This window comes from Variovorax sp. OV329 (assembly GCF_900114785.1).
Taxonomy (GTDB): Bacteria; Pseudomonadota; Gammaproteobacteria; order Burkholderiales; family Burkholderiaceae_C; genus Variovorax.
In genome coordinates this window covers 1-110,930 of record NZ_FOUG01000002.1, presented here as the reverse complement: position 1 = coordinate 110,930, position 110,930 = coordinate 1, and the positions used below count along the sequence as shown (strand labels likewise).

Annotated in this window: 111 protein-coding genes and 1 tRNA gene (1 of these 112 running past the window's edge); 51 read left to right on the top strand and 61 right to left on the bottom strand. The window is 67.8% G+C overall.

Features of this window, described 5'->3' with window-relative positions:
* The 6 genes in view from BM345_RS03255 to BM345_RS03230 are tightly spaced (at most 47 nt apart) and all read right to left on the bottom strand, a layout consistent with a single transcriptional unit that may run on beyond the window.
* A protein-coding gene (locus BM345_RS03255; RefSeq protein WP_093375515.1) for a Na/Pi cotransporter family protein crosses the window boundary here: on the bottom strand, window positions 1-869 show its 5' portion. 820 nt of this gene lie to the left of the window's left edge; only the first 869 of its 1,689 coding nucleotides appear in the window; the start codon lies at window positions 867-869; the stop codon falls past the left edge of the window.
* A gap of 13 nt (window positions 870-882) precedes the next feature.
* Window positions 883-1,260 carry an SHOCT domain-containing protein gene (locus tag BM345_RS03250; RefSeq protein WP_093375513.1) on the bottom strand — a complete coding sequence of 126 codons (378 nt, stop codon included), beginning with the start codon at window positions 1,258-1,260 and terminating at the stop codon, window positions 883-885.
* Between the two features lie 47 nt (window positions 1,261-1,307).
* Window positions 1,308-1,532, bottom strand: a complete 225-nt coding sequence (locus BM345_RS03245) for a LapA family protein (RefSeq protein ID WP_093375511.1) — start codon at window positions 1,530-1,532, stop codon at window positions 1,308-1,310.
* Window positions 1,533-1,572: 40 nt separating this feature from the next.
* The gene (locus tag BM345_RS03240) at window positions 1,573-3,003 is read right to left on the bottom strand and encodes a basic amino acid/polyamine antiporter (RefSeq protein ID WP_093375509.1); all 1,431 of its coding nucleotides are present in this window, start codon (window positions 3,001-3,003) and stop codon (window positions 1,573-1,575) included.
* Window positions 3,004-3,039: 36 nt separating this feature from the next.
* Window positions 3,040-4,299, bottom strand: coding sequence for an arginine deiminase (locus BM345_RS03235; RefSeq protein ID WP_093375507.1), 1,260 nt, complete (start codon window positions 4,297-4,299; stop codon window positions 3,040-3,042).
* Window positions 4,300-4,321: 22 nt separating this feature from the next.
* A complete protein-coding gene (locus tag BM345_RS03230; RefSeq protein ID WP_093375505.1) occupies window positions 4,322-5,743 on the bottom strand; it encodes a basic amino acid/polyamine antiporter in 1,422 nt (473 codons plus the stop codon).
* Window positions 5,744-6,095: 352 nt separating this feature from the next.
* On the opposite strand from BM345_RS03230, the gene BM345_RS30830 reads away from it, so the two are divergent.
* From BM345_RS30830 to BM345_RS03215, 4 genes are read left to right on the top strand one after another with little or no spacing between them, the layout of a single operon-like run.
* Window positions 6,096-6,416, top strand: a complete 321-nt coding sequence (locus tag BM345_RS30830) for an SH3 domain-containing protein (protein ID WP_139237459.1) — start codon at window positions 6,096-6,098, stop codon at window positions 6,414-6,416.
* A 10-nt stretch (window positions 6,417-6,426) separates the two neighbouring features.
* Window positions 6,427-6,747 carry an SH3 domain-containing protein gene (locus BM345_RS03225; RefSeq protein WP_093375503.1) on the top strand — a complete coding sequence of 107 codons (321 nt, stop codon included), beginning with the start codon at window positions 6,427-6,429 and terminating at the stop codon, window positions 6,745-6,747.
* 14 nt (window positions 6,748-6,761) lie between these two features.
* Window positions 6,762-7,739: an Lnb N-terminal periplasmic domain-containing protein gene (locus BM345_RS03220; RefSeq protein ID WP_217653955.1), complete on the top strand. Its 978-nt coding sequence runs from the start codon at window positions 6,762-6,764 to the stop codon at window positions 7,737-7,739.
* Between the two features lie 21 nt (window positions 7,740-7,760).
* The gene (locus tag BM345_RS03215; protein WP_093375499.1) at window positions 7,761-9,584 is read left to right on the top strand and encodes an SLC13 family permease; all 1,824 of its coding nucleotides are present in this window, start codon (window positions 7,761-7,763) and stop codon (window positions 9,582-9,584) included.
* 7 nt (window positions 9,585-9,591) lie between these two features.
* On the opposite strand, the gene BM345_RS03210 is transcribed toward BM345_RS03215, so the two are convergent.
* A complete protein-coding gene (locus BM345_RS03210) occupies window positions 9,592-10,947 on the bottom strand; it encodes a metal-dependent hydrolase family protein (protein WP_254789486.1) in 1,356 nt (451 codons plus the stop codon).
* Window positions 10,948-11,100: 153 nt separating this feature from the next.
* Between BM345_RS03210 and BM345_RS03205 the strand changes: the two genes are divergently transcribed.
* Entirely contained in the window at window positions 11,101-12,672 is a 1,572-nt protein-coding gene (locus BM345_RS03205) for a phospholipase D family protein (protein ID WP_093375497.1), read from the top strand.
* 30 nt (window positions 12,673-12,702) lie between these two features.
* On the opposite strand, the gene BM345_RS03200 is transcribed toward BM345_RS03205, so the two are convergent.
* From BM345_RS03200 to BM345_RS03185, 4 genes are all read right to left on the bottom strand, one after another.
* Entirely contained in the window at window positions 12,703-13,455 is a 753-nt protein-coding gene (locus tag BM345_RS03200) for a hypothetical protein (protein ID WP_093375495.1), read from the bottom strand.
* Between the two features lie 87 nt (window positions 13,456-13,542).
* Window positions 13,543-13,863 (bottom strand): hypothetical protein, encoded by a 321-nt coding sequence (locus tag BM345_RS03195; RefSeq protein ID WP_139237458.1) that lies wholly within the window; start codon window positions 13,861-13,863, stop codon window positions 13,543-13,545.
* A gap of 252 nt (window positions 13,864-14,115) precedes the next feature.
* On the bottom strand, window positions 14,116-14,559 hold the full coding sequence (locus BM345_RS03190; RefSeq protein WP_093375491.1) for a hypothetical protein: 444 nt from the start codon (window positions 14,557-14,559) through the stop codon (window positions 14,116-14,118).
* 134 nt (window positions 14,560-14,693) lie between these two features.
* On the bottom strand, window positions 14,694-15,491 hold the full coding sequence (locus BM345_RS03185) for an alpha/beta fold hydrolase (protein WP_093375489.1): 798 nt from the start codon (window positions 15,489-15,491) through the stop codon (window positions 14,694-14,696).
* A gap of 143 nt (window positions 15,492-15,634) precedes the next feature.
* Between BM345_RS03185 and BM345_RS03180 the strand changes: the two genes are divergently transcribed.
* Window positions 15,635-19,348 carry a patatin-like phospholipase family protein gene (locus BM345_RS03180; RefSeq protein WP_093375487.1) on the top strand — a complete coding sequence of 1,238 codons (3,714 nt, stop codon included), beginning with the start codon at window positions 15,635-15,637 and terminating at the stop codon, window positions 19,346-19,348.
* Between the two features lie 16 nt (window positions 19,349-19,364).
* Here the strand turns inward: BM345_RS03180 and BM345_RS03175 are convergent, their stop codons facing one another.
* Window positions 19,365-21,068, bottom strand: a complete 1,704-nt coding sequence (locus BM345_RS03175) for a magnesium transporter CorA family protein (protein WP_093375485.1) — start codon at window positions 21,066-21,068, stop codon at window positions 19,365-19,367.
* A 148-nt stretch (window positions 21,069-21,216) separates the two neighbouring features.
* On the opposite strand from BM345_RS03175, the gene BM345_RS03170 reads away from it, so the two are divergent.
* The 13 genes from BM345_RS03170 to BM345_RS03110 all read left to right on the top strand — a co-directional run bounded on the left by BM345_RS03170 (window position 21,217) and on the right by BM345_RS03110 (window position 34,533).
* Window positions 21,217-21,903, top strand: coding sequence for an RraA family protein (locus tag BM345_RS03170; RefSeq protein ID WP_093375483.1), 687 nt, complete (start codon window positions 21,217-21,219; stop codon window positions 21,901-21,903).
* 30 nt (window positions 21,904-21,933) lie between these two features.
* Complete coding sequence (locus tag BM345_RS03165) at window positions 21,934-22,605, top strand: amino acid ABC transporter permease (RefSeq protein ID WP_093375481.1); 672 nt, start codon at window positions 21,934-21,936, stop codon at window positions 22,603-22,605.
* A 13-nt stretch (window positions 22,606-22,618) separates the two neighbouring features.
* Window positions 22,619-23,272 (top strand): amino acid ABC transporter permease, encoded by a 654-nt coding sequence (locus BM345_RS03160; protein ID WP_093375479.1) that lies wholly within the window; start codon window positions 22,619-22,621, stop codon window positions 23,270-23,272.
* Between the two features lie 52 nt (window positions 23,273-23,324).
* Window positions 23,325-24,131 carry a transporter substrate-binding domain-containing protein gene (locus tag BM345_RS03155; RefSeq protein ID WP_093376210.1) on the top strand — a complete coding sequence of 269 codons (807 nt, stop codon included), beginning with the start codon at window positions 23,325-23,327 and terminating at the stop codon, window positions 24,129-24,131.
* A 39-nt stretch (window positions 24,132-24,170) separates the two neighbouring features.
* Complete coding sequence (locus BM345_RS03150) at window positions 24,171-24,941, top strand: amino acid ABC transporter ATP-binding protein (protein ID WP_093375477.1); 771 nt, start codon at window positions 24,171-24,173, stop codon at window positions 24,939-24,941.
* Window positions 24,942-24,964: 23 nt separating this feature from the next.
* Window positions 24,965-25,723 (top strand): sugar phosphate isomerase/epimerase family protein, encoded by a 759-nt coding sequence (locus BM345_RS03145; protein ID WP_093375475.1) that lies wholly within the window; start codon window positions 24,965-24,967, stop codon window positions 25,721-25,723.
* On the top strand, window positions 25,720-26,682 hold the full coding sequence (locus BM345_RS03140; protein WP_093375473.1) for a sugar kinase: 963 nt from the start codon (window positions 25,720-25,722) through the stop codon (window positions 26,680-26,682). Before BM345_RS03145 ends, BM345_RS03140 begins: the two co-directional genes overlap by 4 nt.
* Before the next feature lie 8 nt (window positions 26,683-26,690).
* Entirely contained in the window at window positions 26,691-27,683 is a 993-nt protein-coding gene (locus BM345_RS03135) for a 2-hydroxyacid dehydrogenase (protein WP_093375471.1), read from the top strand.
* A gap of 61 nt (window positions 27,684-27,744) precedes the next feature.
* On the top strand, window positions 27,745-28,800 hold the full coding sequence (locus BM345_RS03130) for a LacI family DNA-binding transcriptional regulator (protein WP_093375469.1): 1,056 nt from the start codon (window positions 27,745-27,747) through the stop codon (window positions 28,798-28,800).
* A gap of 184 nt (window positions 28,801-28,984) precedes the next feature.
* Window positions 28,985-29,953: a TRAP transporter substrate-binding protein gene (locus tag BM345_RS03125; RefSeq protein WP_093375467.1), complete on the top strand. Its 969-nt coding sequence runs from the start codon at window positions 28,985-28,987 to the stop codon at window positions 29,951-29,953.
* A 93-nt stretch (window positions 29,954-30,046) separates the two neighbouring features.
* A complete protein-coding gene (locus BM345_RS03120) occupies window positions 30,047-30,559 on the top strand; it encodes a TRAP transporter small permease (RefSeq protein ID WP_093375465.1) in 513 nt (170 codons plus the stop codon).
* Window positions 30,556-31,848, top strand: a complete 1,293-nt coding sequence (locus BM345_RS03115) for a TRAP transporter large permease (RefSeq protein WP_093375463.1) — start codon at window positions 30,556-30,558, stop codon at window positions 31,846-31,848. The genes BM345_RS03120 and BM345_RS03115 overlap by 4 nt, the downstream gene beginning before the upstream one ends.
* A 153-nt stretch (window positions 31,849-32,001) precedes the next feature.
* Window positions 32,002-34,533, top strand: coding sequence for an ABC transporter permease (locus BM345_RS03110; RefSeq protein WP_093375461.1), 2,532 nt, complete (start codon window positions 32,002-32,004; stop codon window positions 34,531-34,533).
* 72 nt (window positions 34,534-34,605) lie between these two features.
* Here BM345_RS03110 and BM345_RS03105 read toward each other — a convergent pair whose 3' ends face one another.
* Together BM345_RS03105 and BM345_RS03100 are read right to left on the bottom strand one after the other, a co-directional pair.
* Window positions 34,606-35,481: a phosphate/phosphite/phosphonate ABC transporter substrate-binding protein gene (locus tag BM345_RS03105; RefSeq protein ID WP_093375459.1), complete on the bottom strand. Its 876-nt coding sequence runs from the start codon at window positions 35,479-35,481 to the stop codon at window positions 34,606-34,608.
* Window positions 35,482-35,645: 164 nt separating this feature from the next.
* Window positions 35,646-36,122 carry a hypothetical protein gene (locus BM345_RS03100; RefSeq protein ID WP_139237457.1) on the bottom strand — a complete coding sequence of 159 codons (477 nt, stop codon included), beginning with the start codon at window positions 36,120-36,122 and terminating at the stop codon, window positions 35,646-35,648.
* A 150-nt stretch (window positions 36,123-36,272) separates the two neighbouring features.
* On the opposite strand from BM345_RS03100, the gene BM345_RS03095 reads away from it, so the two are divergent.
* Both BM345_RS03095 and BM345_RS03090 read left to right on the top strand, forming a co-directional pair.
* Complete coding sequence (locus BM345_RS03095) at window positions 36,273-36,686, top strand: group II truncated hemoglobin (RefSeq protein WP_093375455.1); 414 nt, start codon at window positions 36,273-36,275, stop codon at window positions 36,684-36,686.
* Window positions 36,687-36,711: 25 nt separating this feature from the next.
* A complete protein-coding gene (locus tag BM345_RS03090) occupies window positions 36,712-37,938 on the top strand; it encodes an NAD(P)/FAD-dependent oxidoreductase (protein WP_093375453.1) in 1,227 nt (408 codons plus the stop codon).
* Window positions 37,939-37,945: 7 nt separating this feature from the next.
* On the opposite strand, the gene BM345_RS03085 is transcribed toward BM345_RS03090, so the two are convergent.
* Both BM345_RS03085 and radC read right to left on the bottom strand, forming a co-directional pair.
* Window positions 37,946-38,608 (bottom strand): Smr/MutS family protein, encoded by a 663-nt coding sequence (locus BM345_RS03085; RefSeq protein WP_093375451.1) that lies wholly within the window; start codon window positions 38,606-38,608, stop codon window positions 37,946-37,948.
* 59 nt (window positions 38,609-38,667) lie between these two features.
* Window positions 38,668-39,345 carry a RadC family protein gene (radC, locus tag BM345_RS03080; RefSeq protein ID WP_093375449.1) on the bottom strand — a complete coding sequence of 226 codons (678 nt, stop codon included), beginning with the start codon at window positions 39,343-39,345 and terminating at the stop codon, window positions 38,668-38,670.
* Between the two features lie 65 nt (window positions 39,346-39,410).
* Here radC and BM345_RS03075 point away from each other — a divergent pair, with 65 nt between their 5' ends.
* The 3 genes from BM345_RS03075 to BM345_RS03065 are packed head-to-tail and all read left to right on the top strand — an operon-like array spanning window position 39,411 to window position 41,793.
* Window positions 39,411-39,878, top strand: a complete 468-nt coding sequence (locus BM345_RS03075) for an FKBP-type peptidyl-prolyl cis-trans isomerase (RefSeq protein ID WP_093375447.1) — start codon at window positions 39,411-39,413, stop codon at window positions 39,876-39,878.
* Window positions 39,879-39,883: 5 nt separating this feature from the next.
* A complete protein-coding gene (gene ispH, locus BM345_RS03070) occupies window positions 39,884-40,849 on the top strand; it encodes a 4-hydroxy-3-methylbut-2-enyl diphosphate reductase (RefSeq protein ID WP_175544889.1) in 966 nt (321 codons plus the stop codon).
* Window positions 40,846-41,793 carry a threonine/serine dehydratase gene (locus tag BM345_RS03065; protein WP_093375443.1) on the top strand — a complete coding sequence of 316 codons (948 nt, stop codon included), beginning with the start codon at window positions 40,846-40,848 and terminating at the stop codon, window positions 41,791-41,793. Before ispH ends, BM345_RS03065 begins: the two co-directional genes overlap by 4 nt.
* A 171-nt stretch (window positions 41,794-41,964) precedes the next feature.
* Here BM345_RS03065 and BM345_RS03060 read toward each other — a convergent pair whose 3' ends face one another.
* Window positions 41,965-42,366, bottom strand: coding sequence for a VOC family protein (locus BM345_RS03060; RefSeq protein ID WP_093375441.1), 402 nt, complete (start codon window positions 42,364-42,366; stop codon window positions 41,965-41,967).
* Window positions 42,367-42,450: 84 nt separating this feature from the next.
* On the opposite strand from BM345_RS03060, the gene serS reads away from it, so the two are divergent.
* Together serS and BM345_RS03050 are read left to right on the top strand one after the other, a co-directional pair.
* A complete protein-coding gene (serS, locus tag BM345_RS03055) occupies window positions 42,451-43,782 on the top strand; it encodes a serine--tRNA ligase (protein ID WP_093375439.1) in 1,332 nt (443 codons plus the stop codon).
* A 68-nt stretch (window positions 43,783-43,850) separates the two neighbouring features.
* A tRNA-Ser gene (locus BM345_RS03050) sits at window positions 43,851-43,941 on the top strand.
* A gap of 65 nt (window positions 43,942-44,006) precedes the next feature.
* Here the strand turns inward: BM345_RS03050 and BM345_RS03045 are convergent.
* The 5 genes from BM345_RS03045 to BM345_RS03025 form a co-directional block, all read right to left on the bottom strand.
* Entirely contained in the window at window positions 44,007-44,483 is a 477-nt protein-coding gene (locus BM345_RS03045; protein ID WP_093375437.1) for a nucleoside deaminase, read from the bottom strand.
* 30 nt (window positions 44,484-44,513) lie between these two features.
* Complete coding sequence (uraH, locus tag BM345_RS03040) at window positions 44,514-44,849, bottom strand: hydroxyisourate hydrolase (RefSeq protein WP_093375435.1); 336 nt, start codon at window positions 44,847-44,849, stop codon at window positions 44,514-44,516.
* Between the two features lie 35 nt (window positions 44,850-44,884).
* Entirely contained in the window at window positions 44,885-45,421 is a 537-nt protein-coding gene (locus BM345_RS03035; RefSeq protein WP_093375433.1) for a hydroxyisourate hydrolase, read from the bottom strand.
* Window positions 45,422-45,535: 114 nt separating this feature from the next.
* Window positions 45,536-46,069, bottom strand: a complete 534-nt coding sequence (gene uraD, locus BM345_RS03030) for a 2-oxo-4-hydroxy-4-carboxy-5-ureidoimidazoline decarboxylase (RefSeq protein ID WP_093375431.1) — start codon at window positions 46,067-46,069, stop codon at window positions 45,536-45,538.
* A gap of 37 nt (window positions 46,070-46,106) precedes the next feature.
* Window positions 46,107-47,462 carry an MFS transporter gene (locus BM345_RS03025; protein ID WP_093375429.1) on the bottom strand — a complete coding sequence of 452 codons (1,356 nt, stop codon included), beginning with the start codon at window positions 47,460-47,462 and terminating at the stop codon, window positions 46,107-46,109.
* A gap of 153 nt (window positions 47,463-47,615) precedes the next feature.
* Between BM345_RS03025 and BM345_RS03020 the strand changes: the two genes are divergently transcribed.
* A complete protein-coding gene (locus tag BM345_RS03020; RefSeq protein ID WP_093375427.1) occupies window positions 47,616-48,554 on the top strand; it encodes a LysR substrate-binding domain-containing protein in 939 nt (312 codons plus the stop codon).
* 28 nt (window positions 48,555-48,582) lie between these two features.
* On the opposite strand, the gene BM345_RS03015 is transcribed toward BM345_RS03020, so the two are convergent.
* Window positions 48,583-48,873, bottom strand: coding sequence for a hypothetical protein (locus tag BM345_RS03015; protein WP_093375425.1), 291 nt, complete (start codon window positions 48,871-48,873; stop codon window positions 48,583-48,585).
* A gap of 159 nt (window positions 48,874-49,032) precedes the next feature.
* Here BM345_RS03015 and BM345_RS03010 point away from each other — a divergent pair, with 159 nt between their 5' ends.
* Window positions 49,033-49,266 (top strand): hypothetical protein, encoded by a 234-nt coding sequence (locus tag BM345_RS03010; RefSeq protein WP_254789545.1) that lies wholly within the window; start codon window positions 49,033-49,035, stop codon window positions 49,264-49,266.
* A gap of 294 nt (window positions 49,267-49,560) precedes the next feature.
* A complete protein-coding gene (locus BM345_RS29605) occupies window positions 49,561-49,758 on the top strand; it encodes a hypothetical protein (protein WP_139237456.1) in 198 nt (65 codons plus the stop codon).
* A gap of 136 nt (window positions 49,759-49,894) precedes the next feature.
* Here BM345_RS29605 and BM345_RS03005 read toward each other — a convergent pair whose 3' ends face one another.
* From BM345_RS03005 to BM345_RS02990, 4 genes are read right to left on the bottom strand one after another with little or no spacing between them, the layout of a single operon-like run.
* Window positions 49,895-50,350: a VOC family protein gene (locus BM345_RS03005; RefSeq protein WP_093375421.1), complete on the bottom strand. Its 456-nt coding sequence runs from the start codon at window positions 50,348-50,350 to the stop codon at window positions 49,895-49,897.
* Window positions 50,351-50,360: 10 nt separating this feature from the next.
* Window positions 50,361-51,122 carry a DUF899 domain-containing protein gene (locus tag BM345_RS03000; protein ID WP_368086470.1) on the bottom strand — a complete coding sequence of 254 codons (762 nt, stop codon included), beginning with the start codon at window positions 51,120-51,122 and terminating at the stop codon, window positions 50,361-50,363.
* Window positions 51,119-51,616, bottom strand: coding sequence for an SRPBCC family protein (locus tag BM345_RS02995; RefSeq protein ID WP_139237455.1), 498 nt, complete (start codon window positions 51,614-51,616; stop codon window positions 51,119-51,121). Before BM345_RS02995 ends, BM345_RS03000 begins: the two co-directional genes overlap by 4 nt.
* Window positions 51,499-51,972: an ArsR/SmtB family transcription factor gene (locus tag BM345_RS02990; RefSeq protein WP_093375419.1), complete on the bottom strand. Its 474-nt coding sequence runs from the start codon at window positions 51,970-51,972 to the stop codon at window positions 51,499-51,501. The genes BM345_RS02995 and BM345_RS02990 overlap by 118 nt, the downstream gene beginning before the upstream one ends.
* A gap of 103 nt (window positions 51,973-52,075) precedes the next feature.
* Here BM345_RS02990 and BM345_RS02985 point away from each other — a divergent pair, with 103 nt between their 5' ends.
* Together BM345_RS02985 and BM345_RS02980 are read left to right on the top strand one after the other, a co-directional pair.
* Entirely contained in the window at window positions 52,076-53,335 is a 1,260-nt protein-coding gene (locus BM345_RS02985) for a formylglycine-generating enzyme family protein (protein ID WP_175544888.1), read from the top strand.
* Between the two features lie 2 nt (window positions 53,336-53,337).
* Window positions 53,338-54,774 (top strand): surface-behavior sensor histidine kinase ShkS, encoded by a 1,437-nt coding sequence (locus BM345_RS02980; protein ID WP_093375417.1) that lies wholly within the window; start codon window positions 53,338-53,340, stop codon window positions 54,772-54,774.
* Window positions 54,775-54,841: 67 nt separating this feature from the next.
* Here the strand turns inward: BM345_RS02980 and BM345_RS02975 are convergent, their stop codons facing one another.
* The 10 genes from BM345_RS02975 to BM345_RS02930 form a co-directional block, all read right to left on the bottom strand.
* Window positions 54,842-55,447: a response regulator transcription factor gene (locus tag BM345_RS02975; protein WP_093375415.1), complete on the bottom strand. Its 606-nt coding sequence runs from the start codon at window positions 55,445-55,447 to the stop codon at window positions 54,842-54,844.
* An 84-nt stretch (window positions 55,448-55,531) separates the two neighbouring features.
* The gene (locus tag BM345_RS02970; RefSeq protein ID WP_093376204.1) at window positions 55,532-56,860 is read right to left on the bottom strand and encodes a tryptophan--tRNA ligase; all 1,329 of its coding nucleotides are present in this window, start codon (window positions 56,858-56,860) and stop codon (window positions 55,532-55,534) included.
* A 10-nt stretch (window positions 56,861-56,870) separates the two neighbouring features.
* Window positions 56,871-57,542, bottom strand: coding sequence for a site-2 protease family protein (locus BM345_RS02965; protein WP_093375413.1), 672 nt, complete (start codon window positions 57,540-57,542; stop codon window positions 56,871-56,873).
* Between the two features lie 56 nt (window positions 57,543-57,598).
* Window positions 57,599-58,234, bottom strand: a complete 636-nt coding sequence (locus tag BM345_RS02960; protein WP_093375411.1) for an L-threonylcarbamoyladenylate synthase — start codon at window positions 58,232-58,234, stop codon at window positions 57,599-57,601.
* Between the two features lie 18 nt (window positions 58,235-58,252).
* Window positions 58,253-59,182, bottom strand: coding sequence for a DMT family transporter (locus tag BM345_RS02955; RefSeq protein WP_093375409.1), 930 nt, complete (start codon window positions 59,180-59,182; stop codon window positions 58,253-58,255).
* Window positions 59,183-59,210: 28 nt separating this feature from the next.
* Window positions 59,211-60,065 (bottom strand): 3',5'-nucleoside bisphosphate phosphatase, encoded by an 855-nt coding sequence (locus BM345_RS02950; RefSeq protein WP_093375407.1) that lies wholly within the window; start codon window positions 60,063-60,065, stop codon window positions 59,211-59,213.
* Window positions 60,066-60,149: 84 nt separating this feature from the next.
* The gene (locus tag BM345_RS02945) at window positions 60,150-60,779 is read right to left on the bottom strand and encodes a GbsR/MarR family transcriptional regulator (protein ID WP_093375405.1); all 630 of its coding nucleotides are present in this window, start codon (window positions 60,777-60,779) and stop codon (window positions 60,150-60,152) included.
* Between the two features lie 58 nt (window positions 60,780-60,837).
* The gene (locus tag BM345_RS02940) at window positions 60,838-61,266 is read right to left on the bottom strand and encodes a cupin domain-containing protein (RefSeq protein WP_093376202.1); all 429 of its coding nucleotides are present in this window, start codon (window positions 61,264-61,266) and stop codon (window positions 60,838-60,840) included.
* Window positions 61,267-61,346: 80 nt separating this feature from the next.
* Window positions 61,347-63,314 (bottom strand): alkyl/aryl-sulfatase, encoded by a 1,968-nt coding sequence (locus tag BM345_RS02935; RefSeq protein WP_093375403.1) that lies wholly within the window; start codon window positions 63,312-63,314, stop codon window positions 61,347-61,349.
* Between the two features lie 45 nt (window positions 63,315-63,359).
* Complete coding sequence (locus BM345_RS02930; RefSeq protein ID WP_093375401.1) at window positions 63,360-64,982, bottom strand: GMC family oxidoreductase; 1,623 nt, start codon at window positions 64,980-64,982, stop codon at window positions 63,360-63,362.
* A 232-nt stretch (window positions 64,983-65,214) separates the two neighbouring features.
* On the opposite strand from BM345_RS02930, the gene BM345_RS02925 reads away from it, so the two are divergent.
* Window positions 65,215-66,111, top strand: coding sequence for a LysR family transcriptional regulator (locus BM345_RS02925; RefSeq protein WP_093376200.1), 897 nt, complete (start codon window positions 65,215-65,217; stop codon window positions 66,109-66,111).
* Window positions 66,112-66,120: 9 nt separating this feature from the next.
* Here the strand turns inward: BM345_RS02925 and BM345_RS02920 are convergent, their stop codons facing one another.
* On the bottom strand, window positions 66,121-66,507 hold the full coding sequence (locus BM345_RS02920) for a YkvA family protein (protein WP_093375399.1): 387 nt from the start codon (window positions 66,505-66,507) through the stop codon (window positions 66,121-66,123).
* A 54-nt stretch (window positions 66,508-66,561) separates the two neighbouring features.
* Entirely contained in the window at window positions 66,562-67,896 is a 1,335-nt protein-coding gene (locus tag BM345_RS02915; RefSeq protein WP_093376198.1) for an MFS transporter, read from the bottom strand.
* 179 nt (window positions 67,897-68,075) lie between these two features.
* On the opposite strand from BM345_RS02915, the gene cyoA reads away from it, so the two are divergent.
* From cyoA to BM345_RS02880, 7 genes are all read left to right on the top strand, one after another.
* Window positions 68,076-69,152, top strand: coding sequence for a ubiquinol oxidase subunit II (gene cyoA / locus BM345_RS02910; RefSeq protein WP_093375397.1), 1,077 nt, complete (start codon window positions 68,076-68,078; stop codon window positions 69,150-69,152).
* A gap of 2 nt (window positions 69,153-69,154) precedes the next feature.
* Complete coding sequence (gene cyoB / locus BM345_RS02905; protein WP_175544887.1) at window positions 69,155-71,161, top strand: cytochrome o ubiquinol oxidase subunit I; 2,007 nt, start codon at window positions 69,155-69,157, stop codon at window positions 71,159-71,161.
* 82 nt (window positions 71,162-71,243) lie between these two features.
* Window positions 71,244-71,819, top strand: a complete 576-nt coding sequence (gene cyoC, locus BM345_RS02900; protein ID WP_093376196.1) for a cytochrome o ubiquinol oxidase subunit III — start codon at window positions 71,244-71,246, stop codon at window positions 71,817-71,819.
* Window positions 71,816-72,217: a cytochrome o ubiquinol oxidase subunit IV gene (gene cyoD / locus BM345_RS02895; protein WP_093375393.1), complete on the top strand. Its 402-nt coding sequence runs from the start codon at window positions 71,816-71,818 to the stop codon at window positions 72,215-72,217. The genes cyoC and cyoD overlap by 4 nt, the downstream gene beginning before the upstream one ends.
* A 50-nt stretch (window positions 72,218-72,267) precedes the next feature.
* Window positions 72,268-73,002: an SURF1 family protein gene (locus tag BM345_RS02890; protein WP_254789544.1), complete on the top strand. Its 735-nt coding sequence runs from the start codon at window positions 72,268-72,270 to the stop codon at window positions 73,000-73,002.
* Between the two features lie 72 nt (window positions 73,003-73,074).
* Window positions 73,075-74,397 carry an ATP-binding protein gene (locus tag BM345_RS02885; protein WP_093376194.1) on the top strand — a complete coding sequence of 441 codons (1,323 nt, stop codon included), beginning with the start codon at window positions 73,075-73,077 and terminating at the stop codon, window positions 74,395-74,397.
* Window positions 74,390-74,950 (top strand): response regulator transcription factor, encoded by a 561-nt coding sequence (locus BM345_RS02880; RefSeq protein WP_093375389.1) that lies wholly within the window; start codon window positions 74,390-74,392, stop codon window positions 74,948-74,950. The genes BM345_RS02885 and BM345_RS02880 overlap by 8 nt, the downstream gene beginning before the upstream one ends.
* Window positions 74,951-75,030: 80 nt before the next feature.
* Here the strand turns inward: BM345_RS02880 and BM345_RS02875 are convergent, their stop codons facing one another.
* Window positions 75,031-75,318 carry a hypothetical protein gene (locus tag BM345_RS02875; RefSeq protein WP_093375387.1) on the bottom strand — a complete coding sequence of 96 codons (288 nt, stop codon included), beginning with the start codon at window positions 75,316-75,318 and terminating at the stop codon, window positions 75,031-75,033.
* A gap of 87 nt (window positions 75,319-75,405) precedes the next feature.
* On the opposite strand from BM345_RS02875, the gene aroC reads away from it, so the two are divergent.
* Window positions 75,406-76,524, top strand: a complete 1,119-nt coding sequence (gene aroC, locus BM345_RS02870; protein ID WP_093375385.1) for a chorismate synthase — start codon at window positions 75,406-75,408, stop codon at window positions 76,522-76,524.
* A gap of 6 nt (window positions 76,525-76,530) precedes the next feature.
* Window positions 76,531-77,709 carry an MFS transporter gene (locus BM345_RS02865; protein WP_093375383.1) on the top strand — a complete coding sequence of 393 codons (1,179 nt, stop codon included), beginning with the start codon at window positions 76,531-76,533 and terminating at the stop codon, window positions 77,707-77,709.
* 75 nt (window positions 77,710-77,784) lie between these two features.
* On the opposite strand, the gene BM345_RS30725 is transcribed toward BM345_RS02865, so the two are convergent.
* Window positions 77,785-78,639, bottom strand: a complete 855-nt coding sequence (locus tag BM345_RS30725; RefSeq protein ID WP_093375380.1) for an AraC family transcriptional regulator — start codon at window positions 78,637-78,639, stop codon at window positions 77,785-77,787.
* A gap of 103 nt (window positions 78,640-78,742) precedes the next feature.
* Between BM345_RS30725 and BM345_RS02855 the strand changes: the two genes are divergently transcribed.
* A complete protein-coding gene (locus BM345_RS02855) occupies window positions 78,743-79,012 on the top strand; it encodes a hypothetical protein (protein WP_093375377.1) in 270 nt (89 codons plus the stop codon).
* Entirely contained in the window at window positions 79,009-80,454 is a 1,446-nt protein-coding gene (locus BM345_RS02850) for an MFS transporter (RefSeq protein WP_093375375.1), read from the top strand. Before BM345_RS02855 ends, BM345_RS02850 begins: the two co-directional genes overlap by 4 nt.
* Window positions 80,455-80,653: 199 nt before the next feature.
* Here the strand turns inward: BM345_RS02850 and BM345_RS02845 are convergent, their stop codons facing one another.
* Window positions 80,654-81,595 (bottom strand): pseudouridine-5'-phosphate glycosidase, encoded by a 942-nt coding sequence (locus BM345_RS02845; protein ID WP_093375372.1) that lies wholly within the window; start codon window positions 81,593-81,595, stop codon window positions 80,654-80,656.
* Between the two features lie 110 nt (window positions 81,596-81,705).
* On the opposite strand from BM345_RS02845, the gene BM345_RS02840 reads away from it, so the two are divergent.
* Window positions 81,706-82,164 carry a (2Fe-2S)-binding protein gene (locus tag BM345_RS02840; protein WP_093375370.1) on the top strand — a complete coding sequence of 153 codons (459 nt, stop codon included), beginning with the start codon at window positions 81,706-81,708 and terminating at the stop codon, window positions 82,162-82,164.
* 1 nt (window position 82,165) lies between these two features.
* A complete protein-coding gene (locus BM345_RS02835; protein ID WP_093375368.1) occupies window positions 82,166-84,472 on the top strand; it encodes a xanthine dehydrogenase family protein molybdopterin-binding subunit in 2,307 nt (768 codons plus the stop codon).
* Between the two features lie 12 nt (window positions 84,473-84,484).
* Here BM345_RS02835 and BM345_RS02830 read toward each other — a convergent pair whose 3' ends face one another.
* The 11 genes from BM345_RS02830 to BM345_RS02780 all read right to left on the bottom strand — a co-directional run bounded on the left by BM345_RS02830 (window position 84,485) and on the right by BM345_RS02780 (window position 95,567).
* Complete coding sequence (locus tag BM345_RS02830; RefSeq protein WP_093376192.1) at window positions 84,485-84,979, bottom strand: C40 family peptidase; 495 nt, start codon at window positions 84,977-84,979, stop codon at window positions 84,485-84,487.
* Window positions 84,980-85,041: 62 nt separating this feature from the next.
* Window positions 85,042-85,815, bottom strand: coding sequence for an ABC transporter permease (locus BM345_RS02825; protein ID WP_093375366.1), 774 nt, complete (start codon window positions 85,813-85,815; stop codon window positions 85,042-85,044).
* Entirely contained in the window at window positions 85,812-86,666 is an 855-nt protein-coding gene (locus BM345_RS02820; RefSeq protein ID WP_093375363.1) for an ABC transporter ATP-binding protein, read from the bottom strand. The genes BM345_RS02825 and BM345_RS02820 overlap by 4 nt, the downstream gene beginning before the upstream one ends.
* Window positions 86,666-87,700 (bottom strand): ABC transporter substrate-binding protein, encoded by a 1,035-nt coding sequence (locus BM345_RS02815; RefSeq protein WP_093375361.1) that lies wholly within the window; start codon window positions 87,698-87,700, stop codon window positions 86,666-86,668. Before BM345_RS02815 ends, BM345_RS02820 begins: the two co-directional genes overlap by 1 nt.
* 161 nt (window positions 87,701-87,861) lie before the next feature.
* Window positions 87,862-88,695 carry an SDR family NAD(P)-dependent oxidoreductase gene (locus tag BM345_RS02810; RefSeq protein WP_093375359.1) on the bottom strand — a complete coding sequence of 278 codons (834 nt, stop codon included), beginning with the start codon at window positions 88,693-88,695 and terminating at the stop codon, window positions 87,862-87,864.
* A gap of 14 nt (window positions 88,696-88,709) precedes the next feature.
* Window positions 88,710-89,483 (bottom strand): SDR family NAD(P)-dependent oxidoreductase, encoded by a 774-nt coding sequence (locus BM345_RS02805; protein WP_093375357.1) that lies wholly within the window; start codon window positions 89,481-89,483, stop codon window positions 88,710-88,712.
* The gene (locus BM345_RS02800; RefSeq protein WP_175544885.1) at window positions 89,476-90,405 is read right to left on the bottom strand and encodes a branched-chain amino acid ABC transporter permease; all 930 of its coding nucleotides are present in this window, start codon (window positions 90,403-90,405) and stop codon (window positions 89,476-89,478) included. The genes BM345_RS02805 and BM345_RS02800 overlap by 8 nt, the downstream gene beginning before the upstream one ends.
* Window positions 90,406-90,423: 18 nt before the next feature.
* Window positions 90,424-91,752: an ABC transporter substrate-binding protein gene (locus tag BM345_RS02795; protein ID WP_093375355.1), complete on the bottom strand. Its 1,329-nt coding sequence runs from the start codon at window positions 91,750-91,752 to the stop codon at window positions 90,424-90,426.
* A gap of 51 nt (window positions 91,753-91,803) precedes the next feature.
* Entirely contained in the window at window positions 91,804-92,715 is a 912-nt protein-coding gene (locus tag BM345_RS02790; protein ID WP_093375353.1) for an NAD(P)-dependent oxidoreductase, read from the bottom strand.
* Window positions 92,716-92,739: 24 nt separating this feature from the next.
* Window positions 92,740-94,683 (bottom strand): bifunctional 5-dehydro-2-deoxygluconokinase/5-dehydro-2-deoxyphosphogluconate aldolase, encoded by a 1,944-nt coding sequence (iolC, locus tag BM345_RS02785; RefSeq protein WP_093375351.1) that lies wholly within the window; start codon window positions 94,681-94,683, stop codon window positions 92,740-92,742.
* Window positions 94,680-95,567: a MurR/RpiR family transcriptional regulator gene (locus BM345_RS02780; RefSeq protein ID WP_093375349.1), complete on the bottom strand. Its 888-nt coding sequence runs from the start codon at window positions 95,565-95,567 to the stop codon at window positions 94,680-94,682. Before BM345_RS02780 ends, iolC begins: the two co-directional genes overlap by 4 nt.
* An 86-nt stretch (window positions 95,568-95,653) precedes the next feature.
* Here BM345_RS02780 and BM345_RS02775 point away from each other — a divergent pair, with 86 nt between their 5' ends.
* The 4 genes from BM345_RS02775 to BM345_RS02760 are packed head-to-tail and all read left to right on the top strand — an operon-like array spanning window position 95,654 to window position 98,876.
* Entirely contained in the window at window positions 95,654-96,703 is a 1,050-nt protein-coding gene (locus tag BM345_RS02775; RefSeq protein WP_093375347.1) for a branched-chain amino acid ABC transporter permease, read from the top strand.
* Entirely contained in the window at window positions 96,690-97,433 is a 744-nt protein-coding gene (locus BM345_RS02770; protein ID WP_093375345.1) for an ABC transporter ATP-binding protein, read from the top strand. The genes BM345_RS02775 and BM345_RS02770 overlap by 14 nt, the downstream gene beginning before the upstream one ends.
* Window positions 97,434-97,491: 58 nt before the next feature.
* On the top strand, window positions 97,492-98,223 hold the full coding sequence (locus BM345_RS02765; RefSeq protein WP_093375343.1) for an ABC transporter ATP-binding protein: 732 nt from the start codon (window positions 97,492-97,494) through the stop codon (window positions 98,221-98,223).
* Between the two features lie 5 nt (window positions 98,224-98,228).
* Window positions 98,229-98,876 (top strand): ATP-binding cassette domain-containing protein, encoded by a 648-nt coding sequence (locus BM345_RS02760; RefSeq protein WP_093375341.1) that lies wholly within the window; start codon window positions 98,229-98,231, stop codon window positions 98,874-98,876.
* A gap of 37 nt (window positions 98,877-98,913) precedes the next feature.
* On the opposite strand, the gene BM345_RS02755 is transcribed toward BM345_RS02760, so the two are convergent.
* The 4 genes from BM345_RS02755 to gcl form a co-directional block, all read right to left on the bottom strand.
* Window positions 98,914-101,214: an NADP-dependent malic enzyme gene (locus tag BM345_RS02755; RefSeq protein WP_093375339.1), complete on the bottom strand. Its 2,301-nt coding sequence runs from the start codon at window positions 101,212-101,214 to the stop codon at window positions 98,914-98,916.
* Window positions 101,215-101,321: 107 nt separating this feature from the next.
* Complete coding sequence (locus BM345_RS02750) at window positions 101,322-102,236, bottom strand: 2-hydroxy-3-oxopropionate reductase (RefSeq protein WP_093375336.1); 915 nt, start codon at window positions 102,234-102,236, stop codon at window positions 101,322-101,324.
* 45 nt (window positions 102,237-102,281) lie between these two features.
* Complete coding sequence (gene hyi, locus BM345_RS02745; RefSeq protein ID WP_093375334.1) at window positions 102,282-103,067, bottom strand: hydroxypyruvate isomerase; 786 nt, start codon at window positions 103,065-103,067, stop codon at window positions 102,282-102,284.
* Between the two features lie 39 nt (window positions 103,068-103,106).
* Complete coding sequence (gcl, locus tag BM345_RS02740; protein WP_093375332.1) at window positions 103,107-104,900, bottom strand: glyoxylate carboligase; 1,794 nt, start codon at window positions 104,898-104,900, stop codon at window positions 103,107-103,109.
* A gap of 128 nt (window positions 104,901-105,028) precedes the next feature.
* On the opposite strand from gcl, the gene BM345_RS02735 reads away from it, so the two are divergent.
* Window positions 105,029-105,931 (top strand): LysR family transcriptional regulator, encoded by a 903-nt coding sequence (locus BM345_RS02735; RefSeq protein ID WP_093375330.1) that lies wholly within the window; start codon window positions 105,029-105,031, stop codon window positions 105,929-105,931.
* Between the two features lie 7 nt (window positions 105,932-105,938).
* Here BM345_RS02735 and BM345_RS29600 read toward each other — a convergent pair whose 3' ends face one another.
* The 4 genes from BM345_RS29600 to BM345_RS02715 all read right to left on the bottom strand — a co-directional run bounded on the left by BM345_RS29600 (window position 105,939) and on the right by BM345_RS02715 (window position 110,086).
* Window positions 105,939-106,217, bottom strand: a complete 279-nt coding sequence (locus BM345_RS29600; RefSeq protein ID WP_139237453.1) for a hypothetical protein — start codon at window positions 106,215-106,217, stop codon at window positions 105,939-105,941.
* 609 nt (window positions 106,218-106,826) lie between these two features.
* Window positions 106,827-107,894 (bottom strand): AI-2E family transporter, encoded by a 1,068-nt coding sequence (locus BM345_RS02725; RefSeq protein WP_093375326.1) that lies wholly within the window; start codon window positions 107,892-107,894, stop codon window positions 106,827-106,829.
* Window positions 107,895-107,972: 78 nt separating this feature from the next.
* Window positions 107,973-108,716 carry a GntR family transcriptional regulator gene (locus BM345_RS02720; RefSeq protein ID WP_093375324.1) on the bottom strand — a complete coding sequence of 248 codons (744 nt, stop codon included), beginning with the start codon at window positions 108,714-108,716 and terminating at the stop codon, window positions 107,973-107,975.
* Window positions 108,717-108,730: 14 nt separating this feature from the next.
* Window positions 108,731-110,086: a C4-dicarboxylate transporter DctA gene (locus BM345_RS02715; RefSeq protein ID WP_093375322.1), complete on the bottom strand. Its 1,356-nt coding sequence runs from the start codon at window positions 110,084-110,086 to the stop codon at window positions 108,731-108,733.
* 551 nt (window positions 110,087-110,637) lie between these two features.
* On the opposite strand from BM345_RS02715, the gene BM345_RS30720 reads away from it, so the two are divergent.
* Window positions 110,638-110,766: a hypothetical protein gene (locus tag BM345_RS30720; protein WP_302847476.1), complete on the top strand. Its 129-nt coding sequence runs from the start codon at window positions 110,638-110,640 to the stop codon at window positions 110,764-110,766.
* The last annotated feature ends 164 nt before the right edge of the window (window positions 110,767-110,930 follow it).

The window sequence follows — 110,930 nt, the reverse complement described above, 5'->3', positions numbered from 1 at the left end:
AGCAGCGTCACGCCATCGAAGCTGGCCGACAGGCGGTTGACCAGTGGAATGGTGAAGGGGAACAGCGCCAGCGCGATGAGCGCCGCGATCAGCTTGAACAGGATGTAGGCCAGGGCCAGCCGCTTGGCGGTGCTGCTCGCGCCGATCGCGGCCAGCGCGGAACTCGTCGCCGTGCCGATGTTCTGGCCGATGATGAGCGCGCAGGACTGGTCAAGTCCGATGGCCCCCGCGAAGTGCGCCGACAGCGTGACCGCGATGGCGGCGGTGGACGATTGCATCACCGCCGTCATCACCAGGCCGAGGGCAACCAGGGCCAGCACGCCCATCACGCTCGAAGCAAAGCTGACGCCCGGGCCGGACACCGTCGGGAAGTTCTCGGGATGCAGCTGCTCGGCCATGCCGCCCATGCCCTGCTGCAGCGTGGTCAGCCCGAAGAGCACCAGTGCGAAGCCGGCCAGCGACGCACCCGCCGCGGACAGGCGCCCGCGCCCCAGCAGCATGACCAGCGCGCCGACGAAGATCATCGGCAGCGCGGCGGAGGTGAGCGAGACGCGCACGCCGATCAGGGCGATGAGCCAGCCCGTGCCTGTCGTGCCGACATTGGCACCGAACACCAGTCCCAGGCCCTGGGTGAAGGTGAGCAGGCCGGCGCTCACCAGGCCGATGGTGGTCATCGTCGTCGCGCTGGACGACTGCACGATCAGCGTCACGAAGGCGCCCCAGAAGGCGCCCGACAGCGGCGTGGCGGCCGCCCGGCTCAGCGTGGTGCGCAACTGCGTGCCGGCCAGGGCCTTGAGGCCGCTGGTCATCACGCTCATGCCGAGCAGGAACAGGCCGACGCCGCCGAGGATCGCGATCGTCGTGGACATGCGGCCGGCGGCGCTACTGCAGTGCCTTGGCCTTCAAGCGCGCGAACTCGTCCTCATTGATGGTTCCCGCGTCCAGCAGGGCCTTGGCATCGGCGATCTGCTCGGCCGGCGACTTGCCGCCTACCTGGCGGATGTAGGCGTCGGTCTCTTCCTTCGCGCGCTGCAGGCTCGCGCGCTGCCGCTCGGCCATGCCGCGCCCGCGGGCGATGATGTAGACGATGGCGGTGAGCATGGGCAGCACGAACAGGCCGATGACCCACAGCGCCTTGGTGAAGCCGCCCATCTGGCTGTCGCGGAAGATGTCCCCGATGATCTGGAACAGCACCAGCAGGTAGAAGATGAGGAAGAAGCACCAGATCATCAGTTGCACGAAGTCCCAGAAGCCGTTCATTGCTTTTCTCCTGTTGAAGTTGGAAGTGGAAGAAGCCCGGTGCGCCTTCAGCGCCGCGCCGTCACCTCGTGCGTGACGTTGCGCAGGAAGCCGAGCACGAAGCCGCCGGTGAACATGCCCAGCACGTAGACCCCGAGGATCAGAACCGAGGTGGGCATGGTGGCCTGCATGGAGAACAGCGACACCGTCACCGAGGCCAGGTTCTGCACCTTGAACAGCAGCACGATGGCGGCCAGGACGATGGCCAGGGCGATGTAGACGTAGCGTGTCATGGCGGGCTTTCCTTTCGAAGGATGGGAACGGGACGTGACATCAGATCGTGATTGCGCCGGAGCGCAGCGCGAAAGCACCGCCGACGGCAGCGGCCAGAAGAATCAGGAAGACGAGGAACTCCGCGGCGCTGAACAGCCGCGCCTTCTGTTCCCGCCGCGCAAGCGCATACAGGGCCGTGGCGGGCGCATAGAGGATGGCCGACAGCAGCAGGAACTTGAGGCCGCCCGCCCAGAGCATCACCACGGCATAAACGGCCGCGACGGCGCTGCGCAGCGCGTCCCGCCTGCGCTCGCGTGGCTCGGACTTGTAGGTTTCGCCGGTCCAGGCCAGCTTGATCCCGTAGGCGGCCACGAGCAAGTAGGGCAGCAGGGTCATCGAGCCGGTCATCTTCAGCGCCAGCGTGAAGGCGTATTCCGCGAACACGGTCACCACCAGGAAGAGCTGGATGACGATGTTGGTGAGCCACAGCGCCGCCAGCGGTGCGCCCCGGTCGTTCTCGCGCGCGAGAAAGGCCGGCATGGTGCCGTCCTTCGCGGCCGAATGCAGCACCTCCGCTGCCAGCAGCGACCAGGACAGGTAGTTGCCCAGGATCGAGATCAGCAGGCCGATGCTGATGAAGACGCTGCCCCAGGGCCCGACGATGGAGGCCATGATGCCGGCCAGCGCAGGCGGCGGCAGCGCGGCCAGGTCGGGGCGCAGCAGCACGCCGTACGAGAGCATGGTCACCAGCACCAGCAGGCTCAGCACGCCCAGGAAGCCCAGCAATGTGGCCGCGCCCACGTCCTCGCGGCGCCTGGCGTAGCGCGAGTAGACGACGGCGCCCTCGATGCCGACGAAAACGAAGACAGTCACCAGCATGGTGCCGCGCACCTGCGCGGCCAGGCCGGACTGGCCCTGTGCATCGTTGCCGCGGAAGTTCAACGCGAAGACATCGGCGTTGAAGCCGGCGATGGCGACCACGATGAAGACGGCCAGCGGCACGATCTTGGCAATCGTCGCGATGGTGTTGAGCGAGGTGGCGGCCTTCACGCCGCGCAGCACCAGCAGGTGGGTGCCCCACAGGATGAGCGATGCGCCGGCGATGGCCGCCGGCGTGGTGCCGTCCCCGAAGATCGGGAAGAACAGGCCCAGGGTGGCCTTGATGAGCACCAGGCAGGCCACGTCGGCCAGGCAGCAGCCGATCCAGTAGCCCACCGCGGCGCAGAAGCCGAGGTAGCTGCCGAAGCCCGCCTTGGCATAGGCATAGATGCCCGCGTCCAGGTCGGGCCGGCGCCGCGCCAGGGTCTGGAACACGAAGGCCAGCATCAGCATGCCCACGCCGGCGATGGTCCAGGCGATCAGGGCACCCAGGCCGCCGGTCGAGCGGCCGAAGGCCGAGGGCACCGCGAAGATGCCCGAGCCGATCATGGAACCCACCACCAAGGCGATCAGGGCACCGAAAGAGAGCTTCCGGTCCTGCGGCACGGCCATGTGTGGGGGTCTCCGGCCTTCTCTTGTCGAGCCGGGTCAGTAGTCCACCGGATCGCGGACGATCGGGCAGGTCATGCAGTGGCCGCCGCCGCGCCCGCGCCCGAGTTCGGCGCCCACGATGGTGATCACCTCGATGCCCTGCTTGCGCAGCAGCGTGTTGGTGCAGGTGTTGCGGTCGTAGGCGTAGACCACGCCCGGCGAGGCGCACACCAGGTTGGCACCGCTGTCCCACTGGGTGCGCTCGCGCTGGTAGTCGCTGCCGCCGGCCTCGACCACCCGCATCTTCTTCAGGCCCAGGCCCTTGGCGACCACATCCACGAAGGGCGCTGGTTCCTTGCGCAGTTCCACGCCGCTGGGATGCTCGCTGGGGTAGTAGGAGAAGGCCCGCGTCTTCTCCATGAAGTCCGGCGCCACCATCACGCAGTCGAAGTCGGCGAAGGTGAAGACCGTGTCCAGGTGCATGGCGGCGCGGATCTTCGGCATGGCCGCCACGATCACGCGCTGCGCCGCGCCCTTGCGAAACAGCGTGGCGGCCAGTTGGCTGATGGCCTGGCGCGAGGTGCGCTCGCTCATCCCGATCAGCACGATGCCCTTGCCGATGGGCATGACGTCGCCGCCTTCCAGGGTCGCCATGCCGTGGTCCTGGAGCGGATCGCCCCACCACACGTTCACCTTGCCGGTGAACTCGGGATGGAACTTGTAGATGGCCGTGGTGAGAAGCGTCTCTTCGTGGCGCGCCGGCCAGTACAGCGGGTTGAGCGTCACGCCGCCATAGATCCAGCAGGTGGTGTCGCGCGTGTAGAGGGTGTTGGGCAAGGGTGAGAGCAGGTACTCGACGCCGGCCGCCTCGCGCGCCACCTTGAGGGCTTCGCCACCGACCGAGTCGGGAAAGTCGTGCGTCGAGAGGCCGCCGATCAGCGTCTCGGCCAGCTTGCGGTCGTCCATGCCTTCCAGGTAGCTGCGCAGCTCGTCGACAAAGCCGAGCCCGACCTGGTTGGGCACCACCTGGTTGTCCAGCACCCACTTCCTGCCCTCGGGCACCGCCATGGTCTCGGCCAGCAGGTTGTGCATCTCCAGCACCTCGATGCCGCGATCGCGCATCTTGGCGACGAAGTCGAAGTGGTCGCGCTTGGCGTTGTCCACCCACAGCACGTCGTCGAACAGGAGATCGTCGCAGTTGCTGGGGGTCAGCCGCGAGTGGGCCAGGCCCGGTGCGCAGACCATCACCTTGCGCAGTTGCCCGACTTCCGAGTGGACGCCGAACTTCGTGGAATCCGCTGTCGTTGCATCGCTCATGGGTACTGCCTCCGCTTCGTGGTCAGATGGTGATGCGTCCCGTGGCCAGGCCGTAGATGCCGATGACGGCACCGGTGGCTGCGACCCCGAAGATGACCCAGTCGACCGGCTTGAACACCGCCAGGCCCTGCTCCCGGCGAGCCCAGACATACAGGGCCGTTCCCGGCGCATAGAGCACGGCCGCCAGCAGGATGAGCTTCATCCCGCCCGAATAGATCATGAACGCCGTGTAGACGACCGCGATGCCCGCCATCACCAGGTCGCGCTTTCGCTCGCCGGGTCGCCCGTCGTAGCTTTCGCCGCGCCTGGCGAACATGAAGCCGTAGGCCGCCACCAGGAGGTAGGGGATCAGGTTCATGGCGCTGGTGAGGTTGAGCATCAGCGAGAAGGCGTCGCGTGACCAGTAGGTGGTGATGACGATCACCTGCACCACGATGTTGGAGAGCCACAGTGCATTGGCCGGCACCTTGTTGGCGTTCTCGCGCCCGAACACCGAGGGCATGTCGCGCGTCCTGGCGGCGCTGAACAGCACCTCCGCGCAGATGAGGGACCAGGCCAGGTAGGCACCCAGCACGGAGACGATGAGGCCCACGCTCACGAACACGGCGCCCCAGTGACCGACCACCGCTTCCAGCACGGCGGCCATCGACGGCTGCCGCGTGCCGGCGATGTCTGCGCGCTGCATGACCGCGTAGGGCAGCAGCGTGACCAGCACCATGAGGCCGGTGACGCCGATGAAGCCCATGATGGTGGCGGCACCCACGTCCGAGCGTTCGCGCGCGTAGCGCGAATAGACGCTCGCGCCCTCGATGCCCAGGAAGACGAACACCGTGACCAGCATGGTCGCGCGCACCTGCTGGCCGATGTTGCCCACCAGATCACCGCCGTACAGGTTGGCCGAGAAGATGTCCGCCTTGAAGGCAAAGGCCAGGATCACGATGAACACCACGATGGGAATGATCTTGGCGAAGGTGACCACCGTGTTGATGTACGCCGCCTGCTGCACGCCGCGCAGGATCAGGAAATGGAAGAGCCAGATGCCCACCGAGGCGACCACGATCGCCACCACCGTGTTGCCGTCGCCGAAGACCGGGAAGAAGGCGCCCAGGGTCGACTTGATCAGCACCCAGTACGACACGTTGCCGATGCACGAACCCGTCCAGTAGCCGAAGGCCGACAGGAAGCCCGGATAGTTGCCGAAGCCTTCCTTGGCATAGGCGAACACGCCGGCGTCCAGGTCCGGCCTGCGCTCGGCCAGCGACTGGAACACGCGCGCCAGCATGTACATGCCGGTGACCGCGATGCCCCAGGCGATCACGGCGCCCAGCGGCCCGGTCGCATTGGCGAAGGTGCGCGGGAGCGAAAAGATCCCGGCGCCGACCATGCTGCCCACCACCATGGCGGTGAGCTGCAGGCGAGACATCTTCTGAATGCTGGTTGACATGAGTCCCCGTCCTCAGACCTCCGACTCAGGATCGTCCTGCCTTCGGCTGGGCAGGGCGGGCGAGTTGTTCGTGTTCTGTCCGCTTTGTCTAGGCGCTTTATGCACCACGGCCATGGAGCGCAAGTGAAACTGAACGCAACAAGGGTGTGCGCATGAGAACGTCAGCGCGCTTGCGAGAACTTATGGCCTCATAACGATCGGGGAGCCGTCGGATTGCCGGGTCGGATGCTCGGCTCGAGCGCTGGCCGCCCCATCGCCTGAAAACGCCCCGGTGTTACCATCCCGCGCCTCAACAGGGACTGCGGCGAGCCGCGATCTGGCATGCGCCGCGACCAGACTGCCAAGGAGATGTATGCCTCGCCTGCGCATTCTTGCCTCTGCCGCAATCCTGCTTGCAGTCCCATTGGCTGCCCATGCCTTCTCGAGCTCGACGACCCGCTCGTTGAACGTGCGCGGAGGGCCCGGCACCCATTTCGAGGTGCAGACGGTCCTGCCGCCCCGGACTTCGGTGCGGGTCCGCAGGTGCACCAGTGGCTGGCGATGGTGCGAGATCGACTCCAGGCGCGCCCGCGGCTGGGTGGACTCGCGATTCCTCGAGCCTTCGGTTCGGGGGCGCGTCCCCATCGTGAACCAGCCTTCGCGTGACGACCGGCGCTCGCGCCCGGTCGGCTGAGGCGTCCACGATGGTCGAACGCTGCAGCAGGCTCCTTGTCGCGCTGTTGCTGGCTGCGCCGGTGTCGTCCTTTGCCTTCTCGACGTTCACCACGCGTGCGGTCAACCTGCGCGCGGGGCCCGACCGATCCTTCGACGTGATGGCCGTGGTGCCCGCGCACACCGCCCTTCGCGTCACGGGGTGCCAGCGCGGCTGGCGCTGGTGCATGGTGGTCACAAGCAGATACCAGGGCTGGATGGATTCGTACTACTTCCGGCACGCGGTTCAGGGCAGGGCGCCCATCATCCAGGATCCGAACTTCGCGCCAGGGGCCGGAAGGCCGCACGGGTAGCTCGCATGGGCTTCATGCGCGGTTTGCTTCACGTCCTCATCGGCGGCCTGCTGGCGTGGGAAGTGCTGGCCACTGCGCACCTTCCCCTCCTTCCCGAAGCGTTCCGATGGCCGCTGGCAATCGCCTTGGGGCTGTTCGGCATCTGGGCCATCTGGATCGCGGGCCGCATGTGGACCCGGGTGGCGGCGCTGGTGGTCTTCCTCGCGCTGGGCGCCGTGTGGGCCTCGATCGAGCCCACCCTGGACAAGCCATGGCGGCCCGAGGTCGCGGTGATGCCGCGTGTGCAAATTGATGGCGACATCGTGCGGATCACGGGCTTTCGCAACTTCGACTACCGCAGCGAGGATGACTTCACCGTGCGCCACGAAGAGCGCGAGTACCGCCTGTCGAAGCTGCAGTCGGTCGACTTCTACCTCTCGTACTGGCACGTGGGCCCGGTCGGCCATACCTTTGTCAGTTTCAACTTCGAGAACCAGCCGCCGGTCGCCATCTCCATCGAGACGCGGCCGCAGGTGGGCGAGGGCTTCGATCCGCTGGCCTCGCTGTTCAGGCACTTCGAGCTGATCTACGTGGTGGGCGACGAGCGCGACCTGGTCCGCGTGCGCACCAACCATCGCAAGGAAGAGGTGTTCCTCTACCGGACCCGGCTCAGTGCCGAGGCGGCGCGCAACCTGTTCCTGGTCTATTCGCGCCGCATCAACCAGCTGGCGGTGAAGCCGGAGTTCTACCACCTGCTCAGCAACAGCTGCACCATCAACATCGTGCGCTATGCCAACAAGATCGGGCGGGTGGGCGGCTGGGACATCCGGCTGATCCTCAACGGCTGGAGCGACCGCTACCTCTACAGCACCGAGGTGATCGACACGTCGCGGCCCTTCGACGAGTTGCGGGAGGCCTCCAACATCAACGCCGCGGCGCAGGCGGCCGGCCAGGCGCCGGACTTCTCCAGCCGCATCCGCGCCGGCCTGCCCGCGCCCGCAGCGGCGCCATGACCGGCAAGCCACGGGAGCCCGATGTCGATTGAGCTCCTGATGGTGCTGGGGCTGCTGGTGGCGGCCATGCTGATGTTCGCCTGGGGGCGGCCGCGATCGGACATGGCTGCGCTGGTGGTGATGACCGCGCTGCCGTTCACCGGCGTGATCTCGGTGCGCGAGGCCATCGCAGGCTTCGCCGATCCCAACGTGGTGCTGATCGCGCTGCTTTTCGTGCTCGGGGAAGGACTGGTCGCCACCGGTGTCGCGCACCGCATGAGCGAGCTCATCGTCCGCCTGGCGGGCGGCCACGAGTTGCGGCTGGTGGTCGCGCTGATGGTGGCCGTGGCCACCATCGGCTCGGTGCTGAGCTCGACCGGGGTGATCGCCATCTTCATCCCGATCGTGCTGCGCATCGCCAGGCGCACCGGCATCGCGGCCGGGCGGCTGATGATGCCGCTGAGCGTAGCGGCGCTGATCAGCGGGATGATGACGCTGGTGGCGACGCCGCCCAACCTCATGGTGCACGCCGAGCTGCAGCGCGAAGGCCACGCCGGCTTCGGCTTCCTGAGCGTCACGCCCTTCGGCATTCCCATCCTGGCCGCTGCCGTGGTCTACATGCTCTTCGCCCGGCGCTGGCTGGGGCGCAGCTCCGAGGTCGCGGCACCGGCACGCCCCCGGCTGGAGGACTGGATCGAGCAGTACGGGCTGGCCGGCCGCGAGTACCGGGTGCGCGTGCTGTCCGGATCGCCGTGGATCGGCTCGACGGCCCCGGAGCTTGAGAGCACCGGCGAACTCGACGGCCTGCATGTGCTGGCGCTGGAGCAGAGCGGCTACTTCGGCCGCCGGCTGCTGGTGTCGCCCGCGGGCATCCGCATCGAGGCCGGCACCGTGCTGCTGCTGGACGCGCGCGACGGCAAGCGCGATCCGCAGGCCATGCTCCAGGCCTTCCGGCTGGAGCAACTGCCCCTGTCGGGCACCTACTTCTCGGAGTACGCCAACGAGATCGGCATGGCCGAGATGATGGTGCCCGCCGGCTCGCCGCTCATCGGCCGCACCTGCAGGCAACTGGGCCTGCGGGAGCGCCATGACATCGGCGTGATCGGCCTGCGGCACGGCCGCACCGCGGAACTGCTGGACCTGCAGGACGAGCCGCTGGAGCTGGGCGACACGCTGCTGGTGGTCGGGCCCTGGCCAGCGCTTCGGGCGCTGGGTTCGGGGGATGACGGGCTCATGCTGCTGAGCCTGCCCATCGAGTCGGAGGACGTGGCGCCGCATGCCGCCCGCGCGCCGGCGGCGGTCCTCGCGCTCTTCCTGACCATCGCGCTGATGATCAGCGGCATCGTTCCCAACGTGCTGGCCGCGCTGCTGGGGTGCCTGCTGATGGGCGCAGCCGGCTGCGTGGACCCGCGCACCGCCTACCGGTCCATCCACTGGCCCACGCTGGTGCTGATCGTCGGCATGCTGCCGTTCTCGCTGGCGCTGCAGCGCACCGGCGGCATCGACCTGGCGGCCTCGCTGCTGCTGGAACTGGTGGGCAATGCCGGGCCGCGCGTGACGCTGGGCGTCATCTTCGTGGCGACCGTGCTGATGGGCTTCTTCATGTCCAACACCGCGGTGGCGGTGCTGATGGCGCCGGTGGCGCTGGCGACCGCCTACCACCTCGGGGCCTCGCCCTATCCCTTTGCCATGACCGTGGCGCTGGCGGCGTCCTCGCCCTTCATGACGCCGGTCACGCCGGTGAACGCGCTGGTGGTGGGGCCGGGCGGCTACGGCTTCGCCGACTTCCTGCGCGTGGGGGCGCCGCTGGCCCTCATCACTCTGCTGATCGTGGTGACGCTGGTGCCGATCCTTCTGCCGCTCTAGGCGCAGGCTAACTGCCGGCCCGCGGCGCCAGCTGGTTCTTGTAGATTACGCCGTCCTTCATGATGACGGCCAAGCTCTGCTCTGCCTTGGCGATCAGGCTGATGTCGGCCACCGGGTCGCCGTTGACCAGCAGCAGGTCGGCCAGCGCGCCTTCGCGCACCACGCCCAGCTCGCCGGCGTAGGGCGCCCGCTTGCCCGACAGCTTCAGCAACTCGGCGTTGGTGCTGGTGGCCATCACCAGCACCTGCGAGGGCGTGTACCAGCGTGTCAGGCTGGCCAGCAATGCGCCCTGCTGGGCCGCCAGCGGGGCTGAGAACAACACGTCGGTGCCGAAGGCGGTCTTGAGCTTGTATTTCTTGGCCAGTTCGTAGGTCCGTCCGACACCGGCCAGGACCTCCTGGGCCTTGTTCCACTCGACCGAGCCGCGCGGGAAGGCATTGGCCAGCTCGTCGGGCAACGGCTGTGCGCTCAGCCAGATGCCCTTCTGCCCGATGAGCTTGGCCGTGGCGTCGTCCATCAGCATGGCGTGCTCGATGCACTTCACGCCCGCGGAGATGGCCTGCTGGATGGCCGCGGGCGTGTAGGCGTGCACCGTGACGTAGGTGCCCCAGTTCGTCGCGGCCTCGACGGCCGCATGCACTTCCGCTTCGGTGAAGGTCACGGCGTCCAGCGGACTGTTGGGCGAACTCACGCCGCCGCCCGCCGTGAGCTTGATCTGCGAGGCGCCGCGCATGAGCTGCTCGCGCGCGCGCAGGCGAACCTCGTCGGGGCTGTCGGCAATGGCGCTGTCGCCGGCTTCGTCAAAGCGCGATGCCGGTGCGCCTATCTGGCGGGGCAGGTCGTGGAAGGTGCGGAAGTCGCCGTGGCCGCTGGTCACGCTGATCATCGCGCCCGAGGGAAAGATGCGCGGGCCGGGCACCAGGCCCCCGTCGATCGAATCCTTGAGGCCGAAGGACGAGCCGCCCACGTCGCGCACCGTGGTGAAGCCGCGCATGAGCGTTCGCGTGGCCTCGGCGCCGGCGGCAATCGCCAGGTAGGTCCTGTCCGCCATCATGGCGGTCGCGACCGGCACGGCGGCCAGCATGGTGTGCCAGTGCGCGTCCACCAGCCCCGGCATCAGCACCTTGCCGCTGCCGTTGATGACCTGGGCACCGCTCTCGGGCGCCACCTGGGCGGCGATGCGCTCGATCTTGTTGCCACGCACCAGCACGTCGCGCGGCGCGGAGACCTGGCCCGAGATGCCGTCGAAGATCTTTACACCCTGGAAGAGGATGGCTGGAGGAGCGGCAGCCGCGGGCGGCGCGGCGGGCGCCTGGGCCGCAATCTGCTGCCAGGGCGCGACCAGCGCGAGGCCCGCCAGCACGGAAAGGCAACTTCTTGTCCAGAATCGCGACAGCTTCTGCATGAAAGTCCTTTCGGAATCCGCCGAGGTGCAGCGGCGCATCTTTATAGGGGCAACTGCGTGTCGATGTACAGCCTTGCGCATCCGGGTTCCAGGCCCTGGCCGGTCCAGGCGATGGGTTGGCTGGCGCTGCTGGCGCTTGCCGCGCTGCTGGCCGGATGCTCGCTGCCGCCGCTCGAAGGCCGCAGCGAGTCGCATGCGCTGCGCGTGGCCGAGGCGCGCAACACCACGCTGGGGCGGGCAGCGGACGCCATCGCATCGCAGCACCCGGGGCACACGGGCATCCACGAGCTGTCCGACGCGCATGAAGCCTTCGCGGCGCGCGTGGTGCTGGCGCGCTACGCGGAGCGCACGCTGGACGTGCAGTACTACATCTGGCGTTCGGACACCACCGGCCACCTGCTGCTGGAAGCCCTGCGCGCTGCCGCCGACCGCGGCGTGCGCGTGCGCCTGCTGCTGGACGACAACGGCATCGCGCAGCTGGACGAGGAACTCGGCGTGCTGGACACGCACCCCAACGTCGAGGTGCGCCTCTTCAACCCCTTCGTGTACCGCCCGTTCAAGGCACTGGGCTTCGTGACCGACTTCTCGCGTGCCAACAGGCGCATGCACAACAAGAGCTTCACGGCGGACAACACGATCACGATCGTGGGCGGCCGCAACGTGGGCGACGAGTATTTCGGCGCCACGGACGGCGTGCTGTTCGCCGACCTCGACGTGCTGGCGATGGGGGCGGTGGTCGAGCCGGTCTCCGCTTCCTTCGATGCCTACTGGGCCAGCGCGTCGGCCTACCCGATCGCCTCGATCGTCGCGCAGCCCTCGGCGCAGACCGTGGCCGCCGTCCAGGGCCGCACGGCACTGGCGGACCGGTCCGAAGAAGCGGCCGTCTACAAGAAGTCGGTCAGCGACCTGATGCCCTCGGGCACGCAGCTCGGCCAGAAGCTGCCCATGGTCTGGGCGCCCGCGCACCTGCTGGTGGACGACCCGTCCAAGGGCCTGGGGCAGGCCGGGCCGGAGCAACTTCTGCTGCACCACATGACCGAGGCCGTGGGCCTGCCGGCGCGCGCACTGGACCTGGTGTCGCCCTATTTCGTCCCCACCGATGCCGGAACCGACTATTTCGTGGGGCTCGCACGCAAGGGCGTGAAGGTGCGCATCCTCACCAACTCGCTCGCTGCCACCGACGTGCTGCCGGTGCATTCGGGCTATGCGCGGCATCGCCAGCGCCTGCTGGAGGCGGGCGTGGTGCTGTACGAGCGTAAGCCCGATCCGGCCGAGAAGGCCGCTGCGGAAGCGGCCCGCAAGGAGGAGGGCTTCCGGATGCCCGGCAGCTCGGGCAGTGCCGGCAGTTCCGGCTCCAGCCTGCATGCCAAGACCTTCGGCGTGGACGAGGAGCGCATCTTCGTCGGCTCCTTCAACTTCGATCCGCGCTCGGCGCGGCTGAACACCGAACTGGGCCTGATCATCGACAGCCCGCCGCTCACGCTGCGGCTGAAGGAGGTGATCGACCAGCGCGTTCCCCTGAGCAGCTGGGAGGTGCGGCTCGATCCCGAGACAGGCGAGCTGCGCTGGTTCGATGCGGCAGGCAATCCGCCGCAGGCCCTGTCGGTAGAGCCGGCGACCAGCTGGTGGCAGCGCGCGGCCGTGAAGATTCTCGAGAAGCTTCCGCTGGACTGGCTGCTCTGAGACTTGCGCTGGCCGCGACTCGTACTTCCTTCAAGCCCGCGAAGGGCTGGGCACCGCCCGCAGGGTCGCGGGCCGGTGCACAGCGACCCACAGGAGGCAGAAGCCTGCGCCGGCGCTCATCAGGTGCTTGATCGTGTGCCCCGAAACGAATTGGTGCGTGAGCGTCCAGACCTGGTGGTCCAGCAGTTCGAACACCTTCGCCAGTCCGTAGAGAAGGATCAGCAGCCACCACGCCCTGGCGCCGGCCAGGCGGTTGGTTGCCGCCAGCCACAGGAGCGCAGCCAGGCCGCCGAACTGCAGGATCGCGTAGGGCCACAGGCTTCCAAGGTAGACCCAGAAGGCCACGCTGCCCAGCGATGCGAGCACGAAGAGCACCGTATCCGTGTTGGAAGGCGGTGCTACGTCGGCACAGGCCCACGCGGTCAGCAGGACCCCGGCGAACACCACCGCCAGCGGCAGCCGGTCCCAGATCAGGGTCGCGTCGTTGGGCGCGTAGTGGTAGTAGCCCGATCCGATGCCGGTGAGCATCAGCCCGATGCCCGCCACCAGCAGGCCGGAACTGCGGCCTGCGACCGGCTCGCGGGCCACGCGGATCTTCGCGATGATGGCCACGCCCGCCAGGAAGATCGGCACGTTGGACAGCACGTCGGCGGCATTGGGAATGCCGAGCCAGGCGCGGGCATTGGCGAACTCATGGTAGGCGCCCGCCTGCCCGAGCGGGTGCAGCCATTCCAGCAGGGAGCCAAGGGCGAACAGCCCGACGACGGCGGCCAGCATGGGCATTCGGGGTCTCCTCCTCCAGGTTTCGCAGGGGAAGATGCCCCCTGCCGCTGACGGCCATCCGGCGGCGGCGTGCCAGTGCGATCGAGCTCAGTTCTTGGCCGGCAGTTCGTTCGTGCTCAGGATGCCTCCGCTTTGCACGCTGCCTGTGGTCGTGGTGTTGCCCTGGCCCATCACGCGCTGCTGGCACGACTCCCTGGCCGCACCGGCGGGCTGGCGCTCGCAACGCCGCAAGGCGTTCTGCTGGTACTGATCCTGGCCCTTGGTGTTGAGCTGGCCCTGGCTCTTGGCCTGTGTGGCGGCAGCGGCCTCGCGCTGGCTGGCTGTCTGGGCCTGTGCTTGCGGCATGCCCGCGAGTGCCGCGCTTGCGGCGATCAAGGCGACCGATGTGATGTAAGCAAGGGACCTCATGAACGCTCCTTGAATACGAGGGGTGCGCAAGTTAGTCCACGTTCGCATGGCCGTCAACGCCATGAAAGGGGAGGCCAGGGCGGGTGAAAGGCAATGTGTCGCTCGATGTGACATCCGTGCTTCGCACGCCATCGACCGCAGGGCCGGAGGCGTCACTCGCGAAGCACATGCTTGGCCACCGGACCCTTAAGTCCAAAGACCTCAGTGCCAGGTGATTTCGAACGTTCGGCAGCCTGCGAGCGGAAGCAGTACTTACCGCGGAATTACACGCGCGTTGTGGCCGTTGCCCTGCACGAACACCTTCTGGCCCACGCGCATGCTCAGGTCCGTGGGCTGGGTCACTTCGACGATCACGCCGCTGTCGGTGCGCACGAAGATCTGCTGCCCGGAAACCGGCGTATCGAAGCGGCGTTGCGCTTCCGCGCCCGCGATGGTGCCGCCGATGGTGCCGGCCACCATGGCCACGTCGCGACCGGTGCCGCCGCCGATCAGGCTGCCGAGCCCCAGGCCCGCGATGCCGCCGACCACGGCGCCCACACCCATGTGGTGGTTGCTCTGGATCTGCGTGGGTGTGATCTGCTCGATGACGCCCTGTCGGATCTGCAGCTGGTCCGGCGAAGGACCGGGCGCCGCGCATGCAGCGAGCAGGAGAGCGCTCACAAGCGTCATCAGGCGGGCAATGAACCTAATCCCCATTTGCAACTCCTTGGTTGTTTCGCGTTGGCCGGACTTGGCTGTCGCGAGAACGTCTGTCGGCTCGGCGACAGCAGGCGCATTGTGCGTAGCCGTCTCTTGCTGTGCAAGTTCGAGCGGACTGCCCGCCTCGCGCGTCAGTGCTGACCGAGGAAGCGCTCGATCGCCTCGTTGACGATGTCCGGATGCGTGACCGGTCCCATGTGGCCGAGTTGCTCGAACTCGATCACCTTCACATGCGGCAGCGCCTTCACGAGCAGTCGCGCCACGGCCAGCGACGAGGCCGGCGAACGGGCGCCGGTCATGTAGAGCACCGGCATCTGCAACTGCGCGAAGGCCTGCAGCGGCGTGGGCTCGTCCAGCAGCGAGCGGCCCCAGTTCGACACGTTGATCGCCGATTCGCGGATCGGAGCCTTGCGCGCATCCGGCGTACGGGCCCAGGCGCCGTCGCCCATCCAGAAGTCGATGAAGCAGCGCGCGGCCCCGTCGCCGTCGCCCGCGTCCAGGGCACGCTGCGAGCGGGCCACCGCGTCGCGGATGCCGTCGGCCGCGTTCGGTGGCGGCGTGTGCGCGTCGACCAGTGCGAAGAGGGTGGGCTCGTAGAGCACCAGCGAGCGGATGCGCTGCGGATGCAGCACGGCGGCCACCAGCGCAACGGCGGCGCCATAGGAATGGCCCACCAGCGCCACCGGCTCGCCGGCCTGGGCGATCAGCGGCTCGAACAGGGCGACCTCGTCCTTCAGGCCGATGCGCCGGTCGGCAGGCCAGGGAGGGCTCTTGCCTGCGCCGTAGCCGTCCGATGCGATGACGCGGAAATCGGGCGCCAGCCGCTCCATCAGGGTGCGCCACTGGCTGGAGCTGCTGGCGTTGGAGTGCAGGCACAGCACGCCCGCTCCGCTGCCGGCTTCGCGGTAGAAGGGCTGCGGCTGTTCCATGGCGGCGTGCAAGAGGGGGGGCGCGCCAGTATGCGCCGCGGCGCATTCGCTTGGGCGCCCGGCATCGGTCATAGACCATTCGCCAAATTGCCCCGCCAGCCCGTCACGGTGAATAGTGCGCGCTTCACGCACCGAGGGGCCGGATGGAAAAAGCCATAGCGGACATGGTCGGCAAGCGCCGCACGGCGCTGTTCGGCAAGGACGACGGTCGTCGCGCCTGGGGGCTCGCGCTGTCGGGCGGCGGGATCCGCAGCGCGACCTTCTGCCTGGGTCTGATGAAGGCGCTGGCGCAGCATCGCCAGCTGCTCAGGTTCGACATCGTCTCCACCGTGTCCGGGGGCGGCTATGTGGGCTCCACGCTGGGGCGGCTGTGCTCGCGGGCCAGGGATGCGGACGGCATCCGCGCGGTGGAGGGCGCCTTCGCCGAAGTGGACAAGGTGCGCTTCGGCTGGTGGCTGCGCGGCAACGGCCGCTACCTGATTCCAGGCGGCATGCGCGACATGCTGTTCGCCGTGGCGCTGTTCCTGCGCAACCTGCTGGGCACGCACATCGAACTGGCCATCGCGGCCACGCTGGTGGGGCTGGTGCTGGCGGCGATCAACCTGGGGGCCTGGGAGATCATGGCCGGGCTGATCGACCTGGACAACGAGCAGCAGGTGATCGCACCCATCCGATGGGCCACGCAGCTGCCCACGCTGTGGCTGGCGGCGCTGGTGCCCTGGCTGATCTCCATCGTGCTGGCCGACGGCTACTGGGCGGTGCGCGACCGCAGTACCACGGCCGGCATGCTCGGGCAGGTGGCGCTGTGGGCGGCGCTCGGCACGGGCGTGTGGTGGGTGGGGCCGGTGCTGGAAGAGCGCTACGGCGGGCCTATCTGGCTGGCGCCGGCCTTCATCGTCTTCGCCTCCTGCTGGGTGGTGGCCCTGTCGTGGGTGCTGATGCGGCGCCTGAACGGCCAGACGCCCGGCGTGCTGCGCAACGAGCTCACCGACGGCCTGGCCACTGTGCTGTACGTGATGATCATCATCGGCCTGCTGGGGCTGCTCGACCGGGCGGCGTGGTGGCTGGCGGCGCACACGCGGGAGCTGCGTGCCTCCTACGGCGGCGTGCTGCTCATCGCGGCCGGCGCAATGCGCGGGCTGCTGCCCATGCTCTTTGCCGGCAAGCGCGAGACGCCCGGCATCGCCAAGAGCCTGATGATGGCGCTGGCCAGCGTCTTCGGCCTGGTGGTGGCCTTCTGCCTGGCGGCCTGGTGGATCGGCGTGCTCTATGCGGCGGTGCTGCTGCCGGTGTTCACGCCGCAGGGGCTGGACTTCTCGCGCGGCTGGATCTGGTGGGGGACCATCGGCATCGTGATCGGCGCGTATGCGCTGTTCACCGGGCGCAATTTCGGATTTCTGAACGCGTCTTCGCTGCACATGTTCTACAAGGCGCGCATCGTGCGCGGCTACCTGGGCGCGGCCAACAGGAAGCGGCTGGGCGCGGAGCCCACCGATGCACTCTCGGGCCTGGCGCCGCCCCGCGTGCCGGTGGGGCAGGTGGAGGAAGACGACGACATCCCGATCGCGAAGTACGCGCCGCACGAGCACGGCGGGCCGGTGCACCTGGTCAATGTCTGCATCAACCAGACCCACGACCCCAAGCAGCAGCTGTTCAACCGCGACCGCAAGAGCCTGCCGCTCACCATCGGCCCCACGGGCTGGATGCAGGCCGCGGGCGCACCGTGGACGCTGGCCAGGCCCAAGGGCGCATTGACGCTGGGTGCCTGGGCGGCGATCTCGGGCGCGGCCTTCGCGCCGGGACTGGGCCGGCTCACCAAGCGCGGCATCGCGGCGCTGTCGGTGTTCGCCGGGCTGCGCCTGGGCTACTGGTGGGACAGCAAGGAAGCCGGGCTGGAGCAGCAGGGCGCGGCGCGGCGCGTGAGCAACTTCCTGATGAAGTCGCGCTTCATCCTGCTGGAGTGCTTCGCGGCCTTCCCGGGCAGCGGCTCGCCCTTCTGGTACCTCAGCGACGGCGGCCACTTCGAGAACACCGGGGCCTACGCGCTGCTGCGCGAGGAGGCGGAGCTGATCGTGATCGCCGACTGCGGCGCCGACCCCGACTACCGCTTCCACGACCTGGAGAACCTGATCCGCCGCGCGCGCATCGACCTCAACGCCGACATCGACTTCCTCAAGCCCAACAAGAATGCGAGCTGGGGCAAGCTGGGCGTGTTCGGCTCGCTCAACGACCTGGCCTCGTCCAGCAGCCAGGCCTGCCTGGCGCTGGCACGCGTGACCTATGCCAGCGGGCAGCGCGGTCACATCCTGCTGGTCAAGCCCAACGTGTCCTCCGACCTGGCGGTGGACCTGGTGAACTTCAAGGCGGCCAACCCGCTGTTTCCGCAGCAGCCCACCACCGACCAGTTCTTCGACGAGGCGCAGTGGGAGTGCTACTTCCGCCTGGGCGCGGCCATCGGCGAGCGGCTCGATGCCGACATGCTCGAGCGCGTGGCCCAGGGCGTGCCGGGCCTGTTCTCGGTGGACGACGGCCAGGCCGGCCCGGTCGGCGCGGCGGCGGAGAACGGCAACGGCACGGTCTCGGGCGCGGTGGCCTCGATGGGGCGGCTGCAGGCACGGGTGCTCAAGGCCGGCGCGGTGACGGCGTCGCTGGGCATCGGCACGGCGGCCACCTTCGGGGTGGCGCTGTGGCAGAGCATCGACACCGTGCGCACCGAGGAGGAGAACAAGCAGCGCGCCGAAAACGCCGCCTTCAAGGACCTGACCGAGCGCTGGGCGCGCCTGCGCGCCGGTGGCGGCGGGCCCAGCGAAGCGACCTCGCTGCTCGCGGCCGAACTGCTGCGCACCGGCGACCTGCTGTGCCGCGAGGGCCGCGAGAACTTCATGGCCAACTTCAGGCTGTCCGTGCGCATCGTCGACGACGCCAAGGCCGCCTGCGCCAACGATCCGCCGCAGCGGCGCACGCCGGCTTGCGCGCGCCTGCTGGACCGCAGCAACGGCATCGACTGCCTGCAGCCGGTGAGCGCACCGCCGTGCAAGCCGCGCTACTGGGCGCGCGACTACACCGGACGCACGCCGCCGCAGGAAAACTGCAGCGGCTTCAGCACGGCCTCGACCTCCTTCGTCACGGCGCTGGTGGCGCGGGCCAACGTGCCATTCACCATCCGCTTCCGGGAAGTGCAGCAGCCGCCACCGCTGCCGATGCCCGTGCCGCCGCCGGTACCGGCAGAAGTCGCGAGCGGCGGCGACGGCGCGGCACCGCCCGAAGCCTTGCCGTCGCCGGCGGGCGCGGCCCCGCCGTCCGACACCGCATCGGGCGGTGCCGCGCCCGAGACGCCGTCGCCGTCGCCGTCAGCCGCTGTGCCAGCAGAACCCGCGGTGGTGGCCCGGGCCAGCCGGCCGGCCGGAGCGACAGCGTCGGCGCCGGCCGCGCCCGCGCCACCCCTGGCACCGCCCGATCCCAATGTGTGCGCCGGTGCGCTGGTCTACATCCAGGTCTACGGCTCCGAGGCGCGCGAGCAGGCCCGGTCCTTCCGCAAGCCCTGGCGTGCGCTGGGCGCATCCGTGCCGCCGGTCGAGGACGTGCTGGAAAGCTCGCGTGCGGCGGGCCGCGCGCCGCCCGCCGGCCACCGGCGGCCCACCATCCTCTACCACGACGCTGCGCAGCTGGCCTGCGCCGAGGCCATGTCGCGCACGGTGCTGCCGCCCACGGTGACACGCTGGACGCTGCAGGCGCTGCCCTCGCCGGTGAGCCCAACGCCGGGCACCATCGAGGTGTGGCTGCCGCGGCCCGTGCAGAGCAACGCGGTGGCCCTGCGCCAGACCGCGCCTGCGACGGGCAGCGCCGACGGCTACTGAGGAGAAACGCGAGCGCTCAGTCCGCGCCGCGCCGCCACACGTCGGCGAAGGACTTGAGCTTGCCGCGCAGCGTCTGCCGATCGTCCGAGAGCGCGTCGATGAAGTCCGACAGCCGCTTGGACTTGATCATGGTGTAGACCGTGAGCCAGGTGGTGAACACGCCCACGATGGCGAACCAAGCGAGCTTGCGGCCCAGCGGCGCGTCCGCCTCGGCCAGCAGGTTCATGCCCAGGAAGCCGGTGGTGATGGTGCCGATCAGGCCGAACAGCGTCACCACCGTGAGCCGCACCACCGTGTTGGCCTGGCGGCGCAGGCTGTCGGCGTCCAGGTAGGTGTTCATGTCGTGGATGCGCACGCGCACCTCGTCGTAGAGCTCGTCCAGGTTGAGGTGCCGCGCGCACAGGTGCGAAAGCGCCTTCACCTGCGCCTGCTGCGAGATCTCGTGGAACCAGTAGCGGTGGGTGAAGCGCAGGAAGCGCTCGAAGATGCTGCGGATGCTGCGCTTGAAGCGCTTCACGCTGGGCGTGCTGCGGATGTCCAGCCGCTTGAGCGCCTCCACCAGCTGGTCGGAGAACATCAAGAGCGATGCCTTCTGGAAATGCGCGATGAGAAAAAGCAGGAAGTGCTGGTGCCTGAACTGCGCCAGCACGCCGCGGTCGCGGCAGCCGTAGAACTCCGAGCGCGCGTCGCCGACCACGATGAGCGCGTGGCCGTTGCACAGGTAGCGCGTGTTGGGCGCAGCGCCGGCATCGGCCCAGAAGCGGTCGTAGCAGTAGCGCGATTCGAAGTCGGCCAGGTGCTGCTCGCCGAAGGGCAGGGCGCTCTGCCCGTCGCTCGCGCCGGTGACCAGGCCCAGGCGGATGAAGTCCTCACGCGTGAGCTTGCGCGGATCGTCCAGGGCCAGGTAGGCCATCATGGGCATGCGGTAGTACTCGATCTGCCGGTAGCGCAGCGGGCCAGGCTCTTCGGAGTGCTCGGCCACCAGCGGCTTCATCACGTGGGCCCAGTGCGCGGCGGTGCGCGGCGCACGGTGCGCGGCCACGTGGGAGAGGAAGGCGTCGCGCTGCTGCGCATCGGAGCGGGCCAGCACCGTGCCGCCCTTGTCCAGCCACTCGACGCTGCTCATGCAGTGCAGCGCGGCGCCGTGCGCGTCCCAGCCGGCGGGGTAGGCGCGGCCGAAGCGGTAGAGCATCTCGTGCGCCTGCCCCAGGCCCAGGTCGTTGGCGCCCACCTCGACGTTGAGGATCACCACGTCCACGTCGAAGAAGAAGTACAGGTCGATGTGCACCACCTCCAGCGTGATCGGTGCGTCGCCGGGTCGGGGCACCACGCGCAGCGCGGCGATGTCGTGGCGGCGGAAGATGCGCATGGGCGAGCCGACGACCGGGTCTTCCTCCGCCTTCGCGCCATCGGTGCGGCGCGCGCGGCCTTCGCCGTAGAGGAACTGCTGCACGTAGGGCAGGAAGCTTACGAACTCGTTGTAGTGACGCTCGTGGAAGGCCTCGCTGCTGCCGGTGTATTCGTCCACCACCTCGCGCCAGGGCGAGCTATCGCCCAGCTCGCGCATCAGTTCGAGGGCAGGGCGGCGATGGCCGTCCCCGTCCTTGTCCTGCATCAGGCGCAGCGGCCACAGCAGCACCTGTCGAAGGTGCTGGACCCGGGGTGCCGCTGCCTGTTGTTGTTTCAGTTCTGGCAGCGACTCGGCGATGGCGCTTTGCATCGGGCCAGTGTAGGCGTCCAATGGGCTGCGCGCCGCATGCCTGCTGGGCTGTACGTAGAAACCCTAGATAGCCTGAAACCGGTTTCAGATACAGTCCGTGCCCAACGTCACCAAGACGTGGATTGCATTGGACAACAGGAGACAAGCGATGTGGAAGGATGACGACGAGCTGTTCGGCCTCATGCGCCAGCGACTGTTTCCGGCGGTGGTGGGCGACATCCTCGACACCATGGGTTTCATGCGGCAGTTCCTGCATCCGCAGATCAAGCCTGTCGAGAGCCGCATGGTGATCGCCGGCCGCGCCATGCCCGTGCTGGAGACGCTGTGCTTCGACGCGGTGAACGAGGCGGGCAAGTCGGAAGTGGCCCGCGTTCCCTTCGGCCGCCTGTTCGAGGCGCTGGACGACCTGAAGCCCAACGAGGTCTACGTGGCCACCGGCTGCGCACCGCAGTTCGCGCTGTGGGGCGGGCTGATGACCACGCGCGCCATGCACCTGAAGGCCGCCGGCGCGGTGCTCGACGGCTGGTCGCGCGACACCAATGAAGTGCTGGAACTGGGCCTGCCCGTGTTCTCGTACGGCGGGTATGCGCAGGACCAGGGCCCGCGCGGCAAGGTGGTGGACTGGCGCATTCCGGTGGAGATCAACGCGGTGCGCATCAACCCCGGCGACATCGTCTTCGGCGACTGCGACGGTGTGCTCGTGATCCCGAAGGAAGCCGAGGAAGAGGCCATCCGCAAGGCGCTGGAAAAAGCCAGCACCGAGAACCGCGTGCGCGACGCCATCAACCAGGGCATGAGCACGGTCGATGCCTTCAAGACCTTCGGCGTGATGTAGCGCGCCATTTCACTTCTTCATTTCGTTTCCATGAACTACCAGTTCCAGTTCGACGCGGTCTTCGCCGCCTGGCCGCTGCTGCTCAAGGGCACGTGGATCACCGTGCAGCTCTCGCTGACGGCCACGCTGCTGGGCCTGATCGTGGCCATCGTCTGCGCGTGGGGCAAGACCTCGGGGCCGGCGCCGCTGCGCTTCGTGATCAACACCTACATCGAGATCATCCGCAACACGCCTTTCCTGGTGCAGCTGTTCTTCTTCTTCTTCGCGCTGCCGGCCATCGGGCTGCGCTGGTCGCCCTACACGGCGGCACTCACGGCGATGGTGGTGAACCTGGGCGCGTATGCGACGGAGATCATCCGCGCCGGCATCGAGTCCATTCCCAAGGGCCAGATCGAGGCGGGCAGGGCGCTGAACCTCAAGGGCTGGGAGATCTTCCGCTTCATCATCATCAAGCCGGCGCTCAAGGCCATCTACCCGGCGCTCACCAGCCAGTTCATCCTGCTGATGCTCAGCTCGGCGGTGGTGTCGGTGATCTCGGCGGACGACCTCACCTCGGTGGCGGCCAACCTGCAGTCGCAGACCTTCCGCAGCTTCGAGATCTACATCGTGGTGGCGGGCATCTACCTGGCCCTGGCCCTGGCCTTCTCGGCGCTGTTCAAGCTGATCTACCAGCGCGCGCTCAACTACCCCGACCGTCGCTAGGAGCCGAAACATCATGCGTACCTTCGGCTTTCCCGAATTCCTGTTCATCCTCGAAGCGGCCAAGTGGACGCTCGCCCTGTCGGCCATCGCTTTCATCGGCGGTGCCATCCTGGGGCTGATCGTCGCGCTGGCGCGCACCTCCGAGAACCGCACGGCACAGCTGCTGTCCACCGGCTTCATCCAGATCTTCCAGGGCACGCCGCTGCTGCTGCAGCTGTTCCTGATCTTCTTCGGCGCGCCGGTGATCGGCCTGGACATCAACCCGTGGATCGCCGCGGGCCTGGCGCTCATCCTCAACAGCGCGGCCTTCCTGGGCGAGATCTGGCGCGGCTGCATCCAGGCCGTGCCGCGCGGGCAGATCGAGGCGGCGCATGCGTTGAACCTCAGCTACCTGAACCGCATGCGCGACGTGGTGCTGCCGCAGGCCTTCAAGATCGCGCTGCCGCCCACGGTGGGCTACGTGGTGCAGATCATCAAGGGCACGTCTCTCGCGGCCATCATCGGCTTCACCGAGATCACGCGCGCCGGCCAGATCATCAACAACGCCACCTTCCAGCCGCTGCAGGTGTTCACCACCGTGGCCGCGATCTACTTCGTGGTCTGCTGGCCGCTCTCGCTGCTGGCCTCGCACATGGAGCGCAAGCGCGCCCGTGCGCTGGCACGCTGAACCATTTCCGCCTTTCATCCTCAACCATTTCTTTTACCTGGAGACGCTTCGAATGACCGCTTCCCTCATCACGCGCCGCGGCGCCACCGCCGTCCTGGCAGCCCTGGGCCTGGGCGCCGCCCTCTCGGCCTTCAGCACCACGGCCTCGGCGCAGAGCGTGGCCGACATCAAGAAGAAGGGCGAAGTGACCATCGGCATGCTGGTGGACTTTCCGCCCTACGGCACGACCAATGCGCAGAACCAGCCCGACGGCTACGACGCCGACGTCGCCAAGCTGCTGGCCAAGGACTGGGGCGTGAAGGTCAACATCGTCCCCGTGACCGGCCCCAACCGCATCCCCTTCCTGCTGACCAACAAGGTCGACCTGCTGGTGGCCTCGCTGGCCGTCACGCCCGAGCGTGCCAAGCAGGTGCAGTTCTCGCAGCCCTACGCGGCCGCCACCATCGTGCTGTACGGCAAGACCGGCGCACCCATCAAGAGCGCGGCCGACCTCAAGGGCGTGCGCGTGGGCGTGGCCCGTGCCAGCACGCAGGACGTGGCCGTGACCAAGGCCGCCCCCGAAGGCACGGAGATCCGCCGCTTCGACGACGACGCATCGGCCATGCAGGCGCTGATGTCGGGCCAGGTCGATGCCATCGGCTGCTCGGTGACCGTGGCGGCGCAGATCGCCAAGCGCGTGCCGGCCAACACCTTCGAGAACAAGTTCACCCTGGTGCAGCAGGCCATGGGCATCGCCATGCGTCCGGGCCAGGACGACCTCCTGAAGAACGTGAACGACTTCGTCTCGAAGAACACCGCCAACGGCGAACTGGGCAAGCTCTACCAGAAGTGGCTGGGCACCGACTTCCCCAAGTTCTGATCGCACCGCACAGAGAGCAAGAGAGAAGGATTGGCTGCAATGACGGCGACTCACACCCTCGGCACCGACATCATCCGGATGGACGGGGTCAACAAGTGGTACGGACAGTTCCAGGTGCTGACCGACATCGACCTGTCGGTCCGCTCGGGTGAGCGCATCGTCGTCTGCGGCCCGTCGGGCTCGGGCAAGTCCACGCTGATCCGCTGCATCAACCGCCTGGAGCAGGTGCAGAAGGGCCGCATCGTGGTGGACGGCATCGAGCTGACCGCGGGCGGCAAGAACGTGGACGCGGTGCGTGCCGAGGTGGGCATGGTGTTCCAGCAGTTCAACCTGTTCCCGCACCTGACCATCCTGCAGAACTGCACGCTGGCGCCGATGCGCTCGCGCGGCCTGTCCAAGGACGAGGCCGAGGCGATCGCGATGAAGTACCTCACCCGCGTGCGCATTCCCGAGCAGGCGAACAAGTACCCCAGCCAGCTCTCGGGCGGGCAGCAGCAGCGCGTGGCCATTGCCCGCGCGCTGTGCATGACGCCCAAGATCATGCTGTTCGACGAGCCCACGTCCGCCCTCGACCCCGAGATGGTGAAGGAGGTGCTCGACACCATGATCGGCCTGGCCGAGGATGGCATGACCATGCTGTGCGTGACGCACGAGATGGGCTTTGCCCGCAGCGTGGCCGACCGCGTGATCTTCATGGCCGACGGCCGCGTCGTTGAGCAGGCGCCGCCGGAAGAGTTCTTCAAGGCCCCGAAGGACGAGCGCACGCGCCAGTTCCTCGGGCAGATCCTCAGTTCGCACCAACCCCACTGAAGCCAACCGAGAAGGAGCCGCCCATGCCGCCCGTCCTGATCTCCCTCACCGCCTATGGCGCCGCCGAAGTCGGCCGCCACGGGCAGCCCTGGTTCGCGCGCCTGGCCTGCGAGGCCGGCGCGGACGCGGTGGAAGTGCGCGGCGAGTTGCTCGGCGAGGACAAGCTCCACGACGAACTGGCACTGCTCGCGCCCTTCACCGCGGTCTATTCCGAGCCGCTGGTGCTGTGGACCGAGGAGGGCGACCTGGACACCGGTGCGCTGGAACGCGGCATCACGCGGGCGAAGCACCTCAATGCGCCGCGGCTGAAGATGTCGATCGGCGGCTGGGCCAAGGCACCGGCCGATTCGGCGGCCGAGCTCAAGTCCATCCTGGCCGACCACCCCGCCATCGAACTCCTGATCGAGAACGACCAGACCGAGACCGGCGGCACGCTGGGCGCGCTGCAGGCCTTCTTCGCCGCTGCCGATGCCGCCGGCCTGACGCTGGGCATGACCTTCGACATGGGCAACTGGCACTACACCGGCGAATGCCCGCTGCGCGCGGCCGAGGCACTGGCGCCACGCGTGCGTTACGTACACTGCAAGGGCGTGCAGCGCCTGCCGGCCAAATGGGTGGCCGTGCCGATGACGCAGTCCTCCGCGCCCTGGCGCGCGATACTGCGCGCGCTGCCGGCCACCGTGCCGCACGCCATCGAATACCCCCTGATGGGCGACGACCTGCTGGCCGTCACCCGAGAAGAAATCACGCACATCCGGCGCCTTCGCGCCGCTGCTCCATGACCTTTGCTTCCGCGCCTGCCGCCTTCGACGTCGCCCTGTTCGGCGAGGCCATGCTTTTGCTGGTGGCCGACCAGCCCGGGCCGATCGAGAACGCGCAGGCCTTCCACAAGCGCACCGCCGGCGCCGAGACCAACGTGGCCATCGGCCTGTCGCGCCTGGGCCTGAAGGTGGGCTGGGCGAGCCGCCTGGGCACCGATTCGATGGGCCGCTCGCTCATCGCCAGCATGAAGGGCGAGGGCATCGACTGCTCGCACGTCATCTGCGACCCGACGCAGAAGACCGGCTTCCAGTTCAAGGGCCGCGTCACCGACGGCAGCGACCCGCCGGTGGAATACCACCGCAAAGGCTCGGCCGCCAGCCACATGGGGCCGCAGGACATCGACGAGCCCTGGCTCCGCTCGGCGCGCCACCTGCACGCCACCGGCGTGTTCCCGGCGATTTCCGAGACCAGCCTGCAGGCCGCGATCAAGTCCATGGACGTCATGCGCTCCGCCGGGCGCACCATTTCCTTCGACACCAACCTGCGCCCCACCCTGTGGCCCTCCACCGAGGTGATGCGCCACTGGATCAACCACATGGCCTCCCTGGCCGACTGGGTGCTGCCCGGCATCGAGGAGGGCCTGATCCTCACCGGGCAGAGCACCGCCGAGGGCGTGGCCGCCTTCTACCGCAACCAGGGCGCCCAGCTGGTGGTCGTCAAGCTGGGCGCGGCGGGGGCCTACTACGACGGGCTGGACTGCGGCAGCGGCTACGTGGAGGGCTTCCCGGTCGAGAAGGTGATCGACACCGTAGGCGCCGGCGACGGCTTTGCCGCCGGCGTGGTCAGCGCCCTGCTGGAAGGAAGGTCGGTGCCCGAAGCCGTGCGGCGCGGTGCCTGGATCGGCGCTCGCGCGGTGCAGGTGCTGGGCGACACCGAGGGCCTGCCCACGCGCGCCCAACTGGACGAAGCCGGACTCTGAAAGACGACATGAACGAGAAGAAGAAGGTCCTGGTCTTTCGCGAGCTGCCCGAGGATCAACTCGCACGGCTCGCCGCGGTGCATGACGTGACGGTGGCCAATCCGCGCATCGCCGCGCAGAAGGCCGCCTTCGACGCGGCGCTGCCGCTGGCGCAGGGGCTGATCGGCTCGAGCTACCCGGTCGATGCGGACCTCATTTCGCGCGCACCGAAATTGGAGGTGGTCTCCAGCGTGTCGGTGGGCGTGGACAACTACGACCTGGCCGCGCTCGATTCGCGCGGCATCCTTTTGTGCCACACGCCCGGCGTGCTCACCGAGACGGTGGCCGACACGGTGTTCGCCATCCTCATGGCCACCAGCCGCCGCGTGGTGGAACTGGCCAGCCTGGTGCGCGAAGGCCGCTGGGGCAAGAACATCGGGCCCGATCTGTTCGGGCGCGACGTGCATGGCAAGACCGTGGGCATCCTGGGTTTCGGGCGCATCGGCCAGGCCGTGGCGCGCCGCGCCGCACTGGGCTTCGGCATGCCGGTGCTCTACAACACGCGCCGGCCGGTCGACCTGGCCGAGCAGGCCCCCCAACTGGTGGGCCATGCGCAGTACGCGAGCCTTGCCGACCTGCTGGCGAAGTCGGACATCGTGGTGGCCATGCTGCCTTTGTCGGACAGCACGCGCGGCATGCTGGACGAATCTGCCTTTGCGCAGATGAAGAAGGGCGCGATCTTCATCAACGGCGGCCGCGGCGCCACGGTGAAGGAAGACGCGCTGCTGGCCGCGCTCGACAGCGGCCACCTGCACGCCGCCGGCCTGGACGTGTTCGCCACCGAGCCGCTGCCGCTGGATTCGCCGCTGCGCACGCACCCGCGTGTCACCGCCTTGCCGCACATCGGCTCGGCGACGCACGAGACGCGCCACGGCATGGCGGTGCTGGCCACCAGCAACCTGCTGCAAGCGCTGGCCGGTGAACGGCCTGCCGCCACCTACGACACCGGCACCACCGCATGAGGCCCCGCTCGTGGGCCGCGAAGGGGGTTCGCATGGCAGTTCAAGGTAGGGAGGTCCTGCAATGAGCACCCGCACCTCGGTACAACGGCCCGCGGGGCGCGCCACCATCGCCGACGTGGCGAAGAAGGCGGGCGTTTCCAAGGCCACGGTCTCGCGCTTTCTCAACCACCGCGAGCGGCTGCTGAGCCCCGACATCGCCGCCAAGGTGGAAGCCGCGGTCGCGGCCCTGTCCTATGCGCCCAGCCCGATGGCGCAGGCGCTCAGCCGCGGGCGCTCGCGCCTCATCGGCCTGGTGGTGGCGGACGTCAGCAATCCCTTCTCGGTGGCCGTGCTGCGCGGCGCGGAGAAAGCCTGCCAGCAGGCCGGCTACCTGCTCATGCTGTTCAACCTCGGCAACGACGGCAGCCGCGAGCGCGAGGCCATCGATGCGCTGGCGCGCTACCAGGTGGACGGCTTCATCCTCAACACCCTGGGACGCGGCGCGAGCGCCGTCGATCCGGATGCGCTGCACGGCAAGCCGGCGGTGCTGGTCGACCGGCGCCATCCCGGCATGCATGCGGACTTCGTGTCGCTGGACAACGCGGCCGCCATGCAGTCGGCCTGCGAGCATCTCGCGGCCGGCGGCTATCGCGAGCTGCTCTACATCTCCGAGCCTTCCAAGGGCGTCAGTTCGCGGCGCGAGCGCATCGCGGCCTTCGGCGAGTGCGCGAAGGCGCAGGCATCGCGCATGGCCGGCAACGTGTTCGAGTGCCAGGACGAGTCGCATCCCGAAGCGCATGACGCGCTCGACGATGCCCTGCGCGCGCTGAAGAAGCGCGCCGTGCGCGGCCGCCGCGCGGCGGTGCTGGCCGGCAACTCGGTGGTCACGCTGCGCGTGGCCGCGGCGATGACGCGGCTGGGCTGGAGCTTCGGGCAGGAACTGGGTTTCGTCGGCTTCGACGACACCGAGTGGGCGCCGCTGGTCGGCCCGGGCCTGTCGACCATCGCGCAGCCGACCGACGCCATCGGGCACACGGCCGCCACCTGCCTCATCGAGCGGCTGCAGGGCTTCGAAGGGCCACCGCGGCAACTGCTGCTGCCGGGGCAGTTGATCGAGCGCGGCTCGTCGGCCGGCTGAGGTCCGCGGCGCGGGAGATCCGCGCCGGTTGCTGTCGCACATCCGCGTGCTCCGGCGCCATACACGACTGCAGTTTCGTGGTGCGTGCTATGAAAGCTCGGTGAAAGCCCCGACGAGGGAAAGCCCTCGCTTGCGGCATAGTCCGAGAAACCGCTTTCTTGTCAAAAACCTCCCCGGAGACACCATGAAACTCGGCACCCTTGCCGCCTGCCTTTCGCTCGCCCTCAGCGCCAGTGCTTTCGCCCAGACCACCACCCTGAAGATCGGCTACGCCACCACGAAGGACTCGCACTACGGCGTCGGTTCCACGGTGTTCTGCGACGAGGTCGAGAAGGGCACGCAAGGCCGCTACAAGTGCCAGCACTTCCCCAATTCCGCCCTGGGCGGCGAGCGCGAGCAGATCGAGGCCGTGCAGCTGGGCACGCAGGACCTGGTGAACACCTCCACCGGCCCGGTAGGCAACTTCGTGCCCGAGGTGAAGATCGTCGACATCCCCTTCCTCTTCCGCGACTACGACCATGCGCGCAAGGTGATGGACGGCCCCATCGGCCAGGACATCCTCGCCAAGTTCCCCAGCAAGGGCATCATCGCGCTGGCCTGGACGGAGAACGGCTTTCGCCACATGACCAACAGCAAGCGCGACATCGTCAAGCCCTCCGACGCTGCCGGCCTGAAGATGCGCACCATGGAGAACAAGGTGCACATGGACGGCTACCGCACCTTCGGCATCCTGCCCACGCCCATGGCCTTCCCCGAGCTGTTCGGCGCACTGCAGCAGGGCACGGTCGACGGCCAGGAGAACCCCATCCCCGTGATCCTGTCGGCCAAGTTCGCGCAGGTGCAGAACCACCTCTCGCTCACCGGCCACGTGTATTCGCCCGCGCTGCTGCTGCTGTCGCCGCGCGTGTGGAACAAGCTGTCCGACGCCGACAAGAAGGTCTTCCTCGACGCCGCGCGCAGTGCCGGTGCCGCCCAGCGCAAGAAGGTCAACGAGGACGAGAACAACGGCATCGCCCAGCTCGAGAAGGACGGCATGAAGGTCGTGCGCAACGTCGACGGCAACGCCTTCCGCGAAGCGCTCAAGCCGGCCTACGTGGGCTATGCGAAGGAATTCGGCGCGGACAACATCAAGAAGATCTCCGACGTGAAGTAAGCGGCGCGCGCGCCGCCCCCGCACCGCCCTGCGGGCCAGCAATGGCCCCGGGCGGTTGCGTCTTTCCAGAGATCCAACAACAACAGTCCGTCCGTGAAAACCTTCGAACGCTATTTCCTGGCTGCGAACCGGTGGGTGCTGATCCTGCTGCTCGCGTCCATGTCCGTCATCATCTTCGTCAACGTGGCCATGCGCTACCTCACCAGCAACTCGCTGGAGTGGGCCGAGGAAGTGTCGCGCCACATGATGATCTGGCTCACCTTCCTGGGCGCCGGCCCGGTGCTGCGCTACGGCGGCCACATCGCGGTGGAGAACCTGCAGGACGCGCTGCCGCCCAAGGGCGCCATCGCCATGCGCGCGGTCGTCGCGCTGCTGCTCTTCGCCTTCTTCGGCTTCATGGTCTGGTACGGCTGGCTTTACATGCAGCGCACCATGTTCCAGCTCACGGCCGTGACGCAGATTCCCTTTGCCTACATCTACAGCGCCATGATGCTCGGCGGCATCCTGCTGGTGGTGCACTGGGCCCTGATCGTGCGGGGCTACGTGCTCAGGCGCGAATTCGCATCCGACGCGCACTTCGATGCGGCAGCAAGCGCCTCGCTATGAACGCCAGCCTGCTTCTCATCGCGTCGGCCTGCGTGTTCCTGGCCATCGGCGTGCCGGTGGCTTTCGCGCTGGGCCTGGCCACCGCCACCACGCTGATCCTGGCCGAGTCCTACCCGCTCATGGTGCTGCTGAAGGAAACCTTCACCGGCATCGACAGCTTCCCGCTGATGGCGGTGCCCTTCTTCATCCTGGCCGCCGAGCTGATGAGCGGCGGCTCGCTCACCGAGGTGCTGCTGCGCTTCGCCGGGCAGTTCGTCGGGCACCGCCGCGGCGGCCTGGGCTACACCAACGTGGTCTCGCTCACCTTCTTCTCGGGCATTTCCGGCTCGGCGCTGGCCGATGCGGCCGGCCCGGGCTCGATGCTGATCAAGATGATGGACAAGGCCGGCTACGACCGCTCGTACGCCGCGGCGCTCACTGCGTCCACGGCGATCGTGGGGCCGATCATCCCGCCTTCGATCATCATGATCATCTACGCCCTGCAGGACGACAGCGTGTCGGTGGGCAGCCTCTTCGTGGCCGGCCTGCTGCCGGGCGTGCTGATCGCGGTGGCGATGTGCGTGGTCAACTTCTACGTCTCGAAGAAGCGCAACTACAAGGGCGACGGCGGCATGCCGCCCATGCGCGAGGTGCTCATCACCACATGGAAGGCCATTCCCGCCATCCTGCTGCCGGTGGTGATCCTGGGCGGCATGCGCGCGGGCTGGTTCACGCCCACCGAGGCCTCGGTGGTGGCGGTGTTCTACGCGCTGGTGTGCGGCAAGTTCGTCTACCGCACGCTGGAGTGGAAGGCGCTGCCGGACATCCTCTCGCGCTCGGCGCTGCTCTCGGCTTCGGTGCTGATCATCATCGGGCTGTCGGCCTCGTTCGCGTGGATCCTCACCATCGAGAACGTGCCGCAGCAACTGGCCGAGTGGCTGGCGGCCATGAACCTGTCGCCGTGGATGTTCCTCATCATCGTGAACATCTTCCTGCTGCTCTTCGGCATCTTCATCGAGCCGCTGCCAGGGGTGATGGTGCTCGCGCCCATCCTCGCGCCGGTGGCGCTGAAGCTGGGCATCGACCCGATCCACTTCGCGATGATCGTGATCTACAACCTCACGCTGGGCATGATCACGCCGCCGGTGGGCGGGCTGCTCTTCGTCACCTGCAACGTCTCGCGGGTGCCGATGTCGCAGCTGGTGCGCGAGCTCAAGCCCTTCCTGTGGGCGCACGGCGCGGTGCTGCTGTTGCTGACCTTCGTGCCGGCGATCAGCACCTGGCTGCCGCACCTGTGGGGGTTCAAGTAGGCTCCTGGCACCCGAGTCACTCGGAGGCGAAATCCAAGCTTCCCTGAACGGGGGGCCGCTTCTTCGGATTCGCGGCCTCGTGGCAGGTCTCCTCGGGAGCGAATGCCTGCGAGCGGCGAAGGCCCATTCCCACTTGGGTTAACGTCCGCGCCCATGAGCACCCACACCACTTCTTCCGCATGGCGCCTGGGCTGGCGCACACTCTGGCGCGACCTGCGCGCCGGGGAACTGCGCCTCCTGATGGTGGCGGTGATGCTGGCGGTGGCGGCGCTCACCGCGGTGGGCTTCTTCGCCGACCGGCTCAAGGGCGGCCTGCAGCGCGATGCGCGCCAGCTGCTGGGCGGCGACTCGGTGCTGGCCAGCGACAACCCCACGCCCGACGCTTTCATCGAGCGGGCCCGCGCGCTGGGCCTGCAGGGCACCATCAACTACAACTTCCCGACCATGGCCCGCGCCGACGAGGCGCAGGGCGGCGCCAGCAAGCTGGTGGCGCTCAAGGCCGTGGGCGCTGGCTACCCGCTGCGCGGCAAGCTGCAGACCAGCACCCAGGCCGGCGACACCGGCGAGGCCACGCAAGGAATTCCCGAGCGCGGCGAGGTGTGGATCGACGGTCCGCTGCTCGAGGCGCTCGGCCTGAAGATGGGCGACAAGCTGCTGCTGGGCGACTCGGCCCTGCGCATCGCCCGCATCATCGTGCTGGAGCCCGATCGCGGCGCCGGCTTCATGAGCTTCGCGCCCCGCGTGATGCTCAACCAGGCCGACGTGGCCGCGACGGGCCTGGTGCAGCCGGCCAGCCGGGTGCGCTACCGCTTCGCCGTGGCAGGCGAAGAGCGCGCGGTGAAGGCCTTCAACGACTGGACCGACGAGGCGCTGAAGAAGGGCGAGCTGCGCGGCGCGCGCCTGGAGTCCTTCGAGAGCGGCCGGCCCGAGATGCGCCAGACGCTGGACCGCGCCGAGAAATTCCTCAACCTGGTGGCACTGCTCGCTGCGCTGCTGTCGGCCGTGGCGGTGGCACTGGCCGCGCGCGGCTTCGCGGCCAACCACCTGGACGACTGCGCCATGCTGCGCGTGCTGGGCCAGAGCCAGCGCACCATCGCCGGAGCCTATGCCTTCGAGTTCGCGCTGATCGGCCTGGTGGCCAGTGCCATCGGCGTGCTGATGGGCTTCGCCGTGCACTACGTCTTCGTGCTGTTGCTGGCCGGCCTCGTCGAAAGCTCGCTGCCGGCGCCCACGCTGTGGCCGGTGGCCTTCGGCCTTGGCATGGGCCTGACCCTGCTGTTCGCCTTCGGCCTGCCGCCGGTGCTGCAGCTGGCGCAGGTGCCGCCGCTGCGCGTGATCCGCCGCGACGTGGGCAACCTCAAGCCGGCCTCGCTCGTGGTATTGGGCGTGGGCGTGGCCGGCTTCGCCACGCTGCTGCTGGCGGCCAGCAGCGACCTCAAGCTGGGGCTGATCGCCGTCGGCGGCTTCATGGTCGCGGTGGCCGTGTTCGCGGTGCTGAGCTGGCTGGCCGTCAAGCTGCTGCGCCGCAGCGTCAACGAGGGCACCGCGCCGCGCTGGCTGGTGCTGGCCACGCGGCAGATCTCGGCGCGGCCGGTCTACACCGTGGTGCAGGTGAGCGCGCTGGCCGTGGGCCTGCTGGCGCTCATCCTGCTGGTGCTGCTGCGCACCGACCTGGTGGCCAGCTGGCGCCGCGCCACGCCGCCGGACGCGCCCAACCGATTCGTCATCAACGTCATGCCCGAGCAGAACGCGCCCTTCCAAAAAGCGCTGCGCGACGCCGGCGTGGGCAAGTACGACTGGTATCCCATGATCCGCGGGCGCCTGGTGGCCATCAACGGCAAGGCCGTCTCGCCCGACGACTACACCGACGACCGCGCCCGCCGCCTGGTGGACCGCGAGTTCAACCTCAGCAACAGCGCCGAGGCGCCGGAGCACAACGGCATCGTCGCCGGCCGCTGGACGCCCGATGCGCCGGGCGAGGTCAGCGTGGAGGAGGGCCTGGCCACCACCCTGGGCATGAAGCTGGGCGACACGCTGCGCTTCGACATCGGCGGCGTGCAGAACGACTCGAAGATCACCTCGCTGCGCAAGGTGGACTGGGGCTCGCTGCATGCCAACTTCTTCGTGATGTACACCGTGGCCGCGCTGCCCGACGTGCCCGTCACCTACATGGCCGCCTTCCGCGCGCCGGAGAAGAACGGCTTCGACAACGCGCTGGTGCGGGCCTTTCCCAACATCACCAACGTCGACATGAGCGCGACCATCGGCCAGGTGCAGCGGGTGCTGGACCAGGTGATCCGCGCGGTGGAGTTCCTCTTCGGCTTCACGCTCGCGGCCGGGCTGGTGGTGCTGTTCGCGGCAGTCAGCGCCACGCGCGAGGAGCGGGCGCGCGAGTTCGCCATCATGCGGGCCGTGGGCGCGCGCGCGAGCCTCCTGCGCCAGGTGCAGCGCGCCGAGCTGGCGGGCGTGGGCTTGCTGGCGGGGCTGCTGGCCAGCATCGTCGCCTCGGTGATCGGCTGGGCCCTGGCGCGCTACGTCTTCGAATTCACCTGGACCGCCTCGCCGCTGGTGCCGCTGGGCGGTGCCCTGGCCGGCGCGGTGCTGGCGCTGGCGGCGGGCTGGTGGGGCCTTCGCGAGGTGCTGCGCCGTCCGGTGGTGGCCACGCTGCGGCGCGCCTCCGAGTAGCGCAATGAAGAACGCCTTCGAGCACCGGGTGCACGAAGGCGTCGACTTAGGGTCGGCCAGCTGGCCGAAGGCTCAGACGCCCAGCCAGCTCGTCAGGGTCTTCTCCAGTTCGGCCGAAGGCGCGACGAAGGAGGTGTAGCCCGAGGTGGCGAGCGCCTTCTTGCCGGCGTCGGTGGTCGACAGCTCCAGCAGCGTCTCGCGCACCGTGGCGGTGGTGGTCGCGTCCAGCTTGCTCGAGGCCAGCCACTGCTTGATCGGCACCGCGCGGGATTCGGCACAGGTCTTGCCGCCCGTGCCCTTCCAGGCCCTGATCACGCCCGCCGAGGCGGTCGCGCCATAGGCGGTGAAGCCGTTCTGCACATAGAAGGGCACCGCGTCCTGGTAGCGGGTGGTCGACAGCTTCACGCTGCCGTCCTGCAGGCCCTGCTCGCGCAGCATGGCGCGGGTGATGACGGCGGTGATCGAGTCCGGGTCGGGCGTGACCAGGCTCTTGCCGGCGAATTCCTTCCAGTTGGAGATCGGCTGCGCGTCCTTGCACAGGAAGGACACCTTGTAGTCGGTGTAGCCGGAGGTCCAGGCCACCGACTTGTAGCGGCCCGACTTGGTGGATTCGAAGGCCAGGTGGGCCGGATGCAGGAAGACCACGTCCACCTGCTGCTGCTGCATGGCGGCGCGCGAGGCGTTGTAGGTGCTCAGCACCTTGATGCTGACGGGCTGCTTCAGCGCCTTGCCCAGCGCCTCGGCGATGGGGGCGAACTTGGCCTCGATCTCGGGGTCGGTGGCGCGGTAGGTCACGCCTTCGGTCACGCCGATCACCAGGCCCTGGGCCGAGGTCGCGGCGCTGGCCAGCAGCAGGGCGGCCAGAAGGGGGAGGCGGGCGGCGGCGCGGACTCGAGCGCTTTTGCCTGAGGGATTCGGGCCGGACTCGCCCGCGTGACTGTCTTGCATCTTGTCTCCGGATCTCGTCGTTCTGTTGCGATCGGCCTGCGGGTGCGGTCTGCGCCCCGGCAACGTCTCACAAAGTGTAAAAGACTGTCTTCAGTGCGGCGAGTCAGTGAAAAGGATTCACTTGGCCACCGGCATGCAAAGTAATGCGCAAAGGGCGCAGGAGATCAGGAGGGCTTGCCCGTTCCGAAATCCATGAAGTCGGTCGGGGCGAAGGCTCGGCTGGGCGCCGGGGCGGCCGGGCTGGCGGCGTCGCCCTGGCCGAAGGCCATGAAATCGGTGGGCGCGAAGGCCTGGTCGCGGCGGGCCTGTGCATTGGCCGCCTGGCGGCGCTTGGCCTGGTCGCGCAGGCGCGCCAGGTCGGCCCGGACTTCATCCAGGGTGCGCTGGGCCTGCGTGGTGGCGGGGGCGGGCGTGACCGGGGCCAGGGTTGCGCGAACCGACACGGGAGTCACGGTGATGGGGGCGGGGCCGGTCGGCACCGAGGGCCGCACGACTTCTGCACGGGCCGGGGGGGCGGCATTGACATGCGGACGACCGGCAACGGCCCGCGTCTTGGCCGCGTGAGCCGATTTGGCGCGCGGCGGGAAGACCGGCTGGTTCAGGATGCGAATGATGGTGCCGAACAATTGCGCTGCGTCCATGGCGTGGGAGACCCAAAGTTTTAACCAATTGTTAATGAAGCCCGGCGTCAGGACATCCGGGTCGGCCGCGTCAATCCCTGCGGCTGTCAACAATTCCACGAAACGCCGCAGCGGCCCGGAGGAATTGGCGCCAAGGCGATACTCGCGACCATGCAGATTGAAGAAAAGCCGCCCTTCGACACGCCCTTCGAATGGATAGGCGGCGAAGACAAGGTGAAGGCGCTGGTCGACCGTTTCTACGACCTGATGGAGCTCGAGCCTGCCTATGCCCGCCTGCGCGCGGTCCATGGCCCCTCGCTGGACAACGCGCGCCAGCGCCTGTTCTGGTTCCTGTGCGGCTGGCTGGGCGGACCTTCCCACTACACCGACCGTTTCGGCCACCCCATGCTGCGCGCCCGCCACATGCCCCAGAGCATCGGCGGCCATGCCATCGGCATCAAGGAGCGCGACGAGTGGCTGGCCTGCATGGACCAGGCCATGGGGGAGACCGGCGTTCCCGAGGGGCTGCGAGAGCGGCTTCGCAACAGCTTCTTCCAGACCGCCGACTGGATGCGCAACCGATAACGACAGAGACCCAGACAGGACCTCCATGAATTCCATCGTCATCGTCGGCGGCGGCCATGCCGCTGCCCAGCTGTGTGCAGGGCTGGCCGAGGCTGGCCAGGCCGCGCGCGTGCACCTCGTGTGCGAAGAGGCCTGCGAGCCCTATCACCGCCCGCCCTTGTCCAAGACCTTTCTCAAGAGCGCGGACCAGGCCACCCAGCCGCACCGGCCCCCGAACTGGTTCCAGGACTCGGGCATCCATCTGCACCTGGGCGACCCGGTGGTGGCCATCGACCGTGCAGCCCACACGGTGTCGCTGCGCTCGGGCGCCGTGCTCCCCTGGGAGAAGCTGGTGCTGGCCACCGGCAGCCGCGCGCGCCGCCTGCCGGCGCTGGGCGATGCGCCGCTGGACAACGTCATCACCCTGCGCGCGGCCGACGAGGCCCAGCGCCTGCGCGAGCGCCTCGCCCAGGCCGGGCATGTCACCGTGCTGGGCGGCGGCTTCATCGGCCTGGAAGTGGCCTGCACTGCGCTGGCGCTGGGCAAGAAGGTGCGCGTGATCGAGGTGGCGCCGCGCCTGCTGGGCCGCGCCGTCTCGCCGGCCCTGTCGAAACACGTGCTGCAGACCCACCGCGCCGCCGGCATGGAGATCGATCTGGGCGCCGCCGTGGGCGGCTTCGAGCTCGAGGACGGCCGCCTGGCCGCGCTCGAGGTCAACGGCCAGCGCCAGCCGGTGGACCTGCTGCTGCTGGGCATCGGCGGCGTGCCGGAAACGGCGCTGGCGCAGGCCAGCGGGCTGGAGTGCGCCGACGGCATCGTGGTCGACGCCCACATGCAGACCAGCGACCCCGCCGTGCTGGCCGTGGGCGACTGCACGCGCTTCCCGGACCGCCGTGCCGGTCGCGCGCTGCGGCTGGAGTCGGTGCAGAACGCCAACGACCAGGCGCGAACTGCGGTTGCCACCCTCACCGGCGCGGCGCGCGAGCACGACGCCATCGCGTGGTTCTGGTCCGACCAGGGCAGCCTGCGCCTGCAGATGGCCGGCCTGATGCCGGCCGAGGGAACGCCCGGGCTGGCGAGCGTGCGCCGGCCGGGGCCCAACGACAGCGCCTTCTCGCTGCTGCACTACGTGGACGGCAAGCTGGTGTGCGTCGAGTCGGTCAACGCGCCGGTGGACCACATGATGAGCCGCAAGCTGCTCGAAGCCGGCCGCAACCCGCCGCCGGAACAGGCGGCCGATCCGGCCGTGCCGCTCAAGAGCCTGCTGGCCTGAGCGCCTTCTAGCGCGACCCCGGCGCCAGCAGCACCAGAAGCGCGCCGGCGCCGCCTTCGGCCGGGCGGGCCTGCACGAAGGCCAGCACCTCGACCTTCTGGATCAGCCAGCGCTGCGCCTTCACCTTCAGCACCGGCTGGCGCCCGGGCGAGCCCAGGCCTTTGCCGTGCACCACGCGCACGCAGCGCAGGCCCTGCTTGAAAGATGTGCGGATGAACTGCGACAGCGCTTCGCGCGCCTCGTCGCTGCGCATGCCGTGCAGGTCGATCTCGCGCTGGATCGACCATTCGCCCCCGCGCAGCTTGCGTGTCACGTCGGTGCCGATGCCGGGGCGCCGGAAACTCATGGCGTCGTCGGCATCGAGCAGGGTGCTGACGTCGAACTCGTCAGACATCGCTTCCCGCAGCACGCGCTGCTCGTCGAGCTGGTGCTGCATGGGAATGGGCGGCGGCGGCTCGGGCGCGAGGGGCACCGCGAGCTTCTGGTGGTTGCGCAGCGGCTGGGTGGCGCCGATGGCGCGGGCGAACAGGTCCTGCTCGGCGTGCTTCTTCTTCTGCTGGGCGGCGCGTGCGGCGGCCTCGGCCGCGGCCTTCTCCTGCTGCTCGGCCAACTGCCGCTGCACGCCCTTGAGATCGGCCAGGGTCTTGAAAGTAGGTCCTTTGGAAGGCATGGACGCATCGTACGGGACCAGCCCTGGCCGCCCGGGGCGCGCGGGAATCGACGCCGCGGCTACATGAGCCCGCGCTCGGCCATCGACAGGGCCACCTCGCGGGCGACGATCACGTGGTCCAGCACGCGCACGTCGATCAGCGCCAGGGCGGCGCGCAGCGCCTGGGTCAGTGCCTCGTCGGCGCGCGAGGGCTCGGCGCAGCCGCTGGGATGGTTGTGGGCCAGCACCACCGCAGCGGCGTGCAGCTGCAGGGCCCGCATCACCACCTCGCGCGGATAGACGCTGGCCTGGCTCAGCGTGCCGCGGAACAGCTCCTCCATGGCGATCATCCGGTGCTGCGAGTCCAGGAAAAGCACGGCGAACACCTCGTGCGCCTTGCTGCCGATGGACAGGCGCAGGTAGTTCTTGACGGCCTCGGGGGACTCGAACATCGTCCGCTCCCTGAGCCGCTCGGCCAGGGCACGGCGGGCCAGCTCCAGCACCGCCGCCACCTCGGCCCGCTTGGCGCTGCCGCCCAGCCCCTTGACCTGGGCCAGCTCGTCCAGGCTGGCGTTCAGCAGGCCCGAGAGCCCGCCGAAGCGATCGAGCAGCTCCTGCGCCAGCTGCAGCACGTTCTTGCCGGCGATGCCGGTGCGCAGCAGCAGGGCCAGCAATTCGGCGTCGTCCAGCGCCGCAGGACCACGCGCGATGAGCTTTTCGCGCGGGCGCGCCCCCAGGGGCAGGTCCTTGAAAGACATGGTGCTTCGGGGCCTTTGACCCCCCTCCCTAAAATACGGGGATCAGTTTATCGGGGCTCCCCACCTTGTCTGCGCCTAATTCCGCCGATGCCGCCGTCGTTGTGACGCCCGGCGCCTTCCTCACCCTGCACTACCGGCTGTCGGGCCCGGCGGGCGACGTCATCAACACCTTCAACGACAAGCCCGCCACGCTGTCGCTGGGAACGGGCGAGCTGTCGCCGGCCATGGAGCAGCGCCTGCTCGGCCTGGCCGAGGGCGCCCACGTGACCTTCGAGCTGCCGGCCGGCGAGGCCTTCGGCGAGCGCAACCCCGAGATGCAGCAATGGGTGGCCCGCAGCCTGCTGGCCAAGATGGGCGACCCCGACGAGAAGTACCAGCTTGGCGACGTGGTGCAGTTCCCCACGCCCGACGGGCAGGGCAGCTACGCTGGCGCCGTGACCGAGCTGAGCGACACCGCGGTGCGCTTCGACTTCAACCATCCCCTGGCCGGCCAGCCCGTGACCTTCGAGGTCCGGCTGATCGGCGTGCTGTGAACCCCATGAGTGCCGTCAACGAGATCATCCTGGCCGAGCCGCGGGGCTTCTGCGCCGGCGTGGACCGTGCCATCGAGATCGTGGAACGCGCCATCGCCAAGTTCGGCGCGCCCATCTACGTGCGCCACGAGATCGTGCACAACACCTACGTCGTGAACGAACTGAAGGCCAAGGGCGCGATCTTCATCGAGGAACTGGACGAAGTCCCGCCTGGCGCCACCCTGGTCTTCAGTGCCCACGGCGTGAGCAAAGCGGTGGAGGCCGAGGCGCGTGCGCGCGGCTTCTCCATCTTCGACGCCACCTGTCCGCTGGTGACCAAGGTGCACGTCGAGGTTGCGAAGCTGGCCAGGGAAGGCTTCGAATTCATCATGATCGGCCACAAGGGGCACCCCGAGGTGGAAGGCACCATGGGCCAGCTGTCCAGCGGCATCCACCTGGTGGAGGACGTGAAGGACGTGGCCCGCGTGCAGCCGGGGCAGACCGAGAAGCTTGCGGTGGTCACGCAGACCACGCTGTCGGTGGACGACGCGGCCGACATCGCCGCGGCCGTGCGCGCGCGCTTTCCCAGCGTGCGCGAGCCCAAGCAGCAGGACATCTGCTATGCCACGCAAAATCGCCAGGATGCGGTGAAGGTACTGAGCCCCCAGGTGGACATCGTGATCGTGGTGGGCAGCCCCACCAGCTCCAACAGCAACCGCCTGCGCGAGCTGGCGCAGCGCCTGGGCACCGAGAGCTACATGGTCGATTCGGCCGACGAACTGAAAGCGCAGTGGTTCGAGGGCAAGACGCGCGTGGGCCTCACGGCGGGCGCGTCGGCGCCCGAGGTGCTGGTCAAGGAAGTGATCGAGCGCATCCGCGCCTTGGGCGCAGTGTCGGTGCGCAAGATGAGCGGCATCGAGGAAACCATCAAGTTCCCGCTGCCCAAGGGCCTGAAGCTGGAAGGCCAGAAGCACCCGGGGCACATCTCGTGAGCTGGCGTGCGGACATCGAGGCGGCTGCGCAGCGGCTGCGCGAGCAGGGCCGCGGCTACGTGCGCGAGACGCCGCTTTGGAAGCTGCCCGGCGCGCTCTTCGGCATCGAACGATCGGGCGTCGAGATCTGGCTCAAGCTTGAGCACCTGCAGGCCAGCGGCAGCTTCAAGGCGCGCGGCATGATGAACCGGCTGCTGTCACACGACATCCCCGAAAGCGGGGCAATCGTGGCCTCGGGCGGCAATGCCGGCATCGCCACCGCCGGCGCAGCGCAGGCGCTGGGCGTGCATTGCGAGGTGTTCCTGCCCGAGATCTCTTCCGAGGCCAAGCGCGCGCGCCTGCGTTCGCTGGGCGCCAAGGTGGTGGTCGGGGGCGCCGCCTATGCCGATGCCCTGGCCGCCTGCCTGGCGCGCCAGCGCGAGAGCGGCGCGCTGCTGACCCATGCCTACGACCAGCCCGAAGTGGTGGCCGGCGCCGGCACCCTGGGCCGCGAGATCGAGGCGCAGGGCGGCCTGCCCGCCAGCGTGCTCGTCAGCGTGGGCGGCGGCGGCCTCATCGGCGGCCTGGCCGCCTGGTTCGAGACACGCAGCCGCGTGGTGTCGCTGGAGCCCGAGCAGGCGCCCACCCTGTTCCGCGCCCGAGAAGCTGGCGAGCCCGTGGATGTGGAAGTGAGCGGCATCGCCGCCGACTCGCTGGGCGCGCGCCGCATCGGCGCCCTGGCCTGGGAGCACACCCAGGCCCACGTACGCGATGCCCTGCTGCTGCCCGACACAGCCATCCGCAGCGCGCAGCTGTGGCTGTGGAAGGAACTGAAGCTCGCCGTCGAGCCCGCCGCCGCGCTGCCGCTGGCCGCGCTGCAATCAGGCACCTACCGCCCCCAGCCTGGCGAAAAGATCTGCCTGATCATCTGCGGCGCCAACGTGGACCCCGCCAGCCTGAACTGAGCGCGCACCCCACCGCGGACGTAGTCCGCAGGTGGCCCCTCCCAGCCGGCGTGACAGACCCCGAAGCCAGCCCTCGCCGCGGAACCGGCTTTGCCGGGCCGCAGGCGGAGTCTCCCCCTCGGGGGGTGGCGAATTACACGAAGCGAAGCGGAGTGAAAAGCCGGGGGGCAGTCAGTGCTCGCAGTTGACCATCCAAGGCACCCCGAACTTGTCCTCCAGCATGCCGAAGCCTTTCGCCCAGAAGGTCTCGCCATAAGGCATGGTCACCTTCCCGCCGGCGGACAGCGCATCGAACAGGCGCTTGCCTTCCTCCACGCTCTTGCCCTGCACCGAAAGCGAGAAACCCTTGAAGCCCTCGTGCGGCATGCCCGGCGGCATGTCGGAGGCCATCAGCTGGTGGCCCTGCGCCTCCAGGGTGGCATGCATGATCTTGTTCTTGTGGCTGTCGGGCGTGTCCTTGGCCATGGGGCTCTCGGCAAAGGTCATTGAGAACACGATCTTTCCGTCCAGGCACTTGGCATAGAACGAAAGTGCCTCGGTCGCGTTGCCGTCGAAGGCGAGATAGGCTTGCATGGCGATTCATCTCCTTGTGGGTGAGGAACGACGAAGGAAGCCGAGCATCCTAGCGCCGTCATGGGGCCGCCTAAAATCGGAAACATGCTCGATATCACTCTGTTACGCAAAGACCTCGCCAGCGCGGTGGCCGGCCTGGAAAAGCGCAAGAACCCGCAGCCCTACTTGGACGTCGCCGCCTTCTCCGCGCTGGAGGCCGAGCGCAAGCGCCTGCAGACCCGCACCGAGGAGATCCAGGCGCGGCGCAATGCGCTGAACAAGCAGATCGGCCCCCTCAAGGCCAAGGGCGAGCCGGTGGATGCGCTGATGACCGAGGTCAACGCGCTCAAGGGCGAGCAGGAGTCGTCCGCGGCGCGCCTGGAAGAGATCCAGCCCGAGCTGCAGGCCCTGCTGCTGGCCGTGCCCAACCTGCCGCACGAGAGCGTGCCGGTCGGTGAAGACGAGCATGCCAACGTCGAGGTCCGCCGCTGGAGCCCCAAGGGCGGCGAGGGCGGCGCGGCCACGCCCCTGGGCTTCACGCCCAAGGACCACGTGGAGCTGGGCGGCCCGCTGGGCCTGGACTTCGAGACCGGCGTGAAGCTCGCCGGCTCGCGCTTCACCGTGATGAAGGGCACCATTGCCCGACTGCACCGCGCGCTCGCGCAGTTCATGCTCGACACGCAGACGCTCAAGCACGGCTACACCGAGTGCTACGTGCCCTACATCGTCAACGGCGAGACGCTGCGCGGCACGGGCCAGCTGCCCAAGTTCGAGGGCGACCTTTTCGCCGCGCGCAAGGGCGGCCAGGAAGGCGAGGCGCAACCCGACCTGACGGCGCTCTACCTGATCCCCACCGCCGAGGTGCCGCTGACCAACTTCGTGCGCGACGAAATCGTGCCCGAGGCCACGCTGCCGATCCGCCTCACCGCCCACAGCCCCTGCTTCCGTTCGGAAGCGGGCAGCGCCGGACGCGACACGCGCGGCATGATTCGCCAGCACCAGTTCGACAAGGTCGAGATGGTGCAGATCACGCACCCGGAAAAGAGCTACGAGGCGCTGGAAGAGATGACGCGCCACGCCGAGGCCGTGCTGCAGGCGCTGGAGTTGCCCTATCGTGTGGTGCTGCTGTGCACCGGTGACATGGGCTTCGGCTCGACCAAGACCTACGACCTGGAAGTGTGGCTGCCGGCGCAGGACACGTACCGCGAGATCAGCTCGGTGTCCAACTGCGAGGCCTTCCAGGCCCGCCGCCTTCAGGCGCGCTTCAAGAACGCCCAGGGCCGCAACGAGCTGGTGCACACCCTCAACGGCTCCGGCCTGGCCGTGGGCCGCACGCTGGTGGCGGTGCTGGAGAACCACCAGCAGGCCGACGGTTCCATCGTCGTGCCGGCCGCGCTGCAGCCCTACCTTGGCGGCCAAGCAGTGCTGAAGGCCTGAAAGGCACCTCGGAAAAACGGGAAGCTTTGAAAAGCCTGCTAGAATCGCAGGCTCGACAGACACGCACCGGAGAGGTGGCAGAGTGGTCTAATGTACCTGACTCGAAATCAGGCGTGGGTTCATAGCCCACCGAGGGTTCGAATCCCTCCCTCTCCTCCAAACGAAATGGGCCCCGACCGGGGCCCATTTTCATTTCTAAGCCGCTTGCAACCGGCCGCGCTTCGTCAGGGCGCCACGCGCTTCCACGCCTCGTACAGGTCCTCGTCGTTCCGGTCGCGCGCCCGCAATCCCTCGATCTTCATCTCGCGCTCCTCGATAGGCCGCGCAATCTCGATGTAGCCGCGCTCGGCCGAGAGATCGTAGGGTTCGCCATCCTCGTTGGAGTAGGCGTAGTAGACCTTCTTCACGCCCGCCAGGTACATGGCCGTGAGGCACATCGAGCAGGGGTAGCCGCTGGCGTACACCGTGGTGCCCGACAGGTCCGTGCTGCCCAGCACCTTGGCGGCGGCGCGCACCACCTGCATCTCGGCATGGGCGGTGGGGTCGCACAGTGCATCGACCTCGTTCACCGCGGTGGCGATCACCGCGCCATCGCGCGCGATCACGGCGCCGAAAGGCCAGGTCTTGCGCTGGCGCACGTTCTCCATGGCCAGGCGGATGGAGTCGACGAGGTACTTCTCTGCGTTGGGGTCTTGGTTCATTTCTCTTGGGTTCTCCGGTCGTTGTCTGGCTCAGCTGCCGCGGTAGGTGGAAAAGAACCACGGCGAGCACAGCATGGGCACGTGGAAGTGCTGGGCAGCGTCCATCACGGCGAATCGCACGGGCACCACGTCCGAGAGCCCGTCGCTCGCCTTGAAGAAGTCGCCGACGTGGAAGCGCAGCTCGAAGTGCCCGGCGCGGGCCGACTGCGGCGCCAGCATGGGCGAATCGGTTCGGCCGTCGGCGTTGGTGCGGGTGCTGTTCAGCCGGGTGGGCGGTTCGGTCGCCACGTCGTAGAGGTCCACCTGCAGGCCGGTCAGCGGCCGGCCGGTGGTGATGTTGAGCACGTGGGTGGTGATGCCGGTCATGAGCGTCTCCTTGTGGTCCTATCGAATTGCCTGTCTCAGCTTCCGCGCGAATAGGTGTAGCTCCACGGCCCGAACTGGATCGGCAGGTGGATGCGCTCGGCCACGTTCACCACGCGCACGCGCACCGGCAGCTTGGACAGGAAGGGCTGCATCGGCAGCCTGGCCTGCTTGCGCGAGAAGTACTCGTCCACGTGCAGCAGCAGCTCGTACTCGCCGGGCTGGTAGCTCTCGCCGATCAGCAGCGGCTCGTCCGAACGGCCGTTGCCGTTGACCACGATGCTGCGGATCAGCTCGTAGCCACCGCCACCCTTTTTCGAGGAGAAGTCGATGCGCAGGCCGGTGGCCGCCGCGCCGTTGTAAGTGTCCAGCGCATGCACCGTGAGGCGAGGGCTCACGCCATGCAGCAGGATCGGGCCGCTGGCCTGGGCCGGGCCGGCGGGCGGGGCGCCGGCCTGTGCCCTGGCGGCATGGGGCACCGCGAAGGCCGCGGCGCCGAGGGCCAGGCCCGACAAGGCGAACTGCCTTCGTGCGAGCCGAGGTGCTGTCTGATTCGTCGTCGTCGTCGTCGTCATGGCAAGGCTCCGTCGTGGGTGTGATGCGATTGCGATTTCAGGGTGCGACATGCCAGGCCGGGACGCCGCGGCGCACCAGGCAGGCAGATGAAGGGAAAGCAGGGGAGGGCGGCCTCAGCCGGCCAGCAGGGCGTCGATGCGGCCGCGGGTGATGAAGCCGATCTGTTCCAGCGCGGCGCCCCGTTCGGTGGCGGTGCCCTGGGCGGTTCGCCTGCGCATGGCGTCGAAGATCTGCTCTTTGGTGCTGCGGCGCACGGCGATGATGAAGGGGAAGCCGTGCCGCTCGCGGTAGGCAAGGTTCAGGCGCTGCATCTCCTGCAGTTCCTCGCTGCTGAGTGCGTCGAGGCCTGCGCTGTTCTGCTCGCCCACCGACTCGCGGGTCATGGTGCCGGCACGGGCCTCGTGGCCGGCGAGTTCGGGGTGGCCGCGCAGGAAGGCCAGCCGGCGTTCCTCGGGCGCCTGGCGCACGGCATCGAGCATGGCCGCGTGCAGCGCGTCGATGCTGGCGAAGGGCCGGCGCGACCAGGCGGCCTCGGCCACCCAGGGCGAATTCTCGAAGGTCGGGCCCACGGCGGCGACGAAGTCGTCGCGGTCCATCGCGTTGAGCGCGGCGAGGTCCAGGCGTTGTTGCTGCGAAATGACGGTCATGGCGGAATGCTTCCCTTGGATGTGATGCGGCTCGGGTTCAATGCGCGGGTGCGGTGGCGCCCATCCGGGCTTCCTTGCGGAAGGCCGGCACGAAGGCCAGGATGAGCAGCGTGGCGCAGATCTCCACGCCGGCCACCACGTACAGGCCAGGGGCCAGGCTGCCGGTGGCGGTCTTGATCAGGCCCAGCATCCACGGGGCGCCGAAGCCGGCCAGATTGGCGATGGAGTTGATCAGTGCCACGCCGCCGGCGGCCGCGGTGCCGGCCAGGAAGCGGTTGGGCATCTGCCAGAACACGGGGATGGCGCTCATAGTGCCGACGATGGCCAGCGCCAGGCCCACCAGCACGACGATGGCGGGGCTGCGGCCCAGGGCCAGGGCGACCACGAGCAGCGAGCCGGCGCCCAGCGCGGCGGCCAGGCCGCAGTGCCAGCGGGATTCCTGGTGGCGGTCGGAGTGGAAGCCGTTCCAGATCATGCCGGCCGCGCCGCACAGGTAGGCCGCCGCCATGATCCAGCCCACGGTCAGCGGGTTGGTAAAGCCCACTTCCTTGACCAGCGTGGGGCCGTAGAAGGTCAGCGAAGAGTTGGCCGCGATGATGCAGAAGAAGATCAGGATCAGGAGCCAGATCTTCCCGTCCTTCAGCGCGGCCAGCATGCTGTGCTCGCGGTGGCCGAGGGCCTGGCGGTCACGCTCCAGGTCGGCATGCACCAGCTGGCGCTGGCGCTCGGTCAGCCACAGGGCCTGCCCGGGCCTGTCGGTCAGGTAGAAGAAGGTGGCGATACCGGCCAGCACCGAGGGAATGCCCTCGAGCAGCAGCACCCACTGCCAGCCGGCCCAGCCGTTGACGCCGTTCAGGTTGTTCATGATCGTGCCGGCCAGCGGGCCGCCGATCACCCCGGCAAAAGCGGAGGCCGACATGAACATGCCGAAGGCCTTGGCGCGCCGGTCGTTCGGGAACCAGTAGGTGAGGTAGAGAATGATGCCGGGATAGAAGCCCGCCTCGAACACCCCCAGCAGGAAGCGCAGCGAATAGAACATCACGGGCGTGGTCACGAACATCGTGGCGATGGAGGTGAGCCCCCAGCCGATGGTGATGCGCATGATGGTCTTCTTGGCACCGATCTTCTGCAGGAGCAGGTTGCTGGGCACCTCGAAGAAGAAGTAGCCCAGGAAGAAGATGCCGGCGCCCAGGCCGTACACGGCTTCGCTCCACTTCAGGTCATCGAGCATCGTCAGCTTGATGAAGCCGATGTTGACCCGATCGATCCAGGCCAGCACCCACAGGAGCATCAGGAAGGGGATGAGGCGGAAGAAGATCTTGCGGTAGGCAAGGTCGAGTTCGCTGCGTTGGGGGGATTGCCGGGCCGGGGCCGCGGCGGCTTGCGAGGTCATGGGTTTGTCTCCTTGGGGCTCTGCCTGTTGTGTGGCCGTTGGTGTGCAGGCGGAATGTAGGCACAAAGGAGGATGGCGGCGCGCGCCTTTCATAATGGGCGACATAACGCTTTCTGATAGTGCCCCTGGAAGGAGGAGCCTAGCGCGCTTGCCATGTCACGTGCCAACGATCCGATCGACGTCTACCTGCTGCGTGTGCTGGTCGCACTGGTCGCCGAGCGCAGCGTGTCGCGGGTCGCGGTGCGCATGAACCAGACGCAGCCGGCCATCAGTGCCGCCCTGCGCCGCCTGCGCGAGGCCTTCGGCGACCCGATCCTGGTGCGCGAGCGCGGCAGCATGGTGCCCACCGAGCGCGCCCTGCTGCTGCGCGAACGCGCGCGCGGCGTGCTGCTGGACATCGACCACATGCTGGCCGGGCCGGAGGCCTTCGAGCCGCGCGCCAGCGCCATGACCTTCACCGTCGCCTCGCCCGACTACCTGGCCGCGAGCTTCATGGGCGACGTGGTGGCGCGTTTCCGGGTGGAGGCGCCCAACGCGCGACTGGTGGTGCACTCGCTCACGGCAGACTACGACTACGAGCGCGCGCTTGCCCATGGCGAACTCGACATCGTCATCGGAAACTGGCCGCAGCCGCCCGAGCGCCTGCACCTGTCGCTGCTGCTGGAGGACGAGTTGGTGTGCCTCATGGGCAAGCGCAACCCGCTTGCCAAGGGCACGATGACGCTGGAGCGCTACCTGGCCGCGCCGCACGTGGTGCCCTTGCCGCTGGCCAGTGCGCACCGGGCGGTGATCGAGACGCACCTCGCAGGGCTGCGGGTGTCGCGGGATGCACGGGTGGTGGTTCCCTACTACGCGGTGGCGCCGCACCTGGTGGCCGACAGCGACCTGGTGTTCACCACGGCCCGCCACTTCGCCATGCAGTTCGTGCGCACCCTGCCGGTGGTGGCGGTGCCGGCGCCCGAGGGCTTTCCGCGCATGCGCTTCTACCAGCTGTGGCACGACCGCTCGCAGCACCAGGCGGCGCACCGCTGGCTGCGCGGGCTGCTGTCGCAGGTGGCTGCAAAGCAGGCAGGCGACGCGGCCGCCGCGTGATGCAGGCTTCGGCCTGCGACAGGTTGGACTACTGGATATCGCTGAACTGCGTGTCGCCCGAGTGCGGGCGCGCGAGCCACTCCGACAGCCAGTATTCGACGCGCGCATTCACACGTGCGATGGCGGCCGCACGGTCTTGTCCGTAGCGGGTGAGCACCAGCCGACAGCGCATCACCTGGCCGTCCCACAGTTCGGCCACGCCTCCGAGTTGGCCCGACGCGTCGGGCCCGAGGGCAAGCTCCAGCTTCCAGCCGGGCGGCAGCGCAGGCTGCGCGTCGCCGGCTTGTTGCGGCTGTTGCTTGTTGTTGTCTTCGTCCAAGATCCCATCCTCTGCCCCAAGGGCAAGGCCGAAGCTTACGCCAGATGGTGGCGTGCAAGTCATACCCGCAAAGAGGGACAAGGTTGCGCGGGCGGGTGGATGGAAGCAGCATGGGTTCACGCAAAAGACCCATTGAAAGAAGGAGACCGAGCCGTGCCCATGGAACTGCTCAAGCAGCTGGCCGACATGGATTTGCCCGCGGCGTTCTATGCGCCAGCCGACATCGATCGCCTGCGCGTGCTGCGCGCGGCAGAGCTCGTGGAAGCGCTCATTCCCCCGGTGGAAACGCTGGAGCGCGGCGCCCACCTGCACAGGACTGCCCAGGTGCTGTGCATCACGCTCAAGGGCCGCATGGCGCTCGGGGGCCAAGCCGTTGAATCTGCGCCAGACTGAGGCGGCTTCGCGCCCGCGCCAACCGGGCAGCGACGAGCCGCCGCCGGAGCCCGTGCCTGGGCAGGACGACCCCAACCCCCAGCCGACGGAGCCGCCCCGACCTTCCCCCGAGGAGGAGCCCTCCACGCCCCAGCCGCTGGCGCGTGTCAGCGCATTCCGACGCCCGCCGACACCCCGATGGCGGACAAGCGCTTGCGGCTGCGGCTGACGAAACATGCGGCAGCGCGCCGCTGCCTTTCGTCCTGCGCCAGATCTATACCTTGCACACGGGATTCCCCCGCGTGGAGAAAAGCCATGAACCGGACCAACAACTGGGAAGAAGAAGCGAATGAGCTGGGCTGGCGCTATTGCTACGAATGCGTTTCCCCGGTCAACGGTTCAAGGCTCCGGGTTCCCGGCGAGGCAGAGGCCTACTTCTGGTATTTGCTTGGCTACCGGGTGCATCGCATGCTGGAGCGTTCGGCGCAAGGACCGGAGGGCCGATCATGCTGATACGCCTGCAGTCGATTCCCCTTGCGCCCGACCAGCGCCTCATCGTGGCGTGGATTCGCGCCTGCATCTGGGCGGATGTCGAGGGCAGGCCCTTCTGCCGGCTGCACTGAGCAGCCGACGAGCGTGGCGGACGGGATCAGGCGCCGTCGAATGCGGCTTGCAGCGCGGCGATGTCGATCCTGCCCATGGTCATCATCGCTTGCATTACTCGGGCGGCACGGACGCAGTCGCTGTCCTGCAACATTGCGCTGAGGGATTTGGGAATGATTTGCCACGACAGGCCGAACCGGTCCACGAGCCAGCCGCAACGCTGCTCCTTGCCGCCCTCGCCAAGTGCCGACCAGTAGCGGTCGACCTCTTCCTGGGTCTCGCAGTTCACGTACATCGAGAAGGCGGGCGTGAGCTGGTAGACGGGGCCGCCGTTCAAGGCCATGAAGGACTGGCCTTCCAGCGTGAAAGACAGGCCCATGGCCTTGCCGCCGGACCCGGGCATGACGCTGTCGACGCACGAATCCTTGAAGAGTGTGCGGTAGAAGGCGACGGCCTCCTCGGCGTTGTCGTCGAACCAGAGGAAGGGCGTGATCTTTTGCATGGCGACTTCCTCAGTGGCAGCAGCCGTGCGATGGTGCCGCGCCGGGTTCGTGCTGGTACTCGTCGTGGCGCTTCACCCAGCTGCTCATCTTCGCGCCCTCGGACGGTTCGCGGCGGCCCAGTGGCGTCATGTCGAGCAGGGCGTAGGCCGGCAGCAGCACCTCGCCTCCACGCCCGAAGGAGGAGTAGGTGTGGAAGACCTCGCCCTGCGCGTTGCGGATGAAGGCGCTCAGGCCCGAGGCCTCCTCTCCCCATGGCACCTGGCGCTTGAAGTTGTAGTCCACCTCGCCGGCCGCAACCTGCTCGGGTCTGAACGAGACGTTGAAGTCGTAGTTGAAGTCGCTTCCGCCGGAGGACACCCACGGTATGCCCCAGCCCATGCGCAGCTGGTAGCGCGAGATCTCGTCCAGCGGCGCGCGCGACGCCGCCACCACCTGCACGCCGTGGTTGCGCAGGTGCACGACCACGCCGTCGATGTGGTCGAGCACGAAGGAGCAGCCGACGCAGCCCTGGTCCTGGCCGGGCGCGAGCATGAAGTGATAGACCAGCAGCTGCTCGCTGTCGCCGAACAGGTCCAGCAGCGCCTTCTCGCCCTGGTGCGTCTGGAAGCGGTAGTCCTTGTCGATGCGCACCCAGGGCAGTTCGCGCCGCTGCTCCGCCAGGCGGTCGTGCGCGCGGGTGAGCTCCTTCTCGCGTTCCACCAGCCGGCGGCTGGCCTCGATCCATTCGGTGCGGGATACCACCGGATGGTTCATGTCGATACGCATGTTCATGGGGTCGTCCTTTCAGTGGGAGGGAAGTGCGCCTGGGGCGCGACGAAGCAGCCGAGCTTGTCGATGGTGGGAAGCCATCCGCCTTCGTGGCTGTCACGCTCGTCCTGGTCGGAGAACTGCTCGTGCAGGAACTCCATCTGCGTTCCGCTGGCCGTGGGCGCGAGCCGCACGGTCACCAGCGACTCGCGCTCGGGCGTGCTTCGCCACGTCCAGGTGAAGACCAGCTTGCGTGCCGGGACTACCTCGCGATAGGTGCCGCTGACCTCGTGCTCGTCGCCGTTCTGCAGCCTGAAGGCCACACAGAAGCCACCGCCGACGCGTACGTCGGTGCGAGCATGGAGCACCGAGTTGTCCTCTCCGGGGCCGAACCAGACGCTCAGCGCTTTCGGGTCGGTCCAGGCTTGCCAGACCTGCTCGGGCGTGACTTCGTCGTAGTGCCGCTGGATTCGGAGCGAGGGTCGCTCGCGGGCGGCGCTGGCGGCTTCGTGGGCCATGCGGACAACTCCTTCTGGTGGTAGAGGTAGCGACCCAGCGCATCGAAGCGCTCGGTCCAGAACTTCTCATAGCGCGACAACCACACGGCGGCCTCCTGCAGGGGCTGCGCGGAAAGCTCGCAGCGAACCACGCGCCCTTCCTTCGCCCGGGCGATGAGGCCGGCTTCCTCCAGCACCCGCAGGTGCTTCATGAACCCCGGCAGCGACATGCCGTGCGGCTGGGCCAGCTCGGACACGCTTTGCTCGCCTTCGCCCAGCGCGCGCAGGACGTCGCGCCGCGTGCGGTCGGACAGCGCGGCGAACACGCGGTCCAGTTCGGCGGCAGCTTCATCGTCGGAGGCCTTTAACTTAACCATTGGGTTTAGTATTTATCCGATCGACGGGTGTGTCAAGACTCTCCAATGCCCACGAGTGCTTTCGCCAGTGCTCAGAGTGCCTCGCTCTTGCTACAGTCCGGGCATGAGTCGAGGCAAGTCACGTTCAAGCGCCAGCAAGGTGGAATCACGCGCCAAGGCGCCGGCCGCCGCCGCGCCGGCGTCGGCGTCGGCATCTTCCGGACGGCGCCTGCTGCTGGCGGGTGTTGCCGTGGTGGCCTGCGCAGCGGCCGGCTATGGCGGCGTCGTGTGGCTGGGTGGCGGTGGTGCCACCGGCAAGGCATCGCAGCAGCGCATCGGCGATGGCCGCACCGGCCCCGAAGGCATGGCCTGGGTGCCAGGCGGCAACTTCCTCATGGGCAGCGACAGCAAACTCGCGCAGGCCAACGAAAAGCCAGCGCACCAGGCCCAGGTGAAGGGCTTCTGGATGGACCGCCAGCACGTGACCAACGCGCAGTTCCGCCGCTTCGTCGAGGCCACCGGCTACCGCACCACGGCCGAACTGCCGCCCGATTGGGAAACCATCAAGGTCCAGGTGATGCCCGGCACGCCGCGTCCGCCGGACAGCGCCATGGTGGCCAGCGCCATGGTCTTCGTCGGCACGCCCGCCGTGGTCGACTACAGCGACTTCAGCCGCTGGTGGCGCTACGTGCCCGGTGCCGACTGGCGCCACCCGCAAGGTCCCGGCAGCAGCATCGAAGGAAAGGACGAGCATCCGGTCGTGCAGGTCAGCTACGCCGATGCGCTCGCCTATGCCAAGTGGGCCGGCAAGCGCCTGCCCACCGAGGCCGAATGGGAATTCGCTGCGCGCGGCGGCCTGGAGCAGGCCACCTACACCTGGGGCGAGGAATTCACGCCGGGCAAGCAGCAGATGGCCAACGTGTGGCAAGGGCAGCAGCAGCGGCAGTTCCCCGTGGTGAGCGCCAAGGCGGGCGGTGCCATCGGCACCAGCCCGGCCGGCACCTTCCCGGCCAACGGCTACGGCCTCTACGACATGACCGGCAACGCCTGGCAATGGGTGGCCGACTGGTACCGGGCCGACCAGTTCAGGCGCGAGGCCGCGATCGGCAAGCCGGCCGACAACCCGCCCGGCCCGCAGGACAGTTTCGATCCCAGCGAGCCGGGCGTGCCCGTCAATGCGCCCAAGCGCGTGACGCGCGGCGGCTCCTTCCTTTGCAACGAGGACTACTGCATGAGCTATCGGCCCAGCGCGCGGCGTGGCACCGACCCCTACACCAGCATGTCGCACCTGGGCTTCCGCCTGGTGATGGACGACTCGGCCTGGAAGGGGCGCCAGCAGACGCAGGCCGCCACCCCGGCCGGCCAACCGGCGTCGGGCGGCTGAACGTGCGCGGAAGTTCTGCGTTCGCCGGCCTCGGCAATTCCTCCTTCGCCAGCCTGACGCCCGCGCCCGCGACGGCGGACGAAGCCGAGCCGTGGGTTCGCGGCGAGCTCATCCGCAGCCTGATGCGGGCCGCGCGCGGCTCCTACCTGCTTGCAGCCGCGCTGATGCCGGCCATGATTGCCCTCAGCTGGGGGCACGTGCCGGCCTGGCAGCTGTTCGTGTGGCTCGGGCTTGGCGCCGTGGCGACGGGATTTCGCGTGTGGGGCGAGCGCGTGTATGCGAGCCAGTACGCGGCGCGCGACTCGGCGTCGCAGCAGCGCTTCATGGAGCGCTACCACCCGCTGTGGAGCGCCAGCGCCTTCGTCTGGGGGCTGTCGGTCCTGATCTTCTTCGAGCGCACGCCGCTCATGAACCAGTTCATGAGCTGGCTCATCGTGGCGGGCGTGGCCACCTTCCCGCTCAACGGCCTGTCGCTGCATCCGCCGCTGCTGCACCGCTACGTCAACACGCTCTTCGTCACCATGCTGGCTTGCGTGGCCCTGCGCGTGATGCAGATGGACCTGAGCAATCCGCACTTCAACTACGGCTTCCTGGCGCTGCCGCTGTTGCACTGGTGGATGCTGCTGCGCGCCGGCCGGCGCATCCACGAGACCGCGCGCAACAGCTTCGAGCTGCTCTATCACAACCACATCCTGATCAACTCGCTCACCCAGCAGCGCCAGGCGGCGGTGGCCGCCGTGGCGATGAAGAACCGCTTCCTGGCCAGCGCCGCGCACGACATGCGCCAGCCGGTGCTGGCGCTGTCGCTCTATGCCGACTGGCTGCGCAATGAGCCGGAACTGGTGCAGGACATCGCGCCCAAGATCGTGCGCGCCACCCATGCGGTGAACGCGCTCTTCGATTCACTCTTCGACCTGGCACGCATCGACTCGGGCCAGGTGCGCCTGCACATCGAGCGGGTGGACGTGAAGCAACTGCTGCACGACCTGGAACTGCAGTACCGCCCGGTGGCCGAGGCCAAGGGCCTGAACTTCCGCGTGCATGCGCGCTCGGGCACGGTGCTCACCGACCCGATCCGCGTGCGCCGCATGATCGGCAACCTGATCGCCAACGCCATCAAGTACACGCCGGAAGGCGGCGTGCTGATCGCCTCGCGCCAGACCGCCGAGGGCCTGCGGGTGGAGGTGTGGGACACCGGCATCGGCATCGCGCGCGAGCACCTGCGCGACGTGTTTTTGGAGTTCTACAAGGTGGCCGACCATGCGGGCACTTCCGACGGCTTCGGCCTGGGTCTGGCGATCGTGGCGCGGCTGTCGCACGCGCTGGGGCACCCGGTGAGCGTGCGGTCTCGTCTCGGGCGCGGCAGCGTGTTCCGGGTGGCGTTGCACGACGCGGACGAAGCGCAGGCGCAGGCGCGGATCTCCGGCGCAGTGGGCTAGGGCGCGCACCACGCCAAAACAAGAACGCGCGCCATCGGCGGGCGTTCCTGCTTGGGCGGGATCCGCCTCAGGTGCTGCTGCTCAGCAGCAGGCCGTGGTTGCGCGCGTGGTGCAGCGCCTGCGTGCGGCTCTTCACGCCCAGCCGGCGGAACAGGCGCCACAGGTGCACCTTCACGGTGTGCTCGCTGATCTCCAGTTGGGTGGCGATCTCGCGGTTGCTCATGCCCTTGTCGAGCATGGCGATCAGCTGCGTCTGGCGCTTGGACAGCTTGCCGCTGTTGGCCGGCGCGACTTCCTCGCGCTCGTCGTCGGCCGACAGCAGGCCGCGCAGGGCAGCCGTGAGTTCGGTCGAGCCGGCCGATTTCTCGATGTAGATGTCGGCACCGGCTTCGATGCAGGCCTCTTCCATGTCGGCGGCCGGCGAGGCGGAGTACACCGCGATCGGGATGCCGGGGTAGCTGTTCTTGACGGCCAGGACGCCGGAGACGCCGGTCGTGTCGGGCAGCTTGAGGTCCAGGCAGAAGAGGTCGGGCGTGCCGTGCTGGCGCACCGCGGCGGCCAGGCGGTCCAGCCGTTCGAGTTCGACGATGTTCTCGGCCGGACGCAGGCGGCGCAGCACCATCACGATGGCATCGCGCATCAGGGGGTGATCGTCGATAACGTAAATGCTCATGCTTGTTCAGTTCTATTCCGTGCGCCGAAATGGGCGGAACCCGGTCTTGCTTTTCTTGTAGGGCGCGAGGCGCTTCCTATCCCTTTACTCATCGCCACTTGGATTGGCGAGCGCTTCCAGCACTTTTACTGCAGTCAGCGCCTCTTGATTGTCGATGGGTTCCAGAAACTTCGCGTAGGAATTCACGAATTCCTGAGGGGATTGTTGCAGGGCGCCAATAATGCGGCCCGCTTCTTGAGGCGTCTGGAAGCCGAGGCTCTGCAAAAGCGTACTTCCTTGTTCATCCTGGAGCTTGAAGTAAAACAATCCGTCTCGCTCCCGATACTGTTTGAAGCCCGCCTTGCTGGATTTGCTTACCTTTGCCGGCTTGGTAGTGGCAGCTTTTGCACCCGTGGCCAGGCTGCGCAGGCCCACGGCGTGTCGCAGACGCGACATGAAAGGACGTGATATTTCACGCGCCTTCTCCGCGCCGGCCAGCAGAATGGCCTCGATCTGGGAAGGATCGGCGATGAGCGCCTCGTAGCGCTCGCGCTTGGGCGCGATTTCGCGGTCGATGCGCTCGAACAGCATCTGCTTGGCCTCGCCCCAGGCGATGCCTTCGGCAAAGGCGCGGCGCAGGGCCGCGGTTTCTTCCTCGCTGGCGAAGGCCTGGTAGATCTGGAACAGGGCCGAGCCTTCGGTGTCCTTAGGCTCTCCCGGCGCACGCGAGTCGGTCACGATGCCGGCGATGAGCTTCTGCAGCTGCGCGCGCGGCGCGAACAGCGGGATGGTGTTGTCGTAGCTCTTGCTCATCTTGCGGCCGTCCAGCCCGGGCAGGAGCGCCACCGCGTCGTCGATCTCGGCCTCGGGCAGCGTGAAGTGCTCGCCGTAGAGGTGGTTGAAGCGCTGCGCGATGTCGCGCGTCATCTCCAGGTGCTGGGCCTGGTCGCGGCCCACCGGCACCTTGTGCGCGTTGAACATCACGATGTCCGCGGCCATCAGCACCGGGTACATGAACAGGCCCGCGCTCACGTCGCCGTCCGGGTCTTCGCCGCGGGCCACGTTCTTGTCCACCGCCGCCTTGTAGGCGTGCGCGCGGTTGAGCATGCCCTTGGCGCTCACGCAGGTCAGCAGCCAAGTCAGCTCGGGAATCTCGGGGATGTCGGATTGGCGGTAGAAGGTCACGCGCTGCGGATCGAGCCCGCTGGCCAGCCAGGTGGCGGCGATCTCCAGCGTGGAGCGCTGGATGCGCGCCGGCTCGTCGCACTTGATGAGCGCGTGGTAGTCGGCCAGGAAGTAGAAGCTCTGGACGTCGTCGCGCAGGCTGGCCTGCACCGACGGGCGCACCGAGCCCACGTAGTTGCCCAGGTGCGGCGTGCCGGTGGTGGTGATGCCGGTGAGGTAGCGGGTGACTTTGGGAGAAGACGAAGCCATGTCGAAGAGCTCAGCGCAGCAGCGCGGCAAAGGGAGTCAGGAGAAGGTTGATGGCCTGGTAGCCGAAATCCATGAGCGGACGCAGCCACCAGGTGCCCACCACGCCGGCGATGACCAGCGCCATGACGATGAAGAAGCCGTAGGGCTCGATGCGCGCCAGCAGCTCCTGCGCACCGCCGCGTGGCAGCAGGCCCGCGAGTACGCGGCCGCCGTCCAGCGGGGGCAGCGGGAAGAGGTTGAAGGCCCACATCACCAGGTTGACCAGCACGCCGGCCTGGCACATCTTGATGAAGAAGGTCTCGTTGATGCCGGCGGCCAGCAGGCCCACCAGCAGCAGCGCCCAGAAGATGGCCTGGACAAAGTTGGAAGCCGGCCCGGCAAGCGCCACCCACACCATGTCGCGCTTGGGGTGCCTGAGCCGCCCGAAATTCACCGGCACCGGCTTGGCATAGCCGAACAGGAAGGCGCCCGAGGTGGCGAAGTACAGCAGCAGCGGCATCGCGATGGTGCCGATGGGGTCGATGTGCTTGAGCGGGTTGAGCGTCACCCGGCCCAGTGCCCACGCAGTGTTGTCGCCGAAATAGCGGGCCGCGTAGCCGTGGGCTGCCTCATGGATGGTGATCGCGAAGACCACCGGCAGGGCGTAGATGAGGACGGTTTGGACGAGTTGATTGATATCCACGCGTTCATTGTCTCAGAGCGCCGCCTGCGCGCCCTTAACGGGCGCTGATGCCATTGCTAGAGGCCCAGCGGACCCAGCGGACCACGCCCCTGCCGCACCACCACCGGCTCGCCGCCGTCGCCCATGGGCGTGAGATCGACCACCGTGGTGGGCTCGGACGGGCAGGCGCCCGCATCGATCACCCCGCCCACCTGCTTCTCGAAGCGCTCGCGGATTTCCTCCGCATCGTTGAGGGCGTCGGTCTCGCCCGGCGGAATCAGCGTGGTGGCCAGCAGGGCCTCGCCGTGCAGCATCAGCAGCTCGCGCAGCACCGCGTGGTCGGGCACGCGCAGGCCGATGGTCTTGCGCTGCGGGTGGCTCACCCGGCGCGGCACTTCCTTGGTGGCTTCCAGGATGAAGGTGTAGGGCCCCGGCGTGGCGGACTTCAGCAGGCGGTACTGCTTGTTGTCCACCCGTGCGTAGTTGGCCAGCTCGCTCAGGTCGCGGCACAGCAGGGTGAGGTGGTGCTTCTCGTCCACGCGGCGGATGCGGCGCAGCTCGTCGACCGCGTCCTTGTCGTCCAGGTGGCAGGCCAGCGCGTAGCTGGAGTCGGTGGGCACCGCCAGGATCTCGCCGCGGGCCAGCAGCGCCGCGGCCTGCTTGAGCAGGCGCTGCTGCGGGTTGTCGGGGTGGACTTCGAAGTACTGGGCCATGATCTGAAGTGCAGCAGTCTACGACTCGGCCGGCTCGATGGGCACGCGCCGTTCCTTCACCGTGAGCCAGGCCCCCGCGGCGCCGCACACCGCGATCAGGCCGATGCCCACCAGCGAGATGAAGTCCGGCACGCGCGAGAACACCAGCCAGCCACCCAGCATGGCGAAGGCGATCTGGGCGTAGAGGTAGGGCGTGAGGGTGGAGGCCGGCGCGCGCTGGAAGGCCAGGATCAGGATCAGGTGGCCCACCGTGCCCATGAAGCCCATGAGGCACAGCAGCGCCCACCAGTGCCAGGAGGGCAGGGAGGTCCAGACGAAGGGCAGGGCCACCGAGGCGATGAGCGTGCCCACCCAGCCGCTGTAGAAGTTCATGGTCAGCGGGTTCTCGGTCTGCACCAGCTTGCTGGTGAGCACCTGGAACCAGGCGTTGGTGAACACCAGCCCCAGCGGCAGCAGCGAGGCCCAGCTGAAGGCGTCGCCGCCCGGGCGCAGCACGATCATCGTGCCCACGAAGCCGCCGATGGTCAGGCTCCAGCGCAGGGGCGAGACGTGCTCCTTGAGCGTGGTGGCGGCCAGCAGCGTGACCACCAGCGGCACCACCAGCACGATGGCGGTGAACTCCGCCATCGGCATGTAGCGAAGGCTCAGGAAGGCGAACACGCTGGAGCCCAGCAGCAGCGTGCCGCGCAGGATCTGGTACTTGGGATGCGCCGTGCGCAGCACAGACAACCCGTGCCGCGGCAGCAGCACCGCGGCCGAGGCCACGGCCTGGAAGGTGTAGCGGAACCACACGCCCATCATCACCGGCACGACGGCGGTCGAGACCTTGGTGGCGGTGTCCAGCGTGGCGAAGCAGCCGGTGGCCAGCAGCAGCAGGCCAATGCCGGCGAGCACACGTTCGGATTCGAGGTCACGCGTGCCACGCGGCACGGGCGTGATGGAGCTCATCTGGCCCCTTCGGGCGGCCGTGCGGTGCTCACCGGACCCGGTTCTCCAGCAGTTCCCACACCGGCTGCAGGTTGCCCGGCAGCCAGGGCAGCTTGCCCAGGTCGCAATGGCTTTCGTCGGGACTGTGGAAGTCGCTGCCGCGTGAAGCGGCAAAGCCGAACTCCAGGGCCTTCTCGGCATATTCCTGGTATTCGGGCGGGCTGTGGCTGCCGGTCACCACCTCGATGGCGCGGCCGCCGTGGGCCTTGAATTCGAGGAAGAGCGCGTACTCTTCGTTGGCGGTGAACTTGTAGCGCCCCGGGTGCGCGATGACGGCCAGGCCGCCCGCGTCCTGGATCCAGCTGATCGCATCCTTGAGCGAGGCCCAGCGGTGCGGCACGTAGCCGGGCTTGCCTTCGGTGAGGTACTTGCGGAACACCTCGTTGGTGTCGCGGCAGTGGCCGCCTTCCACCAGGAATCGCGCGAAGTGGGTGCGCGAGATCAGCTCCGGATTGCCCACGAACCTGAGCGCGCCTTCGTAGGCACCCTTGATGCCGACCTTTGCCAGGCCCTCCGACATTTCTTCCGCACGGCGCCCGCGTCCGCCGCGGGTGTCGTAAAGCCCCTGCTTCATGGCCGCGTCATCGGGATCGAAGCCCAGGCCCACGATGTGGACGGTCTCGTCGGCGAAGGTGACCGAGATCTCGGTGCCGGTCAGGTACCTCATGCCGTTGGCCTTGGCGGCCGCCGCGGCGCGATGCTGGCCGCCGATTTCGTCATGGTCGGTGAGCGACCACAGCTCCACGCCGTTGGCCGCCGCGCGTGCCGCCAGTTCCTCGGGTGTGAGCGTGCCGTCGGACACCACGGAATGGCAGTGCAGGTCGGCATTGAGGATGGAAGTCACCGGTCGATCTTAGTCTTTCTCGCCCAGGCTTGCCGGCGAAGGGCCGGCCCATCCATGGACAAGCGGCACGTGCCGCCGAGGCGCTCAGCCCTTGCGGCGCGCGTTCGGAGCGGGCGCCTTGCGGCCGGTCGGCGAAGGTGGCGCGCTGCCCGTCAGACGGTCCTTCAGGCCCAGCACGCGGGTCACCGCGGCGCCCATTCCCATCAACTGCATCGCCGTCTCGGGCGCCAGGCGCTGCACGTCGTCCAACCACTTCAGCAGCCGATCGATCAGGTCGTGCATCTCGCGCATCCGCTGCTGGGCGTGGCGCTCTTCCGCACTGGTGGGCGTCTCGAGCAAAGCGCTGCGCAACATGGTCAGCGTGGGCTCGATCTCGCGGCGGCGGCGCTCCTCCACCAGCACGCGGAAGATTTCCCAGACGTCCTGAGGCGCCTCGAAGTATTCACGCCGGTCGCCGGGCAGGTGACGCAGGCGCACCAGTCGCCAGGCCTGCAGCTCCTTCAGGCCCATGCTGACGTTGGAGCGGGAAAACTCGAGCAGCTCGGCGATCTCGTCGGCGTTGACCGGCCGGGCCGACAGGAAGATCAGCGCATAGATCTGGCCGACTGTGCGGTTGATGCCCCAGCGGCTGCCCATCTCGCCGAAGTGGGCGACGAACTGGCGGTTCAGCGGCGGAAGCTGCGCGTCCGAAGGGGGCGTGGGGTTGGGAGCCATGGGCGCATTGTCGCGCCTGGCTGCTGTAGGTTCACGAAGTCCTGAAGATCCAGGTGTTTCAGGTCTGAGGCCATGGCGTGGGCGCCGGAATCTCTGCCGCCGGCTCCACGTCCACGCTCTTGAAGTCCGCCGGGGAGACGATCTCCAGGTACTCCATGTCGGGCGAGTAGTCGAACAGGTAGTGGCGGATTCCCGGGCGCTGGTGCACCACGTCGCCCGCCTCCACCAGCGTCTCCTTGTCCTCGTACATGAAGCGGGCCCAGCCCTTGACCATGATCACGATCTGGAAGTCCGCCTCGTGCCGGTGCCAGCCCGTGCCCGCTTCCGGTGCCATGTTGGCCTTGACCAGGTGCGCGATCACCTTGCCGTTGGTGGCCTCGGCCACGCCGAGGTCGCGGTAGAGGAAGAAATCACGCAGTCCGCCGCCGACGAAATGCGTGTCACCGGGTTTGACGTGCGAGAACTTCGTCTCGGTCTTGTCCAGCATGGGGCGCTCCTTCACGACAAAGTGGATGGTGCGCCGCAGCATGCATAAAGCGTTCCTTCGCGGCCCGCCGGCCGCTGGCCTCAGGGCGTGACGATGTTGAAGTAGGGGTCGAAGGTCTGCACGTTCGCGAACACCGCGCCCAGCACCTGTGCATTGCCTTCCACCTTCACCTGCCCGGCCTGCACCAGCTCGGGCAGCTTCTTGCCCTGCAGCAGCATGGCGAGGAAGGCCGGGCGCGTCAGCGTCAGGGTGACGTCGGGGTTGGGCAGCGTGCGGTCCCGCGTGTTGTTGAGCACCGAGTTGGACAGCTGCAGCGCCCAGCGCTCGTTCAGGTCGGTGAACACCATGTTGATGTTGGCCTTCATGCCATCGGTCTTGCGATGGTCCAGGCGCAGCGCGATGTAGTCGAAGAGCAGCTCCAGGCTCATGCCGCGCACCACGTCGGGCCCCTGGGTGGAGGTGGCGGGCTTGAGCACGCCGTCGCGCAGCTCCCTTGCGGCCACGAGGTACGCATTGCGCCAGGTGCCGGCCTCGGCCTGGTAGCCCAGCTGCTCCAGCGTGTCGGCCTGCAGCCCGCGGGCCTCGGCGTTGGCCGGGTTGGCGAAGACCAGGTGGTTGAGCATCTCGGCGGTCCAGCGGTAGTCGCCCGCCTCGAAGGACTTGCGCGCCGAGGCCAGCACCGCGGCCTCGCCGCCCATGGCCGCGACGTAGCGCCTGGCGGTCTCGGTGGGCGGCAGACGATTCAGGCTGGCGGGGTTGGCGTCGTAGTAGCCCAGGTAGAAGTTGTAGACCGCGCGCAGGTTGTGGCTGAGCGTGCCGTAGTAGCCGTGCGAGCTGGCGTCCTTCTGCAGCTCCTTGGGGAAGAAGTCGGCGTTGCCGATCTCGTCCATCACCTGGCCCTGGTTGGCCATGTTCATCGCGTAGTCGTGGATGAAGCGGTAGGTGTCGCGCTGGTTGGCCAGGTAGCTGCGGATGTTGTCGCCGCCCCAGGTGGGCCAGTGGTGGCTGCCGAAGGCCACCTGCATGTCGGGGTACAGGTCGATGGTCTCGTTGATGTACTTGCTCCACGACAGCGAGTCGCGCATCTTTGCGCCGCGGATGGTGTAGACGTTGTGCATGTGGCGCGTGGCCACTTCCGACAGGCACAGGGCCTTCTTGTCGGGGAAGTAGAACATCATCTCCGAGGGTGCTTCCGAGCCCTGCGCCATCTGGAACACGATGCGCACGCCGTCGACCGTCATCTCCTGGCCGGTCTTGGAGATGGTGTCGGTGGGCGGAATGAGGCCGATGGTGCCGCTGCTCAGCGCCTTGCCCAGGCCGCTGCCCACGCCCTGGCGCTCGTTGCTGTCCAGGCCCGCGCCGAACTGGTAGGTGGCTCGGCGGGTCATGGCGTTGCCAGCCAGCACGTTCTCGGCCACGGCGTTGTCCATGAAGCCCTCGGGCGCGATCACCTTGACCTTGCCCGCACGCACGTCGGCCTCGTCGACCACGCCGCGCACGCCGCCGTAGTGGTCGGTGTGGCTGTGGGTGTAGATCACCGCCACCACCGGCTTGCTGCTGCCCAGCTTCTGCATCGCGAAGGCGAGCGAGGCTCTCGCGATCTCGGCAGTGAGCATGGTGTCGATCACGATCCAGCCGGTCTTGCCTTCCACCAGCGTCATGTTGGCCAGGTCGTAGCCGCGAATCTGGTAGATGCCGTCGGTCACCTTGAACAGGCCCTGGGCGTTGTTGAGCTTTTCCTGGCGCCACAGGCTGGGGTTGACCGTGGCGGGCGCGTCTCCCTTGATGAATGCGTAGCGCTCGGTGTCCCACACCACCTGGCCCTTGGCGTCCTTCACCAGGCGGTCGGGCAGGGTGGCGACCAGGCCACGGGTGGCCTCGTCGAAGTCCTTCTTGTCATCGAGCGCGAGTTGGCTCGCCACCGCTTCGTTGGCGCGCGCGGTGGCGGCCGTCGCGGGCTTGGGCGCGACGGAGGCCTGCTGCGCGCCGGCCGATGCGGTGGCCAGCAGCAGGGCGCCGCTGAAAAGGGAAAGTCGGAATTTCTGCATGCTTGTCTCGCTTGGATTTGTCGTGCGAAGGGAAGAAAAAAGGAATCAGGCTTGCGCGCATTCGGCGCGGATCATCGCGGCGGCCTTCTCGGCGATCATCACGGTCGGTGCATTGGTGTTGCCTCCGCAGATCTGCGGCATGACCGAGGCGTCGACGACACGCAGGCCTTCGAGCCCACGCACGTGCAGGCGGGCATCGACCACCGACAGGGCGTCGGTCTCCGGCCCCATCTTGCAGGTGCCCACCGGGTGGTACTGCGTGTCGGCCCGCTCGCGGATGTCCGCCTTGATGGCAGCCAGGTCGTTGCGGTCCACCGGGTAGAGCATGTCGCCGCGGTAGCGGTCGAAGGGGCGCGAGGCCATGATGTCCATCTGCATCTGGACACCCTTGGCGAGCAGGTCCAGGTCGCGCTCGTCGTTCAGGAAGCCGGGGTCGATCAGCGGCGCCTTGCGCGGATCGGGGCTGGCCAGCTTCAGGCTGCCGCGGCTGTGCGGGCGCAGCACCTCGATGTGGCAGGAGTAGCCGTGGCCCAGGTGCGGCTTGCGGCTGTGGTCGTCCACCAGCGCCACCACGAAGACCATCTGCAGGTCGGGCACTTCCACATCGGGCGAGGAACGCACGAAGGCACCCGACTCGGCGAAGTTGCTGGTGACCGGGCCGGTGCGCTCCTTGCGCCACTCGGGAATCGCGCCCGCCATGCGCGCGCCCCCGCGCAGCGAGACGCCGAAGGTTTCCTTGTGGTCGCGCGTGCGCCAGGCCTGCACGTGGTCGATGTGGTCGTGCAGGTTGCGGCCCACGCCGGGCAGGTCGTGGCGCACCTGGATGCCCAGCTGCTGCAGCTCGGCGCCAGGACCCACGCCCGACAGCAGCAGCAGCTGCGGCGAGCCGAAGGCGCCGCCCGAGAGGATGACCTCGCGGCGCGCGCGCACCACTTGCTCGCGGCCGTCCACGGTGAAGGCCACGCCGCGTGCGCGCTTCCCCTCGAATTCAATGCGCGAGCACATCGCGTGCGTCTTCACGCAGAGGTTGGGGCGCGAGAGGTTGGGCGTGAGGTAGCCCTTGGCCACGCTGTGGCGCTCGCCGTTCTTCTGCGTCACCTGGTACATGAAGGCACCGAACTGCTCGGCGCCGTTGTAGTCGGCCGTGCGCGGCACGCCGTTCATGCCGGCCGCGGCCAGGAAGGCCTGGTTGATCGGGCTGGGGCTGCGCAGCTCGGCCACGTTGAGCGGGCCGCCGCTGCCATGGAAGGGGCTGCTGCCGCCGTGGGTCTCGTTGTGTTCGGCGAGCTTGAAGTAGGGCAGCACGTCCTCGTAGGACCAGCCCGGGTTGCCCAGGCTGGCCCAGTTGTCGTAGTCCCAGCGGTGGCCTCGCACGTAGACCATCGCGTTGATGGAGCTGGAGCCGCCCAGCGTCTTGCCGCGCGGCTGGTAGCCGCGGCGGCCGTTCAGGCCTGGCTGCGGCACGGTCTTGAAGGCCCAGTTGTTGAAGGGCACCGGAAGCATGGCCACGACGCCGGCGGGCGCGTGGATGAACACGCTCTTGTCCGGCCCGCCAGCCTCCAGCAGGCAGACCGAGACAGAGGGGTCTTCCGTCAGGCGCGCGGCCAGCACGCAGCCGGCCGAGCCGCCACCCACCACCACGTAGTCGAATTCCTGGAGGCCGCTCATATTGCAGCTGCTCCGGCGGTGCGGGCTGGAATGCGCGCGGGCGCGCTCGGCGCTGCCCGGTTCGGGTGGTGGTGCATGGTTGTCTCGGGGTCTGCGCGGCGCGGGCCGCGGGCCTTGGAGGCTCTTTGTTGAACTTTCGACGCCGATTCTTCGCCGCATGGGCAATTGAGTCCAATGCATAGTTCGTCTAGCATCCATGCATTGAGTGCAATTGGGCAGGAGCAAGACCATCATGGATCTGAGGCGTTGGACGCACGTGGTGGCCGTGGCCGACCGGCGCAGCTTCGTGCGCGCGGCCGAGCAGGTGCACCTGAGCCAGCCGGCCCTGACCCGCAGCATCCAGGCGGCGGAGGAGGAACTGGGCCTACTGCTCTTCGACCGCACCGGCAGCGAGGTGGTGCCCACGCCCGCCGGCGAGTTCGTGGTCGAGCGCGCGCGGCAACTGGTGTTCAACAGCCGCTGCCTGGAGCGCGACGTGGCGCTCTACCGCAACCACGGGCTGGGCGACACGGCCTTCGGCGTCGGGCCCTTCCCGGCCACGACTTTCCTGCCCGAACTGCTGTCGGGCCTGCGTGCCGAATTTCCCGGCATCCATCTGCGGGTCGAGGTGAGCAACTGGCAGTTGCTGCTCAAGCGCCTGCGCGAGGAAGACATCGAGTTCTTCGTGGCCGACACCACCGAGCTACCGGCCGACCCGGCGCTGAATGTGCGTCCCGTGCGCCGCGAGCCGGGCGGCTTCTACGTGCGCGCCGGCCACCCGCTGGCCAAGGCCCGTTCATCGACCCTTCAGCAGGTGTGGGAGTACGGTGTGCTGGCGATCCGGCTGCCCAGCGCCATCCGCAACATCCTGGCCCGCGCGCTGGGCCTGGCATCGGGCGAGGACCTTCGGCTGGCCCTCGAATGCGACGACGTGAAGCTGCTGGCGCGCGTCACCCTGGGCTGCGATTCGGTGCTGATCGCCGCGCATGCGACGGTGGCGGCGGAGGTGGCTGCGGGGCAGCTCAAGCTGCTCAAGGTGGGCGAGTTGCCCAAGCTGCAGGCGCACACCGGCGTGGTCATGCTGCATGGGCGCACGCCCTCGCCGATGGCCCAGCTCATCATCGGGCGGCTGCCGGCGACGAGCCCCTGAAGACTGCGTTCAGCGCCTTCCCAACCACCAGAGCACCGCCAGCGCGATGCAGCCGATCCACACGCCGGCCACCAGCCAGGCGCCGGCCCGGCTGCGCGGGCGCGCTGCGCCGCTTTCCATCCAGTGCTCGGCCTTCTCGCGGCTGCGCGCGAGCACCTCGGGCGGCAGCAGGCGCAGCGCCAGCCAGATGAGCCCGGGCAGCAGCAGTGCGTCGTCGAGGAAGCCCAGCACCGGGATGAAGTCGGGGATCAGGTCGATGGGGCTGAGCGCATAGGCCACCACGAACCAGCACAGCGCCTTCACCGGCCAGGGCGTGGCCGGGTCGCGCCAGGCGAACCACAGGGCCAGGCCGTCTCGCTTGAGGCGCCGGGCCCAGGCCTTAATGGCTGCAAGCATGTCGCGGAGGGACAAAAAAAAAGCCGCCTCGCGGCGGCCTGGTCGACTGTGCGCCTACTCGTCCCGCACTTCCATCGACTTGTTCACCCGCAGCGCCACCAGCGTGCAGACGGCGCCCGACAGCAGGTAGATGCTGACGTAGGCGAGGCCGAAGCGCGACGACAGGCCCAGGGCCACCAGCGGTGCGAAGGCGGCGCCGAAGAGCCAGGCCAGGTCGGAGGTGAGGGCGGCGCCGGTGTAGCGGTACTTCAGCTCGAAGTTGGCCGTTACCGCGCCCGCGGCCTGGCCATAGGACAGGCCCAGCAGCAGGAAGCCCACCAGCAGGAACACGTCCTGGCCCAGGCGACCGCCGTTGAGCAGCAGGGGCGCGAAGCCGCTGAACACACCGATGGCGATGGCCAGGCTGCCCAGGGTGTTGCGGCGGCCGAAGCGGTCGGCGATCACGCCCGAGGCCACGATGCCGCCGGCTGCGAGGAAGGCGCCCACCACCTGCAGCAGCAGGAACTCGCTGATCGACTGCTCCGAGTAGAGCTTGATCCACGACAGCGGGAACACCGTGATGATGTGGAACAGCGCGTAGCTGGCCAGCGCGGCGAAGGCACCGATGACGATGTTGTAGCCCTGGGTGCGGGCCAGCTCGCTCACGCTGGTGGGTGCGAGTTCGCGCTCTTCCAGCATGTGGGCGTACTCGTCGGTCGAGACCAGGCGCAGCCGGGCGAACAGGGCCACCACGTTTAGTGCAAAAGCGACGTAAAAGGTGTAACGCCAACCCCAGGTCAGGAAGTCTTCGGAATTGAGCGCCGAGTACAGGTAGGCGAACAGGGCGCTGGCTAGGATGAAGCCCACCGGGGCACCGAGCTGGCCCAGCATGGCGTACCAGCCGCGCTTGCCCTTGGGCGCATTCAGCGCCAGCAGCGAGGGCAGGCCGTCCCAGGACCCGCCCAGCGCCAGGCCCTGGCCGACCCGCAGGATCGACAGGAGCACGATGGCGCTGAAGCCCAGGCTCGCGTAGCCCGGCAGGAAGGCGATGCACACGGTGGAGATGCCCAGCAGGAACAGCGCAATGATGAGCTTGATCTCGCGGTTGAACCGCTTCTGGATCTTCATCGAGATGATCGTGCCGATGGGGCGCGCGATGAAGGCGAAGGAGAAGATCACGAAGGACCAGAGCGTGCCCTGCAGCGCGTCCTCGAAGGGGAAGAACACCGCGGGGAACACCAGCACCGAGGCGATGCCGTAGACGAAAAAGTCGAAATACTCGGAGGCGCGCCCGATGACCACGCCCACGGCGATTTCACCCGGGGTGACGTGCGCACGGTGCTCGTGGATTTCTTGGAGCTCGCGCTCGCGCTCCTGGGGGCTGATCGCGGCGGAATCTGCAGTAGGCATGTGGGTGCTCGACATCGACGATGCTTCTATTGTCACGGACAGCGGCGAGCATCTCACTGCCCGGGCCGATGCGCCATAGGACAAAACGTCCACTCCCCGAAGGGGGCCAAAACGACTAGATTGTCGGGTCTTTGCGCAGAACTCGCACTTTTTTTGCGTCACCACGCATCTATCTCGGCATGGAACACCTCAAGAAACTCCGCGGACTGCTGCTCGCGTCGCCGCTCCTGCTGCTGGGCGGCTGCAACACAGTCGTGCTCAATCCCTCGGGCGACATCGCAAACCAGCAGGGCCAGCTCATCGTGATCTCCACGGTGCTGATGCTGCTGATCATCGTTCCGGTGATCGGGTTGACGGTGTTCTTCGCCTGGAAGTACCGCGAGTCCAATAAAGAGGCCGAGTACAAGCCGGAGTGGGACCATTCCACGCAGCTCGAACTGGCCATCTGGGCCGCGCCGCTGATCATCATCATCGCGCTGGGCGCCGTGACCTGGATCAGCACCCACACCCTGGACCCCTACCGCCCGTTGCGCCGCATCGACGAGACCCGTCCGGTGCCCGCCGACGTCAAGCCGCTGGTGGTGCAGGTGGTGGCGCTCGACTGGAAGTGGCTGTTCATCTACCCCGAGCAGGGCATCGCGCTGGTCAACGAGGTGGCGGCGCCGGTCGACCGGCCCATCCAGTTCCAGATCACTGCCTCCACGGTGATGAACTCCTTCTACATTCCCGCGCTCGCCGGGCAGATCTACGCCATGCCCGGCATGAAGACCACGCTGCACGCGGTCATCAACGCGCCGGGCGAGTTCGAGGGCTTCTCCGCCAACTACAGCGGCGCGGGCTTCTCGAAGATGCGCTTCAAGTTCCACGGCCTGGCCGGCGCCGACTTCGACAAGTGGGTGCAGAAGACCAAGAGCGAAGGCGGCTCGCTGGACCGCTCGGGCTACCTCGTGCTCGAGAAGCCCAGCGAGAACGATCCGGTCAAGCGATGGGGCGGTGTTTCCTCCGACCTGTTCCATGCCGTGCTGAACCGCTGCGTGGAAGCCGGCAAGATGTGCATGCACCAGATGCACGCCATCGATGCCGCCGGCGGCCTGGGCCTGCCCAGCGCGCACGACGTGGCCACCCGCGCGGTGCGACCGGAAGACCCCGCCTCGCCGCAGCGCCGCTACGTGGCTGCCTTCTGCGCGCCCGGTGACCCGGTCGACCTGCCCATGTACTCCAGCGTCCCGAGCACGCCGGTGGTCCTGAAAGAATAATGATGTTCGCGAACCTCGACCTCACGAAGCTGATCTTCGGCCGTCTTACCTGGGAAGCAATTCCCTACCACGAGCCCATCCTGCTCGTGACCTTCATCGCCGTCTGCCTGGGCGGCATCGCCCTGCTGGCGGGCATCACCTACATGAAGTGGTGGGGGCCCCTGTGGCGCGACTGGATCACCAGCATCGACCACAAGAAGATCGGTGTCATGTACATGATCCTGGGGCTGATCATGCTGCTGCGCGGCTTCGCCGACGCCGTCATGATGCGCGCCCAGCAGGCCATCGCCTTCAACGGCAGCGAAGGCTACCTGCCGCCGCACCACTACGACCAGGTCTTCACCGCCCACGGCGTGATCATGATCTTCTTCGTGGCCATGCCGCTGGTCACGGGCTTCATGAACTACATCGTGCCGCTGCAGATCGGCGCGCGCGACGTGGCCTTCCCCTTCCTGAACAACTTCAGCTTCTGGATGACCACCTTCGGCGCGCTGCTGGTGATGGCGTCGCTGTTCGTGGGCGAGTTCGCCAAGACCGGCTGGCTGGCCTATCCGCCGCTGTCGGGCATCCTGGCCAGCCCGGACGTGGGGGTGGACTACTACATCTGGGCACTGCAGATCGCGGGGGTGGGCACATTGCTGTCGGGCGTGAACCTGATCGCCACCATCGTGAAGATGCGCGCACCCGGCATGGGCATGATGAAGATGCCGATCTTCACCTGGACCGCCCTGTGCACCAACGTGCTGATCGTGGCCGCCTTCCCGGTGCTGACCGCCGTGCTGGTGCTGCTCTCGCTGGACCGCTACGTCGGCACGAACTTCTTCACGAACGACCTGGGCGGCAACGCCATGATGTACGTGAACCTGATCTGGATCTGGGGCCACCCCGAGGTGTACATCCTGATCCTGCCTTGCTTCGGCATCTTCTCCGAGGTGGTCTCCACCTACTGCGGCAAGCGCCTGTTCGGCTACACCTCCATGGTCTACGCCACGGTGGTGATCACCATCCTGTCGTACCTGGTGTGGTTGCACCACTTCTTCACCATGGGCTCGGGGGCCAGCGTCAATTCCTTCTTCGGGATCACGACGATGATCATCTCGATCCCCACGGGGGCGAAGATTTTCAACTGGCTGTTCACCATGTACAAGGGCCGCATCCGCTTCGAGCTGCCCATGATGTGGACCATCGCCTTCATGATCACCTTCGTGATCGGCGGCATGACGGGCGTGCTGCTTGCGGTGCCGCCTGCCGACTTCGTGCTGCACAACAGCCTGTTCCTGATCGCCCACTTCCACAACGTGATCATCGGCGGCGTGCTCTTCGGCCTGTTCGCCGGCATCTACTACTGGTTCCCCAAGGCCTTCGGCTACAAGCTCGACCCGTTCTGGGGCAAGATGGCCTTCTGGTTCTGGGTGATCGGCTTCTACTTCGCCTTCATGCCGCTGTACGTGCTCGGCCTGATGGGCGTCACCCGCCGCATGAACCGCTTCGACGATCCGTCGCTGCAGATCTGGTTCATCATCGCCGCCCTGGGCGCCGCGATGATCGCCGTGGGCATTGCCTCCATGCTGATCCAGTTCGCCGTGAGCTACATGCGCCGCGAGCAGCTGCGCGACACCACGGGCGACCCGTGGAACGGCCGCACCCTGGAGTGGTCGACCTCGTCGCCGCCGCCGGACTACAACTTCGCGTTCACGCCCATCGTGCATGACAACGATGCCTGGTACGACATGAAGCGCCGCCACTACGTGCGTCCCACCGAGGGCTTCATCCCGATCCACATGCCCAAGAACACGGCAGCCGGCTTCGTGATCGCCGCGCTGGCGGCGGCCACCGGCTTCGGCCTGATCTGGCACATGTGGCTGCTGGTGGCCGTGGGCTTCTTCGCCACCATCGCGGCGACGATCTTCCACACCTTCAACTACAAGCGCGACTTCCACATCCCCAAGGAAGAAGTCATCCGCGTCGAAGACGCGCGTACCCGCCTCCTGGCTGTCGGCAATGTCTGAGTTCACTCTGAAACACCTCGGCGCCGTGGGCGGCGCCCCCGCATCGGCGGCCGCCGGCAACGGCTCGGCCGACCACTTCTACATGACCCGGGAACACCACCCGGAGAACGGCACGCTGCTGGGCTTCTGGCTCTACCTGATGAGCGACTGCCTGGTCTTTGCGGTGCTCTTCGCCACTTTCGGCGTGCTGGGCCGCAGCTTCGCGGCGGGCCCCTCGGGTGCCGAACTGTTCGACCTGCCGCTGGTGGCCGTCAACACCTCGCTGCTGCTGCTGTCCTCCATCACCTATGGCTTCGCCATGCTGGAGATGCAAAAGCGCCGCAAGGGCGCAGTGCTCGCCTGGCTGGCCGTCACCGGCGTGCTGGGCGCGGGCTTCCTGGGCATCGAACTGTACGAATTCGCGCACCTCATCCACGAGGGCGCGGGCCCGCAGCGCAGCGCCTTCCTGTCCGCCTTCTTCACGCTGGTGGCCACCCACGGCCTGCACGTCACCTTCGGCATCATCTGGCTCATCACGCTGATGATCCAGGTGACCCGGCACGGCCTCATGGCCGCCAACCGCCGCCGCCTGATGTGCCTGTCGATGTTCTGGCACTTTCTGGACGTGGTCTGGATCGGCGTCTTCACCTTTGTCTACCTGATGGGAGTGCTGCAATGAGCGCCAACCACGAGCACGACGCGCACCACGACCACCACGATGACGATCACCACGAAGGCGGCGGCATGCACGCCACCTTCGGCGGCTACATGACCGGCTTCGTCCTGTCGGTGATCCTCACGGCCATTCCCTTCTGGCTGGTGATGGCCAAGGTCTTCGACAAGCCCAGTACCACCATCATGGTCGTGCTGGCCTTTGCCGCGGTGCAGATCGTGGTGCACATGAAGTACTTCCTGCACATGGATGCGAAGTCGGAGGGCGGCTGGAACATGCTGGCCCTGGTCTTCACCGTGGTGCTGGTGGTGATCACGCTGGCCGGCTCGCTGTGGGTGATGTTCCACCTCAACACCAACATGATGCCGGGCATGTCGCCCCAAGAGATGCGCGTCGCGCCTTGACGGCCACCCGCACCCCCCAAGCCGAGAACGGCCCGCGCCCTGCGGGCCGTTTGGCCGTTCTGGGCCTGTTCGCGCTGCTGGCCTTCTGCGTCTTCGTGGCCCTGGGCTGGTGGCAGGTGGAGCGCCGTGCCTGGAAGCTGGCGCTGATCGAGCGGGTGGAGCAGCGCGTGAACGCGGCCCCGGTGGCGCTGCCGCCGCCGGCGCGCTGGCCGCAGGTGACAGTGGCCTCCGACGAGTATCGCCGGGTGCAACTGGCCGGCCGCTTCCTGCACGACCGCGAGACGCTGGTCCAGTCGCTCAGCGACCTGGGCGCCGGCTTCTGGGTGCTGACGCCGCTGCAACTGGCCGACGGCAAGGTCGTGCTGATCAACCGCGGCTTCGTGCCGGCCGAGCAGCGCGCGCGTTCGAGCCGCATCGAGGGCGAGCCTGCGGGCGAGGTGCGAGTGGTCGGCCTGCTGCGTGTCAGCGAACCCGGCGGCGGCTTTTTGCGCCGCAACGACCCGGGCGCCGACCGCTGGTACTCGCGCGACGTGGCCGGCATCGCCGCGGCCCGTGGACTCTCCGCGGACAAGGTGGCACCCTTCTTCGTCGACGCAGCCAAGGATCCGGCTGCCGCAGCCGGCCAGCCGGTGGGCGGCCTCACGGTGGTGAGCTTTCGCAACAACCACCTCGTCTACGCCCTGACCTGGTTCGCGCTGGCCCTGCTGATGGCCGGCGCCGCATGGTGGGTCTGGGCGGACGAAAAGCGGAATCGGCGACAGGGCAGGGCGCAGCAGGCAGACTAGCGCCCCATGAGCAACGAGATCGCAAGCGCGTCGCCGGCCGGCATCGGCCCGGCGGAGGCCGTGCCGCATGCCATGTCCGGCGCGGCGCAGGGCGGGCGCCTGCAGGTGGCCACCGGCGTGCGCAACATGCAGCAGCTGATCCAGCTGCGCTGGATCGCCGTGGTGGGGCAGGTGGTGACCATCCTGATGGTGCACTATGGCCTGGGCATCCACCTGCCGCTGCACCAGATGCTGGTGGTGCTTGCCTGCCTGGCCGCCTTCAACGCCGCCAGCCAGATGCGCTGGCATTCGCCGCACATGGTCACCAACGGCGAGCTCTTCCTGGTGCTGCTGGTGGACGTGGGCATGCTCACCGCGCAGCTGTACCTCAGCGGCGGGGCCAGCAACCCCTTCGTCTTCCTCTTCCTGCTGCAGGTGGTGCTGGGCGCCATGCTGCTGGAGACCTGGTCCACCTGGACGCTGTGCGGCGTCGCCATGGCCTGCTTCGTCGGCCTGGCCCTGTTCGCGCAGCCGCTGGTGCTGCCGCTGGCGCCCGAGCGGGGGCTGGGCAGCCCCTACATCCTGGGCCTGTTCATCTGCTTCGTGCTGATCGCCTCGCTGATGGTGGTCTTCGTGGCCCGCATCAACCGCAACATCCGCCGGCGCGATGCCCGCCTGGCGGACTTGCGCCAGCGCGCGGCGGAAGAGGAGCACATCGTGCGCATGGGCCTGCTGGCCTCGGGCGCGGCGCACGAACTGGGCACGCCGCTGGCCACGCTGTCGGTGATCCTGGGCGACTGGCGGCGCATGGCGCCCTTCGACAGCAACCCCGAGCTGCTCGGCGAGGTGTCGGAGATGCAGGCGCAGGTGCAGCGCTGCAAGTCCATCGTGAGCGGCATCCTGCTGTCGGCCGGCGAGGCGCGCGGCGAATCGTCCGAGCGCACCAGCGTGGTCGAGTTCGTCGACGAGGTGGTGGCCGACTGGCGCGATTCGCGCCAGCCGCGCAGCTTCACCTACGACAACCACTTCGGGCACGACCTGCCCATCGTGTCCGACTCGGCCATCCAGCAGATGATCCACAACGTGCTGGACAATGCGCTGGAAGCGTCGCCGCACTGGCTCATGTTCGAACTGGCGCGCCATGCCGACGAGATGGTGCTGACCTGCACCGACGCCGGCCCCGGCTTCGCCGCGCCCATGCTGGCGCAGTTCGGCAAGCCCTACCAGTCCAGCAAGGGCCGCGCGGGCGGGGGGCTGGGCCTGTTCCTGGTGGTGAACGTGGCGCGCACGCTCGGCGGCCGGGTCGAGGCGCGCAACAAGACCGAAGGCGGCGCGATCGTCACCATCACCCTGCCGCTGGCGTCGGTGGTGCTGGAGGAAATGTTGGACGAGGAAGAGGTGGACGAGATTGAGTGATGAAGAGCAGCAGCCACCCCAGGCGCCGCGGCACCTGCTGATCGTCGAGGACGACGCCGCCTTTGCGCGAACGCTCAAGCGCTCCTTCGAGCGGCGCGGCTACACGGTGGACCTGGCCACCTCCCAGGCCGAGATGCTGGTGGCGCTGCAGGGCGCCACGCCGGGCTTCGCGGTGGTCGACCTCAAGCTGGGCGGCGAGGCCTCCGGCCTGGCCTGCGTGCAGCAGCTGCACACGCACAACGAGGCCATGCTGATCGTGGTGCTGACCGGCTTCGCCAGCATCGCCACCGCGGTGGAAGCCATCAAGCTGGGCGCCTGCCACTACCTGGCCAAGCCCTCCAACACCGACGACATCGAGGCCGCCTTCGGCCGCGCCGAGGGCAGCACCGAGGTGAGCATCACCAACCGCACCACCTCCATCAAGACCCTGGAGTGGGAGCGCATCCACGAGACCCTGGCCGAGACCGGCTTCAACATCTCCGAGACCGCGCGCCGCCTGGGCATGCACCGCCGAACGCTGGCGCGCAAGCTGGAGAAGCAGCGGGTCAAGTAGCCGGATCGGCCGCTGCCCTGCAGCGCGACCTGATGAACCGGCAGCGCTCAGAATTGCGCTGCTGAAAGAAACGGAACGCCTCAGGCGAACTGCTTGAGCACGGGCGGGTGCGCCTTCACCATCAGCTCGGCCGCCAGGCTGAGGGGGTGCTGTGCAAGTCGATGCACCTCGTAGCTGCCGAGGTCCTGCCCGTCGAGGCTCACGCTCACCGAAGGGAAGTAGTGCCCCAGCGATTCGGCTGCGTCGTTGAGGCAGCGTTCCAGGGAATCGAGCCCATCCTCGCAGTGGCCGCTGCCCGTGTGGAAGGCCCGGACGATGTAGCTGTAGAAGGACGGGCCGTGGCGGTGGATTTCGAGGTGAGGTAGCACTTTGTGTTCCCTGTAACTGAATTTGAACCGTAAGCCGAGCGGCCCGGGGTGTCCATACCGCTTTCGGCAGACGCGATAATCGACGCCATGAGCGGCAATACCTTCGGAACTCTCTTCGCGGTCACCAATTTCGGGGAGTCCCACGGGCCGGCCATTGGCTGCGTCATCGACGGCTGCCCGCCCGGCATGGCGTTGTCCGAAGCCGACATCCAGCCCGACCTGGACCGCCGCCGCCCCGGCACCAGCCGCCACGTGACGCAGCGCAACGAGGCCGACCAGGTGCAGATCCTCTCGGGCGTGTACGAAGGCAAGACCACCGGCACGCCCATCGCCCTCGTCATCCAGAACACCGACCAGCGCAGCAAGGACTACGGCGCCATCGCCCAGCAGTTTCGCCCGGGCCATGCCGACTTCACCTACTGGAAGAAATACGGCATTCGCGACCCGCGCGGCGGCGGCCGCTCCTCGGCCCGCCTCACGGCGCCCATGGTGGCGGCCGGCGCGGTGGCCAAGAAGTGGCTGGCGCAGAAATACGGCGTGGTGTTCCGCGGCTGCATGACGCAGATCGGCGAGATCGAGATCCCCTTCGACAGCTGGGAGCACGTGTCCAACAACCCCTTCTACGCGCCCATCGCCGACGTGAGCCACATCGAGGCCTACATGGACGCGCTGCGCAAGGCCGGCGACTCCTGCGGCGCCCGGCTTCGCGTCACGGCCAGCGGCGTGCCGGTGGGGCTGGGCGAGCCGCTGTTCGACAAGCTCGACGCCGACATCGCCTTTGCCATGATGGGCATCAACGCCGTCAAGGGGGTGGAGATCGGGGCGGGCTTCGGCAGCGTCACGCAGCGCGGCACCACGCACGGCGACTCCATCACGCCCAACGGCTTCGCCTCCAACAACGCCGGCGGCGTGCTGGGCGGCATCAGCACCGGGCAGGACCTGGAAGTGGGCATCGCCATCAAGCCCACCAGCTCGATCATCAGCCCGCGCCAGTCCATCGACATCCACAACCAGCCGGTGGAAGTGATCACCAAGGGCCGCCACGACCCTTGCGTGGGCATCCGCGCCACGCCCATCGCCGAGGCCATGCTGGCCCTGGTGGTGATGGAGCATGCGCTGCGCCACCGTGCCCAGTGCGGTGACGTGGCCGATGCCGCGCCCGCCGAAGAGGCCGTTTCGCCCGCTCCCAAGGCCTCCTTCCTCTAAGCCGCGGTGGACGCCGGCAGGCAGCCCCGCCATCTGCTGGCCTTCGCCGCGCTGTCGGCGAGCTACTTCGCGCACATCGGTTTCTTCAACCCCTACCTGCCCCTGTGGCTCAAGGACCTGGGGCTGCCGATCTTCACCATCAGCCTGCTGGCCTCGGTACAGTCGGTGACGCGCGTGTTCGCGCCCTATGCCTGGGGCGCGCTGTCGGACCACACGGGCGAGCGCGTCAAGCTGCTGCGCTTCTCGGCCGCGGTGGCCACCATCGCTGCGCTGGGCCTGTTCTGGCACGGCGGTCCGCTGTGGCTGGCCTTCGTGCTGCTGCTGATGTTCACCCACACCAGCTCGATGATGTCGCTCACCGAGGCGGCCATGGCGCACCTGGTGGCCGGAGACTGGGGCCGCTACGGGCGCATCCGCCTGTGGGGCTCGGCAGGCTTCCTGGTGACGGTGTTCTTCGCGGGCGAATGGTTCGACCGCTTCGGCATGGGCCACTTCCCGGCCTGGGCAGTGGGCACGCTGTTCCTGGTGCTGCTGGCCACCCTGCGCCTGCCCGACCAGCGCGAGCCGACGGCCACGCACAGCGGCCCGCGCGAGCCGGTGGGGCCGGTGCTGCGGCAGCCGGCGGTACGCTGGTTCTTCGTTTCGCTGTTCTTCCACGTCACGGCGCATTTCTCCATCTACGGCTTCCTTTCGCTGTACCTGGATTCGCTGGGCTACGGCAAGGCCACCATCGGCCTGCTGTGGGGCCTGTCGGTGCTGGCCGAGATCGGCTGGTTCTTCGTGCAGGGGCGCTGGATGGGCCGGCTGGCGATGCCGCGCTGGCTGTGGCTGTGCGGCATCGCCGCGATCGCGCGCATGGCGATCACCGCGGGGCTGGGCGGCTGGTTCGCGGCCCTGGTGCTGGCGCAGCTGCTGCACGCGCTGAGCTTCGCCACCCACCACACCACCTGCATCGCGCTGGTGACGCGCCACTTCCCGGGCCGGTTGCGCGGGCGCGGGCAGGCCCTGTTCACCGTCATCGGCTATGGCTTCGGCGGCGTGCTGGGCGTGCTGGCGGGCGGCGCGCTCGCGCAGAACTTCGGCTATGTGCCGATGTATTGGGTCGCGACCGCGCTGGCGGCCATCGGCACGCTGTGCGCCTGGCGGGTGTTGCAGCTAGAGGCTGCGACGCAGGCAATTCCGTAAGCTCTTTAGGATTCTTGTGACGGGCGCCGGTCGCAAGCGTCTGTCTGGTCTGCGTCAGTTAACGAACGCCGCCAGCTACCGTCGGGTATCCTGGTCGTCGAGCGACAAGAACTTGCTCGGGGCCATTCCCACCAAGCGGGCGAACATCACCGAGAACGCGCTTGCGCTTGAGTATCCAAGCTCCATTGCGATGCGTGACATGGGCATGCGTTGCGCGGCCAGCGTGAGGGCGCGAGCCAGCATGACCTGCTGACGCCAACTGGCGAAGCTCGTACCGATCTCCTTGCGAAACAACCGCGCAATCGTGCTGGCACTGGCGCCGGATTCCCGTGCAAGCGAATCAAGCGACTGGTTGCGAGTTGGGTTGCCCAGGAACGACTCGCAAAACGAACGCAAACGTTTGTCCTGCGGCAACACGATGCCCATTGGCAGGATCTGTGACCTGCGCATCTCACTGAGCGTCAGCATGCACATGCTTCGATAGCGCTCGACATCGACCGAATTGGAATCCTCGGCCGCCAGTTGGTGGACCAGTTCCAGGAGCAATGGGCGCACCTCGATGACACGGCAGTTGCACCATGCAGGATCCAGAGTTGGTCGCGACATGGAAGGCCCCGCAATCCCTTGCGGTTGGTGCACATACACAGAGTGCAGATCGGCGTCCTCCAAAACTGTGGCTGCATGTTCTACGTCGGACGGAATCCACACGGCCCTTCTCGGCGGGAGCACGAACGCAGCGCCAGAAGTCATGACGCGAGTGACGCCTCGGCTGGAGAAAACAATCTGCGCCCAGTGATGCTGATGGGAAAGCACATGGGTATGAGCCCGCAGAAGCCTTGACTTCACTCGCACAGGGTACTGAGCGGTGGGCGCATAGGGCTGCGAGTCAAGCGGGGGAATGCTTTGATGGTGTGACCGAGGACGCGCCATAAATTCGATAGAAATTGAATTCTTACCGAAATTGAATCACACCGATCCTCAATAGAGTTCCCCGTATTCCTTACCCGTGCTATTTATTCCGAGGCAGGCTTCTATGGATGTGGACATTTCTGGCGTCGTGATCCCCGCTGCGGTAGTGGTGTTCTGCATGATCGGCGCTGCGAACCGAGATCCCAGAACATTGCAGATCGAGATCACGGCAAACCTCCTGCTCGACAAGCGGCACCGCCTGAAATATTCGCCCGGTTTCATCTACGAGGAAGTGGGCCTCTACACGCGAGGACCCGAATCACTGTGTGTCGATTTCGACCCATCCGCTTCGCATGAGGTTCCTGTCGGCAGCGATGCAACGGCAGGGGCATGAGAGCGACATCGCATGCGGAGACGTCTCAGGACAGACGCGCCGATCAGAAATCGGCTTCAATCAAACAAGCGGAAGATTCTGCACTGAGCAAAGAACACCGGCTAGTGATTCTTGTCCTCATGGTCGGCGTTTTTCTTCCCTTGCTTGATGCAACGGCCGTGAACATTGCACTCAGCGCAATGAGTACCAATCTCGCAGTTCCCTTGTCAACGATCCAGTGGGTATCAACCGCGTACATGCTTTCGGCGGCGGCCGTTGTTCCGTTGTCCGCTTGGGCCGCGAAACGGCTGGGCGGCAAGAGAACGTGGATTGCGGGTTTATTCACCTTCCTCATTGGGTCGACCTTGGCCGCGTTCGCCTGGAGCGCAGAAGCCCTGGTGGTCTTTCGAATCGTCCAGGGTATTGGCGCGGGATTTTTGATGCCGATCATGCAGACCGTACTTGTGAGGTCGGTTGGACAGCACAACGCTAAAGCCGCTTTGGCCTCGATGGCGGTGCCGTCAGTAATTGCCCCGATTCTTGGTCCTTTGGTGGGTGGCTTGGCGCTGCACTACGGCGGTTGGCGCTACATATTCCTGCTCAACATTCCGTTGTGTTTGCTCGGCATCTGCATGGCATTGCGCCACCTTCGAACGGACAATGAGTTCACAAAAGTGCGCTTTGATGCCATCGGCTTCTTGCTGTTGTGTCCAGGTATCGCGTTGACTATTTACGGCCTGTCCACACTAGGGGAAATTGCCCGTGGTGTCTCATCAATGGGCGTGATGCTGGGAGTCGCCGGCATGGTGCTGAGTGCGACGTTTGTTCTTTACGTCAAGAAGTGGGCGCCTCGCCCCTTGATCGATCTCAAAATGTTCAGCGTGCCATCGTTCAGGTCTTCCGCGTGGCTGCTGTTTCTTTCAAGCCTGGTCTTCTACGGTGGACTGCTAGCGTTGCCTTTGTACTTTCTGCAGAGTTGCGGGTTTGGAACGATCGAAACGAGCGCGCTGCTTGCCTTGCAAGGGATCGGCACGATGGCCTCCCGTCGCTACTTGGTGCCACTGTCCCAACGTTTGGGAACAAGCGGGCTGGCACTGGTTTCTATCGCGGCTTCGATCTTGGGAACGATCCCTTTCCTTTGGCCATCCGGCGCAGAGCATGTAGGCATGCTGGCTGCATCTGTACTGGTGCGGGGTGCCGGCCTCGGTATCCTGACGATTCTTGCTTTGTCGACTGCCTATCGTGATGTGGATCACTCACTTGTTGCGGATGCCAGCGCCGCCACGCGGATATTGACGAACCTTGGGGCCGCAGTCGGTACAGCCAGCGTGTTGGCAGTTCTCCAATACGGCATACGGACCGCCGCGGTGAGTTCCGACCAGACGGGATTCATTCTGGCATTCGGTTACTTGATGGTCATTTCGCTCGCCTGTGCGCTACCGGCTGCGAAGTTGAAAGCCTAGTGCGATACGAGTGTCCGCGAAGTCGGGGGCGATGCGCACCTTGTTCGCGATAGATGCATCCGCGGCCATCGGCCGGGGATGCGGGCGAAAGCAGGCTGAACGCCGAGGTCAAGGCTAGCTTGTGACGCCTGGCGCAACGCGACGTTCCTAGCTCCGACCACATGCACATACTGCGAGGGAGCGACACCGCCACAGCGGGTCAGGGCATGGACGGCAGCCGGGCCAGTGCCAGTGCAAGGCGCGCGCCCACCTGGGCGTTGTGCTTCACCAGGGCGATGTTGGCCTTCAGGCTGCGCCCGCCGCTGAGCTGCTTGATGCGCGCGAGGAGGAAGGGCGTCACCGCCTTGCCGCCGATGCCCTGCACGTCTGCGTCCTTCAAGGCCGCGTCGATCCAGCCATCCACTTCCGCCTTCTGCAGCGCATCCGCCTCGGGCACCGGCGTGCTCAGCAGCACGCCGCCTTCGAGGCCCAGCGACCACTGCGTGCGGATGAAGCGGGCCTGCTCCTTCGCATCGTCGAGCCGGTAGTCGGCGCGGTGTCCGGACTCGCGCACGAAGAAGGCGGCGAATTCGTCCTGCCCGCTGCTGAGCACCGGCACGCCGTGCGTCTCCAGGTATTCCAGCGTGAGCGCGATGTCCAGGATGGACTTGGCGCCGGCGCACACCACCGCCACCGGCGTGCGGGCCAGCTCCTGCAGGTCGGCCGAGATGTCGAAGCTCTGCGCGGCGCCGCGGTGCACGCCGCCGATGCCGCCGGTGACGAAGACCTCGATGCCCGCCAGGTGCGCGCAGATCATGGTGCCGGCCACCGTGGTCGCACCCAGCGCACCGCTGGAGAGGGCTGCCGGCAGGTCGCGCCGGCTGAGCTTGACGGCGGCCGGGCCGGCGCGTGCCAGGCGTTCCAGCTCGTCGTCGGACAGGCCGATGCGGATGCGCCCGTCCATCACCGCGATGGTGGCGGGCTCGGCGCCCTCGGCGCGGATCAGCGCTTCCACCTCGCGGGCGGTGTGCAGGTTCTCGGGAAAGGGCATGCCGTGGGCCACGATGGTGGACTCCAGGGCCACCAGCGGACGGCCGGCGGCGCGGGCCGCGCGCACCGGTTCGCTCCATTGCAGCCAGGCTTGGGCGGAGGGCAGGGTCATGCGCCATTGTTTCGCAAGCGGGGGCTTGTGCCGGCGTCTTCGCAGGAATAGATTGCGCCCACCTGCGCAGCACCCCACGCCCAAGACGCAGGCCGAAAGGAGAACGACACATGGCTTCACTGACGGTCAACGGCATGTCGCGCGACTTCAACGGCGACGGCAACATGCCGCTCCTCTGGTACATCCGCGACGAGCTGCAGATGACCGGCACCAAGTTCGGATGCGGCATGGCCTTGTGCGGTGCCTGCACCGTTCACCTGGACGGCGCCGCTGTGCGATCGTGCATGACGCCCATGAGCGCGGCGCTGGGCAAGCGGGTCACCACCATCGAGGGCCTGGACGCGCAGGGCCAGCATCCGCTGCAGGTGGCCTGGCGCGCGGTGGGCGTGCCGCAGTGCGGCTACTGCCAGTCGGGGCAGATCATGCAGGCGGCTTCGCTCCTGCAGAAAAACGCCAGGCCCAGCGACGCCGACATCGAGGCGGCCATGTCCGGCAACATCTGCCGCTGCGGCACCTACACCCGCATCAAGGCCGCGATCAAGCAGGCCGCCGGCGTGAAGGAGGCATGACATGAACCGCACAGAACTGCTCCAACAGCAGGCCAGCGGCCTGTCGCGCCGCAACTTCCTGGGTGGCGCCACCGGCGCCGTCGGCCTGGGCTTCACGCTGGGCGGCTTCGCGGACCGCGTGGAGGCGCAGACCGAGGCGCCAAAGTACGGCGCCTACGGCATGCCCAACGGGGTGGTGGAGAACCCGCTGGTCTTCGTGGCCATCGCGCCCGACGGCATCGTCACCGTCACCTGCCACCGGGCCGAGATGGGGCAGGGCGTCCGCACCGGCGTGCCCATGATCCTGGCCGACGAGTTGGAGGCCGACTGGGCCAAGGTACGCGTGGTGCAGGCCCAGGGCGACGAGGCGCGCTACGGCAACCAGGACACCGACGGCTCGCGCACCACCCGCCACTTCTTCATGCCCATGCGCCGCTGCGGCGCGGCCGCGCGGCAGATGCTCGAATCGGCCGCCGCCGCGAAGTGGGGCGTGCCGGCCAGCGAGGTGAGCGCGAAGAACCACCAGCTCATCCACAAGCCCACCGGCCGCGCCATCGGCTTTGGCGACGTGGCAGCCGATGCGGCGAAGATCCCGGTGCCCGCGACCGCCGACCTGCGGCTGAAGAAGCCGGCCGAGTTCCGCTACATCGGCAAGGGCAAGACGCCCATCGTCGACGGCTTCGACATGACCACCGGCAAAGCGCAGTACGGCATCGACGTGGTGATGCCCGACATGCTCTACGCCGTGGTGGCGCGCAGCCCCGTGTATGGCGGCACGCTGCGCGGCTTCGATGCCGCCGAGGCGATGAAGGTGCCGGGCGTGGTGAAGGTGGTCGAGATCAAGGGCTCTCCCGTGCCCAGCGCTTTCCAGCCGCTACCGGGCGTGGCCGTGATCGCCAGCAGCACCTGGGCCGCGATGAACGGCCGCAAGGCGCTCAAGCTCGACTGGGATGGCGGACCCAACGGCAGCTACGCATCGGACGCCTACCGCAAGGCCATGCTGGAGGCGGCCGGCAAGCCGGGCAAGGTGATCCGCACCAAGGGCGACGTGGACGGCGCGATGAAGAAGGCCGCCAAGACCCTCAAGGCCGACTACTACATCCCGCACCTGACGCAGGCGCCCATGGAGCCGCCCAGCGCCACCGCCCGCTTCAAGGACGGCAGCATGGAGGTGTGGGGCCCCTTCCAGAGCCCGCAGGCAGTGCGCAACGACATCAGCAAGCGCATGGAACTGCCGCCCGAGAAGGTCACGGTCAACGTCACGCTGCTGGGCGGCGGCTTCGGGCGCAAGAGCAAGGGCGACTATGCCACCGAGGCCGCGCTGCTGTCGCGCGAGACCGGCGGCAAGCCGGTGAAGGTGGTGTGGACGCGCGAGGACGACCTTCACCATTCCTTCTATCACACGGTATCGGTGGAACACCTCGAGGCCGGGCTCGATGCCAAGGGCAAGCCGGTGGCCTGGCTGCACCGCAGCGTGGGCCCGACGCTGCTGGCCATCTTCATGCCCGACCCCAAGACCGAGTCGCCCATCGAGCTGGGCATGGGCCTGACGAACGTGCCCTTCGCCGTGCCCAACCTGCGGGTGGAGAACCCCGAGGCCGCGGCGCACACGCGCATCGGCTGGTACCGCGCGGTGTCCAACATTCCGCATGCCTTCGCCATCCAGTCCTTCGTGGGCGAGATGGCGGTGGCCAGCGGGCGCGACCCCAAGGACTTCCTGCTGGAACTGCTGGGCCCGCCGCGCAAGATCGACCCGCGCGACGTCAACGACACCTGGAACCACGGCGAAGACCCGGCGGCCTACCCCATCGACGTGGGCCGCCTGCGCCGCGTGACTGAGCGCGCGGCCAAGGAGTCGGGCTGGGGCAAGCCCCTGGGCAAGGGGCGCGGGCGCGGCATCGCGGCGCACTACAGCTTCACCACCTACGTGGCCTCGGTGGTCGAGGTGCAGGTGGATGACAAGGGCGAGCTGAAGATCCCGCGCATCGACATCGCCATCGACTGCGGCGGCATCGTCAATCCCGAGCGGGTGCGCTCGCAGATGGAAGGCGCCTGCGCCATGGGCGTGGGCAATGCGCTGTCGGGCGAGATCACCTTCAAGGACGGGCGGGTGGAGCAGGACAACTTCCACCAGTTCGAGGTGCTGCGCATGAACTCGGCGCCGCAACGCATCTTCGTGCACCTCATCGACGGCAGCTACGACGCACCGCTGGGCGGGGTGGGCGAGCCGGGGGTGCCGCCCATCGCGCCGGCGCTGTGCAATGCCATCCACGCGGCCACCGGCAAGCGCATCCGCAGCCTGCCGATCCGCGACCAGCTCAAGACCTGAGCGAAGGGGCGGTCAGGGCCGGCGTACCGACAGCGGCTGGCGCGACCAGTAGGCGCCGGCCAGCGTGTCCATGCGCACCGTGCCGCCGCTGGAGGGCGCGTGCACGAAGCGGCCTTCGCCCACGTAGATGCCGGCATGCGATGGCCGGCCGCCGCCGAAGAGCACCAGGTCGCCGGTGCGCAGCTGGCTGCGGTCCACCGTCTCGCCGAAGCCCGAGAGCTGCGCCACCGTGCGCGGCGGCGCCAGGCCGGCGCGGCTGCGGTACACGTAGCCGATGAGCCCGCTGCAGTCGAAGCCGCCGTCGGGCGTGTTGCCGCCGTAACGGTAGGGCGTGCCCACCAGGCCCAGGGCGTGGATGGCGATGTCCTCGGCCTGCTCGTTGCTTAGCGTGGCGTGGCCCGTGCTGGGCGCCGTGCCGGCCGGTGGCCGGGGCGGCGCGCTTCCGCAGGCGGCCAGCAGCAGCACGGTGCCAAGGAGGAGGGGAGCAGCGGAGGTGCGAAGCGTCAGGTGCAAGGCGGGTCGCGAAGAAGCCGGGATGCTATGAACTTTATAGCAGCCCGGCCTTTCGCTCAAGCGCCCTGCGAGCCGCGGTGGGCCCAGGCCGTGGTGTGCTTCTCGATTGCCGAGAAAAGTTCGTACATCAGCATCGCCATCGCGCCCACCACCATCAGCCCGGCGAAGGCCAGGCCCATCTGCATGGCCGAGCCGGCGGAGATCAGCAGGTAGCCGATGCCTTCGTTGGCGGCCGTCATCTCCGACACCGTGGTGCCGACGAAGGCCAGGGTGATCGCCACCTTGAGCGAGCCGTAGAAGTAGGGCATGGAGCGTGGCAGGCCGATCTTCATCAGCACGTCCATGCGCTTGGCGCCCAGCACCCGCAGCACGTCTTCCAGCTCCGGCTCCAGCGTGGCCAGGCCGGTGGCGATGTTCACCATGATCGGGAAGAAGCTGATGAGGAAGGCCGTGAGGATGGCCGGCCCCGCACCGATGCCGAACCACACCACCAGGATCGGCACGAAGGCCGCCTTGGGCAGCGCGTTGAAGGCCGTCATCAGCGGATAGATGGCCGCGTACGCGAGGCGCGAGCTGCCGATCACGAAGCCCAGCAGCACCCCCACCACGATGGCCAGGCCGAAGCCGGCCATCGTCACCCAGAAAGTGCGCCAGGCATGGCCGGCGATGACGGTCTTGAACTCCCAGAACTGGGTCCAGATGCGCCAGGGGCTGGGGAAGATGAACTCCGACACCTCGAAGGCCGAGCACACGATCTGCCACAGCACGATCACCGCCACCAGCAGCAGCCAGGGCGACCAGCGTTCGATCTGCTTCTTGTCGTACTTCATTGCGGGATCACCGGTGCAGTGGAAGTGGCGCCGCCGCTGCGGATGGCGCCGATGTGGCCGCGCAGCTCGTGCACGATGTCGGAGAACTCCTTGGTGTAGGTCAGCTCCAGCTCGCGCGGGCGCGGCAGCTCGATGTCGCGGCGCACCACGAAGCGGCCCGGGCTCTTGCTCATCACGTACACCGTGTCGGCCAGGAAGACCGACTCGCGCAGGTCATGCGTCACCAGGATCACGTTGAAGCGCTGCTCGGTCCACAGGTCGCGCAGGATGCACCACAGCTCCTCGCGGGTGAAGGCGTCGAGCGCGCCGAAGGGTTCGTCCAGCAGCAGCATCTTGGGCTCGTGGATGAGCGCGCGGCAGATGCTCGCGCGCTGCTGCATGCCGCCCGAGAGCTGCCAGGGGAACTTGTCCTCGTAGCCGCCCAGGCCGACCTTCTGCAGGAGGCGCCGGGCGCGTTCCTCGTATTCCTTGCGCTTTCGCTTGAAGCTGGAGCGGTAGGGCTCCACGATCTCCAGCGGCAGGAGCACGTTGTCGACCGTGGTGCGCCAGGGCAGCAGCGAAGGCGCCTGGAAGGCCATGCCCGAGATCTTCAGCGGGCCGGTCACCGGCTGGCCGTCGATCATGATCCTGCCCATCGAGGGCATCTTCAGCCCCGTGGTGAGCTTCATGAAGGTGGACTTGCCGCAGCCCGAAGGCCCGACGATGGCGATGAACTCGCCCTGCCGAACCTTCAGGTCGATGGCCTCCACCGCGAAGTGGTTGGCCCGCCGCAGCTCCTCGTTGTAGGCGAGCCAGACGTCCTGGAAATCGACGAAGGGGGCGGCGGTGTTGTCCGCGACGGCCGCGCCCATTACTTCTTCAGGATGTTCAGTTCGGCCGTGGGCGGCAGCATGGCCGAGGTCCACACCGCATCGGGGTTCACGCGCGACTTGGTGTTGAACGCGTCCGACACCTGCGAGGCCATCAGCGACAGGCGGCCGGGGTTCACCACGCCGAAGCCTTCGGCGCGAGCGTCGGGGCTGTTGATGACGGTGTCGATGGCCAGCTTGAGGCGGCGCGTCTCCAGCGCGGTGTCGATGATGCCGTCGCGGGCCTTCACCGACTCGATGCCCTGCGCCGGGTTGGCGATGACTTCCTTGGCGCCCTTGGAGAAGGCCGACAGGAAGGCCTTGACCACTTCCGGCTTTTCCTTGATGAGCTTGGGCGAGGCGATGATGACGTTGCCGTACAGCTTCACGCCGTAGTCGGGGTAGGGCAGCACCACGATGTCGCCGGCCTTGGCGCCGCGCGCCTCCAGGTTCAGCAGCGAGGTGAAGGTGAAGCCGGTGATGGCGTCGATGTCGCCGCGCATCAGCATGGTCTCGCGCAGCGTGGGGTCCATCGCGGTCCAGTTCACGTTGCCGATGTTGTTGGCCTTGGCGAAGATGGGGAAGGCGCGGCGGCCGGCGTCGAACACCGGGGCGCCCAGCTTCTTGCCGGCGAGGTCGGACGGCTTGGTGATGCCGCTCTTCTTGAGCGCCATGACCGAGGCCGGCGTGTTGTTGTAGACCATCATCACGGCCACCGGCTTGTTGGGCGCGTCAGGGTTGTTGGCGTGGAACTCCATCAGCGCGGCCAGGTCGGCGAAGCCCATGTCGTAGGCGCCCGAGGCCACCCGCGTCACCGTGCCGCCCGAACCGTTGCCGGCGTCGATGGCCACGTCCAGGCCGGCGGCCTTGAAGTAGCCCTTGGCAGCGGGGTGCAGGAACAGCGCCGCCGGGCCTTCGAAGCGCCAGTCCAGCTGGAACTTGATCGGCGTCGTCGATTGGGCGTGGGCGACGCCGCCCAGGCCGAAGGACAGGGCGGAGGCCGCGAGGAAGGACTGCAGCAGCTGGCGCTTGTTCATTGTTCGTGACTTCATTAAAAATTGGTCACGAATTCAAGCAATAAGGGTGCCCGCACGCCATTGGTGCGAATCCTTAGGTGATTCCCGAAAAGGTGCGTGCGACGGCCGATTTCGCCCGAGCGTTGGGCGAGTCTGATGGCTTCAGGCACCAGATTGATGCGCTATTGGCTCGCCGTCAGCCCACCATCGATGTAGAGCACCTGCCCCGTGACGAAGGCGGCCGCCGGTGCGCAGAAGAACACGGCGGCGCCGGCCACGTCCTGCGGATCGGCGACGCGGCCCAGCGGGATGCGCTCGGTCACCTGCTTCGCGGTCACGGGGTCGGCCAGCCAATGCCGCGCCATCTCCGTGCGCACCACGGTCGGCGCGATGCCGTTCACCCGGATGCCGTGCAGCGCCAGTTCACTCGCGTGCTGGCGGATCAGCATGGCCAGCGCCCCCTTGCTGCTGGCGTAGGCCGAGTAGCCGCGCCCCCGCAGGCCCAACTGAGCGCGCACCGACAGCAGGTGAACCTGCGCGCCGCCGCGCCCTCCGGCGATCTGCTGCCGCGCCGCGGCCTGCGCCAGGAACATGGCGGCCTTGAGGTTGACCTGCAGGACTTCGTCGAAGGCTTCCTCGGTCACCTCCAGCAGCGACTCCTCGCGCTGGATGCCGGTGCAGTTGAGCAGCAGGTCGAGCTGGCCGCCGAAATGCCCGGCCGCGGTTTCCACCGAGGCGCGGATGCCGTCCACCGAATGCGCGTCCATCGCCAGGCCCAGAGCCTCATGGCCAGCGTCCCGCAGCCGCTCGGCCAAGGCATGTGCCTTCGCCGCGTCGCGCCCGGACACCGCCACCCTGGCGCCGGCCAGCGCCAACGCCCAGGCGATCGCCTCGCCGATGCCGCCGTAGCCGCCCGGCACGTAGGCCACCTTGCCCTGCAGGCTGAACAGGCCTGACAGGGCCTGGCCGAAGTCGATGCGCGGCGTGATCGCGGAGTCATCATGGTCTTGGTTCAAGGCATTCGATCCATTCAATCCATCAGCAGGCCGCCGTTGAGGTCGATGATCTCGCCGGTGATGAAGCCGGCCAGCGGCGAGGCCAGGAAGCGCACCACGTGGGCGAACTCCTCCGGCTCGCAGAAGCGTCCGACCGGAATGTCCTTCAGCAGGGCCTGGCGCTGCGCCTCGCTCAGCTGCTCGGTGATCATGGGCGTCTTCACGTAGGCCGGCGAGATGCCGTTGGCCGTGACGCCGAAGGGTGCCAGCTCGCGCGCCAGGGAGAAGGTCAGCGAGGTGAGCGCGCCCTTGGACACCGAGTAGGCCGTGCCGGCCGTCAGCCCGCCGGTCTTGGCCGCCAGCGAGCAGGTGTTGATGATCCGCCCGGCGCGCCTCGCCTTCATGCCGGGCAGCACCTGCTGCGCCAGGTGGAAGGCGCCGTCCAAGTTGACCGACAGCACGCGACGCCACTCCGCCGCGTCGGTGGCCTCGCACTTGTTGTTGGACAGGATGCCGGCGTTGTTGACCAGGATGTCGATCGGCCCGAACGCCCGCACGACCTGCGCGTGGCCTTCCCGCACCGCCTGCGGATCGGCGATGTCGAAGGTGAAGGCGGCGGCATGCTCGCCCAGCGAATCCGCCAGGGCCGCGAGGCGATCGCGCTGCACGTCCACCAGCGCGACCCGGCAGCCGTCTTCCAGCAGCGCGCGGGTCGCGGCCAGGCCCATGGTGCCGGCGGCGCCGGTGACCAGGGCGACGCGGCCGGCCAGCGGTGCGTTCGGATTTCGGGAAGCAGAAGTCTCAGACATCCAGCACGCTTTTCTTTCCGAACAGTCCGCGCGAGCGGAAGGTGACGACCGCGATGAACAGCAGGTACATGGACATCAGCGACCACTGCGAAGCATAGGCCCCGGTCAGGCCCACGGCCATGCCCACCATCAGGCCGGCCAGCACCGCGCCCCAGAGCGAGCCCACGCCCCCCAGCACGATGATGAGGAAGGCCGGAACGACCGCGTCGACGCCCACGTGCGGCCGCACGCCCCAGATGGGCGCCATCACCACGCCGGCGATGGCGGCCAGTGCCACGCCCAGTGCGAACACGAAGAGGCGCAGCCGCTTGAGGTTGATGCCCAGGGCCCGCACCATCTCGCTGTCGTGGGCGCCGGCCTTGATGATGGCGCCGTAGGGCGTCTTCTGCAGGAACAGCCACAGCAGCACGATCATCAGCACCGCGAAGGCGCTGGCGAAGAAGCGGTAGCGCGAATAGAGCAGGTCGCCCAGCATCAGCGCGCCCGAGATCGCCTCGGGCAGCGGCAACTGCTTCTCCGACGAGCCCCACGCCAGCCGGATGCCTTCCTCGATGACCAGCGCCGCGCCAAAGGTGAGCAGCAGGCCGTACAACGGATCGCGCCCGTAGGTGCGCCGCATGCACAGCTCCAGCAGCATGCCGAAGAGCCCCACGAACACCGGCGCGAGCACCAGCGCGAACAGGTAGCGCAGCGACAGCGGCAGCGCCATGTAGGCCGCCTGCAGCGTCGGGAACAGCCCCAGCTGCGGCGTCACGATGAACAGGGCCACGTACATGCCCAGCGCGAAGAGCGAGCCGTGCGCCAGGTTGATGGTCTCCATCACCCCGACGATCAGCATGAAGCCCAGCGCGATGAGGGCGAACAGCAGCCCCAGCGAGATGCCGTTGACCAGGTGCGGCAGCAGCTGGGAGATGAAGTCCATGTGCGCGGCCTTCCGGGTTCAGACGTCGTAGCTGGGCGTGGACTCGTAGCTTTCCAGCTTGCAGGCGGCGGCCGCGTCCTTGTCCACCACGTCCTTCGGGTCGGCCTGCGTCAGGATCTTGAAGATGTCGTCCTTCTCGGCCGGCGCATCGTTGTAGCGTGCCATGTAGATGGTCTGCTGGCACTGGTGGGTGGCCGGGTCCATCCAGGCGTCGAAGTGCTGCAGGCGGTCGGCCGCCGTCATGCGCCGGCCTTCCAGCTTCTTGATGACTGCGATGTTCTGCGCCGTGCCCGCTTCTTCCACGCAGCGCAGCAGCTCGCGCGTGGCCATGTAGCTGTTGTGGAAGACGTTGCCCGGCACGCGGATCGCCATGCCCGGGAACTGCTTCTGGTAGCTGGCGACGAACTCCTTCACGCCCGGCAGGTCGAGGCGGTAGTACCAGGTGGTGCCGAACACGCCGAAGATCGCCTCCGGGCCCAGGCCGTACACGTCGGGCCAGTCCTGCTGGTTGTTGATCCAGGCCATGCTCTGGTTGAGCTTGAGCTGCACCACCTGCTGGCGCAGCGCCTTGATGTCGTCGCCGCCCACCGCGGTGGCCACCACCTCGGGCTTGATCTGCTGGAGCTTGAGCAGGTAGGAGGAGAAGTCGCGCGTGTTCTGCGGCACCAGCAGCTCGTCGATGATCTTGCCGCCGTTGGCCTCGACGGCCGCGCGGGTCGCCTTGGAGGTGGTGTGGCCCCACACGTAGTCGTTGGTCAGCAGCACCCAGTTGCGCCCGCTTGCCGTGATCGCGTTCTTCACGATGGCGTTGGAGAAGTTGGTGCCGTTGCCGTCCCACACGAACTTCACGCGGTGGCAGTCCTTGCCGGCCTCGGTGGGCGAGCTGGAGTTGGTGTTGAGGAACACCGTGCCGTACTTCTGCGCCACCTGCGAGATGGCATTGGCCACGCCCGAATGCACGGCGCCGATCAGGAAGGCGGCCTCGTTGCGGGTGATCATGCGTTCGGCCACCCGCGAGCCGGTGGCCGGCGTGGTCTCGGTGTCGATGTGGATGGCCTCGATCTGCCGGCCCAGCACGCCGCCCTTGGCGTTGAATTCGCGGATCGCCATCATCGCGCCCAGCCGTTCCTCGCCGCCCGAGGCGGCGTACTGGCCCGAGGCGTCCATGGTCAGGCCGATCACCAGCGGCTTCTTCTGGGCCGCCTGGGCCCACACGCGGTTGTGCTTCCACGGCCCCATGAAGGGGGCCACGCCGTACAGGCCGGCGCCGGCCAGGGCCAGGCCGGTGCCCTTGAGCAGGGCGCGGCGCGAGGAAGGGGCGGATGCGTTGCTGTCATCGTCTTTCATGGCTTTGTCTCCTGCTCTGGTTGTTGCTTTGCTCGGGGTCGGGATGCCGGGTCAGCGCGGAACGATCTTCACGTCGTTGATCTTTTCCTGCGCCTCGAAAAGGGAGGCGATCAGCTTGTCGCCATAGCCCAGGTTGGCCGCCTGCACCAGCGACTGGTGCGTGGCCTCGCCCAGGAAGCTAGCCACCGGCAGCGACTCGGCCAAGTGGGTGTAGTAGCGCAGGTCCTTGCGGGCGTTGCCGATGCCGAACTTGAAGCCGTCCAGCGCGCCCTCGCTCAGGGTCTTGGCGGTCATCATCTGGAAGATGCCGCAGTTGACCCCGCCCACCGACACCACGTCGTACAAGCGCTTGAGGTCCAGCCCCGACTTGGCGCCGACCGCGAAGGCCTCGGCGATGCAGGCGGCGAAGCTCATCGCCATCATGTTGTTCACCAGCTTGAGCACGTGGCCGTGCCCGGGTGGGCCGACGTGGAAGATGTTCTCGCAGAAGGCCTTGAGCACCGGCTCGATGGCGGCGAAGTCCTCGGGGTCCGCGCCCACCATGGTGTTGAGCCGGCCTTCCTCGGCTTCCTTGGGCGTGCGGGCCAGCGGCGCGTCGATGAACTTCACGCCGCGGGCGGCGAAGTCGGCGCGGATGCGCGCGCTGGACGAAGGCTCGGCGGTGGAACAGTCCACCACCCGCAGGCCCGGCCGCGCGGCCGCCAGCAGGCCGCCTTCGCCGTAGACCACCTGTTCCACTTCTGGCGAGCCGGTCACGCAGATGAAGACGATGTCGGCGCCTTCGGCCGCGTCGCCGTTGCTGCCGGCCTCGGTGGCGCCGGCCGCCAGCAGGTCGTCCAGGTTGGCCCGGTTGCGGTTGGCCTTGAAGCGCAGTGCGTGGCCCTTGGCCAGCAGGTTCTTCGAGATGCCGTGGCCCATCATGCCGATGCCGATGAAGCCGATGCGGGGGAGGGTGTTGCTCATGGTGTTTCCTTGCGGTTGATTCGGTCAGGCGAGGGCGGCGGCGGACGCGCCGATGCGGGCGTCGCGCCAGATGTCGATGAGACGTTCGTAGCGCTGCGCCACCTGCGCCAGCACCTGGGCATCGCTCATGCGGCCGGCGAACCAGGCAGCGGCCGCGTCGCCGAAGATGGAGCGGCCCACCGCGAAGCCGCGGCACACGGCATGCGGTGCCGCCGCGCGGAAGCCGCGCTCCAGCACGTCCTCGCCGGCGTCCAAGCCCAGCAGCAGAACCCCACGGCAAAGCGGATCGTGGCGGGCGATGACGGCGGCGACCTGGCCCCAGGAGGCACCGGAATCGGCGGGCGGCAGCTTCCACCAGTCGGGCCGCACGCCGCCCTGGTAGATCTGCATTAAGGCGCGCCCCAGGGTCGCGTCGTCGGCCGGCATTTCGCGCGGCGGAATCACCTCGACCAGGAACTCGTGGCCGGTGGCGACGGAGGCGGCCTGCAGCTCCTGCAGGCGCGCCAGCTGCTCGGCACGCAGCGCGGGCGGATCGTCCGGATGCCAGGCCACCAGGCACTTGGCCACATGCTCGGCCGGCCAGCTGCGCATTTCCAGCATCAGCGCCTGCTCGGGCTCGAAGGCGAGGGGACGCGAGCCGGGCAGTTCCACCGGCCGCGCGATCCACCAGCCCTGGCCGGTGAGCTGCGGCAGGATGCGCTCGCCGAAGCGGCCGTCCAGGATCATGCCGGCCTGCAGCCCTTGGGCACTGCCGGTGCGTTGCCGGGCCACGTTGCGGGCGGCCTCGGCCACCAGGCGCTTGAAGGCCTCGATGCGTTCGGTGTTGCCGCCGTGGCGCGCGGCCAGTTCGTCGAACTGCACGCGGTGGTCGAAGGCCAGGATGCCCAGCGTGTCCCAGCGCCGGGTGCGGGTGCTGCTGCGGTGCAGGTGCTCCAGCAACTCGTCATCGCGCAGCCGCTCGGTGGGCGAGCCGTGGGCCAGGAAGTGCTGCAGTTCTCCCCAGCTGGCCATGGCCGGCGCGCAGCCGTGCCGCGACACCACCAGGGCGCCACAGGCATTGGCCCAGGTGCAGCAGGTCTGCAGCGGCTCGTCCTTCAGCCAGCCGCGCAGGAAGCCGGCCATGAAGGCGTCGCCCGCGCCCAGCACGTTGAACACCTCGACCGGAAAGCCCGGCCCGCGCAGCCCGTCTTCCAGCGAATCGGGAATGGCGCCGGGGAACACCACGCAGCCCATGGGCCCGCGCTTGAGCACCAGCGTGGCGTCGGTCAGCTCGCGCAGGCGGCGCAGTGCCGCCAGCGTATGGTCGCTGCCGCCGGCGATGTGGATCTCTTCCTGCGTGCCCACCACCAGGTCGCACTCGGGCAGCACCGTCTGCAGGTGCGCGCTCACCTGGTCCGAAGGCACGAAGCGCTGCTCGCCCAGGCCCGGGCTGGTCAGGCCCCACAGCACCGGCCGGTAGTCGATGTCCAGCACCACGCGCGTGCCGGCCTCGCGGGCCATGCGCATCGCGGCGCGGCAGGCGCGGTAGGGTTGCGGCTGCGACAGGTGCGTGCCCGACACCAGCAGGGCGGTGGCGGAGGCCAGGTGCTCTGCCTGGATGTCAGCCTCGTCGATCGCCATGTCGGCGCAGTTCTCGCGGTAGAACACCAGCGGGAAGGTGTCGGCGTCCTGGATGCCCAGGAAGACGAGGGCGGTGAGGCGCTTGGGGTCGGTGGCCACCAGGCCCACGTCCACGCCTTCGGCGGCCAGCGTTTCGCGCACGAAGCGGCCGTTGTGCTCGTCGCCGACCCGGCTGAACATGGCGGGCTTCAGGCCCAGGCGTGCCACGCCCACGGCGGTGTTGGCCGGCGATCCGCCCAGGTACTTGCGAAAGCTCTGCATGTCCTCCAGGCGGCCGCCGATCTGCTCGCCGTAGAGGTCGACTGCGGCGCGGCCCATGCAGATGACATCGAAGGGGCGGTGGTTCATGCGCGTCCTTTTCGTGGTGCGGAGGCAGGGCGCTTGCGGGCCCGGGGTGCAGCGGTGCCGGCCTGCTCGGCCAGCAGGTGGCCGGTGCTCACCACCAGGGCCTGGGCCAGGCACAGCGGCGCCACCAGCGAGCGGAAGGGCTTGGACGAGTCATCGGCCAGCTCGAAGCACACACGAGAGGCGGCCTTGAGCGGCGACAGCGGCCCGTCGGTGATGGCGACCACGGCGATGCCCGCGGCATGCGCCTGCTGCGCGGCGGCCAGCACCTCGGGCGAGTAGTTGCGAAAGCTGGCGACGATCAGCACGTCGCCCGGCGCCATGGCCTGCAGGCCCTCGCGCAGCATGCCGCCGGCACCGTCGAGCAGGTGGGTGCGCAGCTCCAGCTGCGAGAGCGCGTAGGCCAGGTAGCCGGCGACGGGAAAGGCACGCTTCTGCGCCAGCACATGGCAGCGCGGCGCGCCGGCGATCAGGGCAACCGCAGACTGCAGGTCGGCCTCGTGCACGCTGTCGTCGAGCTGGCCCAGCTCGGCCATCGACTCGGCCGCCAGCTGGTGCAGCACGCCGCCGGGCGCGCGGGCACCGTTGCCCTGCTGCTTGCGCATGGCGGCGATGCGGTCGCGGTAGCTGGCGCTGCGCTCCACCAGGTGGCCCCGGAAGACCTGCTGCATCTCGGAAAAGCCGCCATAGCCGACCGCGTTGGCGAAGCGGATCATGGCGGAGGGCTGCACTTCGTTGGCCTCGGCGACGGCGGCCACCGTGCCCAGCGCAAGCTCTTCCGGCCGCTCCAGCACGTAGCGGGCGATGCGCTGCAGCTGCTTGGACATGCCGGGGTAGGCCTGCGTGATGCGCTGCTTGAGCTCTTCGTAACTCGCGATCGGATCCATCGGATGAAAATAGAATGAATGTTCTTGAATGTTTAAATATTAGAACGTACATTCTGTTTTGTCCAACACCTTTTTGAACAACGCCCATGCAACTCGCCGCCGGCCGCGCTCCCTGGTTCCCGCTGCCCATGGTCATCGTCCTGGTGCTGCTGCTGTCCACGCCACTGTGGGTGGCGCGCGTGGGGCTCTACCAGTACCTGGCGCTGGAAATCATGATCTGGATGATGTTCGCCCTGGGCTTCAACCTGCTGCTGGGCTTCACCGGGTTGCCGTCCTTCGGGCACGGCGCCTACTTCGGCGTCGGCGCCTATGCCTTCGGGCTGCTGCAGCTCAAGCTGTGGCCCAACCTGTGGTTCGACCTGCTGGGCGCGGTGCTGGTGACGGCGGTGCTGGCCGGCCTGGTGGGCCTGTTCATCTCGCACCGGCGCGGCATCTACTACGCGCTGCTGACCATCGCCTTCGGCCAGGTGTTCTGGTTCGTGGCCAACAAGTGGCACACGGTCACGGGCGGCGAGGACGGGCTGCTGAACATCCAGCGCCTGCCGGCCGACTTCGGCTTCATCGCCTTTCCGCTGCAGACGAACGGCGCGCTCTTCTACTTCTGCCTGGCGGTGTTCGCCCTGGTGCTGGTGGGCCTATGGCGGCTGGTGCATTCGCCGCTGGGGCGCATCCTGAGCGCGATCAAGCAGAACGAGACCCGCGCCGCCTTCGTGGGCTACAACATCTGGCTCTACAAGTGGCTGGCCTTCACCTTGTCCGCATCGGTGGCGGGGCTGGCCGGTGCGCTCTTCGCCATGGCGCAGCAGTCGGCCTACCCCAATGTCATGAGCCTGCACAACTCCGGCTTCGTGGTGATGATGGTGCTGGTGGGCGGCGGCATGGTGAGCTTCTGGGGGCCGGTGATCGGCGCCACCTTCTTCATCCTGGCGCGCGACCTGCTGGGCGTGTACACCGAGGCGTGGCTGCTCTGGTATGGGCTCGTGTTCATGGCCATGGTGCTGTTCAAGCCCGAGGGCATTGCGGGCATCTGGCAGGAGTGGCGAGGGCGGCTGGCGCGGCGGTCCGCTGTCGGTGCAGGCGCATCCGGCGCGGCGGCGCTGGCCCTGATCCAGCGAGGCGCAGATGAAGCTGTTTGAAGCCACCGGACTGTCCAAGCGCTTCGGCGAGCAGGTCGTGCTCGAGGACATCACGCTGTCGTGCGACGAAGGGGAACTGGTGGGCATCATGGGTCCCAACGGCGCCGGCAAGACCACCTGCTTCAACGTGCTCACGGGCCGCTTCAAGCCGGACCGCGGCACGGTGCGCTTCGCCGGGCAGGACATCACCGGCCTGGCGCCGCGCGAGGTCGCCCGGCGCGGCATCTCGCGCTCCTTCCAGATCATGAATCTCTTCGACGATTACACGGCGCTGGACAACGTGCTGGTGGCCACGCCGCGGGTGCGCGCCCAAGGCTTCAACCCCTGGCGCGACCTGGGCGCGGACCGCGGCGCGCAGGAAGAGGCGGCGCAGGTGCTGGCGCAGGTGGGCCTGGCCGGCAAGGAGCGGGTGCAGGCGCGCAGCCTCTCCTATGGCGAGCGGCGTGCGCTGGAGATCGGCGTCGCCCTGGCGGCGCGGCCGCGCATGCTCTTCCTGGACGAACCCACCGCAGGCCTGGGCGCCGAGGGCACCGCGCGGCTGGCCGAACTGGTGGCCGGCCTGCGGCGGCACCTGACCATCATGATCATCGAGCACGACATGAAATTCCTGTTCTCACTGGCCGATCGCATCTCCGTCATCCACTGGGGGCAGGTCATCGCGCAAGGCACGCCTGATGAGCTGCGGCGCAACGAGTGGGTGGCGCGCTCGAACCTGGGGGCGCTGGCATGAGCCGCGCCCGGCCGCCCGAAGCGGCGCGCTGTGCAGAGCGCAGCACGGAGGTGTCCGAATGAGCGCGGTCTTGTCGCCGCAGACGGCGCAGACGCTGCTGAGCGTGGAAGACATCCGCACCTTCTACGGCGAGACGCAGGTGCTCTTCGACGTGTCCCTGCAAGTGGCGGCCGGCGAGGTGGTGGCGCTGCTGGGCCCCAACGGCGCGGGCAAGACCAGCACCCTGCGCTCCATCCTGGGCCTGACGCCGGCGCGAAGCGGCAGCATCCGCTTCGACTGCCGTGACGTCACGCAGGCCGCCACGCACGAGATCGCCCGCGCCGGCATCGGCTGGGTGCCGGACGACCGGCGCATCTTTCCCACCCTCACGGTGGCGCGAAACCTCGCCATCGCACGCAAGAAGACGCGCTTTCGCGCCTGGCGGGAGAAGGAGTGCTTCGAGATCTTCAGCGCGCTGGAATACCTGATGCACCGCGAGTGCGAGAACCTGTCGGGCGGCGAGATGCAGATGGTGGCCATTTCTCGCGCGCTGCTGGGCTCGCCGGGCCTGGTGCTCTTCGACGAGCCCAGCCAGGGCCTGGCGCCCAAGGTGGTGCAGGACGTGATGAAGACCATCACCCGCCTGGCCGCCGAGGGCGTGGCGGTGCTGGTGGTCGAGCAGAACGTGCAGAGCGCGTTGGCCGTGGCCGACCGGGTCTACGTGATGAACCTGGGCCGCATCGTGCACGAGGGCCCTGCGCAGCGGTTGCGCAGCGATGCCGCGCTGCGTATGCGCCTGCTGGGAGTCTGATCCGGATGAACACCACGACCACCAACCACCACGCGGCGCTTCTTCGCGTCGAAGGCATCGGCAAGCACTACAGCCGCGGCCTGCCGTGGCGGCGCCAGCGCACCTTTTCACTCGCAGCCGACTTCGAGGTGGCACGCCCGGCGGTGGTCGGCGTGCTGGGCCCCAACGGGTCGGGCAAGACCACGCTCTTCGAGCTGATGACCGGCAGCAACCGGCCCGACAGCGGCCGCGTGCGCGTGGCCGGCCAGGACATCCACCAGGTGCGCACGCACGAGCGCGACCGGCTGGCGATCCACTACCACCAGTCCTACCAGGTGCGGGCCTTCCAGCGGCACCGGCCCAACTTCATGCTGGAGCATGCGCGCAGCGATTCGCCGCTGGTGCACCTGTTCGACGAGCCGCAGTTCAACACGCAGGACGGCTACATCGGCTTCATGCTGGACTTCTTCGCGCGGCTGAAGGAGTCGGGGCGGCTGGTCTTCTTGTGCGTGCATCCGAACGAGCCCTTCCACCTGGACATCCTGCGCCAGAGCTGCGAGCGCTTCCTCTTCGTGCACAAGGGCGAGGTGACGCAGCACGCCGGCTTCGACGAGCTGGTGGCGCAGCCGCGCGTGCGCGACTACCTGGGCGCGCTGGCGCGGCCGGGGGCCTAGCCGTTGCAAAGGCGGCCGCCGGCCGCCTCTTCGTGCGCTACTTCTCGATGGCCGCGTTGGCCACTGCCAGCGCCGTCATGTTGATCACCCGGCGCACCGTGGCCGAGGGCGTCAGCACGTGCGCCGAGCTGGCTGCCCCCAGCAGGATCGGGCCCACCGTCACGCCGTGGCTGCCAGTGATCTTCAGCACGTTGTAGAGGATGTGGGCCGCGTCCAGGTTGGGGCACATCAGCAGGTTGGCGTCGCCGCTGAGCGAGGTCTCGGGCAAGGCGGTGCGGCGGATCTCGGCCGAGAGCGCGGCGTCGCCGTGCATCTCGCCGTCGCACTCCACGTCGGGCGCCATCTTCGCGAACAGGTCGCGCGCCAGGCGCATCTTCCTGGCCGAGCCGCGGCTGGAGGTGCCGAAGTTCGAGTGCGACAGGAAGGCCACCTTGGGCGGCAGGCCGAAGCGCTTGATCTCGTCGGCCGCCATCACGGCGATGCTGGCCAGCATCTCGGCGCTGGGGTCCTCGTGCACATTGGTGTCGGCGACGAACAGCGTGTGCTTGTCGAGCGTCAATGCATTGAGCGTGGCGAAGCCCGGCGCGCCGCGCTTGAGGCCGATGATGTTGCGGATGTGGTCCAGGTGCGCGTCGAAGCGGCCGACCAGGCCGCACAGCATGGCGTCGGCATCGCCCAGGTGCACCATCAGCGCGGCGATGGTGGTGTTGGAGCGGCGCACCATGGTCTTGGCGGCCTCGGGCGTCACGCCCTGGCGCGCCATCAGCTTGTGGAAGGCCTCCCAGTAGATGCGGAAGCGCGGATCGTCCTCGGGATTCACGTTCTCGACGTCGATGCCCAGCTTGATGTGCAGCCCGGCCTTCTTGATTCGCGTCTCGATGACGGCGGGGCGGCCCACCAGGATCGGCCTGGCCATGCCTTCGTCCACCGCCCACTGCGCGGCGCGCAGCACGCGCTCGTCCTCGCCGTCGGCATAGGCAAGGCGCTTGGTGGTGGCGGCCTTCGCCGCGCTGAACACCGGGCGCATGAACATGCCGGTGTGATAGACGAAGCGGGACAGGTGCTGGCGGTAGGCGTCCATGTCCTCGATCGGACGCGTCGCGACGCCCGACGCCTTCGCCGCCCTGGCCACGGCCGGCGCGATGCGCAGGATCAGCCGCGAGTCGAAGGGCTTGGGGATCAGGTAGTCGGCGCCGAAGGCCAATTCCTGCCCGGCATAGGCGGTGGCCACTTCCTCGCTGATGTCGGCCTTGGTGAGGTCGGCGATCTCGCGCACGCAGGCCAGCTTCATCTCTTCCGTGATCTTGGTGGCGCCGCAATCGAGGGCGCCGCGGAAGATGTAGGGGAAGCACAGCACGTTGTTGACCTGGTTCGGATAGTCCGAGCGGCCGGTGGCGATGATGCAGTCGGGCCGCGCGGCCTTGGCGACCTCGGGGCGGATCTCCGGTTCGGGGTTGGCCAGCGCCAGGATGATGGGCTGGCTGCCCATGGTCTTGACCATGTCGCCCGTCATCACGCCGGCCGCCGAGCAGCCCAGGAACACGTCGGCACCCTTGACCACGTCGGCCAGGGTGCGCGCATCGGTGCTCTTTTGCGCGTAGCGGGCCTTGGATTCGTCGAAACCGCCGGCGCGGCCTTCGTAGATCAGGCCCTTGGAGTCGACCGCGAAGATGTTGGCCGGCTTGGCGCCCAGGCCCACCATCACGTCCAGGCAGGCGATGGCGGCGGCGCCCGCGCCCGAGACGGCGATCTTCACGTCCTCGATCTTCTTGCCCACCAGTTCCAGGCCGTTGAGCAGCGCGGCGGCCGAGATGATGGCGGTGCCGTGCTGGTCGTCATGAAACACCGGGATGTTCATGCGCTCGCGCAGCTTCTTCTCGATGTAGAAGCACTCGGGCGCCTTGATGTCCTCCAGGTTGACGCCGCCCAGCGTGGGCTCCAGCGCCGCGATGATGTCGACCAGCTTGTCGGGGTCGCGCTCGGCCAGCTCGATGTCGAACACGTCGATGCCGGCGAACTTCTTGAACAGGCAACCCTTGCCTTCCATGACCGGCTTGGCGGCCAGCGGGCCGATGTCGCCCAGGCCCAGCACCGCGGTGCCGTTGGTGACCACGCCCACCAGGTTGCCGCGCGCGGTGTACTCGAAGGCGGTGGCCGGGTCGGCCTCGATGTCCAGGCAGGGATAGGCCACGCCGGGCGAGTAGGCCAGCGACAGGTCGCGCTGGTTCAGCAGGGGTTTGGTGGGGGTGATGGAGATCTTGCCCTTGGTGGGCAAGCGGTGGTATTCGCGCGCCGCGTCGCGCAGGGCTTCTTCGGCGGGTGACAGGGTGTTCGACATGACAGCTCTCTCCTTCGTTGTTGTCGTGATGGGGAACGCGAAAAAGCGAAAAGAGAGGCTACCGCAAGCGGTGCCTCTCTTTGCAGGTGGGGTTGACGCAGGTTGAATCAGGATGCGTCTGGCGCCACCGGATGCTGGGCCAAGGCCTCCAGTGCGCGCACCAGCGCACTGTGGTCTTCCTGGCCGTAGCCCAATGCCGCGCAGGCGTTCATCAGCTGCGCCGCGCTGGCCGTCTGCGGCAGTGCAACACCCAGGGAGCGCGCGCCCGAAAGCGCCAGGTTCAGGTCCTTCTGGTGCAGCGAGATGCGGAAGCCGGGCGCGAAGGTGCGCTTGATCATGCGCTCGCCATGCACTTCCAGGATGCGGCTGGAGGCGAAGCCGCCCATCAGCGCCTGGCGTACCTTGGCGGGGTCTGCGCCGGCCTTGCTGGCGAAGACCAGGGCCTCGGCCACGGCGGCGATGTTCAGCGCCACGATGATCTGGTTGGCCACCTTGGTGGTCTGGCCGTCGCCGTTGCCGCCCACCAGGGTGATGTTCTTGCCCATCTTCTCCAGCAAGGGGCGCACGCGGCCGAAGTCGCCCTCGTCGCCGCCGCACATGATGGTCAGGCTGGCCGCCTTGGCGCCCACCTCGCCCCCGGAAACCGGCGCGTCGATGTAGCCCGCGCCCAGCGCCAGGATCTTCCTGGCGAATTCCTTGGTGGCGATCGGGTCGATGGAGCTCATATCCACCACGATCTTGCCCTTGGCGCCGGAAGCCAGGCCCGCGGCCACGCCGTTCTCGGAGAACAGCACCTTCTCCACGTCGGGCGTGTCGGGCACCATGATGAAGATGATCTCGGCCTGCTTCGCGACATCGGCTGCGCTGGGGCACACCATGGCCTGCGTGCCGAAGGGATCGGGCACCGGGCCATGCGTGTTCACGAACAGCTGGTGGCCGGCGGCCAGCAGGTGGTTGGCCATGGGGGCGCCCATGATGCCCAGGCCGATGAAGCCGATCTTGCGGGAGGTGTTCTCGCTCATGTCTTGGTCTTTCCTTCTCTTGCGTTGTCTTGATTCAGGGATGGATCAACGTGCCGCGAGCTGTTCGCGCCAGCCCAGGCCTTCGGCGGTGGTGGCGCCGCGCGGCTTGTACTCGCAGCCGATCCAGCCGGTGTAGCCGGCCGCGTCGATGTGCTTGAAGAGCCAGGCGTAGTTGATCTCGCCGGTGCCCGGCTCGCCGCGGCCCGGGTTGTCGGCCAGCTGGATGTGGCCGATGCGCGCCAGGTTCTTGGTGATGGTGCTGGCCAGCTCGCCTTCCATGCGCTGCGCGTGGTAGATGTCGTATTGCACGAACAGGTTGCCCGAATCCACCTCGTCCAGGATCTTCAGCGCCTGCTCGGTGCGGGTGAGGAAGAAGCCGGGAATGTCGAAGGTGTTGATCGGCTCGATCAAGAGGCGGATGTTCGCGCCGCGCAGCTGCTCGGCCGCAAAGCGCAGGTTGGCCACCGCCGTCTCGTGCGCCTGCTGCGTGCTCACGCCGGCCGGCACCTTGCCCAGCAGGCAGTTGACTTGCGGGCAGCCCAGCGTGCCGGCGTAGTCGATGGCGCGCGCCACGCCTTCGCGGAATTCGCTCACGCGGTCCGGATGGCAGCCGATGCCGCGCTCGCCGGCGTCCCAATCGCCGGCGGGCAGGTTGTGCAGCACCTGCTTCAGGTTGTTGGCCTTCAGCGCCGCGGCCAGCTCGGCCTTGGGGAAAGGGTAGGGGAAGAGGTACTCCACCGCCTCGAAGCCCGCCTTGGCGGCGGCCTCGAAGCGCTGCATGAAGGGCAGCTCGGTGAAGAGCATGGTGAGGTTGGCAGCGAACTTGGGCATGCGTCGTTCCTTCTTTTCTGAATCGATTTCGGTGAAGCTTCAGTCCAGCAGCGCGGCAGCCACGGCAGTGGGTGCGTCGCCGATGTCCTTGGCCAGTTCCTCGAACTCGGTGATGTTGTCGATCTCGGTGCCCATGGCGATGTTGGTCACGCGCTCCAGCATCACCTCGATGACCACCGGCACGCCGAACTCGGCCATGAGCTTCTCGGCCTGCTGGATGGCGGGCGTCATCTCTTCCTGCCGGGTCACGCGGATGCCCTTGCAGCCCAGGCCCTCGACCACCTTCATGTGGTCCACGCCGTAGCCGGCTTCCACGCCGGCGTCGGGGCCGGCGTTGACGTTCTCGAAGCCCAGCTGCACGCAGTAGTCCATCTCGAAGCCGCGCTGCGACTGGCGGATCAGGCCCAGGTAGCTGTTGTTCACCACGATGTGGATGTAGGGCAGCTTGAACTGCGCGCCCACGGCCAGTTCCTCGATCATGAACTGGAAGTCGTAGTCGCCCGAGAGCGCGACGATCTTGCGCGAGGGGTCGGCGGCGCGCACGCCCAGGGCGGCGGGAATGGTCCAGCCCAGCGGGCCGGCCTGGCCGCAGTTGATCCAGTGGCGCGGGTTGTACACGTGCAGGAACTGCGCGGCGGCGATCTGCGAGAGGCCGATGGTGCTGACATAGCAGGTGTCGCGCTCGAAGTTGCGGTTCATGCACTGGTAGACCCGCTGCGGCTTCATCGGCACGTCTTCGAAGTTGGTCTTGCGCAGCATGGTCTTTTTGCGCTCCAGGCACTCGCCCGCCCAGGTCTTGCGGTCGGGCAGGCCGCCCTTGGCCTTCATCTCCTCGGCCACTTCGACGAAGAGTTCCAGCGCGGCCTTGGCGTCGGAGACGATGCCGAAGTCGGGCGTGAACACGCGGCCGATCTGCGTGGGCTCGATGTCCACGTGCACGAATTTGCGGCCCTTGGTGTAGACGTCGACCGAGCCGGTGTGGCGGTTGGCCCAGCGGTTGCCGATGCCCAGCACGAAGTCGCTGGCGAGCATCGTCGCGTTGCCGTAGCGGTGGCTCGTCTGCAGGCCGCACATGCCGGCCATCAGCGGATGGTCGTCGGGCAGCACGCCCCAGCCCATCAGCGTGGGGATCACCGGCACGCCGGTGGCTTCGGCAAAGCGAACCAGCAGGTCGGAGGCGTCGGCGTTGATGATGCCGCCGCCGGCCACGATCAGCGGGCGCTCGGCCTCGTTGAGCATGCCGATCGCCTTCTCGATCTGCGCGCGGGTGGCGGCCGGCTTGTAGACGGGCAGGGGCTCGTAGGTGTCGATGTCGAACTCGATCTGCGCCATCTGCACGTCGAAGGGCAGGTCGATGAGCACCGGGCCCGGGCGAGCCGAGCGCATCAGGTGGAAGGCCTGCTGGAACACCTGCGGCACCTGGCCGGGCTCGCGCACGGTGACGCTCCACTTGGTGACGGGCTTGGAGATGGACTCGATGTCCACCGCCTGGAAGTCTTCCTTGTACAGGCGCGCACGCGGCGCCTGGCCGGTGATGCACAGGATCGGGATCGAATCCGCCCAGGCCGAGTACAGGCCGGTGATCATGTCCGTGCCCGCCGGCCCGGAGGTGCCGATGCACACGCCGATGTTGCCGGCCTTGGCCCGGGTGTAGCCCTCGGCCATGTGCGAGGCGCCTTCCACGTGGCGCGCCAGGATGTGGCCGATGCTGGCCTGCTTGCGCAGCGCCGAGTACAGCGGGTTGATGGCTGCGCCGGGCACGCCGAATGCCTGCGTCACGCCTTCCTTCTCCATCACCAGAACTGCGGCCTGGGCCGCGCTCATCTTTGCCATTTTTTAGTCTCCTTGGGTGCCTGTAGGTCTGAGGCTTTGGACTTTAGGCAGCGGCGCCTGTTGGCAGAAGACGGCAGGGCGCCATAAAACCTATTCCAAATCGGAATGAATGCCTCTAGCATCGGGGCATGGATCGACTCCTGGCCATGGAAATGTTCGTGCGCGTGGTGGAAACCGGCAGCTTCTCGAAGGCCGCCCGAGAGTTCAACACCACCCAGCCCACGGTGACCAAGCAGGTCGCCGCCACCGAGACGCGGCTGAAGGCGCGTCTGCTCAACCGCAACACGCGCGGCGTCAGCCTGACCGAGGTGGGCGCGCTGTACTACGAGAAGTGCAAGGGCATCGTGCGCGACGCTCAGGACGCCGACAGCATCGTGCGCCTGCAGCAGACGCAGGCCCAGGGGCTGCTGCGCATCGGCACCTCGGTGGCCTTCGGCCGCCGGGTCGTGGTTCCGGCGGCGCTGGAATACATGGCCCGGCATCCGCAGGTGCAGGTGGACCTGAGCTTCGAGGACCGCTACGTCGACCTGGTGGCGCAGGGCATCGACGTGGCGGTGCGCATGGGCAAGCTGGCCGATTCCTCGCTGGGTGCGCGCTTCCTGGGCATGAACCCCTGGGTGATGGCGGCGGCGCCGTCCTATCTGAAGGAGCGCGGCACGCCCAAGAGGGCGCAGGACCTGAGCGCGCACGTGGCGCTCATCTACAGCAGCGTGGTGGGCGACGACGTGTGGCAGATGCACACGCCCCGGGGCGAGGCGGTGACGGTGCCGGTGACCGGGCGGATGCGCTCCAACAATTTGTCCGCGGTGCTGGCGGCCACGCGCGAGGCGCTGGGCATCGCCTTGATGCCGCGCTATGTGGCGGAAGAATCGATCAAGGCAGGCAAGCTGGTGGAGGTGCTGGCCGACCACCGGCTGGCCGAGCAGGAGATCCATGCCGTGTTCCCGTCGCCCAAGCTGGTTCCAGGCAAGGTGTCAAGCTTTGTGGCTTTCCTGCAAGGGCGGTTCGACGGACCGTGGTGGGCGCGTTAGTCTTCCTTCATTCAAGAAGGAAATCCATGCGCTGCTGCCACCGACCTGCTTTCGCTGCTGTTTTTTCATTGGCGTTGCTGCTGTCTGCCTGCGTGTCGCCCGACGCGCCCAGGCCGCTGGGCCCCGATGTTCCGCCCCCGCCGCAGTTCGCCGAGCTGGTCCACAGGTGCACGGCCAACGATTCGCGCTTCGCGCTGGGACAGAAGGTGACGCCGGAGGTGCTGGAGGAGGCACGCAATCGCACGGGGGCGCGGTCGGCTGTGACGGTGAAATCCGGTGCGGCCATGCCTGCGCCCGCGGATCCTTTGCGGCTCATCCTTGAAGTGGATGGGGAGGGGAAGATGGTGGGGGCGCGTTGCAGTTGATCTCCTTGTCTCGTTCGTTTGTTCGTTTGTTCGTTTGTTCGTGGCGGGTCAAAGGCCTGTGTGCCGCTGTGTGCGCAGCATGCGACTCGGGCGGCCGGCGCTTCGCGCCGGCTCCCCTGCGCCGCTCGCGAGACCGGCCCGCGGCGGAACTCGCGACTCCGTCGCTCAGACACCCGCCGCAAGTCAGATGTTGAAGTTCTTGTGTGTCCTTCGGCACACAAGAACGGGCCGGCCTCGCTGCGCTGCTCGGCGCCCGAGACGCATGCTGCGCACACAGCGGCACACAGGCCTTAGACCTGGACACGGCGGTGGTGATCCAACCGTTGTGCACCACGGATCGTGCCGACAAACCCCGTTGGGTCGTTCGGCCGTTTTTGAAATCGTCACACCGCCTGCCGCGCCCCGTGCGCCCCGACCCGCTGCACCGCTGAACCTTCTAATCGTTGGACCGAAGAACCGAAGAACCGAAGAACCGAAGAACCGAAGAACCGATGAACTGCTGAACTCCTGAACCAGCGAACGAAGCGACTTCAAGCAGCCGGCTCGTCCGGATCCTGATCCGCAGTCGCAAACACGTGCCACGCCGCCATGAACATCGCCGCGATCACCGGCCCGATCACGAAGCCGTTGATGCCGAACAGCGCCAGGCCCCCCACCGTCGACATCAGCACGATGTAGTCGGGCATCTGCGTGTCCTTGCCCACCAGCAAGGGGCGCAGCACGTTGTCGACCAGCCCGATGACGAACACGCCGATCAGCGTCAGCGTCACGCCTTGCCAGGTGCTGCCCGTGGCGATGAAATAGACCGCCACCGGACCCCAGATGAGCGCCGCGCCCACTGCCGGCAGCAGCGACAGTATCGTCATCACCACGCCCCACAGCAGCGCGCCCTGCACGTCCAGCGCCCAGAACGTCAGGCCGCCGATCAGGCCCTGAACCACCGCCACCACGATGTTGCCCTTGACCGTCGCGCGGATCACCGTCGTGAACTTGTTCAACAGGAAATTGGTGTGCGGCTTGGCCAGCGGCAGGGCGTTGCGGATCGTGCCCGACAGCTGCCCGCCGTCGCGCAGCAAGAAGAAGAGCATGTAGAGCATCAGCGCGAAGCTCACCAGAAACTCGAAGGTGTTCTGGCCGATGGCCAGCGCGCGGGTCGCGATCTGCTGGCTGGCGGCCGAGGCACCCTGCGCGATCTTGGCCAGCATCGCTTCGATGTCGCCCAGGCCCACGCGGTTGAGCAGGTCCATCGCCCAGCGCGGTATCGCGTTGAGCATCTGTTGCAGGTAGCGCGTGAAGCTCACGTCGCCCGAGCGCATGCGCTGCGAGATGTTGGTCGCCTCGCCGACCAGTGACATCGAGATGGCGATGAGCGGAAGGATCACGATCACCAGCGCCATCGCCAGCGTGATCAGGGCCGCCAGGTTGTGCCGGCCATTGAACCGGCGCACCATGCGCCGGTAGATCGGGGTGAACAGGATGGCCAGTGCGACGCTCCACATGACCGCACCGACGAAGGGCAGAAGCACCCAGCAGAAAGCCACGGTGACCGCGGCCAGCAGCAGCAGGAAGGCGCCGCGCTCGAGTTGGGATGTACGCATAAGTGGGCCGAATGTAGCCGAGCCGGGCGCTGGCGTCGCGTCAGCGGACAGCCCGCGTTCGCCGGCGCAAAAAAAAGCTCAGCGCTCGGCCTGGCGCGAGGGCAGTGCGATGGGCGCAAGCGTGGCGCGCAGGCGCTCGTCGTTGCCGGGCCGCTCGGGCACTTCCACTTCCAGCGCCTGCTCCACGTTGCCGATGTGCGCCAGCATCAGCTCGCGCGCTTTCTTCGTGTCGCCCGCCTCGAGCGCGGCCACGATGGCCGCATGCTCCGCGCAGGACACGCTGGCCTCGTGCGTGGATTGATACAGCGTGGCGGCCAGGGTGGTGCGGGCCGTCAGGTCGCGCAGCACGTCCACCAGCAGGCGATGGCCCATCTGGTCGGCCAGGCAGACATGGAAGTCGGCCAGCAGGAAGGCACGGGTGGCGGCGTCGGCGCCGGCAATGGCGCGCTTCTCGTCGGCGATGTGCTCGCGCAGCTTGCGGATCACCTTCGACAGCGGCCGGCCGGCTTCGGCCAGGATGCCGGCCTCCACGATGCGGCGGGCCGAGAAGGCATCGCGCGCTTCATCTACCGAAGGCTCCACCACGAACCAGCCGCGGCGCGACTGCACCGCCACGAATCCGCGGGCCTGCAACTGCATCAGCGCCTCGCGCACCATGGTGCGGCTCACGCCGAAGTTCTCGGCCAGCTGCTGTTCGCCCAGCCGCTCGCCGGGCGCGAGCTTCTGGGCGAGGATGGCCTCGACCACGCGCTCGGCGATGGTGGTCGGGCTGACGGCCTCCGAGGAAGAAGACGACGGCGAAGGAGAAGAACTGGCGGCCATGGCGCGAGCGTATCTCAGCGCACTGCGTGGGCGGTGGCGGCCGCGACCGCGGCGGCATGCACCACGCCGACGGCGGAATCGGGCTCGGCCAGGTCGGCGTCCTCCGGCGAGTGGGTGCCGTTGAGCACGGCATGGGCGCGGACCCTGTCGATGTCGCCTTCCCAGGCGGCGATGGCCACGGTGGCGACGCAGTTGCCGATCAGGTTGCCCAGCGCGCGGGCGATGCCCATGAACCAGTCCACCGACAGCACCAGCACCAGGCCGATGGCCGGAATGGCCGGAATCGCATGCAGCGTCGCCGCCAGCACCACGATGGCCGAGCCCGGCACGCCGTGTGCGCCCTTGGAGGTGACCAGCGAGATCGCCAGGATGGCCAGCAGGTCGCCCATGCCGATGGGCGTGTTGGTGGCCTGGGCGATGAACACAGCGGCCAGCGTGATGTAGATGGAGAAGGCGTCCAGGTTGAAGGAGTAGCCGGTGGGAATGACCAGGCCCACGGTCGAGTCGCGGATGCCCATGAAGCGCAGCTTGGCCATGATCTGCGGCAGCACGCTGTCGGACGAGGTGGTGGCGAACACGATGGCCAGTTCCTCGCGCAGGTAGCGCAGCAGCTTGAAGAGGCTGAAGCCCGACACGCGCATCACCAGACCCAGTACCACCACCACGAAAACGAACACCGAGGCGTAGAACAGCACCACCAGCATGCCCAGCTGCTTGAGCGAGCCGATGCCGTACTTGCCCACGGTGAAGGCGATGGCGCCCAGAACGCCCAGCGGCGCCAGCTTGATGATGATGCCCATGATCTTGAACAGCACCAGCGAGAGCGCGTCCACCACGAGCGCCACCGGGCGGCCCTTGTCGCCCAGCAGGGCGAGGGCGCAGCCGAAGAGCACCGCGAACAGCAGCACCTGCAGCACGTCGCCGGTGGCGAAGGCGTTCACCACCGTGGTGGGGATGAGCTTCATCAGGAATTCGACCGTGCCGCCGCTGGTGAGCTTGTCGGCGTTGGACGTGTAGGCGCTCATGGCCGATGCGTCGAGCAGGCTCGGGTCCACGTTCATGCCCACGCCGGGCTTGAACACGAAGGCAGCCAGCAGGCCCAGGGAGAGGGCGACGGTGGTGAGCACCTCGAAATAGATCAAGGCCTTCACGCCCACCCGGCCCACGCGCCGCAGGTCCCCCGCGCCGGCGATGCCATGCACCACCACGCAGAACACCAGCACCGGGATGATCATCTTGATGAGCTTGATGAAGCCATCGCCCAGCGGCTTGAGCTTGACCGCCAGGTCGGGCATGAGCAGGCCGGCCAGCACGCCCAGCGCGAGCGCGATGACGACCTGTCCGAAGAGGGATTTGGCAAAGCGGAACATGAGTTGTCTCCCGGGTTTGGGTTGCATGCAAGTTGTCCATTTGCTTGCGTACAAGCAATGTAGGCAAGACTGCGGGAATTGCTGTGCGGGTTATCCCGAGGCGAGGTAACAAGACGCTTTGACTGTTCTGAGCTAACAAATTCGTAGACAACTCATTAAGTTCGTAGACAGGCTTTATCCGGGCAACCGGTTGGCGGGGGAATGGATTGCCGCGTTTTCCGGCTGATTGAACCGGACGAGGCTTGAGAGGTTGTGTCTGCAGTTCGCTCGCAGTAGCGGCAAATGTTTCTTCCAACTGCCGGGCTCGGTGACGACTGAGAGCTTGTTTCCAGTGCCGCGGCCGGTCCCTGCAGATGCGGCGGTAGGTGGCTATGGGACCCTGCATCAGGCCTGCGTGTGTTCGCCCCCTGGGCTACCATGCGGCATGAGCCACCTGCGCCGCATCAGCGTCTTCGTCGAAGAACCCGAGCCCGGGCGCTTCCACTGGATCCTGCACGAGTCCACTGAAGACGCAACCGTTTGGACTGAGGTACAGGCCAGCCAGGAGTCCTATGACCTGTGGCATCGATGCCTTCGATGCGGGCGTCGTCGCGCTCATGAAACAGGTGGATGATGAGCGCATCGGTCCGCGCGCGCCGGGCGAGGACGAAGATGCAGCGCCCGTCGGGCCATCATCATGAGGCTTGTCTGGGGCGTGTTTTCGTATCGAACTGATGTCGACGGCAGCGGGGTCCAGCAAAGGCTAGGACTGTTGATTTCCATCTAGAAGTGACCCACTAACCCCGGCGATTTCCATCTAAATCTGACCCACGTAAGAACCCTAACCTGCTGCTTTTAGTGGCAG

Bases quoted from the DNA above. Each gene is read 5' to 3' on its own strand.
- BM345_RS03250 (WP_093375513.1), bottom strand. From the start codon at position 1,260: ATGAACGGCTTCTGGGACTTCGTGCAACTGATGATCTGGTGCTTCTTC.
- BM345_RS03245 (WP_093375511.1), bottom strand. From the start codon at position 1,532: ATGACACGCTACGTCTACATCGCCCTGGCCATCGTCCTGGCCGCCATC.
- BM345_RS03240 (WP_093375509.1), bottom strand. From the start codon at position 3,003: ATGGCCGTGCCGCAGGACCGGAAGCTCTCTTTCGGTGCCCTGATCGCC.
- BM345_RS03235 (WP_093375507.1), bottom strand. From the start codon at position 4,299: ATGAGCGATGCAACGACAGCGGATTCCACGAAGTTCGGCGTCCACTCG.
- BM345_RS03230 (WP_093375505.1), bottom strand. From the start codon at position 5,743: ATGTCAACCAGCATTCAGAAGATGTCTCGCCTGCAGCTCACCGCCATG.
- BM345_RS30830 (WP_139237459.1), top strand. From the start codon at position 6,096: ATGCCTCGCCTGCGCATTCTTGCCTCTGCCGCAATCCTGCTTGCAGTC.
- BM345_RS03225 (WP_093375503.1), top strand. From the start codon at position 6,427: ATGGTCGAACGCTGCAGCAGGCTCCTTGTCGCGCTGTTGCTGGCTGCG.
- BM345_RS03220 (WP_217653955.1), top strand. From the start codon at position 6,762: ATGCGCGGTTTGCTTCACGTCCTCATCGGCGGCCTGCTGGCGTGGGAA.
- BM345_RS03215 (WP_093375499.1), top strand. From the start codon at position 7,761: ATGTCGATTGAGCTCCTGATGGTGCTGGGGCTGCTGGTGGCGGCCATG.
- BM345_RS03205 (WP_093375497.1), top strand. From the start codon at position 11,101: ATGGGTTGGCTGGCGCTGCTGGCGCTTGCCGCGCTGCTGGCCGGATGC.
- BM345_RS03200 (WP_093375495.1), bottom strand. From the start codon at position 13,455: ATGCCCATGCTGGCCGCCGTCGTCGGGCTGTTCGCCCTTGGCTCCCTG.
- BM345_RS03195 (WP_139237458.1), bottom strand. From the start codon at position 13,863: ATGAGGTCCCTTGCTTACATCACATCGGTCGCCTTGATCGCCGCAAGC.
- BM345_RS03190 (WP_093375491.1), bottom strand. From the start codon at position 14,559: ATGGGGATTAGGTTCATTGCCCGCCTGATGACGCTTGTGAGCGCTCTC.
- BM345_RS03185 (WP_093375489.1), bottom strand. From the start codon at position 15,491: ATGGAACAGCCGCAGCCCTTCTACCGCGAAGCCGGCAGCGGAGCGGGC.
- BM345_RS03180 (WP_093375487.1), top strand. From the start codon at position 15,635: ATGGAAAAAGCCATAGCGGACATGGTCGGCAAGCGCCGCACGGCGCTG.
- BM345_RS03175 (WP_093375485.1), bottom strand. From the start codon at position 21,068: ATGCAAAGCGCCATCGCCGAGTCGCTGCCAGAACTGAAACAACAACAG.
- BM345_RS03170 (WP_093375483.1), top strand. From the start codon at position 21,217: ATGTGGAAGGATGACGACGAGCTGTTCGGCCTCATGCGCCAGCGACTG.
- BM345_RS03165 (WP_093375481.1), top strand. From the start codon at position 21,934: ATGAACTACCAGTTCCAGTTCGACGCGGTCTTCGCCGCCTGGCCGCTG.
- BM345_RS03160 (WP_093375479.1), top strand. From the start codon at position 22,619: ATGCGTACCTTCGGCTTTCCCGAATTCCTGTTCATCCTCGAAGCGGCC.
- BM345_RS03155 (WP_093376210.1), top strand. From the start codon at position 23,325: ATGACCGCTTCCCTCATCACGCGCCGCGGCGCCACCGCCGTCCTGGCA.
- BM345_RS03150 (WP_093375477.1), top strand. From the start codon at position 24,171: ATGACGGCGACTCACACCCTCGGCACCGACATCATCCGGATGGACGGG.
- BM345_RS03145 (WP_093375475.1), top strand. From the start codon at position 24,965: ATGCCGCCCGTCCTGATCTCCCTCACCGCCTATGGCGCCGCCGAAGTC.
- BM345_RS03140 (WP_093375473.1), top strand. From the start codon at position 25,720: ATGACCTTTGCTTCCGCGCCTGCCGCCTTCGACGTCGCCCTGTTCGGC.
- BM345_RS03135 (WP_093375471.1), top strand. From the start codon at position 26,691: ATGAACGAGAAGAAGAAGGTCCTGGTCTTTCGCGAGCTGCCCGAGGAT.
- BM345_RS03130 (WP_093375469.1), top strand. From the start codon at position 27,745: ATGAGCACCCGCACCTCGGTACAACGGCCCGCGGGGCGCGCCACCATC.
- BM345_RS03125 (WP_093375467.1), top strand. From the start codon at position 28,985: ATGAAACTCGGCACCCTTGCCGCCTGCCTTTCGCTCGCCCTCAGCGCC.
- BM345_RS03115 (WP_093375463.1), top strand. From the start codon at position 30,556: ATGAACGCCAGCCTGCTTCTCATCGCGTCGGCCTGCGTGTTCCTGGCC.
- BM345_RS03110 (WP_093375461.1), top strand. From the start codon at position 32,002: ATGAGCACCCACACCACTTCTTCCGCATGGCGCCTGGGCTGGCGCACA.
- BM345_RS03105 (WP_093375459.1), bottom strand. From the start codon at position 35,481: ATGCAAGACAGTCACGCGGGCGAGTCCGGCCCGAATCCCTCAGGCAAA.
- BM345_RS03100 (WP_139237457.1), bottom strand. From the start codon at position 36,122: ATGGACGCAGCGCAATTGTTCGGCACCATCATTCGCATCCTGAACCAG.
- BM345_RS03095 (WP_093375455.1), top strand. From the start codon at position 36,273: ATGCAGATTGAAGAAAAGCCGCCCTTCGACACGCCCTTCGAATGGATA.
- BM345_RS03090 (WP_093375453.1), top strand. From the start codon at position 36,712: ATGAATTCCATCGTCATCGTCGGCGGCGGCCATGCCGCTGCCCAGCTG.
- BM345_RS03085 (WP_093375451.1), bottom strand. From the start codon at position 38,608: ATGCCTTCCAAAGGACCTACTTTCAAGACCCTGGCCGATCTCAAGGGC.
- radC (WP_093375449.1), bottom strand. From the start codon at position 39,345: ATGTCTTTCAAGGACCTGCCCCTGGGGGCGCGCCCGCGCGAAAAGCTC.
- ispH (WP_175544889.1), top strand. From the start codon at position 39,884: ATGAGTGCCGTCAACGAGATCATCCTGGCCGAGCCGCGGGGCTTCTGC.
- BM345_RS03060 (WP_093375441.1), bottom strand. From the start codon at position 42,366: ATGCAAGCCTATCTCGCCTTCGACGGCAACGCGACCGAGGCACTTTCG.
- serS (WP_093375439.1), top strand. From the start codon at position 42,451: ATGCTCGATATCACTCTGTTACGCAAAGACCTCGCCAGCGCGGTGGCC.
- BM345_RS03045 (WP_093375437.1), bottom strand. From the start codon at position 44,483: ATGAACCAAGACCCCAACGCAGAGAAGTACCTCGTCGACTCCATCCGC.
- uraH (WP_093375435.1), bottom strand. From the start codon at position 44,849: ATGACCGGCATCACCACCCACGTGCTCAACATCACCACCGGCCGGCCG.
- BM345_RS03035 (WP_093375433.1), bottom strand. From the start codon at position 45,421: ATGACGACGACGACGACGACGAATCAGACAGCACCTCGGCTCGCACGA.
- uraD (WP_093375431.1), bottom strand. From the start codon at position 46,069: ATGACCGTCATTTCGCAGCAACAACGCCTGGACCTCGCCGCGCTCAAC.
- BM345_RS03025 (WP_093375429.1), bottom strand. From the start codon at position 47,462: ATGACCTCGCAAGCCGCCGCGGCCCCGGCCCGGCAATCCCCCCAACGC.
- BM345_RS03020 (WP_093375427.1), top strand. From the start codon at position 47,616: ATGTCACGTGCCAACGATCCGATCGACGTCTACCTGCTGCGTGTGCTG.
- BM345_RS03010 (WP_254789545.1), top strand. From the start codon at position 49,033: ATGGAACTGCTCAAGCAGCTGGCCGACATGGATTTGCCCGCGGCGTTC.
- BM345_RS29605 (WP_139237456.1), top strand. From the start codon at position 49,561: ATGAACCGGACCAACAACTGGGAAGAAGAAGCGAATGAGCTGGGCTGG.
- BM345_RS03005 (WP_093375421.1), bottom strand. From the start codon at position 50,350: ATGCAAAAGATCACGCCCTTCCTCTGGTTCGACGACAACGCCGAGGAG.
- BM345_RS03000 (WP_368086470.1), bottom strand. From the start codon at position 51,122: ATGAACATGCGTATCGACATGAACCATCCGGTGGTATCCCGCACCGAA.
- BM345_RS02995 (WP_139237455.1), bottom strand. From the start codon at position 51,616: ATGGCCCACGAAGCCGCCAGCGCCGCCCGCGAGCGACCCTCGCTCCGA.
- BM345_RS02990 (WP_093375419.1), bottom strand. From the start codon at position 51,972: ATGGTTAAGTTAAAGGCCTCCGACGATGAAGCTGCCGCCGAACTGGAC.
- BM345_RS02985 (WP_175544888.1), top strand. From the start codon at position 52,076: ATGAGTCGAGGCAAGTCACGTTCAAGCGCCAGCAAGGTGGAATCACGC.
- BM345_RS02975 (WP_093375415.1), bottom strand. From the start codon at position 55,447: ATGAGCATTTACGTTATCGACGATCACCCCCTGATGCGCGATGCCATC.
- BM345_RS02970 (WP_093376204.1), bottom strand. From the start codon at position 56,860: ATGGCTTCGTCTTCTCCCAAAGTCACCCGCTACCTCACCGGCATCACC.
- BM345_RS02960 (WP_093375411.1), bottom strand. From the start codon at position 58,234: ATGGCCCAGTACTTCGAAGTCCACCCCGACAACCCGCAGCAGCGCCTG.
- BM345_RS02955 (WP_093375409.1), bottom strand. From the start codon at position 59,182: ATGAGCTCCATCACGCCCGTGCCGCGTGGCACGCGTGACCTCGAATCC.
- BM345_RS02945 (WP_093375405.1), bottom strand. From the start codon at position 60,779: ATGGCTCCCAACCCCACGCCCCCTTCGGACGCGCAGCTTCCGCCGCTG.
- BM345_RS02940 (WP_093376202.1), bottom strand. From the start codon at position 61,266: ATGCTGGACAAGACCGAGACGAAGTTCTCGCACGTCAAACCCGGTGAC.
- BM345_RS02935 (WP_093375403.1), bottom strand. From the start codon at position 63,314: ATGCAGAAATTCCGACTTTCCCTTTTCAGCGGCGCCCTGCTGCTGGCC.
- BM345_RS02930 (WP_093375401.1), bottom strand. From the start codon at position 64,982: ATGAGCGGCCTCCAGGAATTCGACTACGTGGTGGTGGGTGGCGGCTCG.
- BM345_RS02925 (WP_093376200.1), top strand. From the start codon at position 65,215: ATGGATCTGAGGCGTTGGACGCACGTGGTGGCCGTGGCCGACCGGCGC.
- BM345_RS02920 (WP_093375399.1), bottom strand. From the start codon at position 66,507: ATGCTTGCAGCCATTAAGGCCTGGGCCCGGCGCCTCAAGCGAGACGGC.
- BM345_RS02915 (WP_093376198.1), bottom strand. From the start codon at position 67,896: ATGCCTACTGCAGATTCCGCCGCGATCAGCCCCCAGGAGCGCGAGCGC.
- cyoA (WP_093375397.1), top strand. From the start codon at position 68,076: ATGGAACACCTCAAGAAACTCCGCGGACTGCTGCTCGCGTCGCCGCTC.
- cyoB (WP_175544887.1), top strand. From the start codon at position 69,155: ATGTTCGCGAACCTCGACCTCACGAAGCTGATCTTCGGCCGTCTTACC.
- cyoC (WP_093376196.1), top strand. From the start codon at position 71,244: ATGACCCGGGAACACCACCCGGAGAACGGCACGCTGCTGGGCTTCTGG.
- cyoD (WP_093375393.1), top strand. From the start codon at position 71,816: ATGAGCGCCAACCACGAGCACGACGCGCACCACGACCACCACGATGAC.
- BM345_RS02885 (WP_093376194.1), top strand. From the start codon at position 73,075: ATGTCCGGCGCGGCGCAGGGCGGGCGCCTGCAGGTGGCCACCGGCGTG.
- aroC (WP_093375385.1), top strand. From the start codon at position 75,406: ATGAGCGGCAATACCTTCGGAACTCTCTTCGCGGTCACCAATTTCGGG.
- BM345_RS30725 (WP_093375380.1), bottom strand. From the start codon at position 78,639: ATGGCGCGTCCTCGGTCACACCATCAAAGCATTCCCCCGCTTGACTCG.
- BM345_RS02855 (WP_093375377.1), top strand. From the start codon at position 78,743: ATGGATGTGGACATTTCTGGCGTCGTGATCCCCGCTGCGGTAGTGGTG.
- BM345_RS02850 (WP_093375375.1), top strand. From the start codon at position 79,009: ATGAGAGCGACATCGCATGCGGAGACGTCTCAGGACAGACGCGCCGAT.
- BM345_RS02845 (WP_093375372.1), bottom strand. From the start codon at position 81,595: ATGACCCTGCCCTCCGCCCAAGCCTGGCTGCAATGGAGCGAACCGGTG.
- BM345_RS02840 (WP_093375370.1), top strand. From the start codon at position 81,706: ATGGCTTCACTGACGGTCAACGGCATGTCGCGCGACTTCAACGGCGAC.
- BM345_RS02835 (WP_093375368.1), top strand. From the start codon at position 82,166: ATGAACCGCACAGAACTGCTCCAACAGCAGGCCAGCGGCCTGTCGCGC.
- BM345_RS02825 (WP_093375366.1), bottom strand. From the start codon at position 85,815: ATGAAGTACGACAAGAAGCAGATCGAACGCTGGTCGCCCTGGCTGCTG.
- BM345_RS02820 (WP_093375363.1), bottom strand. From the start codon at position 86,666: ATGGGCGCGGCCGTCGCGGACAACACCGCCGCCCCCTTCGTCGATTTC.
- BM345_RS02815 (WP_093375361.1), bottom strand. From the start codon at position 87,700: ATGAACAAGCGCCAGCTGCTGCAGTCCTTCCTCGCGGCCTCCGCCCTG.
- BM345_RS02805 (WP_093375357.1), bottom strand. From the start codon at position 89,483: ATGTCTGAGACTTCTGCTTCCCGAAATCCGAACGCACCGCTGGCCGGC.
- BM345_RS02800 (WP_175544885.1), bottom strand. From the start codon at position 90,405: ATGGACTTCATCTCCCAGCTGCTGCCGCACCTGGTCAACGGCATCTCG.
- BM345_RS02795 (WP_093375355.1), bottom strand. From the start codon at position 91,752: ATGAAAGACGATGACAGCAACGCATCCGCCCCTTCCTCGCGCCGCGCC.
- BM345_RS02790 (WP_093375353.1), bottom strand. From the start codon at position 92,715: ATGAGCAACACCCTCCCCCGCATCGGCTTCATCGGCATCGGCATGATG.
- iolC (WP_093375351.1), bottom strand. From the start codon at position 94,683: ATGAACCACCGCCCCTTCGATGTCATCTGCATGGGCCGCGCCGCAGTC.
- BM345_RS02780 (WP_093375349.1), bottom strand. From the start codon at position 95,567: ATGGATCCGATCGCGAGTTACGAAGAGCTCAAGCAGCGCATCACGCAG.
- BM345_RS02775 (WP_093375347.1), top strand. From the start codon at position 95,654: ATGCAACTCGCCGCCGGCCGCGCTCCCTGGTTCCCGCTGCCCATGGTC.
- BM345_RS02770 (WP_093375345.1), top strand. From the start codon at position 96,690: ATGAAGCTGTTTGAAGCCACCGGACTGTCCAAGCGCTTCGGCGAGCAG.
- BM345_RS02765 (WP_093375343.1), top strand. From the start codon at position 97,492: ATGAGCGCGGTCTTGTCGCCGCAGACGGCGCAGACGCTGCTGAGCGTG.
- BM345_RS02760 (WP_093375341.1), top strand. From the start codon at position 98,229: ATGAACACCACGACCACCAACCACCACGCGGCGCTTCTTCGCGTCGAA.
- BM345_RS02755 (WP_093375339.1), bottom strand. From the start codon at position 101,214: ATGTCGAACACCCTGTCACCCGCCGAAGAAGCCCTGCGCGACGCGGCG.
- BM345_RS02750 (WP_093375336.1), bottom strand. From the start codon at position 102,236: ATGAGCGAGAACACCTCCCGCAAGATCGGCTTCATCGGCCTGGGCATC.
- hyi (WP_093375334.1), bottom strand. From the start codon at position 103,067: ATGCCCAAGTTCGCTGCCAACCTCACCATGCTCTTCACCGAGCTGCCC.
- gcl (WP_093375332.1), bottom strand. From the start codon at position 104,900: ATGGCAAAGATGAGCGCGGCCCAGGCCGCAGTTCTGGTGATGGAGAAG.
- BM345_RS02735 (WP_093375330.1), top strand. From the start codon at position 105,029: ATGGATCGACTCCTGGCCATGGAAATGTTCGTGCGCGTGGTGGAAACC.
- BM345_RS29600 (WP_139237453.1), bottom strand. From the start codon at position 106,217: ATGGCCGCACCGGATTTCACCGTCACAGCCGACCGCGCCCCCGTGCGA.
- BM345_RS02725 (WP_093375326.1), bottom strand. From the start codon at position 107,894: ATGCGTACATCCCAACTCGAGCGCGGCGCCTTCCTGCTGCTGCTGGCC.
- BM345_RS02720 (WP_093375324.1), bottom strand. From the start codon at position 108,716: ATGGCCGCCAGTTCTTCTCCTTCGCCGTCGTCTTCTTCCTCGGAGGCC.
- BM345_RS02715 (WP_093375322.1), bottom strand. From the start codon at position 110,086: ATGTTCCGCTTTGCCAAATCCCTCTTCGGACAGGTCGTCATCGCGCTC.
- BM345_RS30720 (WP_302847476.1), top strand. From the start codon at position 110,638: ATGACCTGTGGCATCGATGCCTTCGATGCGGGCGTCGTCGCGCTCATG.